Source organism: Pseudomonadota bacterium (genome assembly GCA_016719885.1).
Taxonomy (GTDB): domain Bacteria; phylum Pseudomonadota; class Gammaproteobacteria.
In genome coordinates this window covers 115,343-227,146 of the sequence record JADJYF010000008.1, presented here as the reverse complement: position 1 = coordinate 227,146, position 111,804 = coordinate 115,343, and the positions used below count along the sequence as shown (strand labels likewise).

Sequence of the window (111,804 nt, the reverse complement as noted above, 5' to 3'; positions counted from 1 at the left end):
GGCCGATGGTCACGCACAGCTCGACCAATTCATCCTTGCCGAAGCGCGCCGCCAGTTGCGCGTACAGCGCGTCATCGCAGCGGTTGTCACGCGTCAGCACCTCGGCGTAGCGCAGCACCAGCTTGTCGGTGTCATCGAAGCTCGCGCAGGTGTCAGGCGCGTCCATCGAGGCCATTTCCTCACTCGTCAACCCGACACTCAGACCGAGCATCACGTGGGTGGGGATTCAGTAATGGCAGGCGTTGAGCTGCGAGGCGCGCAAGTAGGCGAGCTCGCGGTAGCGCGGTGCGATATGCGGGTTCACGTACAGGGTTTTGACGAACTGCAAGAAGGCTTCGAGGATGCCGGGACTGGTGCCGAAGACCTTGAACACGTTGAAGGTCGGGAAGCCGACGTCCTGCATCTGCTGGTACAGGCCGCGGACTTCGGGGCTGGCGTCCGCCATGTCGACGAGCGGTATACGGGCCATGCTGTGTACTCCGGGAGTGGGGAGGCGCATGAGCGTAACCAGCACGCGCCATCGCCACAAGCGCCGCGCGTGGCCGGCCGAAGGCGTATCGCCTCGGCGCGGAATCGGTACACTGTCAGTATTGACAGCCACCAAGCCACGACCATGAAAAATCCCTTTGATACCGATGAACGCCGTGCCTTTCGCGACACCGTGGCGCGTTTCGTGAAGAATGAAATCGAACCGAATGCCGATGCCTGGGACGAAGCCGGCACCTTTCCCTGGGAAGTGCATGAAAAGGCCTGCGCGCTCGGCCTGTTCGGCTTCGGCATCGATGAACAATACGGTGGCCTCGGTTTCGAGGATGCCTTCATGCGCGCCGCCTCGGCCGAGGAACTGGGGCGCGGTGGCATCGGCGGCGTGATCGCCGCCATCGGCTCGCGCGGCATCATGGTCGGTCTCGTGCATGGCCTCGCCAATGAAGCCATCAAGCGCCGCGCGCTGCCCGAGATCCTGTCGGGCGTGAAGGGCGGTGCGCTCGGCATCACCGAACCCGGCGGCGGTTCGGACGTCGCCAGCATGCAGACCCGCGCGCGCCGCGAGGGCGACGAGTATGTCTTGAACGGCTCCAAGACTTTCATCACCGGCGGCATGAACGCCAGCTACTTCGCCATCGCCGCGCGCACCGGCGACGAAGGCGGCGCCGGCATCTCGCTGTTCTTCGTCGAGGCCGGCATGCCCGGTTTCTCGCGCACCGCCATCGAGCGCAAGATGGGCTGGTGGGCGTCGGACACCGCCACTCTCTATTTCGACGAATGCCGCGTGCCGGCCGCCAATCTCATGGGCGAGGAGAATCGCGGCTTTCTTTCGGTGTTGAACAATTTCAATTTCGAGCGCCTGTTCATGTGCGCGCAGATGCTCGGCATGGCGCGACGCTGCCTGGATGAAAGCATCGCCTATGGCCAGCAGCGCAAGACCTTCGGCAAGCCGCTCATCAAGCACCAGGTCATTCGCCACAAGCTCGCCGAGATGAGTTCGCGCATCGACGCCATGGACGCCTTGATCAACCAGATCTGCTGGAACATCAACGAGGGCGAGGCGCCGGTGGCCGAGATCAGCAAGGCCAAGTTCTTCTGCTCGACGGCGCTGGAATTCTGCGCCAACGAAGCGATGCAGATCTTCGGCGGCGCCGGCTACCTGCGCGGCAACCCGGTGGAGCGCATCTACCGCGAGACCAAGGTCATGACCATCGGCGGCGGCTCGGCCGAGATCATGCGCGACCTGGCCGTCAGGCAGATGGGCTTGTAGGCTGCTTCAACCGAGGAAGTCGCGCAGCACGGCGTTGAACTTCGCCGGGTTCTCCCAGAACATGAAGTGACTGCCGCCTTCCTCGCGGCCGAAGATCGACAGGCGCGCGCCCGGGATGCGTGAGGCTATCCACGCCGCCGACTGCGGCGGAAAGATGGTGGCGAGCTCGCCGCCGAATACCAGGGTCGGCAAGCCCAGGCCCGGGATGACCTCCGTGATCACGTCGCGCCAGTCCTGCGAGGCGTGATCGATCAGCAGGCGTGCCGCACAGGCCGCCGGTACTTTCAGGCTCTCGCTCACCGCCATACTGAAATCGTCGTCGCCGACCGCGCTGCTGAAGAACGCGCTGCGCAGGCCGGCCAGGCTCGCTTCCCTGTTGGTCGCGATGCCGTGGGCAATCTCGTACAGCGAGGTCGGTGTGAAGGCGCAGCCCGCCGCCGCCAGCGCCTCGCCAGTGAGTCCCATGCCGTTGGTCACCAGCGGCGCCTGGTCGATGAAGATGAGCTTGGCCAGGCGCTCGGCGCCGAACTGTTCGACATAGCTCCAGATGATCGAGGCGCCCATGGAATGGCCGGCCAGCGCCACCTCGCGCAGATCGTGCTGGAGCAGGAACTCGTGCAGGTCCTGGGCGAGGCGCGCCACGCGGTAGCCATGGCTGGGCTTGGGCGATTCACCGTGGCCGCGCATGTCGACCGCCATCACGCGATAGCGATCGCTGAGATCCGCCAACTGCTTTTCGAAGCAGCGCGTGCTTTGCGACCAACCGTGCACGAACAGCAGCACCGGGCCCTGTCCGCGTTCGACATAGTGCAGATTGATCATGCCGGCCTCGCGTGTTCGATGGAGGCCGACAGTGTAGCGAGCATTGCCCTATCGGTGAGTGGTGGCGGCGCGCGGGCTGTCGGTACACTGTCGCGAGTCGAGGGGAGGAAGCAGCATGGGTGCAACTCGCAGCCTGTTCCTGGGCGGCACCGCGTTCATCGGCCGCCAGCTGGTCCAGCATCTGCTCGCGGCCGGCCATGACGTGACTGTGCTGAACCGCGGCGCCAACGCCGCGCCGGCCGGCGTCGAGCAGCTCATCGCCGATCGCAAGGACCGTGATGCCATGGCGCGCGCGCTGCGCGCCCGCCAATGGGACGCGGTCTACGATGTCAGCGCCTCGGCGCAGGTCGCGCCGCTCGAGGACATCGCGGCGCTCATCGATATGCTCGACGGCCAGTGCGGCGTCTACCTGTTCGTCAGTTCCATCGCCGCCTACCGCATGGGCCATGGCTCCTTGCCGTGGACCGAAAGTCTGCCCACCACGCGCTCACGCCCGAGCAAGTATGGCGGCCACAAGGCGGCGGTCGAAGCGCTGCTGGCCGAGCGTCGCGCACGCAGCGGCTTCGCCTATACCGTGGTGCGCCCGGCGGCGGTCTACGGTCCGCACAACAATATTCCCGACGGCGAGATGGCGATGTTCCAACGCCTCGGCCGGGGTCTGCCGGTGCTGCTGCCGCACGATGGCTTGGTGTGCTTTCCCTATGGGCACGTCGAGGACCTCGCGCGCGCCCTGCACCTCGCCGCGAGCACGCCGGCGGCGCACGGCGAAGTGTTCAACATCTGCGCCGACTCGGTGACCTCGCGCTATTTCGTCGAGACCATCGCCGGCATCATGGGCGTCGAAGCCGACATCGTGATGCTGCCGGACGCCATCACCGCCGCGCTCGAAGCGCCGCTGCCCTTCAATCATCGCTTCCAGAAGTCGCTGCACGCGGTGGTGAGCGCGGACAAGGCGCGTCGCCTGCTGGGCTTCGAGTCGCGCTTCGATTTCGCCGCGGGCCATGCCCAGACCTACGAATGGTTCATGGCCCAGGGCCTGGATCGCGTGGCGACGCCCATGAACGATCCGACCTGGAATGTCTCGTGGGATTTCGCTCGCGAAGCGGAGGTTGTAGCCCGGCTGCGCGCTTGACCTGGGTGTGCGAATTCATTCGCACATTCGAGGGGCTATCGGGCACACGGGCTGTGAAAGCATGTCAGGCTGAAGCCTGACCCACAATGAAATGCCCTGCCTCCCGACCTTTCTGTGGGTCATGCTGAAGCCTGACCCACAATGAAATAGCCCTGCCTCCCGACCTTTCTGTGGGTCATGCTGAAGCCTGGTCCACAAGAATGCCCGGCCGCCTGAGTTCCCTGTGGGTCAGGCTTCAGCCTGACATCGCCGCGTTCATTGCCGGCATCGCGACAGGAATCTACACGCCTCCCACCACCACGTAAGCGCCCGCCGCGCCGCCGTGGTGGTCTTCCGCGAGCGCCGTGATGACCGATCCATAGGGGCCGCGCCAGCGGCTGTGCAGGGCGTAATGGGTGTCGAAGGGCAGCCGTACTTCGGCGCGAAACCCAGCGCCCTCCTGGCGCAGCAGCTGCGGCGTGCCATTGACCCACAGCGCCAGCTTTGCGAGCGGCGCGCTGCTGCTCACTTTGCCGGATATCGTCAGGGTCACCATGCCGTCGCCATCGACATCCGGAGATCCCGGCGCCCAGCTCGAGCGCAGGCAAGGCCTGCATGCCTGGCACGCGCGCGGCCGGCAAGGCGCCGTCATCGGCGAGCGGCGGCGTGCGTGGTGCGGCGCGACGTTGTCGCGTGCACTGTTCGAAGGCAAACGCGGCGGCGAGCAGCCGTGCATCGTCGTAGGCGCGTCCGGCGAAGGTCAGACCGATGGGCATGTGGATGTCGGCGAGCATGCCCATCGGCACGGTCACGGTCGGCACGCCGAAATGGCGGATGGCCTGGTTGCCGTTGGCCACCCAGGTGCCGTTGCGCCACGCGATGTCGGCCGCGCGCCGGTTGTAGTCGGCATCGGCCGGCGCGATGTCGGCCACCGCCGGAAACACCAGCATGTCCAGACCCTCGGCATCGAGCCACGCTTCCAAATCCTGCTTGCGCGTTTGTTCGAGGCCGCGCAGTCCCGCGGCAAGATGCGGGATGTCGTTGTGCGGCGTGACGCCGGCCTTGGCGGCGTTGGCGTAGTCGCCGAAATTGGGAATGCCCTCGTAGCGATCGCGCTCGGCGCCTGGCAGGCGCGGAATGATGAGATCCGGCGCCACGTCGGCAAGGTTCGCGAGATGCGGGTCGGCATTGGCGGCCAGGAAATCGTCCCACGCAAACACGATCGCGTCGAAGCCCTCGGCATGCGCGAACTCGGCGGGCGCCAGTCCACGCTCGACCATGGTCATGGCGCCGGGCCGGTCTTTTTCGTAGTTCGAAACCAAGGGGAAGTCGACTTCCAAGACTTCCGCGCCGGCCGCCGTCAGGGCGCGTGCCGCCGCCTGCCAGCAGGCTATGACCGAGGCGCGCGTGGCGATGGGGCGCGTGCTCGCGGCGTCGCGGTTGATGTACATGCGCGGCACGCCGATCCGTTTGCCACGCAGGGCCCCGGCATCGCCGAGTGCGCTGTAGTCGGCGGGGCGCAACGCCGACGCGGCGGGCAGCTGCACGGCGGTTTGCGCACGCCAGAAATCACCGCGTGCGACAGGGTCGTCCTTCACCACCACGTTCAACACGTCGAGCAGGCAGGCCACGCTGCGCGCGTAGGGCACCACCACGTCCATGGTCGGAATCAAGGGCCAATTGCCGCGCATGGAGATCATGCCGCGCGACGGCGTGTAGGCGACCAGGCCGTTGTTGGTGGCGGGCGCGCGACCCGACGACCAGGTCTCTTCGGCGAGCGCGAAGGCGGCGAAGCCCGCCGCGAGGCCGCTGCCCGAGCCGTTGGAGGAACCGGAGGCGAAGGCGGCGGTGAGGAAGGCTGCGTTATACGGACTTTCCGCGCGCCCGAACAAGCCGCGTTGCATGCCTCCCGCCGCCATCGGCGGCATGGTGGTCAGACCCATGAGTATGGCGCCGGCCGCGCGCAGCTCGGCGATGACAAAGGCATCTTCGCGCGCGATGAGATGTTCGAAGGCCGGCGAACCGCTGGTGAGCGGCAGCCCCTTGACTGCGTAGCTGGCCTTGGCGAGATAGGGAATGCCGTCCAGCGGCCCGCGCGTTTCGCCCTTGCGGCGTCGTTCGTCGGCGGCGCGCGCCTCGGCAAACAGTTGCGGGTTCAGAATCGGCACGGCGTTCAAGCGAATGCCGTGATGATCGTAATGCGCGATGCGGTTGAGGTAACGACACACCAGCGCCGTTGCGCTCAAGCGGCCGGCGGCGAGCGCCGCACGCAGCTCGGCGATGCTCGCTTCGCGAATGCCGTGTTCGAAATCTTCGCTCATGGGCGTGTCCTGTCGTATTCGGGATCGAGTGCGGTCGGCAATGCATGGGCGAGCAGCCACGCGCGCGCATCTTCGGCATCTTCGACCAGCCAACGCGCGGCGCTGCCGAGCCGGAATGAATAACCCCAGGCGTCCATGTCGGTCAGCATGCGTGACTGGCCGAATCCCGGCAGCTCCGCCGCCAGCACGATGGACAGGTAACACACCGCGCATTCCTCGGTGTCGCTGCCGCCGGCATCGGTGTGCAGGTTGGCGCGGCGTTCGTCGTCGGCGCAGACGTAATGGCAACCTTCGTGCAGGGCCGAATGCACCGGTGTGTCGGCGCGCACGTAGAGCGTCGATTTCACCAAGCCCGCTTCGCATTCGCCCCAGTAGCTGCCGGGGATCTCGCCGCCGTCGGCCAGCCATTCAACAGCCAGGCCATGGAGCGCAAACACCGCGCGCAGCGCCAGGCCCAGCGCGCTGTCGGCGGCGCCGACGCGCATCACATCGGGCGCGTTCATGGGCAGCGCGCTAAGCCTTGCGCGGCGTGAGCTTGTGCGCGGCCAGCGGCAGCGAACGCACGCGCGGTCCGCCCGCTGCGTACACCGCGTCGACCAGCGCCGCCACCGCCACCGGCACCGCTTCCTCGCCGATGCCACTGGGCCGGCCGCTGGACGGCTGGATGTGCACCTCGACGCGCGGCATGGCCATCATCTTCATGACCGGGTAGTCGTTGAAGTTGCCTTGTTCGACGCGACCGTCACGCAGGGTGATCTGGCCATACATCGCATTCGACAGGCCGAAGGCGATGCCGCCCTGCACCTGTGCCTCGACGTTGCGCGGATTGATGGCGAGCCCGACATCGACCACCGCGATCACGCGCTCGACGCGCAGCCGGCCTTCAGCATCGAGGGCGACGTCCATGGCCATGGCCACGCACGAGGAGTGATAGCCGGGCACGTAGCTCATGTCCGTGACCGCGATGCCACGCCCCTTGCCCGGCGCATCGAGGCGCGCGCCGCCGGCGAGCTTCACCACCGTTTCGAGCAGCGACTTCTGGCGCCTGATGCGCGCCAGCGCGTCGTCGTAATCGCTGCGTTGGCGCGACAGGCGTGACTCGTCGAGCAGCGCGAACTGCATCTCGATGCTGCTCTTGCCGGCCGCTTCCGCCAGTTCGCCGAGGAAGCCGAGGTTCATCCACAGGCCCTGGGTATGGGCCACGCCGCGCATCCAGCCGAACGGTGGCGGCGTGTCGATGCTCGAGTATTCGCAGCGCACATGGTCGATGGCGAACGGGATGCGCGACATGCCGTAGGGCTGCAGCGGCGCGCGACCGAAAGCGACATGGCTGTGCCACGCGACGACGCGCCCCTCTGCATCGAGTCCGCCGCGCATGCGCGCCGCCGCCACCGGTGCGTAGTAACCGCGCCGCGTGGTTTCCTCGCGCGAGGCGATGAGCTTGACCGGTACGTTCGGCAATTGCGCCGCGACCTGTACCGCCTGGCTCACGTAGTCGTTGGACAGGCGCCGGCCAAAACCGCCGCCGCTCAAGGTCAAATGCAGCTTGACGTCCTTCAAGGGGCGCTGCGCGGCGTAGGCGGCGATGCGCAGCGCCTCGTCGGCATATTGGCTGGGCGCCCATGCTTCCACGCCTTGCGCGGTGACCAGCGCCGTCGCGTTCATGGGCTCGAGCGGCGCATGTTCCATGTAGGGATAGCGATACTCGGCCGCGATGGTCCTGGCGGCCGTGGCGAGTGCCGCGTCGACATCGCCTTCGCCGCGCATCACCGTGCCCGGCTGCTTCAAGGCCGCGTCCAGCGCGGTGGCGATGGCGGCGCTGTCGACCTTGGCGTTGGCGCCCTCGTCCCAGCTGATGGGCAAGGCGCGCAAGGCTTGCTCGGCCAGCCACCAGCTGTCGGCGATCACCGCCACTGCGTCGTCCATCTGCCAGTCGATGATGTCCCACAGCGTATCGGGCACGGTGTAGCCCGACGGTCCGGCCTTGATTGCGACCACCTTGATGACGCCCGGCATGGCCATCACCTTGCTCGCATCGAAGCCGCGCAGACGGCCGCCGAACACCGGCGACTGGCGCACGGCGGCGTATTTCATGCCCGGCAAGCTGACATCGATGCCGAATTGAGCCGCGCCGGTGGCCTTGGCCTCGGCATCGAGGCGCGGCAGCGACTGGCCGATGAGTTTCCATTGCCCGCGGTCTTTGAGCTCGAGGCTGGCCGCCGGCGGCACCGGCAAGGCGGCCGCCGCCTTCGCCACTTCGGCAAAGCCGAGGCTGCGGCCGCTCGCGCCGTGCCGGATGCGCGCGCCTTCGATGACTAGCGCCTCGACCTCAACCTTCAACTTCGCGGCCGCCGCCGTCAGCAGCATGCGTTTCACCTGCGCGCCGGCAAGACGCATAGGTTCGAACAGCAGGTCCGACGACCAGCTGTTCAAGGTCGCGGTGTGCACGTAGACATTGTGCCGCTCGCGGTTGATCTGCGCGTCGAAATACTCGGTATCGAATTCGCCCCAGGCGAGGTCCATTTCCTCGGCGATGAGCTGCGCGAGGCTGGTGGTGACGCCCTGGCCGAGCTCCGATTGCGGAATGCGGATCACCACGCGGCCGTCGGCGCGAATGACTATCCACGACGTGACTTCCGCCTCGCCACCGGCCGCGACGGCGCCGAGCCCGCTCACACCGAAGCCCACCGCGCCCGCGCCGAGCAGGCTTGCCTTCAACAGCGCGCGGCGCGTCAACATGGGCGCGGCGCTCATGCGCTCTGACCGTTGCGCATCTGGCTGGCGGCGTCGAGGATCGCGGCGATGATGCGCTCGTAGGTGCCGCAACGGCACAGGTTGGTGATGGCCTGGCGGATGTCGGCGTCGCTCGGCGCGGGATTGCGTTTCAACAGGTCCGCCGCCGCCATGATCATGCCCGACTGGCAGTAGCCGCATTGCGGCACCTGGTGGGTTATCCAGGCTTTCTGCAGCAGGTGCAGGCCGTCGGCGCCGTAGCCTTCGATGGTCAGCACCTCCTTGCCGGCGGTCATTTCCAACGGCACCTGGCAGGCGCGCATGGCGGTGCCGTCGAGATGCACGGTGCAGGCGCCGCAGGCGCCGATGCCGCAGCCGTACTTGGTGCCGGTCAGGCCGAGCTGTTCGCGCAGCACCCACAAGAGTGGCATCTCGCCTACCGCGTCGATGCTGACCGCTTTGCCGTTGACCTTGAGTGATGTCGTCATGATCAGGATCTCATTCCACCAGTGCACCGGCCCGCACCACCACCCGCTCATCGAGTTTGACGGTGCAGCCGCGCAGCGGGATGTCGATATGGCAGGCGGTATTGCGCGTGCCGCCCACCTCGGTATTGGGGCCGAGCGAGAACAGGAAATTGCCGGCGAAGGCGCGCGCGTCCATGGCGATGGTCTGTTCACGATCGTAGAGGCTCAGGGTCGACCACTTGGCGCGATGCTGCAGACCCCAGCCGACATGGGACAGCGCATAGCCTTCCGGGTCGTTGAAACTCTGCATGTACTCGTTGAAGAGGTCAGCCTCGAGGCCGCCGGCGATGTCGGTCACGTAGCCGTGCTTGACGGTGAGCGTGACGGGCGCCGACAGGTAGCGTTTCTGCGGCAGCAGGATGTCGCCCTGGTCGAGCACGATGGTGCCGTCGGACGCGCCTTCGTTGGGCCAGGTGAACAGGAAGCCGCTCGGCCAGTGATCCCAGCGCCCCGGCTCGTCGACGAAACCGTATTCCTTGATGACCGGGTATTGCCCGAGGCGGAACATGACATCGGTGCCGGCCGCGGACGTCACGTGCATGGTGCGCGCGCTGGCGAGATGCACGGCCGCGGCGTTGACCCGCGCGCGGTCTTCGAGCGTCGGCAACAGGCGCAGCAACACTTCCGGCGGTTCGACCGCCAGCAGGATGCGCGTGCCCGATTCCAGGATCTGCTGCTGCTCCGGCGAGAACAGCAAGAGCATGAGATCGATCACGAGGCTGCTGGCAAGGCAGGCGGCCATGGCGGCGCGATTGCCGGTCAGGGGCGTGGTGCCGAGGTAGGCGAGCGGATCGCGGCTCAGGGACTTGTCCGCGTTCAAAGGTTCGAGAGCGATGCAGGTCGGTATCGCGCCGAGCGCGCGCACCGCGGCGATGGCGGTGCGCAGGGTCTGGGCATGGGTGTGGCTGCCGGTGAGCAGCGTGATGTTGTCGCCGGCCCTTACCTCGCACAGCGTGAGTACCGATTTCCAGGCTTCGACTAGCGCGTGATCGCTGACTGGCATGAACTCACCTCGTGCGATGGGGGGCGGCGCCGCGGCGCGCCGCGCTAGCCGCAGAATAGCGCATCGAAACCGCGCACCGCATCACGCCTCCGGCCGTGCTCAGCGCGTGTCGGCGGCGCTGTCGTCGACCGCCACCAGCAGCGTGCCCTGGTTGGTGCCGCTGAACAGCGTGGCGAAGGCTCGGGGCAGCTTGTCGAAGCCCTGGTAGAGATCTTCGCGATAGACTATGCGGCCGGCCGCCGACCAGGCCTTCAGATCCGTCACCGCCTCGCCGAAGCGCGCCACGTAGTTGCCGCACAGGAAGCCCTGCATGCGTATGCTGCCGTAGATGAGGCGCATCATGTTGCGTGGGCCCTCGGCCTGGGCATTGCTGTCGTAGCTCGAGATCTGGCCGCACAGCACGATGCGTCCCAACGGCGCCATGTTGTTGACGGCCGCCTGCAGGATGTCGCCGCCGACGTTGTCGTAGAACACGTCGATGCCTTTCGGGCACAGCGCCGCGAGGCGCGCTTCGACGTTCTCCGACTTGTAGTCGATGACGCCGTCGAGGCCGCAGTCGTTCTTGAGCCACGCGCACTTTTCCGCGCCGCCGGCGATGCCGATCACGGTCATGCCCTTGATCTTGCCGATCTGGGCGGCGGTCGAACCGGTCGAGCCGGCCGCGCCCGACACCACCAGGGTTTCGCCGGCCTTGGCCGCGCCGACATCGAGCAAACCGAAGTAGGCAGTGATGGGATTCAGGCCGTAGCGGCCGATGGCATCGATGAAGCTGATGCCGTCCACCAACTTGCTCGGCGCGCGCACGGTCGAGCCGCCGACCGTGGTGTAGTCCTGCCAGCTCGAAAACGCGAACACGCGATCGCCGGGTTTGAAATCCGGGTTGTTGCTTTCGACCACGCGGCCCACCGCCGGCGCGAATATCGGCTGGCCGAGCGGGATGGACGGGTAGAAGCTGTTGCCGGGCGGGTCCATCCAATTGCGCATGGTCGGCGCGCACAGGAACACCACGTTGCGCACGCGCATTTCCCCCGGCGCGAGCGGCGCGCTGGGCATGGGCACTTCGCGATATTCGAAATCGTCCATGCGCAGATGTCCGCTCGGCCGCGCGCGCAGCAGCCACTGGCGATTCACTTCGGCCATGTTGGTTCTCCTGTATCGAGTGAGGGGCCGCATAGGGTGACGGCAGCGGCCGGCCGGTGGCAAGCCGCTTTGTCGCCGCGCGTGGCGCGGCCCCACCTTCGGGGGTATGCGCCACGGCGACCATCACTTAAGTTGCGAGGCATTGCCTGTCACCGTTGCGAGGCCCCGTATGTCCATCACCGCTTGCCGTCATGTCGACGAAGCACTGGCCCAACTCGACGAGCATGGGCTGGCATTGCTCGCCGACGCCCTGTCCCGCGACGAAGTGCGGGACGTGCGCGCGCGGCTCGAGGCCGCGGCGCTCGCCAGCGAAGAAGACGAGGTGCCGACGCGCGGCTACGCCTTCGACTGCGACGAGCGCAATCGCCGCGTGTTCCAGCTGTTCAATCTCGACCCGCTGTTCATCGACCTCGTGCAGCGTGCGCCGGCGCTGGATTTCGTGCGCCACAGTCTCGGTGATTCCTTTCTCATCTCGAACTTCAGCGCCAATATCACCGCGCCCGGCAGTCAACGCATGCTGCTGCACGCCGACCAGGGTTATGTCGACTCGCCGTGGGCGGGCCCGGCGCTGGCCTGCAACGTCGGCTGGCTGCTCGATGATTTCACCGCCGAGAACGGCGGCACCTGTTACGTGCCGGGCTCCCATCGCATGGGGCGCGGTCCGCGACGTGGCGAAGCGGTGGAAACCGTCGCCATCGAAGCGCCGGCCGGCAGCATGCTGGTGATGGACGGGCGTTTGTGGCACCAGACCGGCGCCAACCATTCCGCCGACAGCCAGCGCGCCGCGCTTTTCGGTTATTACGTGGTGCGCTGGCTGCGTCCGCAGATCAACTGGAACGCCGCGCTGTGGCCGCAAGTGGCGGCCGCCATGACGCCCGAGTTCCTCGACATGCTGGGCTATTACACCGGCAACACCGAGTACCAGATCCCCTGCGGTCGGCGCGCCACCGTGCGCCGACCGGCGGCCTTGCAGGCGATGCAGGACGGCAGCCATGCCCTGCATGGCGGCGGGGTGAAGCGCAGCGCGAGTTGATCCTTGTGCCTTTGGCGCAGGGATTTGTTCGCGACCCAATGTCAGGCTGAAGCCTGACCCACAACAAGAGGCATGTGCCCTGAATGTCAGGCTGAAGCCTGACCCACAACCAAGAGGCATGTGCCCTGAATGTCAGGCTGAAGCCTGACCCACAACCAAGAGGCATGTGCCCTGAATGTCAGGCTGAAGCCTGACCCACAACCAAGAAGGCACGGGTCCTGTGGGTCAGGCTTCAGCCTGACATTCAAATGCACATACCATTGCCGACAGCAGCCGCGGCATCAGCCACCCAAAGCGTGCGCCCGTCACACAAAGCCGGCAGCAATCGTCAAGCATTGTCGCGGCGCTGAAAACTGCGAACCGCGGTCGACCGCCGTTGCCGACGCCTCACTAAGCTCCACTCCAACAGCGCACAGGCTTTCGTTTGTGACGCAATGTTTCCAAGGAGCACAGCAGTGAATTTCAAAGGCGCAATGTTGGGTGTGATGGGATGGGTGGCGAGCCTGTCGGCGGCGGCCCAGACCATCGACTACGGCAGCTTCGTGCTGGACTTCGACGACTCGACTGTCTTCGGCGCGCCGAGTGTCGACCTGGGCGGCGCGGGCGGCCTGGTGAGCGTGTCGTGGGCGGTGCCGGGCAGCGTGCAGCTGGCGGTGACCGACAGTCTCGACTTCGCCGAGTTCGAGCTGCCGTCATTCACCATCAGCGCTGCCAACGGCGGCCATTTGAGCGGTGCGGTCAACGGCTTTTTCGGCAACCTGGTGTTCAGCGAATTCGGCGAGAGCGCGACGCTCGCGACGCTCGACGGCGTGGTCTCCATCGACGGCTCCGCGCCGCAGGTCATGAGCGGCGAGATGTCGCGCACCGTCACCAGCAACGATCCGGGCGTGTTCAGCGGCGGCTACTACTCGGCGGTCGCCAGCGCGCCGCTCGGCGAGTTCTCGTCGCTGTCGTTCAGCAACGGGCACCTCGCCCTCATCGTATTCGGTACGGGCTCGATCCTGGCCCAGCCGCAGAACGAGATGCGCGTCAGCTTCTTTGCCGCGCCGGCCACGGTGCCGGTGCCGACCGCGCTGTGGCTGTTCGGCTCGGCGCTGGGTGGGCTCGGCCTGCTGCGTCGTCGCTCCGCCTGAGGTTCAGGCGATGCCGCCCGCCTGCGCATCGTCGAGGTGGGCGATGGAGGCGAGTTCGCGCAGGCGCCACGGCGCGCCGCGCTCGACCAGCGTCACCGAGGTGTTGTGCACCACGAGATCCGGCGTCAGTACGCAGTCGCCGAGCGTGAGCTTGCGTTCGATCAACGAGCGCAGCACCAGGCCATGGGTCACCACCGCGAGATCACCTTCGACCTTGGCCGCGTGGTCCTGGATCAGCTGCCAGGCCTGATCGACGCGCGCATGGAACGCCGCCCAGCCTTCGCCATTGGGCGGCACGAAGTCGGGCGCCATGATGTCGACGCCGTGCTCGGCATAGGCCGAGCCGCGAAAATCCCCGAAATTCCGTTCACGCAGGCTGGCATGCTCGAGCATGGGCGCGCCGGTGTGTGCCACCACGCTGGCGGCGGTCATGCGCGCGCGCCGGTAATCACTGGAAAGCACCAGGCCGATGTTGCGCGTGCCGAGATGGCGGCCGAGACGCAGTGCCTGCTCTATGCCGTTGGCGCCGAGCGGCGTGTCGGGAAACTGGACGACGCGTCCAGCGTTGAGTTCGGTTTCACCGTGGCGGATCAGCAGCAGGGTCATGGGTTCACGCGGTGATTTGGATGGGCGCAGTCTAGCTTGAACGACGCCGCGATGGGCGTACGCAAGTCGTCGTTGTCGCGTGCCGGTCTTTATAATCGCCCCACTGATTACCCATCGCCCGCACGGGGAGTGCCGACCATGTCCTACCAAACCCTGGTCTACGGCGTCGAAGACGCGATTGCGACCATCACCTTGAACCGGCCCGACGACCTGAACACCATCGTGCCGCCCATGACCGATGAACTCGAGGCGGCGGTGGCATGCGCGGTGCGCGATGCCAAGGTCAAGGTCATCGTGCTGCGCGGCGCCGGCCGTGCGTTCTGCGCGGGCTTCAATTTCAGCGGCGGCTTCCATCACTGGGACGACACCATCAATACCGGCGGCGCCTGGGACGCCGGCAAGGATTTCATCGCCACCTGTTCACCGGTCACCGGCTGGGTGCCGAAATTCATGAGCCTGTGGCACAGCCCCAAGCCCGTCATCGCCATGGTGCACGGTTGGGCGCTGGGCGGTGGCAGTGAAATGGCTTTGTGCGCGGACATCGTGCTGATGAGCGAGGACGCGCGCATCGGCACGCCGTATTCGCGCATGTGGGGCTGTCATCACGCCGGCATGTGGGTGCACCGCCTGGGCCTCGCCAAGGCCAAGGAACTGGCGCTGACCGGGCGGCCGCTGTCGGGCACCGAGGCGGTGCAATGTGGCTTGGTCAATCGCGCCGTGCCCTTCGAGCAACTGGAAGGCGAGGCCTACAAGCTCGCGCGCGAGCTGACGTCGATACCGCTGTCGCAGCTCGCCGCCATGAAGCTGGTGGTCAACCAGGCCTACGAGAACATGGGCCTGCGCTCGACGCAGCTGTTGGGCTCAGTGCTCGATGGCCTGATGCGCAATACACCCGAGGCGCTGGCGTTCATCGACTACGCGGAGAAGGCCGGCGTGCCGGCGGCGGTCGCCGAGCGCGATCGCCTGTTCGGCGATTACTCGCAGGGCACGGCGGACGACAAGCCCAATCCGCGCAACGCCTATCCCTCGCCGAAATCGGCGTGAGGCATCACGCGCGCGCGTGGCGGTCGAACACCGATGGCAGGAAGGCCTCGGCGCCGCGCGCGAAGCTCTCCATGGTGCCGCCCTGGGGACTGATGATGACGGTATCGACGCCGGCCGCGTAGTCGGCCGCCACCAACGCGCGGCAACGCGCCTCGTTGCCGAAGCTGAAGATGCGCTCGACGATGTCGTCGCTGATGGCGGCGGTGATGCGGCGCCGATCGCGTGTCGCATAGCCGGCGCGCGCTTCCTCGACGGCGTGGCCGTAGCCGAGTTCAATCATGACGTTCTGGTATTGCGCGGCGGACGCGTAGAACGCGAGGTGCTGGCGGAAATATTCCATGCCGCCGGCGGCATCGTCGGTCAGGTACAGCGCGCGACGCTTGATGATCTCGAGATCTTCCACGCGCCGACCGCCACGCTTGGCGCCGACATCGAGACGTTCCAGCGCGTAGGCGAGACGGTCCGGTGGTGTGAAATCGTTGAGCAGCACGCCGTCGGCCACTTCACCGGCGAGTTCCAGCATCTTGCCGCCGATGGCGCCGAGCACGATCGGCACCGGCTGCGTGGGCAGCGATTTCAATTGAAAACCGTGACTGCGCAGCGTTGCGCCATCGAAGGCGGTCTTCTCGCCGTTCAGGATCTGGCGCAGCAGGGCGATGGTCTCACGCACGCGGGTCAGCGGCTTGGCGTAGGGCAGGCCGTACCAGCGTTCAATCATGTTCGGTGTCGAGGCGCCGAGACCCAGCACCAGGCGTCCCGGCGCGCGCGCCTCGGCCGCCACCACCGCGGTCGCGAGCAGGGCCGGCGGGCGGTTGAACACCGGAACGATGCCGGTCGCGAGGCGCACCTTGTCGCAGGTCACGCCCAGGGCCGCCGCCAAGGTCAGCGGATCTTCGAGACCTTCGGCGTCGGCCAGCCACAGGTCGTCGTAGCCGTGGCTCGCGGCCCAGCGGCCGCGTTCGAAGCCGGCGCCGAGACCGGGCGCCGGCCACAGCATGAGGCCCAGGCGACGGGCGCGACCATGATGAGTGTTCATGCCCGGATGATGGCCAAGCGCCGACGCCCTGGCAATGCCACGGAAGGTGAGTGGTAGCATGGCCCGGCATTGCACCATCCAGCCGTCATTCGAGGACCCGCCGTGAGCGCAGACCAACATCGAATCGAGAGCGGCGCGGCCCGGCTGCCGGACGCCGTGCGGCGTGAAATCGCCGCCCATCACGCCCTCTATGCGCGTGACCCGGAGGCGGCCCATCTTTGGGACCCGATTGTCATCGGCGTGCCCGGCGGTCCGGTACGGTGCCTGCTGCTGCACCACCTCGGCCGCAAATCCGGGCGCAAGTTGAATTCCATCCTGCAGTACTACCGGCACGGCGACGAGATAGTGATCGTCGCGTCCAAGGGCGGGCTGCCGCAGCATCCGGTCTGGTATTTGAACCTGCTCGCGGCGCCGGACTGCGAAGTCGAAATCGGTGCGTTCCGCACTCGCGCCGTGGCGCGCCCGTTGGCTGGCGAGGAACGCGCGCGCTGGTGGCGGCGCGTGACGGCCGAGCAAGCGGTGCAAGTCGAGTACCAGGCCCGTACCACGCGCGAGATCCCACTGGTCATGCTCGAACTCGAGACCCGCGCGCCGCTGCGCACCTGATGCATTAAACTCGGCACCGAGCTGCCGCGCCCGCCATGAAATACACCGACCTCGCCCACGATCCGGAAGACACGCAGATCAGCGCCGATGAACGCGGCGCCGCGGCGCTGCGCAGCACCTGGGTCAGCGTGGCGGTCAACGTGGTGCTGGCCACGGTGCAGGTGGTGGTGGGCGTGCTCGCCAAGTCCCAGGGCCTGATTGCCGACGGCATCCATTCGCTGTCGGACCTGGTGGCGGACTTCGTGGTGCTGGTCGCGAGTCATCACAGCCGCAAGGGCGCCGACCTCGATCATCCCTACGGCCACCAGCGTTTCGAGAACGCCGCCTCGCTGGTGCTGGGTGTGCTGCTGCTGGTGGTCGGCATCGGCATGCTGCTGTCAGCGGTGCACAAGCTGCAGGCGCCGGAGTCGGTGCCATCGGTGCACGCCGTCGCGCTGTGGGTGGCGGCGGCCGCGCTGGTGGCCAAGGAAGGCTTGTTCCGCTACATGCTGGCGGTGGCCAAGCGCGTCAAGTCGAGCATGCTGGTGGCCAATGCCTGGCATGCGCGTTCCGATGCGGCCTCGTCGCTGGTGGTCGGCTTCGGCATTGCCGGCAACCTCGCCGGCTACACGATACTCGACCCCATCGCGGCGCTGATCGTCGGCTTCCTGATCGCCAAGATGGGCTGGGGCTTCGGCTGGGACGCGCTGCACGATCTCATGGACCGCGCGGTCGATGAACGAGAAGTCGAGGCCATACGCCAAACCCTGCTCGAAACGCCGGGCGTCAACGGCGTGCACGATCTGCGCACACGCAAGATGGGCGACATGGTAGTGGTCGACGCGCACATCGAAATCGACAGCGGCATCACCGTCGAAGCGGGGCATGACATCGCCGTGGAAGCGCGCGATCGCGTGATGCGTCGTCACCGGGTGTTGAACGTGATGACGCATGTCGATCCGCATGGGCGACCGGATCTGGATCATCCGGGCGCCGCACACTGATCGACATTCGTGCTCGGGCGGTTGGCTGCCGCGACGCTGTTAACAATCGTCACGTCGGCCTGCCACCGCAGCCATCTATTTATAATCGCCTTCACGATCGACGCGCACGCCGCCGTCATCAATCACGCATTCCTGAACCTCGGAGGTTGAAAACGTGTTCCGCCCGGCCGCTTTCCTGCTCGCTGCTGTCATTTCTTTCGCGCACAGCCCATCCAGCCACGCGCTCATCATCGAAGACGAAATGTCGGTCAACATGACGGCGAGTTTCGGCACCACCAATATCTCGCCGTGGACGCGCGTGCGCTTCACCGAGACTTCGTTCGCGGTCAGTGGTGGAGTGCTCAACATGGCAACCTCCCCGTCGCGCGGACTGTGGTTCGGCAACGGCACGGCCATCGGTCACAACCCAGGCTGGGTGTTCGGTTCTTCGTCGGTGGGCACCTACATCGATATCAGCATGAAGCTCGGCGCCAACAGCGAAGACTGGTCGCTGTATGTTCACGATGGCAGCGGCTACGCCGGCTCCCTGACTTTCAATCCCGCCGGTGCCTACAACCTGCCGACCAGCTTTGGCGTTTCCTATCTCCATGCCGAACCCGGTAACGTGGCGGCGAACGGGTTCCTGCCCATGGATCTCAGCGATGGTTTTCATCGCATGGAAGTCCTGCTCAAGAACGGCATGGTCAGCTACGCCATCGATGGGGTGTTGGCCTACAGCGGCCAGGCGTTCCTGAGCGGCACCCAGCAACTGCTGGTGATCGGTGATGGCAGCGGCCCCACCCAGACCGGCGTCGGCAGCATGCAGGTCGACCGCGTGCACATCGATACCGCGCCGCAGATTTCAACCTTGACCAGCGTGCCGGTGCCGGGTGCCTTGCCGCTGCTCGGCAGCGCGCTGGCGGCCGCCGCCTTCATGCGCCGCCGCCGTCGCGACGCTTGCGGGGCGATGACCTAGCCGTCTTTCCCGGTCTTCTTCGCGTTTTGGGCCTCGTGCCGCGCGCGGAACGCGGCAATCGCCTGCAACTGCTCGGCCGCCAGCGGATCGCGCACCGCGCGCAGCGCCGCCTCACTGTCTTGCATGCGGCGATGGGTGCCCTTGAAGTGCGGGATGACGAAATCGCCGAAGATCTCGTAGTGACGTTTCTTGGCGGCGAACGGCGCCCAGTTGTGATCGAACAGGAGATAACAGCCGAAGCCGCCGTTGGACTGCGCCAGCAGGTTCTCGATGTGCGCGATGGCATCCTGCCAGGTGCCGATCACCGTTGAGCCGGTGCCCAGCGCCCACGCTATGTATTCATCGATGGTGCTACCGGTGACCTGCATCTGCGGCGCGGCGGCGGTGTGTTGCAGGTAGTCGCAGAACTCGCGGATGCCGTGCCGCACGTCGGCCAGCGCCTGCTCGCGCGTATCGGCGAGATCAGACCGACCCGCGAGCGGTCGCGGGTCGCCCGCGCGCGGCGGGTGGCGCTTGACGTGGCCCGGTGAGTTCACCGCCCCGCCGCCACTTGGGATGCTGTAGTCGGCTGAGGGCCGATGCTGTCCAACAGCTGCACGATTTCGACATCGCGCTGCAAGGCGTAGGTCGGGTTGTAATGGGTCGGCGGGTGGTGGGGTGGGATGAAGGCACCGAAGCGCATGCGGCTCATGGGTGTTCCCGATCGTAGTCGCTGGGTGCGAATTCATTCGCACATTCGATCGCCAATACCAGCGCCTTGCCGCGCTATTCATTGTGGGTCAGACTGAATTCGCAAACACTACGCCTGACGAATTCCTCAGGCCTAGACCCCCGCCGCCTTCAATGCCGCCCGCGCCGCGCCGTCATGCCCGAGACTTTCCAGCACTTGTTCGGTGTGTTCACCGAGCTTGGCGAATTGGAATTTCAATTGCCCCGGTTCGTGCTTGAACTTCATCGGCAGGCCGACGTGTTCCCAGCCGCGCTCGTCCTCGACGATCATCTGGCGATGGCGGATCTGTACGTCGTCGCAGGCCTCGCGCAGGTTCTTCACGCCGGCAAACGCGGCGTCGACGTTGGCGAATTCCTTTTCCCAGTGCGCCATGGTGTGGCTGCGGAAGGTCTCGCGCAGGAACTCCTTGGCGGGGTTCTGGCCGGGGCCGGGCGGGGTCTTGCAGGCATCGAGCAGATCGGGGCGACCGAGCTTGTTCAGCACCGCCTCGGCGAAATGGTATTCCGAGCCGCCCAGCACCACGTGACGCCCGTCGCTGGTTTCGTAGATGCCGTACATCGCGTAGCCGCCGAGCGCGCGTTCGCTGCCGAGGTCCGGCGGTTGTTTGTTGGCGAAGGTGGTGCCGAAGTTGTTGGCGAGCGCGGCGATGAGACTGTCGGCCATGGCAACGTCGATGTAGTCGCCTTGACCGGTGTCCTTGCGACGCAACAGCGCCATCAGGATCGCCGACAAACTCATCATCGACGACAACATGTCGGCGCCGGCCACGCCCGGAATGGCGGGGCGGCGATCGGGGCCGAGGTTGATGCTGAGCACGCCGGCGATGGCTTCGCAGGTCAAGTCGTGCGCGGGCCGGTGCACGTACGGGCCGTCCTGGCCCCAGGCCGACATCGAGCAATAGACGATGCCGGGATTACGTGCGCGCACCGCCTCGTAGCCGACGCCGAGACGCGCGGCGACGCCGGGCCTGAATGCTTCGATCATGACGTCGCAACGGGCGGCGAGGTCCAGCGCGATGGCGCGCCCTTGCTCGGTCTTGAGATTCAGCTGGATGCTTTTCTTGTTGCGGTGGGTGTTGGCGAAATAGACCGTCATGCCGTCGCGCTTGGGGCCGATCTCGCGGTTCGGTTCGCCGCCGCCGATGGGTTCGAGCTTGATCACTTCCGCGCCGTGGTCGGCCATCATCTGCGTCAGCACCGGGCCGGGCAGGAAGAGCGACAGGTCGAGCACGCGTATACCTTCGAGTTTCATGGTTTGCTCCGCTGGATTCGTGTCACGCCGGGGCCGCGCGGGTCGCGGCGGCGGTGGCGGCATGATAAAGGCTGGGCCCTGTACTCGCGAACTCGTTCGACCCATCAAATGTCAGGCTTCAGCCTGACATTCATGCCGATCACCGCGGCACGGCCTTGGCTTGAATGTGCGAATGAATTCGCACCTACAATCCTTCACCTATCCAGGAGGCCTCCCATGCTCGAACTCAGTACCCTGCGTATCGCCCAGGACCCGCAACAGCCGCGCATCGCGCGCCTGCTCCTGAACCGTCCCGAGCGCTACAACGCCATCAACGACCACACCCCGCGCGAAATTCGCCAGGCGGTCGAATGGGCCAACGGCGTCGAGGCGGTGCACGTGATCGTGGTGGAAGGCGCGGGCAAGGGTTTCTGCGGTGGCTATGACCTCGAACTGTTCGGTGAGAGCGCGGGCGAGCATCCGTGCAAGCAGGAAGCCCATCCCTGGGACCCGATGCAGGACTACGGCTACATGAAGCGCAACACCGACGACTTCATGACGCTGTGGAAGAGTCCCAAGCCGACCATCGCCAAGGTGCATGGCCACGCGGTGGCGGGCGGCAGCGACATCGCCCTGTGCTGCGACCTGTTGGTGATGGCCGAGGACGCGCGCATCGGCTACATGCCGACGCGGGTGTGGGGTTGCCCGACCACCGCCATGTGGGCCTATCGCGTCGGCGCCGCGCGCGCCAAGCAGATGATGTTCACCGGCGACACCATCGACGGACGCCGCGCCGAGGCCTGGGGACTGGCCAATCTCGCGGTGCCGGCCGCCGAGCTCGAAAGCGCCACGCTGCGGCTCGCGATGCGTATCGCGGGCGTGCCGGCCGGCCATCTCGCCATGCACAAGCTGGTGGTCAACCAGATGCTGCTCACCATGGGCCTCGAGCAGAGCCAGAGCCTGGCCACGGTGTTCGACGGTATCACCCGCCACAACCCGGAAGGCCTGTGGTTCCGCCGCTATGCGCAGAGCGAAGGTTTCAAGGCGGCGGTCGAATGGCGCGACTCGGGGCGTCCGATTCCCGAGGGTGACGAAGCGCGCGCGCTGATCCGCGCCATGGAGGCCAAGCGGGAATAAAGGGGGCCGCAATGCAGCACGGAAAAACGCTGGGCGGCGGAGCGCCGGTCGGTTACCTTTGCCCTACACATTTCGCGGTAATCATTTCCTGGGGAGGAAGACATGAAGAGCGCTGATTTCGTCAAGGCCCACGACCGCGTCAAGGACTTCGACTGGCAGGCTTCCTACCAAGCACCGGCATCGCGCTACGACATGCCGTACAAGATTCCTACAAAGACCAGCGATCCTTTCCGACACCTGGTGCGCGATTACTGCTCCATGGAGCGTGACAAGGACGACCGCCAGTACGGCGCCATGAGCGACGTGATGGCGCGCGCCAAGATGCCGGCCAAGGCCTCCGAGCGCTGGACCGAAGTGTTGAAGATTGCCCTGCCGCTGACCTGCTACGCGGAATACGCGGCCATGAAGTGCACCGGCCAATTGGTCGACGCGGTCGACAACGCGGAACTCCGCCAGGGCTATCTCGCGCAGATGATCGACGAAGTGCGGCATGTGAACCAGGAAGCGCACCTGGTGCGCTATCTCGCCAAGCACGCGGTTGACGCCGAAGGCTTCGAGCGCGGTTTCAAGCTGCGCAACACCAATTTCCTGATGCGCGCGAGCCGCGCGGCCTTCGACGGTTTCTTCGCTGGCAACCCGATAGAAGGCGCCCTGAACCTGCAGGTGGTGGCCGAAACCGCCTATACCAATCCCTTGTTCGTGACCCTGACGGAAGTGGCGGCCGCCAACGGCGACCAGGCCACGCCCACCACCTTCCTGTCGGTGCAGTCGGACGAGGCGCGGCACATGGCCAATGGCTATTCGACACTGGCGGCGATTGCCTCGGTGCCGGACAACCTGCCGCGGCTGCAGCGTGATTTCGACGCGGCGTTCTGGCGGCAACATACCTTCCTCGACACCTTCGTGTCGGCGGTCTACGACTACTTCCAGGAAAACCGCGGCGGCTCCTACCTCGAAGCCTGGACCGAGTGGGTGGGCAACGACTGGGGCGGCGGTTATATCGAGCGCCTGGAACCTTTCGGCGTTGCGCTGCCGCGCGGCTGGGCGGAAGCCAAGGAGCGCGTGAAGTGGGTGGGCCACACCGCCATGATGATGCTGGCCGCCACCTGGCCGATGCAGTTCATCCGCATCGATCCCCTGAACGCGCGCGACTTCGACTGGTTCGAATTGAAGTATCCCGGCTGGTACGACCGCTACGGCAAGTTCTGGGAGGCCTATGCCGAGATGAGCGATCCGGCCAACGGCCAGATCCCCTTGTCGCTGTTCGCGAGCATGCCGCCGCTGTGCCGCGTGTGTCACATGCCGTGCGTGTTTCCGCGCCCCGACATCAGCACCGCGCGCATCAAGGATTTCGGCGGACGCAAGCACGCGTTCTGCTCCGACGGCTGTGAGCGCACGTTCGCTTTCGAGCCCCATCGCTATGCGCAAAGCCGTACCTGGGACGAACATTTCGATGGCTATTCGCTGGCCGAATTCATCGAGAAATGCGGTCTCGTCCGCAACGACGGCAAGACCCTGCTGGCGCAGCCCCATCTGCATGCCGACAGGCGCTGGACGCTGGACGACATCCGCCGCCAGCAGTTCTGCATCAGCGATCCGGTGAAGGACATGCCCTCGCAAGGGCCGGTGGTGGTGCTGCAATGAGCACGAGCAACGCCAACACCACCGCCAGCGCCGCCGGCAAGCTGGCGCGCGAATTCACCTTCATCAAGCCCGCCGCGCGGCGCTTGACCGAGTACGAAGCGCTGACGGTGCATCAGCAGCCCGACGCGTGGGGCTTCGACAAGGTCGGCGCCAATCTCGACGACACCGAGTGGTACGTGCTGCGGCCCGACGGCCGCACCCTGTGGGACCAGGCATCGACGCAGCTCCGGCACGACAACTGGTACGCGTTCCGCGATCCGGCCCAGCAATGGCAGCGCACCTATGTGCGTCACCAGGAACAGCAGGAAACCTCCATCGCGCGCATGACCGAGGACGCGGCGCTGGACGGCACGCTCGCGATGCTGTCGGCCGGCTGGGTGAAGAACATGCTGTGCGGTCATTACCGCGCGTGGTCGTTCTTCGAATACGCCATTTTCCGTTCGCTGGCGCCGGCGCAGCGCGAGGCCTTGTCCGACACGCTCGGCAATTTGTTGTGCTTCCAGAGTTTCGATCACCTGCGCCACGCGCAGGACGTGGTCGTGTACCTGGTCGAGCTCGAGAACGTCAACGCGGCGGTCGATGACGCGCTCGGTAAACAGCAGTGGATGAACGCGCCGGCCTACCAGCCGGCGCGCAAGCTGGCCGAGGAGATCATGGCCACCACTGACTGGGCGGAGCTGCTGGTGGGTTTGAACCTGGTGGTCGGCCCGCTGCTGCAACAGGTGGCGGTCAGCGATCTCGTCCGCCGTGGCGCCATGCACAACGACGACGCCGTCGCCCCGCATATCGTCATGACGGCCGAGCGCGATCGACGCCGCAACCTGGCGGCGAGCCAGGCCTTCGTGCGCATGATCACGGCCGAGGGCAGCGCCCATGCCGCGCATAATCGCGGCGTGGTGCAGGGCTGGCTCGACGACTGGAGCGCGCGCGCCGACGCCGCGGTCGTGGCGTTGGCGCCGGTGTTCGAGGCCGCGCCGCAGCCCGCGCTGAGTTTCGCCGCCTCCCGCGACGCGGCGCGTGCCGCCTGCGCCGCCATCATCCGTGAACTCGGCTTCGCGAGCCGACTGGACGGCCAGGCATGAACGCGGTCAGCGGTCGCATCGATGTGTCGCTGGTGCTCATGCAGGGCTCGCCCGAGGCGCAGGCCACGCTCGACGTACTGGAGCGCGACGATCCTTCCCTCCAGGTGGCCGATCACGGCACGTTCTGGAAGATCACCTCGCCGACCGGCCGCATCGAGGTCGATTTGAAGGCCGTCGCCGAGGAGCTCGGCACCGAGCTCAGCATGTCGCAGTGGCTGGTCATCATGTCCACCTATGTCGGACGCGTGATGACCGAGCCGGACCGCTTCATCCTGACCAGCGACGTCACGCAGATCCATCGCGAGCCCTGAACGCCCGCCCCAGTCGGTTGCAACTTTCATGAGTGATGTGGAATACGTCGTCGAGCTCGCGCCCGGCGGCCAGACCTTCAACTGCGGCGAGCACGAGACGATTTTGGATGGCGCGCTGCGCCACGGTATCGAGCTTTCCTATGGCTGCCGCCACGGCCGCTGTTCGACCTGCAAATACCTGGTGGAGGACGGCGAGGTCGATCTCGGCGAGGTGACCGCCTACGCCCTGCCGGAGAACGAACAGGACGCCGGTTGGGCGCTGTTGTGCCGGGCGCGTCCCTTGAGCGACGTCTTGATCCGCGATCATCGTCTGCCCGATGCGCGGGCCTTACCGTTGTTGACGCCCGGCCGTTTCGACGCCGAAGTGGCGGCGGTCACGCAGCTCACACCCGAACTGTGGCAGCTCGACGTCGCCTTGCCGGCGCCGCTCGAATTCTACGCCGGGCAATTCGTCGAACTCGGTCTCGACGGCGCCGACGGCACCGTGTGGCGCAGCTACTCGATGGCCTCACCGCCGTCGTCGGCGCGACGCCTGAGTTTCGTCATGAAGCGCATCGAGGGCGGCGCGTTCTCCGGCGGTCTCGAGCGCATGCAGGCCGGCCAGGCCATCGCGGTGCGCGGTCCGTTCGGCGCGAGCTATCTGCGCGCCGGCACGCGCCCGGTGTTGCTGTGCGCGATAGGCTCCGGTATCGCGCCGATCATGGCCATGCTGCGCGACGCCGCCGAGCGCCAGGATCCGCGCAGTTTTTCGCTTTTCTATGGTGCGCGGCGTCCACAGGACCTGCCCTACCTCGACGAACTGCGCGCAGGGATGGGGGTGAAACTCGATTTCGTGCCGACCCTCGATGGTCTCGAGGACGGCGATGCATGGAGCGGCGCGAGCGGCACCGTCACGCGCGCCGTGCAGCACGCGGTCGACAACGCGCGCGACCTCGACGCCTACCTGTGTGGCGCGCCGCCGATGTGCGAAACGGTCAGCCGCCTGCTGAGCGCCAAGGGCTTGCCGTCCGAACAGCTGTACTTCGATCGCTTCTTCGCGGCTTCCGGTTGACGGTCTGGAGGCGGGTCGCCGCCTTTCGAGGCTGGCGGGAGGCCATCAAACCGGTCGCCATGATGCCCCTGGTCTGTAAAGAAACTCAGAAAACCCACACCATCGGGGTGGTGTAATTGTCTTGAGAAATTTACACGGCGGCGAGCACGGTGACGGCTGGTACGTCCCGACGCTCGGTAAGCGCCTGAATTCGCGTGGCAGATTTTTTCGGGCATGTTCCTTGCTCGGTCGTTGCATCGCTCGCAGAGCATCCTGCTGCGAGACATGCAACCATCCAACCTGAGTGCAAGGAGCCCAGCAGATGAAAAGTCGATTCTTGAGCGCGTTGTTCGCGGTAGCTTTTTCCGGCGTCGCCAGCGCTGGCGTGATCCTGAGCCCCACTGCCATCGTCAACAATTCCTTCGGTGCGGATCCCTTCGGCGGGTTCCCGCAGGACAACATGATGAACCAGTCGAACGTGACACCGTTTGTATCCGGGGTCACCGACTTCTCCGCCTATGTCGCGGGCAACCCGAGCGCGGGCTGCAATAACTGCGGTGGGCAGTACTTCGGTTTAAGCGCACCCGGCGACATCGATTTCGATCTCGGTGGCTCCTACCTGGTCAATGCCATCGGCCTGTTCAATGGCAGCTACCGTGGTATCACTTCGATGGACGTCTTTACGTCCATGGTCGCGGATTTCAGCGTCGATACGCTGGTAGGTTCCTTCGCCATGGCGACTATCGATGACCCCAATGCGGACGTTCCCGTCTCCGTATTGGATCTGAACGATACGAACGCGCGTTATGTCCGCTTCCATATCAATTCGTTCTCCAACCTCGACTCATGCAATTGCCTGGGCATTTCCGAAGTGACGTTCGAAGTCAATGGTACGGCGGTTCCCGAACCGACCAGCCTGGGGTTGACGGGCGCAGCCCTGCTGGGTCTGGTGTACGCGCGCAGGCGGCGCACCGAGGGCTAACACCTGCCGCAGGCCCGACCTTGCCGTGCGGGCCTGCGCCAAGTTCAGCGTCGCGCCGGAAAACCGGCGCTGGCGCGGGCGCGAAATCCCTCGCCATCGCGCAGCAGGAACAGCACTTCGAGCTTGTGCCGGGCGGCGACGGCGAGCGCGCGCTCGGCGCCCAGCACCATGAAAGCCGTCGCATAGGCATCGGCCAGCATGCACGAGGCGTGCAGCACGCTCACCGAGGCCACGTCGTTGCTGACCGGCTGGCCGCTCGCGGGGTCGATTTCGTGGGAGTAGCGACGGCCCTGGTATTCGAAAAAGTTGCGGTAATCGCCCGAGGTGGCGAGCGCGGTATCGGTAAGGGGCAGCACTCGCTCGATACGGTCGACATCGGCGCGCGGTAGCGCCACGCCCACCTGCCACGGCCGGCCCTCGGCGTTATGACCGCGGGCGCGCACCTCACCACCGATGTCGACCAGGTAGTCCGTGATGCCGGCGCGCTCGAGCAGTTCAGCGACCTGGTCGACCGCGTAACCCTTGGCGATGGCCGACAGGTCGAGATAGACGTCGCCGCGCGCCTTGCGTAGCCGCGGCGGCGCGTCCGCCAGTTCAAGCTGCCGGTAGCCGACGCGGGCTTGGGTGTCGCGCAAGGCGCCCGTTGAGGGCGGCGCATCAACGCGAGCCTGCGCACCGAAACCCCACAGGTTCACCAACGGCCCGACCGTGATGTCGAAGGCGCCATCGGTGGCGATGCTGACCTGTCGCGCCGCCTGCAACACGGTAAAGAGCTCGCCCGACACCGGCAGCCAGTCGCGACTCGGGTTGGCATTCAAAAGCGACAGCTCGGACTGCGGCCGGTAGGTCGACATCTGCCCGTTGATGCGTTCGAGCAGTGCGTCGATACGCCGCCTGAGATCGCTCGCCGCCGGCGTCGCCGTGACCACGCTCACCTGCCAGGTGGTGCCCATGGTCTCGCCGCGCAGACGCAGCGCATCGGCCGTCGCCGCCTGGGCCATCGCAAGCGCCAGCCACGCCAGCGACACCAGTCTCACCAACATCGCTCTCGACATCTTCAATCTCGTTACAGGCCCCTGCCGGCCGCGCCATTGTCCCGCGCGGTCCACGCCATGCCCACGCCCGCGCCGATTCGCTACCCAGCCCATGAGATTTTCGTGGTTTGAATTTCGAGGAACTGGAATTAATCCTCAAAATTTTTGTGGATAGGGCTTTGATATCGATCAATGCGATTTCAGGTCTCGCGGCCGACATTACTGCTGCGACAAAATGTCGCAGTGACGAGCCGCGGGGAGCGACAGACACCCCGGCATGCATCGTCCCAATTCTGTGCGACGCCGTCTCGGACCGCGGCGCACTCCGCGACGCAAGAGGAGTAAAAAAGATGAAGAACAAGGGGCATGAACCGGGCGACCAATTGGACGTCAATCGTCGTCGCTTCCTGAATACCGCCGCCGCCGCCGGTGTGGCCGGCACCGGTATGGCCTTGGGCATGGCCGCCTGTTCCAAGCAGGAGGCCGCCGCCCCCGCCGCGGCGCCCGCCGCCAGCGCAGCCGCACCGGCACCCGCCGCGGCGGCCGCGCCGACCGCTGACCCGGCCGCCGCCACCCATCTCAAGCCCGGCGAACTCGACACCTATTACGGCCTGTGGAGCGGTGGCCACACCGGCGACCTGCGCGTGCTGGGGCTGCCGTCCGGCCGCGAGATCCTGCGCGTGCCGTGCTTCACGCCCGACGCTCTCATCGGCTGGGGCATCACCAACGAGTCGAAGAAGATCATGGGCACCAAGCCCGATGGTCACCTGCGTTACACGGTCGGCGACACCCACCACGTGCATGCGTCCTACAAGGACGGCAATTACGACGGCCGCTACGCCTGGATCAACGACAAGATCAACAGCCGTATCGCGCGCATCCGGCTCGACTACTTCATCTGTGACAAGATCACCGAGCTGCCCAATATCCAGGGTTTTCACGGCATCTTTCCCGACAAGCGCGACCCGGTGGACCCGGCCATCAACTACACCACGCGCGTGTTCTGCGGCGCCGAGTTCGCCATTCCCCAGGCCAATGACGGCCAGGACCTCGAGGCCACCGACAAGTACCGTTCGCTGTTCACCTGCGTAGACGCCGAAACCATGGACGTGCGCTGGCAGGTGCTGATCGACGGCAACTGCGATCTCACCGCGAGTTCCTACGACGGCAAGCTGGCCGCCACCAACCAGTACAACACCGAAGGCGGCGCGCACTACGAGGACATGATGTCCGCCGAGCGTGACGGCTGCCTGTTCTTCCATGTCGCGCGCATCGAGCAGGCGGTCAAGGACGGCAAGTTCACCACCATCGGCGACTCCAAGGTACCGGTGGTGGACGGCACGCTGGCAGCCAATGCCGATCCCAAGACCGCGCTGGTCGGCCGCGTGTCGGTGCCGAAGAATCCCCACGGCGTGAATGCCTCGCCGGACGGCAAGTACTTCATCTGCGCCGGCAAGCTCTCGCCCACCGCCACGGTGATCGAACTGGCCAAGGTGCTGGACTGGTTCGACGGCAAGCTCGACAGCCTCGACAAGTCCATCGTCGCCGAAGTGGAACTGGGTCTCGGGCCCTTGCACACCGCTTTCGACGGGCGCGGCAACGCCTATACCACCCTGTTCCTCGACAGCCAGGTGGTGAAATGGAATGTCGATGCGGCGATCAAGTTCCATGGCGGCGACAACAAGTCGCAATACGTGATTGACCGCGTCGACGTGCAGTACCAGCCGGGCCACATCAACGCCTCGCAGTCCGAGACCATGGCCGCCGACGGCAAGTGGCTGGCGGTGGGCTGCAAGTTCTCCAAGGACCGTTACCTGCCGGTCGGCCCCATGCATCCCGAGAACGAGCAGTTGATCGATATCTCCGGCGACAAGATGGTGCTGGTGTCGGATCACCCGGTGCGTCCGGAACCCCATGACTTCATCATCTTCAAGCGCGAGCTGCTGCAGCCCAAGCAGGTCTACAACATCGACGACTTCCCGCTGGCGGTGAAGGACGCGAAGGACACCGGCGTGACGCGCGACGGCAAGAAGGTGACGGTGCGCATTGCCTCCCAGGCGCCGACCTTCACGCCTCGCGAGTTCAAGGTGAAAGTGGGCGACGAGGTGACCGTCATCCTTACCAACCTCGACAAGGTCGAGGATCTGTCCCATGGCTTCGCATTGCCGAAACACAACATCAATTTCGTGGTGAATCCCCAGGAGACCGCGTCGGTCACCTTCACCGTCGAGAAAGCCGGTGTGTACTGGTACTACTGCACGCATTTCTGCCATGCGTTGCACCTGGAAATGCGCGGCCGCATGCTGGTCGAGGCCTGACCAACGCCCTGGCCCCGTCGCTTGGCGACGGGGCCAGGCTGCATGGAGCTGGTCTCACATTGTGAGACCAGCTCTATACTTCACCCAACCCGCACAGGATGACACGGGGATCGCGTGGCGTCGGTGTTCGGGATCGGAATTGACTCACCGCCCGGGCCGCAACACGCCTGCTCCATGAAGATGTCTGGAGGTAAGGCCATGACGCCTTCTTTCACCCTGGTTCGCTGCTGGCTGGCGCTGCTCCTGGTGTGCGCGTCGCCGCTGGCGCTCGCCAACGCCTACGACGCCAAGCTGCCGGAAGAACTGCACAGCTCGCCCAAGCTCTGCGATTACGCGCCCTGCGCCGAGGTATTTCCCGGCGCCATGAGTTTTTCCGAGCGCAAGGGCAACCCGCCCTACGTCGAAGCCTATGGCGAACAGGACGGCAAGCCGGCGCTGCTGGGCTACGTCGTGCTGTCGACCGACGTCACCGATACGCCGGCCTATTCGGGCAAGCCGGTGGTCACTCTGATTGGCCTGGACAAGGGCGGCCGCTTCGTCGGCACCAAGGTCTTGAAGCATTCCGAGCCCATCCTCCTGCTCGGCATTCCGGAGGGTGCGCTCACCAAGTTCCTCGATCAGTATCTCGGCAAGCACGTCGGCGACGACATCCAGGTCGGTGGCGTCAGCGATGACAACGGCCATGTCGGCCTCGACGCGATCTCCGGCGCCACCGTCACCGTCATCGCCGAGAACCAGGTGATGATGGCCTCGGCGCAGGCGGTGGCGCGCCAGGTCGGCATTCTCGCGCCGACCGTGCGCGAGCCGCCGCGGTACATCGACCGCGCGCGCAATCTCGATTGGGCAAGCCTGGTCGCCGAGGGCAGCGTGCGGCAGTTGGTGGTGGCGCCCGAAGCGGTCGGCCTGCCGGCGGGCCCGACGCCCTTCATCGAGTTGTGGTTCGGCTGTCTCAACCAGCCGGACATCGGCCGCGCGGTTCTCGGCGAGGCGGGTTACAAGGCGCTCATGGCGCGGCTCAAGGACGACGAGACCGCGCTGTTCGTGATCCGCACCGCCGGCCAGGAATCGTTCAAGGGTTCGGGCTTCGTGCGTGGCGGCATCTATGATCGCGTGCAGGTGCGCCAGGGCAGCGATGCCTTCACGTTTCGCGATACCGATTATCTCAATCTCTACGGCGTAGCCGCCGCCGGTGCACCGCGCTTCGACGAGTCGGCGGTGTTCATCGTGCGCTCCAAGGCTTTCTCGCCCGCCTATCCCTGGCAGCTGGTGTTTCTCGGCAATCGCGTCGATCGCGAAAGCGGCGCGCGCAGCTTCGCCAATTTCACCGCCGAGTACTGGTTGCCCGCCGCGACCCTGCAAGACGGCCGGCCGCGCATCCTGCTGCCCGATCCGACCTGGCTCAAGATCTGGAAATCGCGCATCGTCGAAATCGTCGCCTTCACGGCGCTGCTGGTGATGGTGGCGGTGGTGTATGCGTTGCGCGACAAGCTCACGCGCCGTTCCACCCACCACAACAAGTGGCCGGTCAACGGCTTCAAGTACGCGGCCTGGCTCATCAGCATAGGCGCGGTCGGCTTCGGCCTGCTCGCGCAGCCGTCCATCACCCAGGTGCTGACCTGGTTTCACTCGCTGCTGTTCAAGTGGACCTGGGAGCTGTTCTTAAGCGACCCGTTCATTTTCATTTTCTGGATCTTCATCATCGTCACGGTGTTCATCTGGGGCCGCGGCTTGTTCTGCGGCTGGCTGTGCCCGTTCGGCTCGATGTCGGAACTCATCTATAAAGTCAGTGGCAAGCTCGGCCTCGGGCGCTGGCAGGGCCATTTGCCGATGCGCTGGCACAATCGTCTGAAATGGGTGAAGTACGGGATATTCTTCGCGCTGCTGACGGTGTCGATGTTCTCCATGTCGCTGGCCGAGACTCTGGCCGAGATCGAGCCGTTCAAGACCACTTTCCTGGTCGGCATGTTCAACCGCAGCTGGCCCTACACCCTGTTCGTGGCGGTGCTGCTCGGCCTGTCGATATTCATCGAGCGGCCGTTCTGCAAATACCTGTGCCCGCTGGGCGCGGCGCTCGCCATGCCGTCGACGTTTCGCTGGTACGGCTTGAAGCGCAAGCAGGAATGCGCGAGCTGCCATGCCTGCGCCAAGGGCTGCGGCTCGCTGGCCATCGACAGCGACGGGCGCATCGATCATCGCGAATGCCTGCATTGCCTGGACTGCATGATTCTCTATACCGACGCGGGCACCTGTCCGCCCTTGGTGCACGAGCGTAAGCGCCGCACCAAGGCCGGCCTGGAACTCACGCCGATAGGCGCCGACGGCTATTACATACCGATCAAGTCCGTACCCTACGAGGCGCCGGTCGCGCGCGGCCACGCGCCGCGCAGCACGGTCGATCCGCGTCTGCCCACCGATCCGGTCACGCCGCCTTACGCGGTGCCGGCGGGTGTGATGCAATGGCTGTGGAATGAACTCATCGATCACCTGTGGCCGTGGAGCCGCACGGGCTTCCAGGCGCAGCGCACGCTGCAGGCAGCCGGCTTCGCGCTGGCGGTGGGCGCGACCCTGGTATGGGTGCTGGCGGCCGCCGGTCGTATCGAGGCGGTGGTGGTGATGGCCTGGTGGTTCACCTGGAGCGTGTTCGAAGTGATGGTGCGTCTCGGTGGCAAGCGTTACGTGAAGGACGGACCGTGGTGGCAGCGCCATTACCGCGTGGCGAGCATCATGGACATGCTGTGCTATGTCGGTTTCAAGAACCTCCTGATCGGCGCCAGCCTGTTCCTGGTGTTGAAGGCGATGGGCATCCTGTCGCTATGAACCACGCGTGCCGGTGATGGTGGTCCGCGGGCGCGGGCGCGCTCTGGCCGCCGGCTGCCTGATGCTGGTGAGCGTTGCCAGCGCGGCGCGCACCTGGCAGGTCGCGCCGGGCAGCGCCATACAAAGCGCCATCGACGCGGCGGCGGCCGGCGACACGCTCGAGATCGCGCGCGGTCACTACCGCGAGAATCTCGAGCTCGGCAAGCCCCTCACGCTGCGCGGCATCGGTCGCCCGGTCATCGACGGTGGTCTCAAGGGCAATACCATCGCCGTGTTCGCCGAGCACGTCACGCTCGAAGGTCTCGACGTGCGCGATTCCGGCGACAGCCTGCGCGAGCAGAACGCCGGCATCTACTTGAAGCCCGGCGCCCATCACGCCACGGTGCGCGACTGCGTGTTGAGCTACAACCTGTTCGGCCTGTGGATAGAAAAGGCCGACCACGCCACCATCGAAAACAACAACATCACCGGCAAGCGCGACTACCGCAGTTCACAACGCGGCAACGGCATCCAGCTCTACAATGCCCAGCATGCGCGCATCATCGGCAATCACATCTCGTTCGTGCGCGACGCCATCTATGTCGATGTGTCGCACGACGCGCTGTTCCAGAACAATCGCCTGCATCACAGCCGCTACGGCACCCACTACATGAATTCCTACCGTAACCTGTGGGAAGGCAACGACAGCTGGATGAACCGCGGCGGGCTGGCCCTGATGGAGGTGCGTGACCAGGTGGTGCGCAACAACCGCGCGTGGGCCAATTCCGACCATGGCATCATGCTGCGCACCATCCAGGACGCGGTGGTGGAGAACAACGTCGTCGCCGGCAACGTGCAAGGCCTGTTCGTCTACGACGCCGAGTACAACACCCTGCGCCACAACCTGGTGGTCGACAACCTGATCGGCGTGCGGCTGTGGGCGGGCTCGAAGAACAACACCGTCGAGGGCAACGACTTCATCGCCAATCGCGACCAGGTGCGTTATGTCGGCGCGCGCGATGAGCCATGGGGCGGCAAACTCGGCAATTTCTGGAGCAATTATCTCGGCTGGGATCGCGATGGCGACGGCCGCGGCGACGTGCCCTACGAGGCCAACGACCTGGTCGATCGTTTGAGCTGGCGCTACCCGACCGTGCAGCTGCTACTGGCGAGTCCCGCCATCCAGACCTTGCGCCTGGTCGGCCGACAGTTTCCGATCCTGCGCGCACCGAGCGTGGTCGACGCCCATCCGCGCATGCAACCGAACCACCGTGACTGGAGAGACTGGCTTGGCAGAACCTACCCCGGCAGCCGCTGACCGCGCCGTGCCGCGCGCGCTGGTCGAGGTGCGCGACGCCAGCAAACATTACGGCGCGGTGCACGCGCTGGACGGCGTCACGCTCGATATCGTGCCCGGCGAAGTGTTCGGCCTCATCGGCCACAACGGCGCCGGCAAGTCGACCCTGTTCAAGATGATGATGGGTTTGATCGCGCCGAGCAGCGGCACGATTCGCATCGACGGCGTGGCGGTGGACGGTGTCGACTTCCGCGAAGTGCGACGTCGCATCGGCTACCTGCCGGAGAACGTGGTGTTCTACGACAACTTGAACGCGCTCGAGACCTTGCACTTCTTTGCCAGGCTTAAGGGCATCGGCCCGTCCGGGCATCGCGCGCTGCTGGAGCGGGTCGGACTCGGCGCCGCCGCCACGCGCCGCATCCGCGAATATTCCAAGGGCATGCGTCAGCGGCTGGGCTTTGCCCAGGCGCTGCTGGGCCAACCGCGTCTGTTGTTCCTCGACGAGCCGACCAATGGTCTCGATCCGGACGGCATACGCGAGTTCTACGCGATCCTCGCCGAACTCCGCGCCGACGGCGTGACCATCGTGCTGACCTCGCACATCCTCGCCGAGATCCAGCAGCGTGTGGACCGCCTCGCGATCATCGCCGCCGGTCGCGTGCGTGCGGTCGGCGCGCTCGGCGAATTGCGCGGCCAGGCGGATTTGCCGCTGTGGTTCGACATCGACTGCGAGGCCGCCGTCGTACCGGCGCTGCGCGCGGCGCTGGCGTCCTTGCCGGCCACGGTGCACGAGGTCGGCGCCGGCTTGCGCATCGCCTGTGCGCGCCAGCACAAGCTCGCCGTGCTGCAAGCCGTAGGCGGCCTGGCCGCGCGTTTGCGCGACTTCCAGGTCAGGGAAGCGTCGCTGGAAGATCTTTTTTTCGGACTGTCGTCATGAGCATTCTGCAATTGCAACGTCGCCAGGTGGCGACCATCGCCGGCAAGGAATTCTGGGATCGCATCCGCAGCCTGTGGGTGCTGGCCATCGCGCTGGTGTTCACGGTGTTTGCGCTGGTCATCGCCTATTTCGGCGGCGCGCAGCAGGGCATGGTCGGCTTTCGATCGATGGAATTCACCATCGCGAGCCTGGTCAGCCTGGTCATCTATCTCATCCCGCTCATCGCGCTGGTGCTGGGTTTCGATGCCATCGTCGGCGAGCGTGAGCGCGGTTCACTCGACCTCTTGCTGTCGATGCCGATCACGCGCTTCGAACTGTTGCTCGGCAAGTATCTCGGCCTCGCCGCCGCGCTGGCGTTTTCGACGGTGGCGGGTTTCGGCCTGGTGGCGGTGGTGTTGGCCAGCCATCTCGATCTCAACGGCCTTGCCCACTTCGGCCTGTTCATGGCGAGCTCGGTGCTGCTGGGACTCGCATTCCTGAGCCTGGCCGTCAGCGTGTCGGTGTTCGCCAGCGATCGCACGCGCGCCTCGGGGCTCGCCATCGCGCTGTGGTTCTTCTTCGTGCTGATGTTCGATTTGATCCTGCTGGGCGTGCTGGTGGTGGGCAGCGGCGGTACGGGCGGCGACTGGTTCGCGTGGCTGTTGCTGCTCAATCCGGCCGACGTGTTCCGCGTGCTGAACATCGCCAGTCTCGATGAAGTCGGCGCGCTGTACGGCCTGGCCACGGTGTTTCCGCGCCAGCTCGCCCATCCTGGCTTGTTGTGCGCGGTGCTGCTGGCGTGGAGCGTGCTGCCCTTGAGTATTGCCGCGTGGAGGTTTCGTCGATGAACAAGTTCGCCCGTCACGGCCTGCTGCTGGCCGCGCTTGCGCTCGGCGCCTGCGGCGAGTCGACGCCGTCGAGCACCCAGGCGGCGGTCGACACCGAGGCCGGCACCAGCTGCGCGCTGGACGGCATGTTGCTCGCCGATTTCCCCGGCCCCAAGGCGCAGATGCAGTACGCCGGCCAGGATGCGCCGGACTTCTTCTGCGACACGGTCGAGATGTTCCACCTGTATCTCAATCCCGAGCAGGTGCGTGCCGTGCGCGCGCTCTACGTGCAGGACATGGGCGCGGCCGACTGGGATGAACCCAAGGGCCACTGGATAGACGCCAAGCAGGCCTTCTACGTGGTGGGCAGCAAGCGCCGCGGTTCCATGGGACCGACCATCGCGTCCTTCGCCCGCCAGGGCGACGCCGAGAAATTCGCCGGCGAATTCGGTGGCAAGGTCTATCCCTTCAGCGGCATCACCGCCGACATGGCGGTGCTGGACGGCGGCGCCCTGCACGATACCCACATGTAATCCGCGCTTGCGCGAATTGGCTTATGCTGGCGCGCAAGCTCAACGAATCGAGGAATCAGGCATGGCTGGCAGATGGATGGGCGTGGCGCTCTTGGTGCTCGGCATGGTGGCGGGCTGCGCGCAGGTGGGCGATGGTCCGCCGCCGGCCAATCTCGCCGCCAATCCCGATCGTTTCTCTTTCAAGATAGAAGTGGCAGGCAGCCTGGCCGGCCAGACGACCGACGAACGGGCGCGCAAGGAGATCGAGTTCTACCGCACCCACCATGGCTACAACTCCTACGAGATCGTGAGCAAGACCCCGCAGGGCACACCGCCGACGCATGTCAACTACGAGGTGCAGTTCGCGAAGTAGGAGCGTTGCATCGATGCGCCGGCCTGTAGGTGCGAATTCATTCGCACATCAGTCGCGGTGTCAGGCTGAAGCCTGACCCACCCCCGGGCGGGGGGGTGACGGCTGTGGTTCGTCTGACATCGTGAAAGAATTCGCAGGCATGCCATCACCAACGCAGCACGCGCGGCCCGATTACCACGCCCAGCACTGTCGGCATGGCGATGCCGAGCGCGTACCACACGGCGATGAAAGGCGGCGCCATCTCCGGGCAGTGCACGCAATAGACCAGCGTCGCCAGCGCGCCGGCCAGTAGACCACTGGCGGCGCCGGCCAGGCGCAGGTTGACCGGCGCGAGCCCCGACACCGCCCACAACGCGCCGGCCAGCAAGGGCAGGGCAAGCATCGCGATGAGCAGCGGACAGACCGTCCAGGTGGCGCCGAACAGCAGCGCCACGCGTTGCTCGGGCGCGGCGACGAGCAGCGTCAACGCGCCCAGCAACCACACCACCAGCAAGGGACTCAGCGTGGCCGTCGGCGCGCGGCCTAAGGGCATGCCCGGCCGCGACAGGCGCGCGACCATCACCAGGCTCGCCAGCGCCAGGCTGGCGGCGAACAGGCATTTGAACCAGAACATCGGCAGGCGCGTGGCTTCGAGCAGGTCGGGCCGCACGCCGAGGGTCGCCACCATCAGCGCCACGCTGGCGGCGCTGCCCAGCCCCAGGCCCAGCACGAAGCGGCGTTCGACCGCGTGGGGCTCGACGCCGACGTTGCCGCTCGCCAGCATGTTCACCAGTTCGTCGGTTTTCACGTTTGCGCTCCGAACAGGGCGGCCAGTGCTTTCAGGCCGCGATGTACGCCGACCTTGACCGCCGATTCCGACATGCCGGTGGCGGCCGCCGCCTCGGCCACCGACAGACCCTTGAGCTTCATGTGGATGATGGGCAGCCGCTGCTGGCGCGGCAGCCGATCGAGATACAAGGCGAGGTCGCGGCGCGCCTCGGCCGCGTCCAGGTCGGCGTTGGCGAAAAGTTCGCCGTGCTCATCCAGCGGCTCGTGCAGTTGTTCGCGATGGGAGCGGCGGCGCAGCATGTCGATGAGCTTGTACTTGGCGATGGCGTGCACCCAGGCGGTCAAGGGCTGCGCGGCATCGTAGGTGTGTCTTTGGTTGTGCAGGGCCAGCAAGGTCTCCTGCAGCAGGTCTTCGACTTCGTCCGGCAGCCCGTTGAGCCGGCGCCGGAAATAGGCGCGCAGGTGCGCGGTCATGTCCTTCAGAAATCCATGGTAGGCGGCGCCATCGCCGGCCAGTCCGGCGAGCAGTTGCGCGCGCAGTCGCTGTTCCTGGGGATGGGCCGATTCATTGTCCATGGTTCGTTCCATGGCAGCCTTTGGTTACAGGCTGGCCGGATGAATCGCGAGCGCCTGGGCTCGCGCCCGAGCCCGTCGCTCCGGCACCAAGCGGACATGCGTGCCGGGCGCGCGTGAATGTCACGCCGCGGCACGCACGCCCGATTGAACTGCGGATTTCGACAGACCTCAAGCAGCCGCGGGCCGCTTTCAGCTCGACTTGCCGACCATGTAATCGACCGCGGCCTTGACCTCGTCGTCGGTCAGCGCGGTGTTGCCGCCACGCGGCGGCATCATGCCGGCCTGCCCGGTGTAGCCTTCCAGCGCGTGCTTGTAGAGGGTGTCCTTGCCCTGCGCGATGCGCGGCGCCCACTGTTCCTTGTTGCCCGGCATGGGCGCGCCCGCCACACCGGCGGCATGGCACAGCGCGCAGGTCTTGTTGTACACGCCCTTGCCCGCTTCGTCGCCGGCCGGCGCCGCGTCGGCGACCGCGCCGGGCGCCGCCGGGGTGGGCGTGCCGGCCACGGGTTCCGCGGCTACCGGCGGGGTGGTGGGCGTGGCCGGTTCGGCCGGTGTGGCGGCCGGTGCCGGCGCGGCGGCATTGGTCTTGGGCGCGCTGTCGCCCTGGCCACAGGCACTGAGCAGGCCGGCGAGGCCGACGACGACGATGATGGAAGCTTTGTTCATGGCGTTTTTTCTCCGGATTGCGATGACAGCGGCGCCCACGGTTGCGCAATCGATGCCGGCGTCGGGCTGCGTAACGCATTGACCCAGCCCGTTCGTGGCGACCACAAGCGCGCGACGCGGTTGTCCGCGCCCGGCCACCATACCGCAGATCGGCGCGTCGTCGCACTTCGCCGCGGCCCGCGCTTCCCACCTTGAAGGTGAGGTGACGTCAAACCCTTCGCAGCGGCCGAGGTCGCTGGCACACTGCCGACTCCTTTTATTTCCGGATGGCCAGCCATGATCGAAAGTCTGCGCGTCACGCTTCGCCGTGTCGTCACCACCGCCGCGCTCCTGAACGCCGCTGTCACGCTGGCCGCCGACCCGCCGCCGGTGACGCAGGCGCGCCTCGCGGCCGGCAATACCAGCGTCGACGCGGGCGCCGACTGGCTGACCTATGGCGGCAGCTATGCCAACTGGCGCTACAGCCCGCTGGCCGACATCAAGCGCGACAACGTCGCGAAGCTGGCGCCGGTGTGGATGTTCCAGACCGGCGTTCAGGGCCAGGTGGCCGGCTCGCCGGTGGTGGCCGACGGCATGCTGTTCTTCACCGCCGCGCACAACAATCTCTACGGGCTCGACGCCGTCAGCGGCGACGTCAAATGGCATTACGAACATCAAATGCCCGGCGACCTGCGCCTGTGCTGCGGACCGGCCAATCGCGGCGTCGCGATCGCCGGCAACAAGATCTTCATGGCCACGCTCGACGCGCACCTCGTGGCGCTCGAGCGCACCACCGGCAAAGTGTTGTGGAACGTCGCGATGGCGGACTACAAGCTCGGCTTCAGCGCCACCAGCGCGCCGCTGGTGGTGAAGGACATGCTGGTCGTCGGCAACGGCGGCGGTGAATTCGCGACGCGCGGTTTCATCGCGGCCTACGATCTCGAGACCGGCAAGGAGCGCTGGCGGCGTTACACCGTGCCGGCGGCGGGCGAGAAGAATGTCGAGAGCTGGGCCGGTGAAAGCTGGAAGGGCGGCGGTGCGCCGGCGTGGATGACCGGCGCCTACGACGGCGCGAGCAATACGCTCTACTGGTCGACCGGCAATCCGGCGCCGCTGTTCAACGGCGATGCGCGCAAGGGTGACAATCTCTACAGCGATTCGGTGCTGGCGCTCGACGCCGACAGCGGCGAGATCCGTTGGCATTTCCAGGCCACGCCCCACGACGTGTGGGACTACGATGCCACCAACGGCGTGATGCTGGTCGACGTCGAACAGGACGGCAAGAAGCTGCGCGCCGTGACCCAGGCCAATCGCAACGGCTACGTGTACCTGCTCGATGCCGCCACCGGCAAGTTCCTGCGCGGCACCCAGTACATCGAAAACCTGAACTGGTCGAAGGGCCTCGATGCCAACGGCCGCCCGACGGTCGATCCGAAATTCGTGCCGACCGTGGATGGTTTGAAAGAAATGGTGTGCCCGGGCCCGATTGGCGGCAACAATGGCTCGACCACCTATGCCTACAGCCCGACCACGAAGCATCTCTACGTGCCGGTCATCGAGAGCTGCATGTCGCTGGCCAAGGAAGAAGCCGGCATGCATCCCGGCGATCCGAATTTCGGCGGCTCGCTCGGCGACTCCTTCGCGACGCTCGGCAAGGCCTACGGCCACCTGACCGCCATCGACCCGGCGAGCGGCAAGATCAAATGGCGTTATCGGGACCAGCACCCGATGATCGGCGGCGCGCTCGCCACCGCCGGCGGCGTGATCTTCACCGGCAACCAGCAGGGCTATGCGCTGGCGCTGGACGAGGACAGCGGCAAGGTGCTGTGGAAGTTCCAGACCGGTTCGGGCATACGCAGTCAGCCCATCACCTACCGCATCGACGGCCGCCAGTACGTTGCCATCGGCAGCGGTACGGGCGGCGTGGCGGCGACCGTGGTCGGAGAGCCCAAACACGTCACCTTCGGCAGCGCGCTGCTCGTGTTTGCCTTGCCGCAGAATGACTGCCAGCCTGGCGCTGGGCGCCTTGTCAGGTGACGACCCACATTCGCACTTGGTGAAGCCTGACCCACAATGGCGCCACTGTCCGGCTGACGTGTGCGAGGAATGAAATCTCACCTGCCGGGCAACGCCATGCGTCCTCATGACACCGTCGGCCAGCGCACCCTGCTGCGCGCCATCGAGAGCAATGCCGCGCTGCGGCCGCACCATCCGTTCGTCGAATACGGTGAGTTGACCATCACCCATGCGGCCTTTGCCGACGCGGTGCGGCGCGTTGCAAACGGCTTGCTGGCACACGGCATCACGCACGGCCAACGGGTGCTGGCGTTCCTGCCCAATTGTCCGGAATACCTGGTCGTGCGCTTTGCCGTGCAGCGCATCGGCGCGGTGTTCGTGACCTGCAGCAGCCTGTATGTCGACGACGAGATCCGCTACCAGCTCGAGGCCAGCGGCGCGGTGCTGGCCATCACCGACCTGGCCTGCGCCGAGCGCCTGCGCGCCATCGCGGCCGGCGTCGCCAGCGTGCGCGAGGTGTTGCTGCTGGAGCCGGGACGCATGGACGCCAGCACCGTGGATGTGAATGGCTGGTTGTCCAACCAGTCCAGTGAACTGTCGCTGCCGTTCCCGTCGGTCGACGACCTGTCGATGCTGATGTACACCTCGGGCACCACGGCCAGGCCCAAGGGCGTGATGTTCACCCACGGCAACGAGATGTTCTCGTCCCTGGGGATAGCCAACGCCTTTGCCTACACGCGTTTCGAGCGGCTGCTGCATTACTTCCCGCTCTATCACATCAATGGCGGCCTGGCCCTGCTCGGGCCGTTGATCCTGCGCGGCGCGACCATGGTCATGGCGCCGAAGTTCTCTGCTTCGACGTTTGCGCAAACCCTGGTCGAAGCCCGCATCACCATGGCGGCGATGAATGCCACGCACGTTAAGATGCTGCTCAACCAGCCGCCGAGTCCTTACGACGCGCGGCACGCGGTGTATCGCGCCCAGTTCGCCTTGCCGCTCGATCTCGAACGACGTAGGTCTGACCGAAGGCATGGGCATTTGCATCGCCTCGCCCATCGACGCGCTGTGGAAGCCGGGCAGCGCCGGCCTGCCGTTTCCCGGCTACCAGCTGCGCCTCGTCGACGATGAGGGCCGCGACGTCGCGTGCGGCGAGCCCGGACAATTGCTGCTGCAATGCCAGTCGCGTCATGGCCTGACGCAAGGCTATTTCGAAGACCCCGAGGCCAGCGCCGAGCTGTTGCGCGACGGTTGGCTGCATACCGGCGATGTCGGTCAACTCGACGAGGATGGTTATTTCTATTTCCTCGAGCGCGAGAAGGACATGATCAAGCGCTCGGGTTTCAATGTCGCGGCGGCGGAAGTCGAACGCGTGCTGCTCGCTCACGCCAGCGTGCGCGAGGCGGCGGTGGTCGGCATTCCTGACGACATGCGCGAAGAGGCGATCGTGGCGTTCGTGGTGGCGGCTCCCGGCGCCGCCACCGACGCCGCGCAGTTGCGCGCGCACTGCGCGACCGCGCTCGCGCCCTACAAGGTGCCGGAACACGTCGTGACGCTGGACGCCATGCCCGAGAATTTTCTTGGCAAGGTCGAAAAGAAGCTGCTGCGCCAAATGGCGCGCGAGCGCTTCGTGTAGGTGCGAATGCATTCGCACATTCATGCCGCCCAGCAGCGCATCGCCCCCTCGGGCAAATGAGTTCGCAGCCGCGTTGATTGGACATCATGCTCGGTCTCTCTGAAGCAAGCGCCGCCGCGCGTCTCGACGCCGAAGGCCCGAACGAACTGCCCGGGCCGCGCGCGCAGGGCGTGTGGGCGCTGCTCGGCGAACTGTTGCGTGAGCCGATGGTGGCGCTGTTGATCGGCTGCGGCGCCATCTACCTGGTGCTCGGCGACGCGCAGGAAGCGCTGATGCTGCTCGGCTTCCTGGCGCTGATCATCGCCATCACCCTGACCCAGGCGCGCAAGACCGAGACCGCCCTCGAGGCGCTGCGTACGCTGTCGAGTCCGCGCGCGCTGGTGTTGCGCGACGGCGCCAAGCGTCGCATCGCCGGCCGCGAGGTGGTGCGCGAAGACCTGCTGCTGGTGGCCGAGGGCGATCGCGTGGCGGCCGATGCGCGGGTGATGGTGGCGCGTCATCTGCTGGTCGACGAATCCTTGCTGACCGGCGAGTCGCAGGCCGTCGCCAAGCAGGTCGGCGACGTGTTGTACGCCGGCACCACCGTGGTTCGCGGTCAAGGCAGCGCCGCAGTGTTCGCCACCGCGCTGGCCACCGAGCTCGGTCGCATCGGCAAGGTGCTGGATACCGCGGTCGATGACAGCACGCGCCTGCAGCGCGAGACGCGGCGGCTGGTCAAGGTGCTCGCCATCGGCGCCGGCGCGCTGTGCGTGCTGGTGACGGTGGTGTTTGGCGTCATGCGTCACGACTGGCTGGGCGGCGTGTTGACCGGCCTGACGCTGGCCATGGCCATCCTGCCCAACGAGCTGCCGGCGGTGCTCATGATCTTCCTCGCGCTCGGTGCGTGGCGCATCTCGCTGCGCCGCGTGTTGACGCGCCGCATGCCGGCGGTCGAGAACCTCGGCGCGGCGACCGTGCTGTGCGTGGACAAGACCGGCACCCTGACCATGAACCAGATGGCGGTGCGGCGTCTCATGACCGCCGATGGCGAGGAGATGGAACTCGGCGGCGCGTCGGTCGAATTGCCCGAAGCGTTTCACGCGCTGCTCGAGTTCGGCATCCTGGCATCGAGCCCGGCGCCCTTCGACCCCATGGAGCGCGCGGTGCATCGCGTGGGCGACGAACTGCTGGCCGCCACCGAGCATCTGCACCCGGCCTGGCAACTGGCCGGCGAACATCCGCTCACGCCGGACATGCTGGCGGTCAGCCAGGCGTGGCGCGACGAAGGCGAGGAGGGCTACGTGATCGGCTCCAAGGGTGCGCCGGAAGCGATCCTCGACCTGTGCCACAGCGATGCCGAGACCTCGGCGCGCGTCGCGCTCGACGTCGAGCGCTTCGCGCGTCATGGGCTGCGCGTGCTGGGCGTGGCGCGCGCCCGCCATGCCGCCCACGTGCTGCCGGGCACCCAGCACGATTACGACTTCGAATTCCTCGGCCTGCTGGGGCTGTCCGATCCTTTGCGACCGCAGGTGCCGGAGGCGGTGCGCGAATGTCGCGCGGCCGGCATCCGCGTGATCATGCTGACCGGCGATCACGTCGAGACCGCGCGCAGCATCGCGCGCGAAGCCGGCATCGCCCGTGCGGAAGACGTGGTCAGCGGCGCCGAGCTCGAAAGCTGGGACGAGGCCACGCTGGCGGCGCGCCTCGACGAGGTCAACTGCTACGCGCGCATGAAGCCCGAGCTCAAGCTGCGCCTGGTCCAGGCCTTGCAGCGTCGCGGTGAAGTGGTGGCCATGACCGGCGACGGCGTCAACGACGCGCCGGCGCTGAAGACCGCCGAGATCGGCATCGCCATGGGCGGACGCGGCACCGACGTGGCGCGCGAAGCCGCTTCGCTGGTGGTGCTGGACGATGATTTTTCATCGATCGTGGCGGCCATCGCCGCCGGCCGCCGGGTGTTCAGCAACCTGCGCGGCGCGATGGCCTACCTGCTGGCCGTGCACGTGCCCATCGCCGGCATCTCGGTGCTGCCGGTGCTGATGAACCTGCCGCTGGTGCTGTTGCCGGTGCACGTGGCGTTGCTGCACCTGGTCATCGAGCCGGCCTGCTCGGTGGTGTTCGAGGCCGAACCGGCGGCCGACGACCTCATGCGTCGTCCGCCGCGCGGCGTCGACGCGCCGCTGTTTTCCCGCGAGCTGATCGTGGCAAGCCTGGTGCAAGGCTTGCTGGTGCTGGTCATGCTGCTGGCGCTGTATCTCGTCACGCTGGCGCGCGAGCTCGGCGATAACGAGGCGCGCGCCATGACCTTCACCGCGCTCATGCTGGCCAATCTCGGCATGATCGCGCACGCACCTTGGCGCAGGCGCTCGCTGCGCGAAGCCTTTTCGGCGACCAACGCGGCGCGCTGGTGGGTGGTGGCGGCTGGGCTGGCACTGACCTTGGCGGCGCTGGGTGTGCCGCTGGTGCGCGAGCTGTTCCGCTTCGCGCCCCTCAATGCCGTCGACCTGGCTCTGTGCGCCGGCGCGGCGGCCGTGACGATAGCCGGCCAGGCGCTGCTCGCGCGCGCCGCGTCAGGCGCTGCGGGCGGCGCGCCAGCGTGATTCGTAATAGGCCGCCAGCGCTTCGATTTCCGCCTTGCAGTCGCCATTGAAGCAGGCGCCATGCATGACCGCCAGCGTGGCGGGGTTGAGATCTTGCAGCGCGCGTATGGTCGACGCGGTGGTGGGCGTGATGGCGGTGGCCTGGAAGCCTTCCTCGGCGGCGATGGCGGCGGCGGCGATGCTGTCGGCGCCGACCGCCGGACCGTCGCCGAGCTGCGTGAACAGGTCGCCGGTGAACAGCGTGCCGGTCGTTTCCTCGAACATCAGGCCGGACTCCCAGGCGTGGGGCACATGTGGCGTGTCGATGTAGCGCACGCGTTTGCCACCAAGGTCCAGCACTTCGCCGTTGGCCAGCGCGCGCGGCGGGCGGTCGGCGAGATCGTTCAGCGACACCATGCAGGCAATCGCGCCATGCACGACCTCGGCCCGCGGCGCGGCCGCCAGCCATTGGTTCATGGAGCCGCATTCATCGGATTCGACGTGACCGAATGAGATCCAGCGCAGCCGATCGAGCGGCACCACGCGCGCGGCCGCGGCCGACACCAGCGGGAACAGTTGACGCCCACCGCAGTGGAACAGCAGCGGCTGCTCGGCGGCGACGAGGTATTGATTGAAGGTGAAGCCGGCCGGCGGCACGTCGGCGATGAAGGTGGACAGGCGGTAGATGCCGTTGGCGATTTCGTCGACGCGCGTGTGCATGGTGATTCCCCTGGCGTTGTGGTGTGGGTTACCCGACAAAAGTAGCGATCGCGCGCGCGCCGCGCCAGCGGCGCGCAGCTTCGAGGCGCGCGGCTCGCCAACGGCGCGTGCTTGCGTTACGGTGCCAGCCGATTTCGCATCACCTCATCAAGCCCAGGGAGATTTTCCATGCCCATCGCCGTCCTCGATCGCACCGTCAACGCTCCGCACGCCTATGTCTGGGACTGGCTGGCGGATTTCGGAGCGCTCGACAAATTGCATCCGCCCGGCAATCTCACCGAGTTCCGTTGCGAGGGCAACAGCATCGGCTCGCGCCGTTTCGCGGTGTTCAAGCCCGAGATGCAGATCGAAGGACAGATCATTGAGCGCCTCGACGTGGCCTGCGCGCCGCATGTCATCGTCTACTCCATCGTCGAGAACTACCCCCTGCCGATGCGCGATTACGTGGCGGTGGTCAATCTCTCGACCATCGACGCCGGCCACACCCGGGTGCGTTGGGAAGGGCATTACACCGAACATGGCCTGCCCCAGGAGCAGATGGATGCCGCGCTGCGCGATTTCTACGAATTGTTCCTGGGCAATATCGAGAAGGCCCATGCGCTCGGCCGCAAGGTCGGCGAAACGCCGTATTGAGGTGGAAAGTCAGACTGAAGTCTGACCCACAAATTTCGAAGCATCCGAATTGTGGGTCGGACTTCAGTCCGACATTCGCGGCGCGCCCCGACGGGTGCGCCGAACTCGTTTGCGGTTACAACGCCGACGCCTTCACCAGCGCCGGCCGTGCGGCCAGGCGTTTGCTGTAGGCGTCGAGCTTGGCGAAGCGTTCGTCGATGATGCCGAAGGCGCGTGCGGCATTGAGCGTGAAGCCCATCATGATGTCGGCGGCCGAGAAGCCGCTGGGCAACAGGAATTCCGAGTCGCCCATGTGCTTTTCCAGGAATTCGAAGGCGACCGCGGCGCGCGTTTGGGCGTCGGCGATGAGCGCCGCATTTTGTTCGGCATCCTGGCGGTAGAGCTTCATCCACACCACCACCGACACCGGTGCGAAGGCGGTGCTCTCGGCGAAATGCAGCCACTGCAGGTAGGCCGGTCGCTCGGCATGGCCGACCGGCGGCGCGAGGCGTCCGTTGCCGTAACGTTCGAGGATGTATTCGACCATCGCGCCGGATTCGAACATGGTCATGTCGCCGTCGGTCAGCGCCGGCACCTTGCCGAAGGGCGCGCTCTGGCCGAAGGGCATGGGCTTGGGCGTGAACGTCACCGTTTCGATCTCATAGGGCAGAGCGAGCTCTTCCAGCAGCCACAGGATGCGAATCGAACGGGTGCGCGGTGCGTGATAAACCTTCAGCATGATGACTCCCCTTGCATGGTGTAGCGCACTACGGCGCCTGTAACTGGCTGGCGATGGCGCTGGCCAATTGCGCGACCGCCGCGTTGGCGGCGCTGAGCAGCGCATCGTAATCGTCGTCCTTGCCGTTGACCGGCACCTCGATGTCACTGTGTCGCGTCGGCGTGGCCTGGTCGCTGCCGGGTGTGCTCACGCTCCAGTGCGCGCCAAGGTGGAAGCTGCCGCCGGCATCGCGATCGAAGCGCGTGATGTCGACCCGCACCTGGCGCGTGATGGCCAGCGACGCGCGCCACGGATGCAGCGCGATGTTGTGACCGGGCGCGGCGTGTTCCAGCTCCGCGAGCAGGGCGCGTCCCAGCGACGCCGCCAGCGGTTCGGCCCAGCGGTGTTCGTTGGAGAGCACCAGGCGTGAGTCGTTGGCGCGCGTGACGATTTGCGGGCGGTCGAGATAGTCGGGCAAGGCGATGGGACCGAGACCGACGGCCGGGCCGTCACTCACGGTTTCCGTGTCCGTGGGGTTGGCGCCGGCGAGCACGTAGTAGTGGGGCGTCGGCGTGTGGGCGCAGCCGACCAGCGCCAGCATTGAAGCCAGCAGCGCCAAGCCGGCGTATCGCGACAGGGTGGCTGCAATCATTGCGCTGATCCTTCTCTGCGCCGTCCGCTCAACAAGGATTCCGGCTGGGTTTCGATGGCTTCGGCCAGCACGCGCAGGGCGCGCGCGGCGGCGCTGGTTTCCTTCAGCACCGCGTTGAGGCGCGTGGTGGTCAGCGAATCCTCGCCCGACATGGCGCGCAGGCTGCGCGCGGTGGCGGCCAGCTCCTCGCTGGCGCGGGTAAGGGCCAGCACCGGGCCGGCATCGGCGCGCGTCAGGGCGGCGATGTTGGCGGCGCCGGCATCGATATTGGCGAGGGTCTGGCGTCCGGCCTTGAGCGTCGCGGCGCTTTCTTCCAGCGCCACGCGCGTGCTGCGCAGGGTATCGGCCGCTTCGTTCATGACCGTGCGCACGTCTTCCGCCACGGTATTGGTGCGCTTGTCGAGCTGCGCGGTCAGGGACGCGAGGTGATCGAGCGTGGTGTCGAGGTTTTCCAGTGCATGGCCGGCAGCCGGCGAGGACACCAGCTTGCGCACCGATGCCGAGATGGTCGAGATGTCGTCCACCAGCTTCTCGACGTTGAGCTTGTCGAGCTTGTTGGTGAGTTCCTCGACCTCGGTCGGCAAGGTCGGGATCTCGCGCGAGCCATTGTCCTTGCCGTGATAGGTGGCGAGCTTGTCGGGATAGAAATCGAGATCGATATAGAGCTGGCCGGTCAGGAAACTCCAGGTTTTGAGACGCGCGCGCAGGCCGCGCTTGATCAGATCGTTGTTCTCCGTCAGATCGGTCAAGGCCACGTTGTCGCCTTCCAGGTTCTTCAGCGCGTATTCGTCGGTGCGGATCACGACCGGCACCAGGAAATTGAGGTTCTGCTCGTCGACCGACAGGCCGATGCTTTGCACGGTACCTATTTTCACGCCGCGGAACACCACCAGCGAGCCGACCTGCAGGCCGGTGGTCGAGCCTTCGAAATACATGATGTAGGTCGGGCGATCGCGCCAGAAGCCGCCGTCGGCGAGTAACACCACGGCCATCACCAAAAGGCTCACCGCGCCCAGCACGAAGGCGCCCACCAGCTTGGGATTGGCCTGTTTGCTCATGTCTCGCCCCGCTTGAGAAAGCTGCGTACCTTGTCGACGCCGTGTTCGGCCAGCTCGCGCGGGTCGCCATAGGCAATCATGGTGCGCGTGTCGGCATCGAGGAACACCGAGTTGTTGGCAATCGCGAATATGCTCGGCAGTTCATGGGTGACCAGCACCACCGTCGCGCCCAGGCTGTCGCGCAATTCGAGGATCAGATCGTCCAGACGCCGTGAACTCAAGGGATCGAGTCCGGCCGAGGGCTCGTCGAAGAACAGGATCTCGGGATCGAGCGCCATGGCGCGTGCCAGGCCCGCGCGCTTCTTCATGCCGCCCGAGATCTCGGAAGGATAGAACTGCTCGAAACCCCCAAGCCCCACCAGCGACAACTTCAATGACACGATTTCATTTATCAGGTCCGGCGCCAGCGTGGTGAATTCCTGCAGCGGCAGCGCGACATTCTCGGCCAGGGTCAGTGAACTCCACAACGCGCCAGCCTGGAACAGGATGCCGAAGCCGCGTTGACGCCGCACCTGTTGCTGCGGACTCGCGGCCCAATAGTCCTCGCCATCGTACAGCACCGTGCCCTTGGCGGGACGCACCAAGCCTATCATCTGGCGCAGCAGCGTGCTCTTGCCGCAACCGCTGCCGCCCATGATCACAAAGATGTCGCCACGATTGATGGTGAAATTGAGATCGTGCTGGATGACGTAATCGCCATAGGCCATGGTCAGGTCGCGGATCTCGATGTGCGGCGTGGCGGCGCTCATGTCAGATGCCGAGCTTCTGGAACACGATGGTCAGCACCGAGGCCGAGATGGTGATGAGCAGGATGCCGAGCACCACCGCCGAGGTGGTCGATTCACCGACCGCCTGCGCGCTGCGTCCGCACTGCATGCCACGCAGGCAGCCGGCGAAGGCGACCAGCGCGCCGTACACCGTGCCCTTCACCAGGCCGACGGCGAAATGCTTGAGCTCCAAGGCCGACAGCGTTTCGTTGTAGTACTCGTAGATGCCGACATCGAACACCAGCACCGCGATGGTCATGCCGGCCAGGATGCCGACGATGCCGGCATAGAGCGTCAACAGCGGCACCATGCAGATCAGCGCCAGCATGCGCGGCAGCACCAGGTAATCGATGGGCGATACGCCGAGCGTGCGCAAGGCGTCGATCTCTTCGTTGACCTGCATGGTGCCGATCTGGGCGGCATAGGCGGCGCCGGTGCGACCGGCGAGGATGATGCCGGTCATGAGCGCCGCCACTTCGCGCACCACGCCGATGCCGACCAGGTCGGCGATGTAGATGCTGGCGCCGAACAGCGCCAACTGCACCGCGCCCATGTAGGCGAGGATGGTGCCGACCAGGAAACTGATCAGCGACACGATGGGCAGCGCGCGCGGCCCGACTTCTTCGATGAGATAGGCAAAATCGCCGCGCCGGTAGCGTGCCCGGCCGGTGACGAAGCGGCCCAGCGACAGGATGATCTCGCCGCCGAACTCGATCATCGCCGGCCAGTCGCGCCAGGCGCGTATCACGCCCAGCCCGACGCCGGCGAGCATGCCCGGCGCCGGCGGCGTGGCGCGCGGCGGCGGCGGCGCCACCGCGAAGGCCAGCGCCAGCATGCGGCGTAAGCCGTCGGGCAGCGCGCTTTGATCGACCTCGACATTGCGCGCGCGCGCATCGCGGATCACGGCGGCGAGGAAATTCACCGCGCTCGAATCCCAACGCTCGAGCTCGCGCGCGCCGAGATGGATGCGGCGCGCCTGCGCCATCTGCGGCGCGATGCTCGCGTAGCGCGGCACGCCGTCACGCAACTCCCAGGCGCCGCGCAGCCACAGGCCGGGCTCGGCGGCGCTGCCGTCGATCGCGAGTCGGTCGCGCCAGTCCGGGGGGAGATCGTCGAAATTCATGGACAAAATGTTCGTGTCGCGCCCAGGGCGGGTGGCGCGATTATAGAGCGCCACCTGGGTAAACATCGTGTGCGGCGTTGTGGGTCAGACTTCAGTCTGACAACCAAAGCGCTGCCACGCTCGTGTCACCTGTCTGAACGTCAGACTGAAGTCTGACCCACAAGGGACCCTGTCGAGCCTCCGAGGCGCCCTAGAACAACGGGTTCAGCGGCGCCTGCCCCAGCATCACGCGGCCGATGTCCTCCATGACATGGGCCTGCAGCTGCAGGTGATGGCGGGCGACCTGGAGGTCGCGTACCGCGCGGTCGAAGCGTGGCGTGAACACGCCGGCGGTGCCGACGAGTTCCTGCAGGGTATTGACCGCCGTCAGCGCCGCGCGCGCGGCATGGACGATGGCAAGACGCGTGCGGGCGACGTCGTCCAGTGTCAGCGCGTGGCCGGCGCGGACCGCGTGCCAGCAACGCGCCACTTCCTGTCGCAGGTAGGCGCGCGCCGCTTCGATGGCGCCCTCGGCCTCGGCAAGTCCGGCTTGCACGCGCGGCTCTTCGCGGGCCGGCCGCGCGCCGGCGAACGGCGTGCGATCGAGCAGCGGCAGCGCCGCGTCCATGGCGCCACGCGCCATGCCGCACACCGCGGCCGCCTTGCTCATGGCCAGGCGCAGGCCGAGCGGAATGCGCCACGCCGGCTGGCCGTCGCGCGGCGCATCGCGCAGGGCAAAGCCATGCGCGGCGGGCACCGGCACGTCGTGCAATTCGAAATCATCGCTGGCGGTGCCCTTGAGACCGCTGGTATGCCAGGTGTCCAGCAGCGTGGCGGCGCTGCTCGGCACGAACACCAGGCGCGCGTCCGGTGCGCCGTTGGCCAGCTGGCGTGGCGTGTCGCCGTCATGCACCATGCACAGCGCGCCCAGCCACTCGGCGTGTCGACAGCCGCTGGTGAAACGCCAGCGACCGCTGACGCGGAGGCCGTCGCCATCGATCACCGCGCGGCCCTTGCCGACCGCTGTCAACGAGACCGCCGCCAAGGGCGCCGTGCCGAGCATGGCACGGATCACTTCCGGCGCCAGCCACGCGTTCATGCACGCGCTCGATTCGGAGGCGACCATCGCGCACCAGCCGCTCGAGGCATCGCCGCGCGACAGTTCTTCAATGACATCGAGGTAGGTTTGCGGATCGGCGCCCGCGCCGCCGTATTCCTGTGCGAGCTGCAGATGGAAGGCGCCCATGGCGGACAGCGCCGCGCGCACCTCGGCGCTGAGACGGCGTTCCTGCTCGATGCTCGCGCCGGCCTCGATCAGCAAGTGGCGCAGGTCTTGGGCCTGCGCAAGCAAGGGGGAGGGCGCGTTCATGCAGGCAGTCCATTGGCGATAGGCGAAGCCCGAGTATACGGGAATGGCGCGCGCGAACCCGACGGCCGCGACGCGCGTTATCATGCCGGCTCGTCAAGCCAGGGGAACGTCATGACTGAAGGTATCGACGCGGTGAACGTCACCGCGTGGCTGGCCGCGCATGTGCCGGCGCTCACGCCGCCGGTGGAGTACGTGTTGATTGCCGGCGGTCATTCCAATCTCACCTACAGTGCGCGCGACGCCGCCGGGCGCTGCTACGTGCTGCGCCGCCCGCCGCTCGGTCATGTGCTCGAAAGCGCGCACGACATGGGGCGTGAATATCGCGTGGTGCATGCCCTCGCCGGCAGTGGTGTACCGGTGGCGAGGACCCATGGCCTGTGTCAGGACAGCGCGGTCAACGGTGCGCCGTTCTTCATCATGGACTTCGTCGAAGGCATGGTGCCGCATGACGACGAAGCGGCGGCGCATATCCCGGCCGCCGAGCGCATCGCACTCAGCACCGACGTCGCCGAAGTGCTGGCGCGCTTGCACAAGCTCGACCCGGACGCGGTGGGCCTGGGCGATCTCGGCCGCAAGGAAAACTACATCGCGCGGCAGCTCAAGCGCTGGACCCAGCAGTGGCAGGCGACCCGCACCGAGCCGGTGCCGGCCATGGAAGACGCGCTGCGCCTGCTCGGCGAGCGCATGCCCATCCAGGTCGGCGCCAGCATCGTGCATGGCGATTATCGCCTCGGCAATTTCATCGTCGCCGGCGGCCGCATCCAGGCGGTGCTGGATTGGGAGCTGTGCACGTTGGGCGATCCGCTGGCCGATCTCGGCTACCTGCTCAACACCTGGATGGCGCCCGAGGAGCGTCGCGGCGACGCCGAGGACAGCATGCCCACCACCGCCGGCGGCTTCAGCCCGCGCGAGGTGCTGGTGGCGCGCTATGCCGAGCTGACGGGTTTCGATCTCGAGCACATCGACTACTACCGCGCGTTTCAACAATGGCGGCTCGCGGCGATTCGACAGGGCGTGTACAAGCGCTACCTGGTGGGGGCCATGGGTAGCGCGCGGGATTTCGACCTGGCCGGCTACAAGCAAATCATCGAACGCAAGGCCGAGATCGCGGTGGCCTTGCTCGGCGGCTGACGCCTGGCGCCACGCGCAGCCGCGGTCTAATCGCGCGTCACGCCGACCAATTCGTTGAGCATGTCGAGCAGGCTCTGACCGGCGGCTTCGATTTCCCGCACGAACTCGCGGTGTTCGCCTTCGAGACCGTCGTCCAGCGCCAGGATCTGCGCGAAGCCGAGGATGGCGGTCATGGGCGTGCGCAGCTTGTGACTCAGGCGCGACAGGAACATGCGCCGTTCGCGCGCCTGCTGTTCACCGAGTTCATCGAGGCGCGCCTCGAGATGACGGCTCAGCAACAGGTGCGTCATGAGCATCGCCACGGCGCTGGCCGCCTGCGTATCGCCAGTCGAAAAGGCCTGCGCCGCGGCGTCCCGTTCAAAAGCCAGTACGCCGAAGGCGACGTCGCGATGGCGCAGTTGCACCACGCACGCGAGTGGTCCGGTATCGCACACCCACACTGGCTGCTCGGCGAGTGCATCGCGCCACCAGGCGGGCGCGGCGGCCTGCGGCGACGGCGGCCAATCCAGGGTTTGTGCCACGAGCGGCGCGTCGACGCGCAGCCACACGCGGCTTGCGCCGAGCAAGGCCGCGCCTTGCGCCAGCACCGCGTCGAGATCGTTGGCCAGCATCGCCTCGAGCAGGGCGGTGGCGCTCGCGCAGCCGGGGCTGGCTGCGTGCGCCGCGACGGCGCGCGACTGCCGGTGTGCCAGCCACGCCAGCCACGCCACGCCGCCGCCCGCCGCCAACAAGGTCGGCAGCGCCAGCGCGGTGCCGTGTGCGGCGATGGCCACGCCGGTCCACAGCACGGCCAGCGCCATGCCGACCAGGCGTGGGCCCCGGCTCGTGTCAGGCGCGGCCCGGGCTGGTAGTGAGGGAGATGTCATGGGCGACTGGCAACGGCCTCGAGGTCGTGGGCAATGGAGTCGAGCGGGCAATCTGACGATTGTACACTTGCCGTTGCCCGCTCTACGCCCGACACTTGCCGCGCGCCGCCCATGGGAGGGCGCGCGACCGGCCCACATTCACGCGCTGCGCGCGCCAGGACAGCACGACGACATGACAGAGGATTCCACCGCGTCCGCGGATGCCTTGGCGCATCCACGCACGCTGGGCTGGGTCGGCACCACGGCGCTGGCCATGGGCGGCAGCAATCAAAGCCTGTTCCTGATCACGGCACTGTTCATCGGTCAGGGCGCCATCGCCGGACAAGGCAGCGCCGCCGTGCCCTTGCTGGTGCTGGGCTTGGTGCTCGGCTACATGGCCATGCCCGGCTGGCTCGAACTGGTGCTCATGTGGCCGAACCGTGTCGGTGGCATCGCCGCGACCTGCGGCGAAGCGTTTCAACCCTATGCGCCGGTGCTCGGCAACCTGGCCGGCACCTGCTACTGGTGGGGCTGGATCCCGACCTGTGGCCTGACCGCCATTCTGTCGGCGTCGGCCATCCACGCCTGGTATCTGCCGCAGGTGCCCATCCACCTCATGGCGGCCGGACTGGTGCTGTTCTATGCCGGCATCAACATTTGCGGCGTGAAGTGGGTGGCGCGGCTCATCACGCCCATCGCCTTTTGTTCGGCGCTGCTGGCCTTCCTGTCGGGCCTGCTGCCGATCTATGCCGGCACCATGAACTGGCAGCAAGCCTTCGATTTCCACCTCACCACGCCGTTCGACGGCATGTTCGGCGCGCTCACGAGCTGTATGGCCGGCCTGTATCTCATCGGCTTCGCGGCGCCGGCCTTCGAGGCCTTCGCCTGCCACGTCGGTGAAACCATCGACCCCAACCGCAACGTGCCGCGCGCGATGTGGGCCTCGGCGGGCATGGCGGCGGTGTATTTCGTATTGCTGCCGGTGGTGTGGCTGGGCACGCTCGGCGCCGAGCCGCTGGGGCACGACCTGGCGCTGGTGCTGGGGCCGACGTTCGCGCCGCTGTTCGGCGCGGGCGCCAAGGCCGCCGCCATCTGGTTCATGATGTTGAACATGTTCCATGGCACGGTGCAGCCCTTGGCGGGCGCCTCGCGCACGCTGGCGCAACTTGCGGAAGACGGTCTGTTGCCGCTGATCTTCGCGCGTCGCGCGCGCTCCGATGCGCCGTGGGTGGCGACCCTGTTCACGGCCGGCATGGCCATCTTCTTCCTGCTGCTGGGCGACCCGATCTGGCTCATCGCCGCCGCCAACTTCACCTACCTGATCGGCATCTGCCTGCCGAGCGTGGCGGTGTGGTTGCTGCGCCGTGATGCGCCGGAAATGACGCGTCCTTATCGCGCGCCGCGCGGCACCATCGGTTTGGGGCTGGTGGCCGCCGTGATCTGGGCCTTGTCGGCGCTGCTGGGCTTTCAGCAGTTCGGCTTGCCGACGGTGCTGTTCGGCCTGGTGTTCGCGTTCTCCGGCACCGCGCTGTACGCAGTGCGCCTGTACACCGACCGTCGCCGCAGCGGCCTGCCCGGCATCAAGCGCTCGCTGCACATCAAGCTGACCGGCGCGATGCTGGCGGTGCTGGTGCTGGACGGCGCCGGTTACCTGCTGGCGGTGTCGCAATTGCCGTCGCACGTCAACCCGGCGTTGATCACCATCCTCGAAGATATCTTCGTCGCCGTTGCGATGCTGACCATCACCGTCGGCCTGGTGCTGCCGGGCATGATCGCGCACTCGGCGGTGGCGGTATCGAAGGCTGCCAAGGACCTCAGCCAGGGTACCGCCGCCGACTTCACGCGCGCCATGCTGGCGCTGGGACGCGGCGACCTGGACGCCGCCTACGCGCGTGTCGACGTGGTGCCGGTCAAGGTCCATTCCCAGGACGAACTGGCGGAGATGGCGGCCAACTTCAATTCACTGCAACGCGAGATCACCGAGGCGGCCCATGGGCTGGCCAGCGCGCGCGAAGGCCTGCGCGACGCGCGTCGCGATCTCACCACCAGCAACGCGGTGCTGGAACAGCGGGTGCGCGAACTCGACGAGGCCATCGCCAAGCAGCGCGACACCGAGGACGAATTGCGCGCCGCCAAGTTCGCCGCCGAGGAGGCCAACCTGTCGAAGTCGCAATTCCTCGCCAACATGAGCCACGAGATCCGCACTCCCATCAACGGCGTGCTGGGCATGACCGACCTGTTGCTCGATTCCAAGCTCGACGACGCGCAGCGCCACTATGCCGAGACCGTGCGCCAGTCGGGCCAGGTGCTGCTCGGTCTCATCAACGACATTCTCGATTTCTCCAAGATCGAAGCGGGCAAGCTCGACCTCGAATCCATCGCCGCGCGGCCGGCGGACATCGTGCGCGAAGTGGTGGACATGCTCGACCCGCGCGCGCGCGCCAAGGGACTCGAGCTGTCGTGCAGCGTCGAACAATCGGTGCCGGAATGGGTGGAGCTCGATCCGCTGCGCCTGCGCCAGGTGTTGTTGAACCTGGTCAGCAATGCCATCAAGTTCACCAACCGCGGTCACGTCTCGGTGGCGCTGCGGGTGGCCACCGCGCAGCCGCTGCGTGTGCGCTTCGAGATTGCCGACAGCGGCATCGGCATCGAGTCCGAGACCGCCGAGCGCCTGTTCCTGCCCTTCACCCAGGCCGACGGTTCGACCACGCGCACGTTCGGCGGCACCGGGCTCGGTCTCGCCATCACGCGCCAGCTGGTGGAACTCATGCACGGCGAGATCGGCGTGCACAGCGTGCCGCGTCTCGGTTCGATGTTCTGGTTCGAACTGCCGGTCAAGCTGGCCGTCGCGGCGCCGCCCAGCGGTGACGCGCGCAGCGAACCGCGCGCCGCGGTGGCCGACGCCAAAGGCAGCGTGCTGCTGGTCGAGGACAACGCGGTCAATCGCGAAGTGGCGCTGATCAACCTGCGTGCGCTTGGCGTGGAGACCGAGGCGGTGGACAACGGTCGCGCCGCGTTGGCGGCGGTGCGGCGCAAGCACTACGCGATGATCCTGATGGACTGCCAGATGCCGGAGATGGATGGCTTCGAGGCCACCGCGCGCATCCGCGCCTTCGAAGCGTCGCCGGAAGGCGGCGGCGGCGCGCGCCGTGTGCCGATCGTGGCTCTGACCGCCAATGCCATGGTCGGCGATCGCGAGCGCTGCATCGCGGCCGGCATGGACGACTACGTGCGCAAGCCGTTCTCGCGTACCGATCTCGAGGTGGTGCTCGGCCGTTGGCTGGTGGCGAGCGGCACCGGCGTGGCGCGCGCCGTGCCCGCCGAGCCGCCGCCGGTGGTGAGCGTTGCGCCCAGCGAATTGCCCGCGCTCGATCGCGACGCGTTGGAGAGTCTCAAGGTGCTGGAGGGGCAGGGCGACGGCGCCGCCGTGCAACGCGTGGTGAGCCTGTTCTGCGAGGATGCGCCGCGCCTGCTGGCGGTACTGCGCAGCGCCGACTTCACCGACCGCCAACGCGCCACCCACGCGCTCAAGGCCAGCGCCGCCCAGATCGGCGCACTGCGCCTGGCCAACCTGTGCGCCGCCACTGACACCTTGTTGCGCCAGGGCGATTACGAGCGCGCGTTGGAGCGGCTGCCCTTGATCGAAAGCGAGTTCGAGACCGTGTGCGCGGCGCTGGCGGCGGCCGGTTACGGCGTGGCGGTCGGCGACGAGTCGCGTATTTCGGCCTGAACGCGCGCCCCGCGGGGCGCGTAGAATGGCGCCCCGTATTCTTTGCCTGCCTGAGGAATGAGTCTTCCATGAATCTCGATCGCGTCGACTCCGGGCGCATGCCGCCCGAGGAATTCAACGTCATCATCGAAATCCCGATGAATGCCGACCCGGTCAAGTACGAAGTGGACAAGGCCACCGGCGCCCTGTTCGTCGACCGCTTCATGCTGACCGCCATGCACTACCCATGCAACTACGGCTACATCCCGCACACCATCGCCGACGACGGCGACCCGGTGGACGTGCTGGTGGTGACACCCTTCGCGGTCACCACCGGCGCCGTGATTCGCTGCCGACCGATAGGTGTGCTGATGATGGACGACGAAGCGGGCGGCGACGCCAAGCTGCTGGCGGTGCCCATCGATCGCATCCTGCCGATCTACAAGCACTGGCAGTGCCCCGAGGATCTGCAGCCCGAGCGGCTGCTGCAGATCCAGCACTTCTTCGAGCACTACAAGGATCTCGAAGTCGGCAAGTGGGTGAAGGTGCGCGGCTGGGAAGGCCCCGACGCGGCCAAGCGCGAAGTGCTGGACGGTCTCGAGCGCTACCGCAGCGCCGACGTCAAACCGCAGTTCTGAGTCGGACGTGCGTCATTGCGCGCCGGCCACGGCCAGCCGGCGCAGCATCGCGCGCTTCTTGTGCTGATGGCTCTGCATGCGACGCAATACGCCATCCAGGAACGTCACCGCCTCGACCATGTAGGGACCCTTGTTCAGCATCACGCACTCGGCGCGCACGCCCATCGCCGCATCGGTGACTTCGGCGCGCGACGGGTAACCGCTCTTGGCCAGCGTCTCCAGCACCTGGGTCGCCCAGATCACCGGCACGTGGGCGGCTTCGCACAGCCACAGGATCTCTTCCTGCACTTCGGCCAGCCGTTCGAAACCGATTTCGGCGGCGAGGTCGCCGCGCGCGATCATGATGCCGACCGGCGGCGAGCGCAGTGACGCGAGCAGGATGTCGGGCAGGGCCTCGAAGCCCTGGCGCGTTTCTATTTTCAACACCACGCCGAGGTGCTGACCATCGCGGCGCGTGAGTTCGTCTTCCAGCAGCAGCACATCCTCCGCGCCGCGCACGAATGACAGCCCGACCATGTCGCAGTGGGCGACGGCGAAATCGAGGTGCTCGAGATCGGCGGGCGACAGGCTGGCAAGGCGCAGGCGACTGTCCGGCAGGTTGATGCCCTTGTCGCTGCGCAGGCGCGCGCCGCCGGGCGGCGTGTGGGTGATGCGCACTTCGAGCTCTTCGCCGCTGTTGGCCAGCACTTCGCCGGCCAGCTTGCCGTCGTCGAACAGGATGCGATGACCGGGCGCAATGTCGTCGAATGCCGCGCCGAGCGTGCTGCCTATGCGCGCCGCGCGCGTGATGGCGCCGTCGGCGGAAAATTCGGCGGCGCGGCCGGCCGTTTCGTCGCGACACACCACCAGCGTGTCGCCGACCTCGAGCCGCAGCGCGCGCTCGGCGGTGACCAGGCCGCGCAACACGCCATGGGCGATGAAGCGCCCGCGACGGCGCAGGCGCACCGCCGCACCGTCTTCGACGTAGATGCGCTTGACGGCCTGCGCCAGCCAACCGCCGGCGTGGGCCGCGACCAGCCGCACCTTGCGATGGCGCCAGCGGCAGTCCTGGATCTCCAGCGCATCGCCGCCGGCGGCGTCGCGCAGCACGTCACCGCTTACCGGCAGCACGCAGTCGACGGCTTGCGGCGGCGGCGCCGGGGCGTCGGCGGCGGTCAGCCACACCATGGCCGGCCGCAGTACCGCGCCGCATTCATCGCGCAGCGGTCCGAAGCGCGCCACGCGCTGCGTACCGTACAGGGCGCCGGTGCGCAGCTTGGGGCCGGCCAGGTCGAGCTGCACCTTGCAGCGTCGGCCGCTGTCCCGCTCGGCCGCGCGCAGGCGCGCGACCATGGCTTGCCACGCCGCCGGCTCATCGTGCGCGGCGTTGATGCGCATGATGTCCATGCCGGCCGCCAGCAGCGCCGGAATGAGTGTTGCGTCGTCGGCCGCCGCGCCCGGCATGGTGACCATGATGCGCACCGCGCGCTCGGCCGGCGCCGCGCCGAGCAGGGCCGCGGTGTGAGTGTCGAGCAGCTGCCGACCGCGCGCATGGTTGAGCGTCGACGGTTCGTCCGGCGCGGCGGCGGCCGGCCATTGGCCGAGACGCTCAAGGGCGCCCAACAGCGCCTCGAGCGCCGCCATGACGTGGGCTTCGCTGCGTCCCAGCGACGACAGGCCGAGATCCACCAGCGCGTCCTGCAACGGTCGCAGGTCATGCTGACGCAGGCTCAGGTAATGCAGCAGGTTGGTGGCACTGTCGCGGTAGTCCGGCCCGGCGGCCGCGATGGCAGCGGAATGCTGGGCGGCGTAGGCGCGCGCCGCCGCGCGCAGGCCGCACAGCTCGGCGTGCAGACGCTCGAACAGCGTGGCGGGGGCCGTGCTTACCATGCGCGTGGCCTGCGTCGGGAGCGTCGCCTGCTCACACCGCCGAGTAGCCGCCGTCGACCGCGACCACCGCGCCGTTCATGAACGAGGCCTCGTCGGAGGCCAGGAACAGCACCAGGTAGATCACTTCCTCGGGACGTCCCAGGCGGCCGGTGAGATGGGCCTGTTCCATGGCTTTCCACACCCCTTCACGGTCGGAAAATTTTTCTACGTACTTGCGCGGCATCGGCGTGTCGATACCGCCCGGCGCCACCGCGTTGACGCGTATGCCCCAGGCGCGCAGATCGTTGGCCATCGAGCGCGCCAACTGCGCGACACCGGCCTTGGAGGCGCCATAGGCCGCCATGTCGGGGAAGCCGACCACGCCGCCGATGGAGGCGTTGTGGATGATGGAACCGCCGCCGCCCTGCGCCACCATCTGGCGCGCGACGCGCTGCGCGAGCAGGAAGGAGGCGCGCACGTTGATCGAAAGCACCTGGTCGAGCTGCGCCTCGGTGGTGTCGAGGAAGGGACTGCCGACCATCACGCCGTGGTTGTTGAACAGCACGTCGATGCGACCGAAGCGCTCGACCGCGCCCGCCACGATGGCGTCGAGGTCGGCGCCGTGCGTGACGTCACCCGCCACGTAGTGCACCCGCCCCGGGTGCTCGGCCGCGACCTTTGCAATGCGCGCGCTGGCCTGCGGCGCGAGATCCGAGGCCAGGATGCGCGCGCCTTCGCGCGCGAACAATTCCACCGCAACCTCGCCCTGGCCGCCGGCGGCGCCGGTGATGATGCAGACCTTGTTGTCCAGGCGCCCCATGAAAACCTCCTCTTCGTTCCTGTACCGAGATGCCCGCGGCGTGGGCGGGCCCGCCGCCATTCTCGCATCGCCGCTGCCCGCGGTCATGGCCTTAAAGTTCAGGCCGGACGCGCCGCAAACATGCTCGGAGTCCATCCTCGACCATGCACGAACTAAGCGTCCTCCAGCACATCACCCTGAGCCTCACCAGTCAGCTCGACAGCCAATCCCTGGCACGGGCGCTGATCGAGGTGCTGGATCAAAGTGGCTGGGCCGCCAAGGCCATGCTGCTGGAATCCTATTACAAGGGTGGTGACGAGGATGGGCCGGTGGTGCGCCTGTTCGATGTGGAACTCGGCATCGCACACCGTTCGGCGCCCGATCTGCGCGGTGTCGAGCAGGCCCTGGCCAGCGATGGGCCGGTGATGTTGCCGGCCAGCGCGGCGGATGCCGCGCGTATCGTGCTGCCGATCCCGGGCCACAGCGCACCGCGGCGGCTGCTGGTGTTGGACTCACCCACGCCCGATCCGCTGTTGCGCATGCAGATCATGCATCTCGCGGATTTGTTCGGTAACCAGCTGCGGCTCATCGAAGCGCGCGAACGCGACCAGCTGACGGGCCTTTTGAATCGCCAGGCTTTCACCCAGACTTTCCTGCAGCTCGCCAGCGGCGCGGCCGAACAGCTCGGCCATGAACTATGGCTGGCGATCCTCGACATCGATCATTTCAAGCGTGTCAACGACAACTACGGTCACCTGTTGGGTGACGAAGTGTTGCTGCGCTTCGCGCGGGTGATGGAGAAATCGTTCCGCTTCAACGATCGCCTGTTCCGCTTCGGCGGCGAGGAGTTCCTGGTCTTGATGCGCACCGACGAAGCGGGCGCGCGTATCGCCCTCGAGCGCTTTCGCGAGGCGGTCGCGGCCTATCAATTTCCGGTGGTGGGCAATATCACGGTCAGCATCGGCTACGCCCGTGCCGGCGCGGGCCAGCTTGCCCCCGACCTGGTGGATATCGCCGACCAGGCGCTCTACCAGGCCAAGCACGAGGGCCGCAATCGCATCCAGGTCGCCAACCAGGCGCCGCTCTGCGAGCAGCGCGAGGTCGGCGGCGTGGAGCTGTTCTGAGCCCGGCCGTCAGCGCGCGGCCTTGGCCGCCGCTTCGCGCGCCGCGCGCACCTTGTCGTTGGTCTGGTTGAACAGCAGCGCGCGCCGCTTCTGCTCCTGCTCTTCGGTGAGCGGACGCTCCGCCCATTCCTTGTAGAGATTGCGGCCCTTCTGTACCGCCGGCCGCGCGCCGACTTCGTCCACCCAGCGTTTCAGATGGGGAAACTTGTCATTGACGCCGGGATCGATCAGGCGCTCCAACAGGCAGGCCCATGGCCAGCTCATGATGTCGGCGATGCTGTATTCATCGCCAGCGAGGTAGCGGTGGGCGCCGAGTTCGGCGTCCATCACGCCGCACAGCCGATCGACTTCACCGCTGAAGCGCTTGATGCCGTATTCGAGCTGGGCCGCGTCGCTGGTGAGATTCTTGGCGTAGTTCTTGAAGTGATTGGCGTTGCCCATCATCGGGCCGAGATTGGCCATCTGCCAGTACACCCATTGCAGCACGCGGTAACGGTCGGCGCTGCCGGGTGCGCCGAGCAGGCGTCCCGCCTTGTCCGCCAGGTATTCGACGATGGCGCCGGACTCGAACAGCGCCAGCGCTTTGCCGCCGCCCGCCGGCGCATGGTCGACGATGGCGGGCATGCGGTTGTTGGGGCAGATGCGCAGGAATTCCGGCTTGAACTGATCACCGCCGCCGATATCGACGGCGATGGTGTTGTACTCGAGCCCGCACTCCTCGAGCATGATGCTGACTTTCCAGCCATTGGGCGTCGGCCAGTAGTAGAGATCGATCATCGGGTTTCTCCGGCAGCCAGGACTGCCGGCATCCTAACATCGAACTCGGGGCGCGAACCCAGCCGCCGGGCGGCTCACACGAAGCCGGCGACGTTCACCATCACCTTGTTCTTGACTATCTTGACCGGCAGCTTGACCAGCGCGCGCTTGGCCTTCTGGTTGGCCAACACCTTGCCGGTCTTGTCGAACTTGGCGCCGTGCTTGGGGCAGCGGAACGCGTAGTTGGTGTGGCCGGGCGCGACATCCACCGTATGCACCTCGTGGGTGCACACCGCGTACAGGGCCCGGAAGCTGGTGGCCGACAGCTTGGTGATGAAGACCGGCGCGCGACCGCTCGCCAACTTGAGCAGCTTGGGCTTGCCGAGCGCAAAGCCGGACGGCGCGCCAGCCGAGGTCCATTGGCCGGTGGCCGCTTCGGCCTCGCTGATGCCGAGCAACTGCGTGACGCTCAAGGCGAGCGCGCATCCCAGCATGGCGCGACGACCGGGACAGGGCAGGGCGGCGGGATCGGCCTCGACCTCGACCGGCGTGGAGTCGGCGTCCGTGTCGAATCGGCTTTCATCATGTGTCATACAAACCTCGTCCTTCGTAATGCAACGACCGTCGGGCATCGCGTGACGCTGCCGCGATGCGGCGCGTGCCCAGGCGTGTCGTTTCGACATGGTAATTCCGCTTGGTTCGTCGCCCGCGGCAAGGACTGGGGGTCGATTCACAGTTTCACGATCCGATGCGCTTCGAGAACCGCCGTGAAAGCGGCGTGCATAATCGCGGGGCGCCGTCGGCGCAGCACCCAGGCAGACACCCAGCAGGAGAATCAGCATGAGCGACAGTCAATTCGAAGCCGGCCTCAAGATGCGCAAGGCGGTATTGGGCGAGGAATACGTGGAGCGCGCCATGGCCGGCCTCGACGATTTCAATCGCGAGTTCCAGGAGAAGGTCGTGACCGACTACACCTGGGGCTTCATCTGGGGTGACGACACCCTGCCGCCCAAGACCCGCAGCATTCTCAATCTCGGCATGCTGGCCGCGCTTGGACGGTCCGAGGAATTCGAACTGCACTTCCGTGGCGCCCTCAACAACGGCCTGTCGCGCGACGAACTGAAGGCGGTGCTGCACCAGGTGGCGATGTACTGCGGGGTGCCGGCTGGCGTCACCTCGTTCCGCATCGCGCGCAAGGTGCTGGCCGAAATCGACGCAAAGTAGGTGTCCGCGACGGCGCGCCGTGGGCGGCCGTCATGGTGCATCGAGACTCAGGCCGCGCGCGGCTCGCTCATGGCGTAGTGCGCGACCAGCGCGGTCAGTTCGCTGGCGGTGCCATCGACCGTTTCCGAGGTCAGGCCCAGGTGCTCGAAAGCGCGGCTGTTGCCGTCGGCCAGGGCATTGATGTGTTCGACCGCGGTGCCGAGTTCCGAGGCGGAACTGGCCTGTTCCTGCATCGCGCGCGCATTGCCTTCCGCCAACTGCAGGATGTCGTGGCTGGCGCGCGTGACCTGCTCGAGGGCCGCGCCCACCACCTGGATGTCGTCGGCATTGCGCGTCACGCCCTCGCGGGTCGAATGCATGGTCGACAGCGCGCGGCGCGTGGCGTCGGTGATGTGTTCGATGATCTCGGTGATCTTGTCGGTGCTGGCGGCGGTGCGGGTGGCAAGCGCGCGCACCTCGTCGGCCACCACCGCGAAGCCGCGACCCTGTTCGCCGGCGCGCGCCGCTTCGATGGCGGCATTCAGGGCCAGCAGGTTGGTCTGCGCCGCGATGTCGCGGATCTCGTTCGAGGCCTGGCCGACCAGGCTGACGGCGCTGTGCAGTTCGTCGATGCGCGCCGAGGACTCGGCCACCGCGCCCATGATGGCATTGCTGGTCGACACTTCGTTGCGCACCGACAGGTTGACCTCGGTGACAATGGCATCGGCGCCGCGTGCGTGGGCCGCGGTGTCGCGAATGCGGGCCGACACCTCCTCGACCGTCGCGCCCATTTCCTCGAGCGCCACGGCGGCTGCGTTCATGCGCCCGTTCTGTTCGCCGAGGCGGGCCTTGAGGCCCTTGATCTCGGTGTCCATCTGCGCGGTCTCGCCCTTCAGGCGCCGCGCCGTCTGCTGGATTTCGAGCACCATGGCAGCGAGGCGCAGGCGCATCGTTTCCGCCGCTTCCAACAGTTCCGGGAATTCCTCGCCGCGTACGATTTCCACGCGACGGCCGAGTCGGCCTTCGGCGAGCGCCAGCAGCGTGGCTTCGACGCGCGCCAGCGGCCGATGCACGCGAGAGATGTTCCACCAGCAGGTCGCACCCGCGATCAGCACGCCGAGTCCACCGCCGAGCAATGCGAGGCGATGATGATCCAGCCACCCGGCAGTGGCGGTGAGGACGAACAGGCTGACCAGCGCGAGGCTGGTGAGATTGGCGCGCGTGTCGAAGGGCAGGCGCTCGACGAGGCTCGGAGCCGCGCTCCGGTATTGCGCGCGTCCCTGGCGCACTTCACGGTAGAACGCCTCGGCGGCGTCCACCTGCGCGCGACTCGGCGCGGTGCGTATCGACTGGTAACCCACCAGGCGGCCGTGCTCGTGATAGGGCGTGACGAAGGCTTCCACCCAGTAATGATCGCCGTTCTTGCAGCGGTTCTTGACCATGCCGCGCCATGGCTTGTTGGCGCCGATGGTGCGCCACAGGTCTTCGAAGGCCGCCGCCGGCATGTCCGGATGGCGCACCACGCTGTGCTTGGCGCCGAGCAGTTCGGTGCGCGAATAGCCGCTCAGATCGATGAAGGCCTGGTTCGCGTAGGTGATGACTCCTTTCAAATCGGTACGCGAGACCAGCGTCGTGCGCGGCGGGAAGGCGCGCTCGACCGTGCTGGTGCTGGAATTTGGGTTCATGGGAAACGGCTGCTCGCTGAATCGCTGATTTCGCGATCCCTTAGCGGCATCGAGCGCGCCGGGCTTGAAACGCGCGGCACGGACGCCCCATGGCGCCCGTGCCGCGCGGTTCAGTGCCCGCTGTTGGTGGGCACGCTGCGCTCGTGCGCCGTGGCGTCCGTGGTGGAGGCGGGCGGCGCCGGGCGCGGGCGTGGTGCGCGGGGTGGCGCCGGTCGCGGCCTTGTGAACCGCGCCGGTGCGTTCATGGGCTCAAAGTGGCCGCACATCAGGCGAGCTCGGCGACCCGGTCAGCGCTGACGAATTCGCGCACCAGGGTGGCGAAGGCATCGGGCTGCTCGAGTTCGGCGAGATGCCCCGCGCCCTTCAGCGTGGTCAGCCGCGCGCCGGCGATGCGCTGTTGCCAGGCCGCGCCATGGGCGGCGGGCACCACCGCGTCGCGGCTCGAGGTCGCCACCAGGGTCGGCGCCTTGATGCGGCACAGACGGCGGCCGACGCCGGTCTCCATGATGGGCCACAGGAACTTGGCGCTGGCGCGCAGCGCCAGTAATTCGTCGACCAGCGCATTCATGGGGTCGCGCCCTTCGAGCAGCAGCTGGCGACGATAGGCCGGATCGGCGAATAGCACTTCCGAGGGCGCGGCCGGACTCTGCGCGAAGGGATCTTCGCCGACCGTGTTCTCCAGCCACATGCCGACCGGATTGACCAGCACCAGCTTGCGTACACGCGCCGGCGCGATGGCCGCCAGTTCCGCCGCCATCCACGCACCGATGCCGACGCCCACCACGTGCACGCTGTCCAATTGCAGGGCATCGAGCACGTCTTGCTGATGCAGGGTGATGTCGAGCGGCCCGACGTTCATGCGCACGAGGTCGTCCTTGGCCGGTCCCCACCCCGGGGCATAGGGCGCGATGACGTCGAAGTGCTCGGCGAGTTTGGCCAGCGCCGGTTCGAAGTCGACCAGGCCGAGGAAATGATGCAGGTACAAAAGCGGCTGGCCCTTGCCCGCGCGGTAGTAGTGGACGGTGAGGTTTTCAGCGCCTACGGCGATGGTTTGCAACTTCATGCCTGAAACCTCCTAGGCTTGCGCCGATGCGTGGCGAGTGGCGGGGGCGACGCTGAAATCGACATCGCGCGGTATGGCGCGGTCGTCGCGCGGCATCGGCTTCGGCGACCAGTGATCCTCGTATTCGCTCCACAGCGGACGGATGCGCGGCATGACCTTGCTGGCGAACAGATCGGTCGAGTACTTGCAAAGATCGGTCGGCATGTCGCCGATGTGCATGAGGCACACGATATGGCCGAGCTTGAGCGTGGTGGCGACCTTCTCCATCTGCTCGCACACCGAATCGGGGCTGCCGGCGACGATGTAGCCCTGGTCGATCATCTCGCGCCACGACAGCGAGGCGGCCTGGTTCAAGGCCGAGCCCTGGCCCGACATCTGCGTGCCGAGGCCGGCGCGCAGGGTTGCCTCGGTGCGGTAGCCGGGTGCGTCGGCAAAGCCGGGATGCACGTGCAGGCAGCGCGAGAAGAAATAGCGCACGTGTTTCTCGTACAGGCGCTGCGCCTCGGCATCGGTGTCGGCCACCACGATCTGCTGGGCGAAAGCCGCCTGGTAGGGATTGAACTCGCGGCCGAGCTCGGCCATGCGCTTCCAGAAGCCTTCCATCAGCTGCGCGCCGCGGATGTAGCCGGTGAAGGACAGGTAGCTGTAGTTGTAATTGTGCTGGGCGCAGAAGTCCCAGGTTTCCAGCGAGCCACCGCCCGGGATCCAGATCGGCGGTGGATCCTGGATCGGGCGCGGCCACAGGTTCACGTAACGCATCTGGTAATGGCGGCCACTCCAGGTGAAGACGTCGGGATCGGACCACGCGCGACGGATGAGGTCATGGGCCTCGTAGTACTTCTCGCGCAGCGTGGCGGGATTGGCGCCGCAGGCGTAGTTGTCGTCCATCGAAGTGCCGACCGGGAAGCCGCAGATCAGGCGTCCGCCGGATATGCAGTCGATCATTGCCATTTCCTCCGCCACGCGGGTCGGCGGGTCGTAGAGGGCGATGGACTGGCCGAGCAGCAGGATGGACGGGTCGCGTGTGCGGCGCGCGAGGGTCGCCGCCATCAGCTGCGGCGACGGCATCAGGCCGTAGGCGTTCTGGTGATGCTCGTTGATGCCGAGGCCGTCGAAGCCGAGGTCGCCGGCGTATTCGAGGAGATCCAGGTAGTCGTTATAGACCCGGTTGGCCTTGCGCGCGTCGAACAGGCGCGAATCGACGTCGACCCACACGCTGCGATGCTTTTCGGCAAAGTCGTCGGGCAGGTAGGGCCAGGGCATGAGATTGAACCAGTGAAACTTCATCGAGTTCTCCTTGATGCGGCAGGGGCGTTGTGGGGCGGGCGCCGGCCAGCGGCGCCTCGCCGAACCATAGGTCCAGGCGGCCGCTGAAACTTGATCTGGATCACGCGCCCGCCGCCGCTGCCGGTCGCCGGGTATTTCAGTGCGGCGCCCCGTCGGCCGCTATATCGGTGCAGCGGATCCAGCATCCCGGCAGGGGCGGGGTGGGGCGTGGCTCCGCGCCTCCGATATTTCGTTTTCAGCTGCGGATTTTCAGGACTCTCTCGACTGCATGGACATCATGATTGAAGTGGACAAGGTCAAGCTTGGCATGTTCGTGGCCAAGCTGGACCGGCCCTGGCTTGGCACGCCTTTTCGTTTCCAGGGTTTTTGGGTCAATGACTTGGAAGCAATCGACAACCTGCGGCGCACGTGCCGCACGGTGTGGGTACGCACCGACAAGCGCGGCCGCCCGACCGACGTCGAGGACAACAACGCGGTCGACTGGAAGGAACGCACCGTCAAGTCGGATCGCGAGACGCAGATCTTCGACTACATGCCGTCACGTCCGGTCAATCACATCGACAGCGTGTCGGTGGAAGCCGAGATGGCAGCCGCGCGCGCCGCGCGCGCCAAGGTCTGCGAAGCGCTGGACGAAGTGGTGGACGACATCCAGCGCGGGCGCAAGATTGCAGTGGTCGGTCTCAAGGATGCCGTCAGTGGCATCACCGAATCGGTGGTGCGCAATCCCGACGCCTGCATGTGGTTGCGACTGGTCAAGGACCGCGACACCTACACCTACTACCACCTGCTCGACACCAGCGCGTTGGCGATCGCCTTCGGCCGCCACCTGGGATTTTCCAAGGTCGAGCTGGCCGACATCGGACTCGGCGCGATGCTCATCGATATCGGCAAGCTCAAGTTGCCGCAGGAACTCATGCGCAAGTCCACGCCGCTCTCCGAGGTCGAACAGCAGGTGGTGAAGAAGCACGTCGATTACAGCGTCGACCTGCTGCACGAAGTGCCGGACATCAGCAAGCGCGTGTTCGAAATCGTGCATGCCCATCACGAGTGCTTCAACGGCAAGGGCTATCCGCGCGCCATCGCCGGTCGCGACATCCCGCCGTTCGCGCGCATGGTGTCGATCACCGACTTCTTCGACGCCGTCACCAGCGACCGTCCCTATGCGTCCGGCATTTCACCGCACGATGCCATGCGCCGCCTGTATGACGAGTGCGGTAAATCGTTTCAGCGCGAGCTGGTCGAGCAGTTCATCCAGTGTCTCGGCATCTATCCGACCGGCACCCTGGTCGAGCTCCATTCCGGCGAAGTGGGTATCGTGGTGGGTCAGAACCGTGTGCGGCGGCTGCTGCCGCGGCTGATGCTGATCCTCGGCGCGGACAAGAAGCCGCTGGCCCAATTCGTGGATATCGACCTGGCCAGCCAGGCCACCAAGATGGGCGACGATTACAGCGCCGTCACCATCAAGCGCAGTGTCGAACCGGAAGCCTATGGCATCGATCCGCGACAGTTCTACCTGGCGCAGGGCCGCATGACGCCCGAGCTGCTCGAGAACATCACCCGGCTGCTGTGAACGCCGCCGCGAAAGAGATCTCCAGCCGCCGCCGCTTTCTCGGCATGCTGGCCGATGCCCTGGCCGGCAACCAGGCGGGCGAGCTGGTGGCGGTGCTGGTACTGCGCGTGCCGCACATGCACGAGATCAACATCAATTACGGCTACGACGTCTCCGAGCAGGTGGTGGGCGAGGTGCAGATGCGCATGGCCACCGCGCTGCGCGAGTGCGACTCCGTCGTGCATCTCGAAGAGGGGCGTTTCGCGCTGATCCTGCCGCGCCTGCACGGCGGCGCCCAGGCGGAACTGGCGGCGTCCAAGATCATTCACGCCTGCCGGCCGCGGTTCGTGTGCGGCGAGCATGAACTGTCGGCGCAGGTGGCGATCGGCGTTGCCCTGTATCCCGGCGACGCGCCCGACGCCGCCGCGCTGCTGCGCTGCGCGGAACTGGCGGCGGCGCAGGCCGACGACAATCCCACCGACTACGGCGTCTACACGCCGGCGCTGGAGAAACGCGCGCGCAGCATCCACAGCTACGTGCTGGAACGCGCACTGCGCGAAGCCATCGCCGGCGATGAGATCTACCTGTGCCTGCAGCCCAAGATCGACCTCAAGAGCGGCGCCCTGGTGGGGGCAGAGGCCTTGGCGCGCTGGACGCGCCATAACGGCGAGGTGGTGTCGCCGGACATTTTCATTCCGCTCGCCGAGCGTTCCAGCCTCATCGTCGAGATCACGCTGTGGACCTTGAACGCCGCGCTGCGCTCCTGCGGCGATTACTTCGATCGCTTTCCCGGCTTCTCGGTGGCGGTGAACCTGTCACCGATAGCGCTGGGCGACCCGGACATCTTCGATTTCGTCAGCCAGGCCGCCAGCATCTGGTGCACCGACAAATGCCAGCTCACGCTCGAGATCACCGAAGGCGCGCTGATTGAAGATCCCGAGGCGGCGATAGCCATCCTCGACCGCTTCCACGGCGAGAGCATCCGCCTGTCCATCGATGATTTCGGTACCGGCTATTCGTCGCTCTCGCAGCTCGGACGGCTGTCGGTGGGCGAGCTCAAGATCGACAAGTCCTTCGTGATGGGCGTCATCCACAGCGAGCGCAACGCCAAGATCGTGCGCTCCGTAATCGATCTCGCGCACAACTTCGGCATGACCGTGGTGGCGGAAGGCATCGAGGACATCGAGACCCTGAACTTCCTCGCCGAACTCGGCTGTGATTACGGCCAGGGGTTCTTCATCGGCCGGCCCATGACGCTGGACGCGTTCGAGGCCTGGGCGGCGCAGCGCGCCGACGCGCCGCGCTGAAGGCGCGCCGACACGCCTGCAAGCCACGGCGCGCCGCGCGTGCCGCTCAGGGAAAGACGATGCTCAGGCCTTCGGCGACCAGCGCCGGCTGGTCCTTGCCCTCGATGTCGATGGTGTTCTCGAAGGTCAGGCGGATGCCGTTGTCCTTGACGTCATCGGCGGCCAGCAGCTTCTGACGCAGGCGCACGCGCGAATCGACCGGCACCGGCGCGGTGAAGCGCAGCTTGTTCAAACCGTAATTCAGGCCGCGGCTGCGGTGCGTGATCGACCAGATGGTGGCGCCGAGACGCGGCACCAGCGACAAGGTCAGAAAGCCATGGGCGATGGTCTTGCCGCCCGGCATCTCTTTCCTGGCGCGTTCGACGTCCACGTGTATCCACTGATGATCGCCCGTCGCCTCGGCGAACTTGTCGATCATGCCTTGATCGACCAGCACCCAATCGGACGCGCCGATCTCCTGGCCCACCAGGTCTTTCATGTCTTTCGGATATTCAATTACGCGCATGACACACAGCCTCTTGTCGGTTTTTGAACTTGAATGCTTGCGCCTGGCTCAGGAGCCGATGGTGGCGCCACCGTCGATGACGAAATTCTGGCCGGTGGTGAAGGCGCCGGCGCGCGAGGCGAGGTAGACCGCGATGCCGGCCACCTCCTCGGGTTCGCCGATGCGCCGCAGCGGATCGAACTGCACGCGACGCGCGAGCGTGTCCGGGTTCTCCCACAGCGCGCGCGCGAAGTCGGTCTTGATGAGGCCGGGCGAAATGGCATTGACGCGGATATTGTGCGGGCCGTTCTCGACCGCGAGGTTGCGCACCAGCTGCAGATCGGCGGCCTTGGAAATGCAGTAGGCGCCCAGCACCGGCGAGCCCTTGAGGCCACCGATGGACGACACGATGATGATCGAGCCGTCGCGCCGCGCGATCATTTCCGGCAGCACCAGCTGTGCCAGCCAGTGATTGGACAGGATGTTGACGCCGAGGATCTTCTCGAACGCCGAATCCGGCAGGCCGCTCATCGGACCGTAATGCGGATTGACGGCGGCATTGCACACCAGCACGTCGATGGCGCCGAGCTGGGCGCGGGTCTCGCCGACCAGCCGTTCGAGCTCGGCCTTGTGACTGATATTGGCGGCAATCGCCACGGCACTTCCCGCCTGGCCCGCGGTCTCGGTGTTGATGGCGTCCGCGACCTCCTGGCAGGCGTCGGCCTTGCGGCTCGAGATCACCACCCGCGCGCCATGGCGTGCGAGCTCGGTGGCGATGGCGCGGCCGATGCCCTTGGTCGAACCGGTCACCAGCGCCACCTTGCCGGTCAAATCGAATAGCGTGCTGGCCATGGATGTCGAAGCTCCTGTGGGTGTTGAGACGGTCCGCGCCTCGGGCGACGGGCGAGGGCGGCAAGATAAAGGAAAAGGCGGCGCGCAAAAACGCCCCGTTCGTGTAGCCGCGAGACGGGCCGCGTCCGTGCGATGATTAACCTATAAGCAACGTCCATGAACAACGTCGAGGGGAAAACCATGAGAGTGTCATTGAAAGGATTTGCGCGACTCGCCCTGTGCTGTGGCCTGCTGGCCACCAGCTTGAGCGCCGCGGCCGACGCCGCGCTCGACGCGGCGCTGGCGGGACCGCAGCGCAGCGATGCCAACCGCGCGCGCGATGCCTATCGCCATCCCGCCCAGACCCTGGCATTTTTCGGCATCAAGCCGGACATGACGGTGGTGGAACTGAGCCCCGGCGGTGGTTGGTACACCGAGATCCTGGCTCCTTACCTGCGCGACAAGGGCCGACTCTACGCCGCGCATTTCCCGCTCGACACCAGCAGCGAGTACGGCAAGAAATCCGTCGGTGCCTTCACCCAGAAGCTGGCCGCCGAGCCGGCCGTCTACGACCGCGTGTCCCTGACCCCTTTCCAACCGCCATCCCAGGTCGCCATCGCGCCGCCCGCCAGCGCCGATGCCGTGCTGACCTTCCGCAATGTGCACAACTGGCTGAAGGACGAAGGTGAAGTGGCGGTGTTCAAGGCCGCGTTCGCGGCGCTCAAGCCCGGCGGCGTGTTCGGCGTGGTCGAGCATCGCGCCAAGCCCGGCACCCCACGCGAGCAGTCACTCGATTCCGGCTACACGGATGAGCAGCTGGTGATCGATAGCGCCACCAAGGCCGGCTTCGTGCTGGAAGAAAAGAGCGACATCAACGCCAATCCCAAGGACACCAAGGATCACGCCAAGGGAGTGTGGGCGCTGCCGCCGAGCTACGCCGACGGCGACAAGGACAAGGCGAAATACCAGGCCATCGGCGAAAGCGATCGCATGACGCTACGCTTTCGCAAACCGGCCAAGTAAGCCGCTGGCAGCGGTTCAGGCCGGGACTCAGCACGATGACGGCTGGCTCCCGGCGCCACGCGCACACAGGAGGCGAGCATGCGCCTGGGAGACGAGGACGAAAGCAGCAATGTCGAAGACCGGCGCGGCCGCGGCGGTCGTCGCGTGGGCGGTGTCGGCCTGGGTACCATCGCCATCGCGCTGGTGGTGAGTTATTTCACCGGTATCGATCCGCGCACCTTGCTCGGCGTGGCGGAGAACTTCCAGAACAATCCCGGCGTCGAGCAGTCACGACCCATCGATCCCGGCAACGATGCCGAAGCGGCCATGAAGTCGGAAGTGGCGCGCGTGCTGCACAAGACCGAGACCAGCTGGAACGAGATGTTCGGCGCCATGGGCGGCAGCTACGTCGAACCGCGGCTGGTGCTGTTCCGCGGTCAGACATCCACCGCCTGCGGCACCGGGCAGGCGGCGATGGGGCCGTTTTACTGCCCGGGAGACAGCAAGGTCTATCTCGACATGGGCTTCTTCGACGAGATGGCCGGGCGCTTTCGCGCCGGCGGTGATTTCGCGCGCGCCTATGTCATCGCCCACGAGATCGGACATCACGTGCAGAACCTGCTCGGCGTCAGCGACCAGGTGCAGGGCCTGCGGCAGCGCCTCAGCCGCGAGGAATACAACCAGGTGTCGGTGCGCGTCGAACTGCAGGCCGACTGCTTCGCCGGCCTGTGGGCTCAGCACGCCAACCGCGTCAAACCGTTTCTCGATCCGGACGACATCGACGAAGCGCTGCGCGCCGCCAATGCCATCGGCGACGACATGCTGCAGAAGCAGGCGCGCGGCGTGGTGATCCCCGATTCCTTCACCCACGGCACCTCGGCGCAGCGCGTGCGCTGGTTCAAGACCGGTTACGCGGGCGACAGCATCAAGGCCTGCGATACCTTCAAGGCGCGCGACCTGTAGGTGCGAATTTATTCGCAGTCATTCAGGATGCGGCGTGCCGCCGCCGGACCATGTGCGAATAAATTCGCACCTACGGGAGGGGATTACACCTTGCGGCTCGCCGCCATCGGCATGTGCGCCAGGCGCTGCATCTCCGCGCTCTGCATCATCGACGGATCGGCCAGGTAGTCGAGCAGCATGTCGGTGGTATCGAAACCCCAGAACAACTGGTCGTCGACGGCGAAGGTCGGCACGCCGTACACGCCGCGCGCGATGGCCGCTTCGGTGTTGCTGCGCAGGCTGTGCTTGACCTTGTCATCGGCCAGTGTCGCCGCCAGGTCGTTCACTCCGAAACGCGCCGCCAGCCTGGCGAGCGCCGCGTCATCGTTCACGTCACCGCCCGTGCCCCATACGAAATTGAACAAGGCCTCGACCACGGCGTGATCGCCGTCCAGCGCGCAGGCCAGGCGCAGCACGCGCAGCGGATTGAAAGGATGCGCCGGCGGCGCCTTGAACGGCACGCCGAGCTTCTTCGCCAGCCAATGACTGTAGCGATAGGTCTGCACGCGCTTGGCCGGGATCTCGGCCGGCCCCTTGTGTTCCCAATGGCCGAGCAGGCCGGCGAACAGCACCGGTTTCAGCGTCACTTCGACATCGGCCGGCAGCCTGTAGAAATGTTTGAACTGCAGGTAAGCGTAGGGCGAGATGAAATCGAAATACCAATCGGCGTGACGGGCCATGGGCGTGGCGCTCCAGCGTGGGAAAGCGCGTCATTGTGCCGAGCCGTGCGCGTCGACGAAAGAGTGGTGGACTAGCCCGGCTTGCCTCGAGCGCACAACCGGGCCGGTGCGGGTCTGTGAAGCATTTCCTCTTTTTCATGCCGCGTACGACTCGCCAATTGTGGCCGATTGTTACTTTCGGTTTTCGATCAACAAACCGCTGCTTCGCGCATTGCCGCGTCACCGGTAGCCATGTTAATTAGCGGTGAGATGTAGGAATTCGCTGAAAGCGAAGCGGCGACATGAACGGCGTCAATGCGTAGGCCGTGTCTGTCGTCGAACACAAGAATCAACAGGACCTGGGACGCTTCGTCATGACCCAATTACCACCCAAATTCCGTCTGCGCCCGCTGTCGGCGGCCGTCATGCTGGCCGCCTTGTCAGCCAACGCCGCCGCGGTGCCCGTCAACTGGGCGCCCAATGCGGATGGCTTCTGGGACGTGACGACCAATTGGAGTTCCAACCCGGCCCTGCCGGGCGCGGCCGACGATGTGACCATCGATGTCGGCGGCGCCACCGTGCGCACCATTACTTTCCGCAGCGGCGCGGTGACCATCAACAGTCTCGTGAGCCAGGAGAACCTGGCGCTGACCGGTGGCACCCTGACGCTCAACAATGCCTCGACCATCAGCGCCGGCTTCACGCAGAACGGTGGCATCCTCGCAGGCAGCGGCAATCTCACCGTCGGCGGCGCTTCGGAGTGGGGCACGTCGGGCTTCAGTTCGTCCACCATGAGCGGTACGGGCATCACGCAATTCGACGCTTCGCTCGCCATCACCGGGGCTGGCACGCACGATTTATCGGCTGGTCGCAATTTGCGTGACCACCGGCACCACTACCTGGACCAACAGCTGCAGGCAATGGCGGACAGATCCGCATGGGCGCCAACGCGCGCATCGAGAACCGCGGTCTGTGGTTCGATAACACTTCGGTGTCGACCTCCATCAATTCCAGTCTCGGCGGCGGCACGTTCGTCAATACCGCCAGCGGCGCGTACCAGAAGACGACGGCCACCACCACCAATATCAGCGCTGTGATCACCAATGATGGCAGCGTCGATGTCGGCAACGGCACTCTGCAATTGACTGGCGGCGGCACGCTGAACGGCAGTTATTCCATCGCCGCGGGGTCGACCCTGGAACTCGGCGGCGGTACGTTCGCGCTGAACAGCACCTCGGTGGCGTTGAATGGTCGCCTGCTGGTCAGCAATGGCGCGGTCAACCAGTCGGGCGCGCTGACGCCGAGCGGCACCGGCGCATTGGAACTGAGCGGCGGCACCCTGAACGTGGGTGGATCCGTCGGCGTGGTGTCTTTCAACCACAGCGGCGGCACGTTGGGCGGCACCGGCACCCTGACGGTGACGGGCGCTTCGAGCTTGAGCACGCCGGGCTTCAGCTCGGCGACGATGACGGGCACGGGTACGACGCGTTTCGATGGCGCGCTGTCGGTCACGGGCGCGGGATTGCACGACTTCACCGCGGGTCGCCGCCTGCTGACGACAGGCACGACGACGTGGACGAACAGCTCGGGCAATAGCGGTCAGTTCCGGCTCGGCGGCAATGCGGTCATCGAGAACCGCGGTCTGTGGCTGGACAATACCTCGGTGTCGACCTCCATCAATGGGGGGCTTGGCGGTGGCACTTCGTCAACACTGCGAGCGCCACCTATCGCAAGACCGGCGCGACGACCACCAGCATCAGATCAGTGATGAACAATGACGGCCTGGTGGAGATCCAGAACGGCACCTTGGAACTCGGTGGCGGCGGCACGCACAACGGTGACTTCGTGATGAGCGGGCCGGGTGTGCTGTCGGTGACGGGCGGCACGCATAACTTCCTCGCGAGTTCGAGCATCACCGGCAGCAATTTCACCTTTGGCGGCGGCTCGTTGAACATGGGCGGCAGCTACGACATCTCGGGCACCACCGCGGTGACGGGTGGCACGCACAGCTTGGCCGCGGCCACCGTGGCCAATCTGGGCCCCACCTTGAATATTTCGGGTGGCTCGCTGGATCTCGGCGCGCTGTCGCCGACGGTGACGAGTTTCAACCAGAGCGGCGGCACGCTGAGCGGCACGGGCACGCTGACGGTGTCGGGCGCCTCGACCTTGAGCACGCCGGGCTTCAGCCAGGCGACGATGACGGGCACGGGCACCACGCGTTTCGATGGCGCGCTGTCGGTCACGGGCGCGGGATTGCACGACTTCACCGCGGGTCGCCGCCTGCTGACGACGGGCACGACGACGTGGACGAACAGCTCGGGCAATGGCGGGCAGTTCCGGCTTGGCGGCAACGCGGTGATCGAGAACCGCGGGCTGTGGCTGGACAATACCTCGGTGTCGACCTCCATCAATGGGGGGCTTGGCGGTGGCACTTTCGTCAACACCGCGAGCGGTACCTATCGCAAGACCGGTGGCACCACGACCACCATCAGCACGGTGATGAACAACGACGGTCTGGTGGAGATCCAGAACGGTGTCTTGGAACTCGGTGGCGGCGGTACGCACACCGGTGATTTCGTCATGAGCGGGCCGGGTGTGCTGTCGGTGACGGCCGGCGTGCACAATTTCCTCGCCAGTTCGAGCATCACCGGCGCCAACTTCACGTTCAGCGGTGCCACCATGAACATGGGCGGCACGTATGACATTTCCGGCACCACCACGGTGTCCGGTGGCACCAACAGCCTGGCCTCGGCCAACGTGGTCAATCTGGGCCCCACCTTGAATATTTCGGGTGGCTCGCTGGATCTCGGCGCGCTGTCGCCGACGGTGACCAGTTTCAACCAGAGCGGCGGCACGCTGGGCGGCACCGGCACGGTGACGGTGTCGGGTGCCTCGACCTTGGGCACGCCGGGTTTCGGCCCGGCAACGATGTCGGGCACGGGTACCACGCGCTTCGATGGCGCGCTGTCGGTCACGGGAGCGGGACTGCACGATCTGACGGGGGGGCGCCGCCTGCTGACGACGGCCACGACGACGTGGACGAACAGCTCGGGCAATAGCGGTCAGTTCCGGCTTGGCGGCAACGCGGTGATCGAGAACCGCGCGCTGTGGCTGGACAATACCTCGGTGTCGACCTCCATCAATGGGGGGCTTGGCGGTGGCACTTACGTCAATACCGCGAACGGCACCTATCGCAAGACCGGCGCGACCACCACCACCATCAGCACGGTGATGAACAACGACGGTCTGGTGGAGATCCAGAACGGTGTTTTGGAACTCGGTGGCGGCGGTACGCACACCGGTGATTTCGTGATGAGCGGGCCGGGTGTGCTGTCGGTGACGGCCGGCGTGCATAATTTCCTCGCCAGTTCGAGCATCACCGGCGCGAATTTCACGTTTGGTGGCGGCACGTTGAACATGGGCGGCAGCTACGACATCTCGGGCACCACCGCGGTGACCAATGGCACGCACAGCCTGGCCACGGCCAACGTGGTCAATCTGGGCCCCACCTTGACCGTGTCCGGTGGCTCACTGGATCTGGGCGCGCTGTCGCCGACGGTGACGACGTTCAACCACAGCGGCGGCACGCTGGGCGGCGCGGGTACCGTGACGGTGACGGGTCCATCGACCTTGAGCACGCCGGGGTTCAGTTCCGCCACCATGAGCGGCACCGGCACCACGCGCTTCGATGGCGCGCTGTCGATCACGGGCGCGGGCCTGCACGATCTGACAGGGGGCGCCACCTGCTGACGACGGGCACGACGACGTGGACCAACAGCTCGGGCAATAGCGGTCAGTTCCGGCTTGGCGGCGGCGCGGTGATCGAGAACCGCGCGCTGTGGCTGGACGACACCTCGGTGTCGACGTCGATCAACAGCACGTTTGGCGGCAGCAACAGTTTCCTCAACACCGCGACCGGCACCTATCGCAAGACCAGCGCGACGACACCACCATCAGCACGGCGATGAACAATGACGGCCTGGTGGAGATCCAGAACGGTGTTTTGGAACTCGGTGGCGGCGGTACGCACACCGGTGATTTCGTGATGAGCGGGCCGGGTGTGCTGTCGGTGACGGCCGGCACGCATAACTTCCTGGCGGACTCGAGCATCACCGGCAACAACATGACGTTTGCCGGGGGCGCCGCGAGCATGGGCGGCAGCTACGACATTTCGGGCACCACCGCGGTGACGAATGGCACGCACAGCCTGGCGGCGGCCAACCTCGTCAACCTGGGCGACATTTTGGATATCTCGGGTGGCTCGCTGGATCTCGGCGCGCTGTCGCCGACGGTGACGAGTTTCAACCAGAGCGGCGGCTCGTTCGGCGGCACGGGCACGCTGACGGTGACGGGTGCGTCGACCTTGAGCACGCCGGGTTTCGGCACGGCGACGATGACGGGCACGGGTACGACGCGCTTCGATGGCGCGCTGGCGGTCACGGGTGCGGGTCTGCACGATCTCACAGGTGGTCGCCGCTTGCTGACCACCGGCACGACGACGTGGACGAACAGCTCGGGCAATGCCGGGCAGTTCCGGCTTGGCGGCGGCGCGGTGATCGAGAACCGCGGGTTGTGGCTGGACGACACCACGGTGTCGACGTCGATCAACAATACGTTTGGCGGGAGCAACAGTTTCCTCAACACCGCGACCGGCATCTATCGCAAGACCACGGGCACCGTTACCACGATCTCAACGACGTTTGATAACCAGGGCACGCTCAACGTGCAGAATGGCACGTTCACCGCCAGGCAGTGTCGTGCAACAGAACGGCAACACCCTGAGTGGCGGCACTTGGCGGGTCAGTGGCAACGGCGTCTTGAATCTCGACGAAGCCGGTGCGGTCAACTTCACCACCAACCAGGGCGACGTGACGCTGGACGGCGCGCTCGCGAGTTTCGCGCGCATCAATACCCTGACCAACAACCAGGGCGCATTCCGTCTGCTCGGCGCGCGCAATTTCTCCGCCGTCGGCGCCTTCTCCAACAGCGGGATCCTGCAATTGGGCGGCGGCACCTTCGACGCGCCCAGCCTCGCCAACGCCGCGAGTGGCGAGATTTTCGGTTTCGGCACGGTGACGCCACGGGTAGTCAACTCCGGCATGGTACGCGCCAGCGGTGGCACGCTGACTGCGAGCAACGGCATCGATGGCCAGAGCGGCACGCTGCAGTCCGATGCCGGCGCGACGCTCGCGCTCGGCGCCGACAGCGATGGTGACTTCCTCGTCAACAACGGCAGCTTGTCGCTCGGTACGTCCAACGTGACCGTCGCCGAGGACTATACCAACGCCAACTTCGGCGAGGGCAATGCGTTCGACGCGCGCGCCAATGTCAGCGGCAGTGGCCAGATCCTGGCGAGCGGCGACGTCGCCCAAGCCTTGAGCGGCCAGCTCGTCGACGGCGGCACCGCCAATCCCGGAATGAACTTCGGCAACATCCACGTCGGCGACAGCGTCACGCGCCAGTATTCGATTGCCAACACCGGCGCGAGCGGTCCGGCCTTGCGCGGCGCCATCCAGACCAGCGTCAATGGCGGCAATCTCGATGACGCGCGCCTGTCGGGCAGCGGCGTGACGGCGTCCAATTTCGGGCCGGTGGCGGCCGGCGCCAGCAGCGCCGCGCTGGACGTGACCCTGACCGGCAGCAGTGCCGGTGCGTTGAGCGGGCAGTCGGTGGCGGTCGTCAACAATTTCGACAACGTCGCCGAGCAGGTGCTTTCGATCAGCGGTGCGGTATTCCGCTACGCGAATCCGACCGCGCATACGCCGGAGCCGATCAACTTCGGCAACCGTCGTGTCGGTGACGTGACGAACCAGGCGCTCACCATCAGCAACGACGTTGCCAACGATGGCTTTTCGGAACGCCTGGATGCCAGCATCGGCGGCGTGACCGGCCAAGCCACCAGCAACGACGGCAGCTTCGCGCTGCTCGCCGCGGGCGCGAGCGACAACGCGAGCCTCGCGGTCGGCATCGATACCGCGACGGCCGGTCACAAGGCCGGCACGGCGACGATTACGCTGACCTCCAATGGCGCCGGCACCAGCGGCCTTGGCACGACGGCGCTCGGCACCCAGACCGTCAACGTGAGTGGTGACGTGTTCCGCCTCGCCAGCGCCAGCGCGCATACGCCTGAACCCGTGGTGTTTGCCAATCGGCACGTGGGCGATGGCGCCAGCCAGGCGCTGAGCCTCACCAACACCGCCGCCAACGACGGCTTCTCCGAGCGCTTGAACGCGAGCATCGGCGGTGCGACCGGCAACGCGACCAGCAATAACGGCAGCTTCGCGCTGTTGAGCGCCGGCGCCACCGACAGCAGTGCGCTGACGGTCGGCATCGACACTTCGAGCGCCGGTCACAAGAGCGGCACGGCGACCATCAGCCTCGCTTCCGACGGCGCCGGCACCAGTGGCTTCGCGGCACTCGCGCTTGGCACGCAGACCGTCAACGTCAGCGGCGATGTCTATCGCCTGGCCAGCGCCAGCGCGCATACACCGGAGCCGATCAACTTCGGCAACCGTCGTGTCGGTGACGTGACGAACCAGGCGCTCACGATAAGCAACGACGTCGCCAACGACGGCTTTTCGGAACGCCTGGATGCCAGCATCGGCGGCGTGACCGGCCAAGCCACCAGCAACGACGGCAGCTTCACGCTGCTCGCCGCGGGCGCGAGCGACAACGCGAGCCTCGCGGTCGGTATCGATACCGCGACGGCCGGTCACAAGGCCGGCACGGCGACCATCACGCTGACCTCCAACGGCGCCGGTACCAGCGATCTCGGCACGACGGCGCTCGGCACCCAGACGGTCAACGTCAGTGGTGACGTGTTCCGCCTCGCCAGCGCCAGCGCGCATACGCCAGAGCCGGTGGTATTCGCGAACCGTCATGTCGGCGATGACGCCAGCCAGGCGCTGAGCCTCACCAACACCGCCGCCAACGACGGCTTCTCCGAACGCTTGAACGCGAGCATCGGCGGTGCGACCGGCAATGCGACCAGCAACAATGGCAGCTTCGCGCTGTTGAGCGCCGGCGCCACCGACAGCAGTGCGCTGACGGTCGGCATCGACACCTCGAGCGCCGGTCACAAGAGCGGCACGGCGACCATCAGCCTCGCTTCCGACGGCGCCGGCACCAGTGGCTTCGCGGCACTCGCGCTTGGCACGCAGACCGTCAACGTCAGCGGCGATGTCTATCGCCTGGCGAGCGCCAGCGCGCATACACCGGAGCCGATCAACTTCGGCAACCGTCGTGTCGGTGACGTGACGAACCAGGCGCTCACCCTTAGCAACGATGTCGCCAACGACGGTTTCTCGGAACGCCTGGATGCCAGCATTGGTGGCGTGACCGGCCAAGCCACCAGCAACGATGGCAGCTTCGCGCTGCTCGCCGCGGGCGCGAGCGACAACGCGAGCCTCGCGGTCGGTATCGATACCGCGACAGCCGGTCACAAGGCCGGCACGGCGACCATCACGCTGACCTCCAACGGCGCCGGTACCAGTGATCTCGGCACGACGGCGCTCGGCACCCAGACGGTCAACGTCAGTGGTGACGTGTTCCGCCTCGCCAGCGCCAGCGCGCACCGCCAGAGCCGGTGGTATTCGCGAACCGTCATGTCGGCGATGACGCCAGCCAGGCGCCGAGCCTCACCAACACCGCCGCCAACGACGGCTTCTCCGAACGCTTGAACGCGAGCATTGGCGGTGTGACCGGCAACGCGACCAGCAACAATGGCAGCTTCGCGCTGTTGAACGCCGGCGCCACCGACAGCAGTGCGCTGACGGTCGGCATCGACACCTCGAGCGCCGGTCACAAGAGCGGCACGGCGACCATCAGCCTCGCTTCCGACGGCGCCGGCACCAGTGGCTTCGCGGCACTCGCGCTTGGCACGCAGACCGTCAACGTCAGCGGCGATGTCTATCGCCTGGCGAGCGCCGGCACCGTCGCCGCGGTGCAGTTCGGCAACGTGCACGTCGGCGATGTCGCCACGCGCACGCTCAGCCTCACCAATACCGCGCTGGCCGACGGTTTCTCGGAAGGCCTGGATGCGGTCTTCGGCGGTGTGTCCGATACGCGTATCCAGACCAGTGGCAGCGTCAGCGGTCTCGCCGCCGGCGCGACCGACGCGGGCTCGCTGGTGGTCAGCCTCGATACCGCCACGGCGGGCAACCTGACGGGCTTCGCGACCTTGCAGTTCACCTCCAACGGCGCCGGCACCAGCGGCCTCGGGCTCACCGCCATCGGCTCGCAGAACGTCGGTGTCTCCACCAACGTAGCGGTGTGGCGCCTGGCCGAAGGCTCCCTCGACAACGGCCAGCCCGTGGACTTCGGCGCGCATCGCGTCGGTGACTCGCCCGCCACGGTCGGCGTGGTGGTGCGCAATGGCGCCGCCAACGACGGTTTCTCGGAAGCCTTGAATGCCAGTGTCGGCAGCGTCGATGCCGGCTTCAGCGCCACCGGCAGCGCCAACCTCATCGCGGCCGGCGCCAGCGATGGCAGCGCCATCCAGGTCGGCCTCGATACTTCGACGGCCGGCGTGAAGAGCGGCAACGCGCGTATCGACTACGTGTCGGACGGTGCGGGCACCAGTGGTCTCGGCCAGAGCGCGGCCGGCAGCCAGGATCTCGCCATGAGCGGCCGCGTCTACGGCCAGGCGGTGGCGGCGCTCGACACCACCAGCGTCGATTTCGGCATCGTGCACGTCGGCGACCTGGTCGGCGAGCAGGCCGTGACCGTGCGCAACCTCGCGCTGGGCTCCTTGACCGACAACCTGCTCGGCAGCATCAGCGTCGTGCCGGCGGGCTTCAGCGGCAACGGCTCGCTGGGCGCCGCCGGCCTTGCGCAGAATGCGGTCAGCAGCGCACTCAGTATCGGCCTCGACACCGGCGCCGCCGGCGTGTTCAACGGCAATGCGACGCTGGTATTCGCGAGTCACAACGACGAACTGGCGGATCTTGCGCTCGACGATCAGAGCGTCGCCGTGCATGCCGTGGTCAACAACTTCGCCAACCCGACGCTCACCGAAACCAGCGGCGCGGGTGCACTGGCGAGCGCATCGGCCGGCCACTTCGTCTACGACTTCGGCCGGCTCACGAGTGGCGCCGGCAGCGTCAACGGGCTGTTGGCCTTGACCAACTTCATCACCGGTCCGGCCGATACCTTGGGTGCGGATTTCGATATCGACGGCGGCGCATTCTCGCTCGGCGGTTTCGACAGCTTCGCCGCGCTCGGCACCGGCGATGCGCACGATCTCTCGGTGTCGTTCAATCCGCTGGTGGTGGGCCTGTTCGAGCAGGTGGTGCGCATCAACCTGTTCGGCGAAAACGCGAGCGGATTCCATGGCAGCCTCGGCACTTTCGAGCTGACGCTGCGCGCCGACGTGCAGGCGGTGCCGGTGCCGGGCGCGGTTTGGCTGTTCGGCTCGGCGCTGGCGGGTATCGCGGGCTGGTCACGGCGGCGTAAAGCGAGCGCGTAATCGCGCCGCCACCGCGGGTGCGAATGAATTCGCTCCCGCGGGTATACTCGGCGCTCCATGCAGCATGCGTCGCCCATCGCGCCGGCCGTCACGCACTGGCGCGGTGTCATCATGGCGCTCGCGGTCGGCGTGTCCTTCGCCAGCAATACCAGTCTCGCGGCACTCGCCTATCGCGGCGGCGCGACGCCCCTGGCGGTGCTGCTGGCGCGCTCCATCACCGCCTTCGTGCTGCTCTACGCCCTGCTTGCGATGCGCGGTATCCCGCGCCGCCTGCCGCCAGCGCGACGCCGCGGCGCCGTGCTCATCGGTTGTGTGTTCGCGAGCTATTCGTTCGGCGTGCTGCAGGCCATTCAATGGCTGCCGGTGGGCCTGGTGGTGGCGACCTTCTACAGCTTTCCGATCCTGGTCGGCCTGATCGAATGGTGGAGCGGACGCCAAGCCTTCAGCGCGCGCACCGCCACCGCGCTGGTGATTGCGTTCTGCGGCATCCTGCTTGCGCTGGACGTGTTCGGCGCCAGGCTCCATCGCCTCGGCATTGCCCTGGTGCTGGCCGGCGCGGTGGGCGTCACCGTCGTCATGACCATGAGCGCGCGCGTGCGTGGCGGCGGCGATTCGCGACCCGTGACGCTGCACATGCTTGCCACCGCGATCACCATCTTCGCGCTCATCGCCATCGTGCATGGCGGTGTGCAACTGCCGCACACGCCCTTGGCCTGGGCCGCATTCATCGGCGCGCCGCTGTTCTATTCGTTCGGCATCATCACGCTGTTCGTGGTGGTGGCGGAGCTCGGGCCGGTCAAGACCTCGCTCATCATGAACATCGAACCGGTCACCAGCGTGGTGCTCGGTTACCTGCTGCTCGATCAGCGCCTGGGGCACAGCCAGCTGCTGGGCATAGGCCTGGTGGTTGCGGCGGTGTTGTTGATTGAAAGCGCCAAGCTCAAGGGCGCGATGGCTCGGCGCTGAACGGCTTGGCAGCCGCGTGCGCCGCGCCCCACAATAGCTCCATCCAGTTTCAGCGCGAGGCCCGCCATGTCGACAGTCGAAGTCCTGATCCCGGTCGCCGCCACGCGCGTCGAGACACGGCCGCTGGCGCCACGCCTCGAGTCGCTGAACGGCAAACGCATCGGCTGGCTGGACAACATGAAGGCCAACGCCGGCGCGCTGCTGCGCGAAGTGGCCGCGGCGCTGCGCGCGCGTGGCCATCAATTCGAAGCGGTGAGCGCGGCCAAGAACGCCACGGCGGCGGCGCCCTACAGCGTGATGGCCCATCTCAAGACCTGCGACGCGGTGGTGCTGGCAATCTCCGACTGAGGCTCCTGTACGTCGTGGAGTGTCCATGACTCGATCGTGCTCGAAACCGCCGGCATTCCGACCGCGGTGATCTGCAGTGACGAATTCGGCCCGCTGGGGCGCGCCGAAGCCGAGGTGCTCGGCTTGGGCGCCTTGCCCTTGCTGCCGATCCCGCACCCGCTGGCGGGCAATGACAGCGCGCTGGTGCGGGCCAAGGCCGAGGCCATCGCCGATGAAGTGCTGAGCGCCTTGACCGACAGCGCGGCGGCGCTTGCCGCGCGCCACGGCGCACGTTTCCTCACCTTGACCGACAAGCGCATGGCAGGCGGCGCGGTGTGCACAGACGAAGCCTGCGTCTACGACCCCGGCCTCAGCGACGCCGTGCGACCATGAGCAACACCATCGAACTCGATGTCGACGCGCTCGATGACGAATTCGAAGCGCGCGGCTGGAGCGACGGCCTGCCGGTGGTGGCGCCGACCCGTGCACGGGTCGACGCCATGCTGCGCTATTGCGATCGCGCGCCGGGTCTCGAACTCGGCACCATGCCGCCAAGGCACGGCATCGTCACGCCCGAGATCCTCGCCATCAACGCGGTGATGGCGGGTTGCCGGCCGGAATATTTTCCGGTGGTGCTGGCGGCTGTCGAAGCGATGCTGACGCCGGCCTTCAACCTGTTCGCGGTGCAGGCCACCACCCATCCCTGTGCGCCGTGCGTGATCGTCAACGGCCCGTTGGCGCGCGAGCTTGGCATCAATGCGCGCTATGGCGCGTTCGGCCCCGGCGCGCGCGCCAATGCCACCATCGGTCGCGCGGTCAGGCTCATTCTCTTGAACGTAGGCGGCGCGGCCGCCGGCGTGCTCGATCGCTCGACCCAGGGTCAACCCGCCAAGTACGCCTACTGCATCGCCGAGAACGAAGCGGAGAGTCCGTGGCCGCCGCTGCACGTGGAGCGCGGATTCGACGCCGAAGATTCGACTGTCACCGTGACCGGTGCCGAGGGCCCGCACAATCTCAACGATCACGTCAGCGACAAGGCCGACGGCATACTCGCCACCCTGCAGGGCGCGATGAGCGACATGGGCAGCAACAACGCCTATCTCTACGGTCAGCCGACCATCGCCTTCGGGCCCGAGCATGCCGCCATCCTCGCGGCCGACGGCTGGAGCAAGGATGCCATCCGCCAATTCGTGTTCGACGAGGTGCGGCTGCCGCGCTCGTTGTGGCAGCGCGGCGGCATGGCCGGCATGTTTCCCGACCTGTTTCCCGACCAGGACATGAAGCCTGTCATCAAGTGCCCCGAGGATCTCCTGATCGTGGTGGTGGGCGGCTTCGGCCGTCATTCCTGCTGGCTGCCGACCTTCGGCGACACCACGCGCGCCGTCACGCGCCTGGTGGCGCGCGCCGATGGCAGCCCTTTGCGCTCGATACGCGATTCAGGCTGACACGCAAATCTTCAGGAAGCTCTGATCAAGCGTAGCGAGCATGCTCGCGCGCTAGGAGCCGCGCAGCGAGTGACGAGACATATCAGATAGATAGGCGAGGAGCGAGCGAGCACGCGACACCGCGCCCGAGCAGCTTTGTTGCTTAATCAGAGCTTCCTTCAGTGTTCCCAGATCACGTGCTCGTGTTCTTTGTACGCGGTCTTCAACATGGCCAGCAGGGGACCGGCGCGGTGCGCGGCGCTGACCGCTCGGTCGCGCTTGTCCTCGTCATCGTCCGCGCGGCGCGTATCGGCGTCGAGGGCGCGACCCGCGCCGTCGTCGAGGGCGCTTTCCAGCCTCGCCAGCGCGGCGGGAATGTCCTCTGCCGCGAGCGAGCCGGGTACCGTGCCGCTGTGACCCATGAGATGGATGAGTTCGCGCGCGACCGCTTCGAGCATCAGCACGTCAGGCGAATACTTGCTCTTGAAGGTGATGGGCATGGCAGGTGTCCGCTTGCTTGAGAGCGTCAGCCTACGCCAGGTTCAAGGCAGAATCGCGTAGGCCCGCGCCGGGAATCCGAAACCGCGTTTGACCTTGGGCCAGCTCACGGCGATCAAGGCGCCCGTGGCCGGCACCTGGTCGAGGTTCGCCATCGCTTCGATCTGCCAACGACCGTGCTTCAACAGCCATGCCTCGGCGGCGAAGTCGTCGCTGGCATCGGTATCGAGTGACTCGTGGCCGATGGCGACGACGCCGCGTTGCTCGACGAGGAACTGCACCGCCGCTCGTGACCAGCCGGGAAAGGGCGCACGTTTGAATCGTTCCGGCGCGCTGTCGAAGTCGCGGCTCATGTCGGTGCGCAGCGCCGCGAAGGTGCCCCTGGGCACCGTGCCATGGACTTTTTCCCAGGCCTCGATGTCGGCCACGCCGAGGGCGTGATTGGGATCCTTGGCCAGCAGCGGCGTGATGTCGAACACCACCAGCGGCAACAACATCTCCTCGAGCGGAATGTCGTCCATGGTCTGGCCCTTCTCATCGAAGTGCGCCGGCGGATCGATGTGCGTGCCGTACTGGCCGACCATCGCGTAGAAAGTGGTGCGAAAGCCGTGTTCGGCGATGGTGTAGGGCCGATGGGTGTCGGGATCGGCCGCCGCGCCCATCGCGGCCTGGCCGAAACCACGCCACACCGGCGTATCGGGGCCGAAGGCATGGGTGAGTTCGACGCGTTTCTTGCCGGCGATGATCGCGTAGGCATCGGCCAGGCTGCCGTCGGCGCGGGCCGGGGCGAGCGGCATCACGAGCGCAAGCGTGAACGCGGTGAGTAGCGGCAACAGCGAACGCATGACGGGTCTCCAGGGTTGCATCGAGGCTGAGGTCGGCGAATTTCCGCCGCAGTGTAACGCCTTGGCGCCATGCGCGGGCGGGGCGCGCCGGCGCGCGAAAATGCCATAATCGCGGCGCGCCATCGAGCGCAAGACTGACTCGAGACCAGGAGGAAAGCATGAGCAAACGTGAGGTCCTGTCGCCTCTTCCGGGCACTTTCTATCGACGGCCCGCGCCGGATGCGCCGCCGTTCAAGGAAGACGGGGCGGAGGTCGCGGTCGGGGACGTGCTGGGCCTGGTCGAGGTCATGAAGAATTTCCAGGAAGTGACCGCCGAGCATGCCGGCGGCGCCATCACCTTCCTGGTCGAAGACGGCGAAGCTATCGACGCCGAGCAAGTGCTGGCCGAGATCAGCGAGTGAACATTCGTCGTGTACTGATCGCCAACCGCGGCGAGATAGCCGTGCGCATCAATCGCGCCTGCCGCGCGCTGGGTGTGGAAACCGTGCAGGTGCACAGCGTCGCCGACAAGGACTCGCTGGCGGTGCGCCTGGCCGACCAGGCCATCGAGATCGGGCCGGCGCCGGCCGCCAAATCCTACCTGCGTATCGACGCCATCATCGACGCGGCGCGCGCCAGCGGCGCCGATGCGGTGCACCCCGGCTACGGATTCCTGGCCGAAAACGCCGACTTCGCCGATGCCGTGGCCGCCGCCGGGCTGGCCTTCATCGGCCCCGATGGCGACGCCATTCGCTTGCTGGGCGACAAGGTCGCGGCGCGCCAGTTAGCGGCCGAAGCCGGTGTGCCGACCGTGCCCGGCAGCACCGCGCGCCTCGCCGACGTCGAGGCCGGGTTGGCGCTTGCGCATCGCATCGGCTATCCGGTGATGATCAAGGCGGCGGCCGGCGGCGGCGGTCGCGGTATACGCGTGGTGCATGGCGCGGAGGAATTCGCGCGGCAGTTTCCCCAGGCGGCCGCCGAGGCTACCGCCGCTTTCGGTGACGGTGGCCTGTACGTCGAGAAGATGATCGAAAGCGCGCGCCATGTCGAAGTGCAGATCCTCGGCGACGGTCAGCGCTTCGTGCATTGTTTCGAGCGCGAGTGTTCGCTGCAGCGTCGCCGTCAGAAAGTGTGGGAAGAAGCGCCGGCTTTCGATCTGCCGAGCGAAGTGCGCGCGCGCATGTGCACGGCGGCGGTCAAGCTCGCCGCGCGCGTCGCTTACAAGGGCGCGGGCACGGTCGAGTTCCTCTATGACCGCGCCTCCACCGAGTTCTATTTCATCGAGGTCAACACCCGCATCCAGGTCGAACACCCGGTGACGGAAATGATCACCGGCCTCGATCTCGTCGCCGAAATGATCCGCATCGCCGGCGGCGAGCGCCTATCCATCGAGCAGGACGACGTGGTGATTGAAGGCCACGCCATCGAATGCCGCATCAATGCCGAGGATCCGGCGCGCAACTTCATGCCCGGACCGGGCACCATCAAGAGCCTCGTCGTACCGCGGGCGCCGCACGTGCGCTTTGATTCGATGCTGTTCGAAGGCTACACCGTGCCGCCTTTCTACGATTCCCTGCTGGGCAAGCTCATCGTGCACGGCGCCGATCGCGAGGCCTGTCTCGCGCGTCTGCGCGAAGTGCTGACGACGCTCGCGATCGAAGGCGTGCCGACCACCATCGCGCTGCATGCGGCGCTGGCCGCGGATGCCGAAGTCGCGGCCGGCAACATCGATACACGCTTCCTCGAAGGCTGGCTAGGCACCGCCTTCCCTCCGCCGACAAAGACGCAGTAGCGGCGAATTCATTCGCTCACTCAGGCCTGGGAACGTGTCGCAGGCGGGTGCGCCACTGCGCGCGCCAGCGCGCACCAAGCTTCCACCACAGGCGGCTCACGCGGTCTTCGAATTGCGGTAATGGTCGTGCTTCGTATATCGGAAGCGGACCTGCATCACGCATTTTCCGGTGCGCCTCGATTGACCCGCGCGCCGCTTCTGGCGCTTCATGTAGGCGCATATCGTTAAGCACGCCAGGACCGCGTGTCGCTGGCGACATCTCGACACCAGAGAAAAAGGAAGGGCTCCGTCGTGAACTATATTCGTCTCATCGTCTGTTCAGGCCTGGCGGCCATCGCGCTTTCGTTGCAAGCGCAGGCGGCGCCAGCGATCATCGTCAATGGCAGCGCCAGCAAGGAGATCGCGCCGCCGTCAGGCTCCTTGGAGTCCGACGCGGAGTCGGGCGCGCCGCTCGCCCGCACCTCGGTGTCGGTAGCCGACGAACTGCCGGGCGTATGGTCGTATTCCGCGCTTGCCGATATCGGTGTGCCGAAGCTCGCCATTTTCGGCGCCATCACCAATACCAGCGGTGATACCTTGCGCGGGCCCTTCGGCGGCGAGGTGCCCTTGATGCGCGTCAACGCGACCTTGCGCGACACCATCAACATCGTGGCGCCATCTCCCGATCCCTACATCGTCACGGCCGAGATGGATATCGACGGTCTGTTGGAAGTGAGCGGCACCGACGGCGTGGTCAACGCGCAGTTTTCCATCACTCCGCTGAATAAACTCAGCGCCAACAAGTTCGCGACCTTCAATACCGATCAGACGGTGGTCGATTTCAAGCTGCCGATCTCGTTCCAGTTCACGGGCGACGCGCAGTTCGACCTGAGTTCGTCGTTGTTCTTCTTCGTCTCGCGCGTCGATGCGGGCGCCCATGTGCTGGCCGATTTCAGTCACACGGCGATCATCAACATCATCGTCACCACGCTGGCCGGCGACGTGATCCCCGATGTCGTGATCGAGAGCACGTCCGGCAATTTCGGCACCACCCCGGTGCCCGTACCGCCGTCCCTGGCGATGCTGGGATCGGCGCTCGCCCTGCTGGCCAGGCTGCGTCGCCGTCGCTAGACGCGCTCCAGCACCACCACCGGGATTTCACGCCCGGTCTTGGCCTGGTAATCGGCGAAGGGTGGATACACCGTCACCATGTGTTGCCACAGGCGCGCGCGTTCGGCGCCCTCGGCGGTGCGCGCCATGGCGGCGAAGATCTCGGTGGCCTACCTGCAGTTCGACGCGCGGCTCGGCGCACAGGTTGTGATACCAGGCGGGTTGCGTCGGCGCGCCGCCCTTGGAGCCGATGATCACGTAAGCCCGGTCGACCGCGTCGTAAATCAGCGGCATGGTGTGTAGCTCGCCGCTGCGTCGACCGCGGGTGGTGAGCAGCAGGGTCGGCACCGCCGCGCCGCCGCCGGCGAAGCGCGCGTCGAACATATGCCCTTCGCGCCCGCCGCTCTCGCGGTAGACCTTCAAATGCTCGCTGATCCAATCCGGCAGGCGACCGCTCTCGAGGTCGCGCAAAGTCTCGTTGATGTCCAACTCGCTCATGACGTGCTCCGATGGTGTGAGGCGGCGTGCCTGGCCTGGGTGCGACCCAGCATGCCCCAGCATGAGTGGCCGTGAAAGTCGCGTCGGACAGATCGAGCACGAATCGTGGGCAAAAAAATAGGTGCGGCGTGAGAATCACGGGCCGCACCTTGAATGCGAGGGTTACGGGGTTCCAGGACTCGAAGGCCCGTCGTAGTCGCAGGGGGTGCAACCACGCCGTGAAATAACGCCTTCGTCGCCCTACATCGTGTACCTCGGTGGAGAACGGTATGAGCCGCCGGGGCAGGCGGGCTCGGGCTGTTCGAAATCGGTTCGCTGGACTGTCTTCTGTCTCCGTTACGACGAGGGCGGGGCGCCTGTGGCCACTCGCCGCCCATCCATTCTGCTCCAGGGCCTGGCCGTGTCGGCTCGCCGCCGCCCTGAGCGGGTCAGTTCTTAGATTGAATGTTCGTTCTAGAATGTTCGTTCAATCTATCCTCGCGTTGACAGCCCGTCAAGGTTGGAATGACTATTCCGAAAAAATAACTAACTAAAGGGGAAGCCCGAATGGAGTATTTCGGACTAGCCCCATCGCTTCAGGGGAGTTGAGATGTTTATGACCGACGAAAAGTTCACCGGGGGAGAGTCGGGACGCTCGCAACGTGCCAAGGGCAGACGCGAACAGATCCTCGACGCCGCATCGCAATGCTTCGCCCGGGAAGGTTTTCATGGCGCCAGCATATCGCGCATTTCCAAGCTGTCCGGCATGAGCCCCAGACACATATACCACTTCTTCGACAACAAGGAGGCCATCGTCAGGGGTATCGTCGAGCGCATGGTGGTGCGGTGGCTCGAATTGCTACAACCCTATCCGACCAACCTCGACGTCGTGCCGCTCATCGCCGAGCGAGCTCGCATCGCCGCACGCGAACGCACGCGTGTCGACTTCGTCGAACTGTGGCTGGAGGTGTTGGCCGAAACCGCGCGCAACACCGCGGTGGCGGCGGCGGTATACGAAGCCGACGAAACCATACGGGTCGCAGTCACCGAGCAGGTGCGCTACATCCGCGCGGCGCGCGGCGTACGCAACGACACCTCCATCGAAGCAATCGTCGACGTGGTGCTGGCGATCTTCGAAGGTCTGACCAATCGCTCCATCGTCAATCGCAAATTCGATTGCGAAGCGGTGGACAAGGTCATGATGACGACGCTGCGCGCGGCGCTGGAAGCCTGAAGCCGGCTCCCGCCGCCGCGCTTCAATCGTCGGCCGGTGGCAGCCAGCTCGCCGGGTCGACCTGGTAATAGGCGCGCAGGGTTTCGTAGAGGCGCGGATGCGCGGCTGACATCGCCGCGCCCCGTTCAAAGAACGCTTCGGTCGCGACGGCAAAGAATTCCGCCGCGGACGTCGCGCCGTAATCATCGAGCACGCCATCGGTGACATTGCGCGCGCGCAGGCGCAACAGGTCGAATTCGCGTCCCAGCACGTCGATCCAGGCGCGCTGGGTGTCGGCATCCGGCAGCGCCGGCACGCCATCCATCTCGCCATTCTCTTCATCGAGTTTGTGCGCGAACTCATGCAGCACGACATTGTGGCCGTCGCCCGCCAGGGTCGTGCCATGCACGACGTCGGTCCACGACAGGACCACCGGTCCGCGCTGCCAGGATTCGCCGCTGCGCAATTGTTCTTCGTGGGTTTCCAGCGCGCCGTCGCGATGAACCACGGGCACGAAGAACGATTCCGGATACACGAGGATGCTGCTGAAGCCGCCAAAGTAATCGGTCTCGCGATTCAACAGCAGCAGGCAGGCCTGGGCGGCGATGGTGACGCGCATGGCGTCGCTGATCGCGAGTCCATTGCAACCGATGAACTGTTTCTCGCGCAGCAGAACCTGCATGTGGCCGTGCAATTGTGCACGCAAACCCGGCGGTAGTTGACGGTACAGCGGCACGTTCGAGTCGAGCAGGCGCGTCCACTCGGCCGGCAGCTTCACGTCGAAATGGCGAGCACGACGCCGCCGACGCAAGGCGGCGGGCACGAACAACGCGGCAATCAGGGCCACGACAATCATGGCGAGCACGATGGCAGGCATGATGCGAGTGTAACCAATCGACACGCATCGCCGATGATCGGCCTGACAGTGACCGGCCGGTACTGGCGGTCGGGTCGTGACTCGGAGTAGGGTACCGCCCCAGCCCTCAGTGGCGACCGATAACAGCATTCTGCATTTCACGAGAGGATTTAGAACCATGCGCGAACTGACACTGGCCGAACTCGACGTATTGCTCAAGGAAGGCATTGCCTACGCCCAATCGAAAGGACGCCCGTCGTCGATCGGCGTGGTGGACATGGGCGGCAACCTGCGCGGCGCGCTGCGCCCGGAGAAGGGCCGCATCGCCAACATCGAGATCGCGGTCAAGAAGGCCTGGACGGCAGTTGCCTTCCAGCGTCCGACCGACATGGTGCGCGATGTCATGCTGCCGGGCGCATTCGGCTACGGTCTGCAGCACACCGATGAACGCATCTGCATGGTCGGTGGCGGCTACCCGATTTTCGACGAGGCGGGCGACGTGATCGGCGGCATCGGCGCCAGCGGCGGCACCATCGAGGAAGACTGCGAAACCTGCCTGGCCGGCATGCGCAAACTCGGCTTCCAGACCGAGTTCGTCAATCCGCTCGCCGCCAAGAAGTAAAGCGCAGCCCCTCGGCCGTCGGCGCGATTGCATTCGCGCACGGCGCGTGGTCCATGGCCTGCGATTGAATTCGCAGCCAGTGATCGTCAAGCCGAGGTCCGCGGCGCCGCTATATCCCCGACAGTGAATCAATCCATTGGAGGGGATATGGCATCCGTGCATGGTGAACTTTCCGTCAATGAGCGCCGCCTCGCGGCGCGCCGCGCCGTCAACGTCGGCACCGCCTGGAGCGATGGCCGTCGCGCCCGCCACGGTGAAGTGCTCGATACCTCGAGCCATGGCGTGTTCCTGAAGCCCGGCTGGGCGCCCTCCGAGTCCTTCATGCGCGGCGATGCCATCGAACTGCGCTGCCGCGTCGATGATCTCGACATCGATCTGCACGGTGAAGTGTGCTGGGTCGGCCACAGCGCCGATCATGACGTCGACGGCATTGGCCTGCGCATCTACAACACCGACGCGCTCTCGCGCCTGGTGGACGGCCTGCACCCGCACTGATTGCCCGGCGCTCGCCGCCATGGCTTGAGCGCCATGCCGCGACTGGTTAGATTGCCGCACTGACCACAAGGAGCGGCGCCATGGGCATGCTGCGTGCGGACATCGAAGCGCTGGAGCAGAACGGCATCACCGGCGTCGCCCTGAAGCGGCTCGGCGATCCGGACGTCATCGCCTTGTGGTTCGGCGAGGGCGACCTGGTCACGCCCGACTTCATTCGCGACGCCGCCAAGCAGGCGCTGGACGAAGGCTACACGTTCTATTCCAACCCGCGCGGTCGTCCCGAGCTGCGCGAGGCGATCGCTGCTTATCTTGGCCGCCTCTACCACCTCGAGGTCGACGTCGAGCGCATCACCGTGCCCGGCTCGTCGATGCTGGCCATCACCATGGCGGCCCAGATGACGCTCAACAAGGGCGAGCACGGCCTCATCGTCACCCCGCATTGGCCGAACATCGATCGTGCCTACCAGGTCACCGGCGCGAGCTTCAGCACCGTGCGTCAGCGCTGGAGCGAGCGTGGCTGGAGCCTGGCGCTGGACGATCTGCGCGCCGCCGTGCGCGCCAACACCCGCGCGCTGTTTATCAACAGCCCGTGCAATCCCACCGGCTGGGTGATGTCACGCGACGCGCAGCGCGAACTCTTGGATTTCTGCCGCGAGCGCGGCATCGTCATCATCGCTGACGAGGTCTATCACCGCACCGTGTACGACGCCGAAGCGGCGCCCTCGTTTCTCGAGGTGGCGAGCGACGACGATCCGCTGATCGTGGTCAATGGCTTCTCCAAGGCCTTCACCATGACCGGCTGGCGCCTGGGCTGGATGGTGACGCCGCGCCGCTACGCGACGCAGATGGCGGTGCTGTCGGAATGCTTCAACACCGGCGCGCCGTCCTTCGTGCAGCGCGCGGGTGTGGCGGCGCTGGAACACGGCGATGCACTGGTGGCAAGCCTGCGCGCCCAGTACCGCGCCGGCCGCGACGCGGTGATGGAGATCCTGGGCGCCCATCCGCGCGTCGAACTGGCGACGCCGGAAGGTGCGTTCTATGCCTTCCCGCGCATTGCGGGCCTGCGCTCCTCGCTGGCCTTCGTCGAGGGCGTGCTGGCCGAGGAGAACGTCGGCCTGGCGCCGGGTTACACCTTCGGCCCCGGCAGCGACGAGCATTTTCGCCTGTGTTTCGCGCAGTCGCCCGAACGCCTGCGCATCGCGCTCGAACGCATCGTGCGCTACATCGACCGTCACGCCCTGTAGGCGCGAATTCATTCGCGCCTACAGGGCGATGAGACCTGGGTGACGTAGCCGTCAGTGCGTGAAAGTGGAGCTCACGCCAGGCCGCCCCTTCAGCCACGCCTGCTGCAGGCGCGCGAGCGACAACAAGCCGAGGTACTCGCCGCCTACCCGCGCCGCTTCGGCGCCGGCCAGCGGCTGTTGCGGTTCACCCAGGTGTTCCAGCACCAGTTGCGCGTTACGCAGGCTGTGGCCGGCGCTCCAGGCATTGGGCAGGCCGACCGTGAAGAGACCCGCCGCGGCGGCGGCCGCCACGCCGGCCGCGGTGTCTTCGAAGGCCACGCAATTGACCGCCGGCTGATCGAGTTGCGCGAGCGCCAGCTTGAAGATATCCGGCGCCGGCTTGCGCTGCGCGACATGCTCGCCATTGGCCAGCACACGGAACCAGCCGCGTGCCGCGTCACCGAGGTTGGCGCTCAACAAGGCATCGATATTGGCCGGCGTGGTCGACGACACCAGCGCCAGTTGCAGGCCGGCGGCGCGCGCCTCGCTGATCAGGCGCGCGATGCCGGGCCGCAGGTGCACGCGGCCGGCGGCGACGAATTCGCTGTAGAGACGGGTCTTGGTCGCATGCAGGGCCGGCACCAGGCGCAGCAGCCGCGTACGCTCGGCGTTGCCCATGGCCTGGCTGCGGATGGCATGGCGCAGCCGCGCCTGGCCGCCGCTCACCGCCAACAGGCTGGCATAGCGCTGATGCGTCCAGTACCAGCCGAGGCCATGTTCGACAAAGGCCGCGTTGTAGGCGGCGCGATGGGTTTGTTCGGTATCGGCGAGCGTGCCGTCGACATCGAAAACCAGGGCTTTGAGCATGGACGTCCTCCGCGCGTGGTGACGGTCGCGAACCGCGCAACCCCCAATCTACACCACGGGCCGCTGCCCGCAACGGCGCCTGGGTGGATAGATAGCCGAGCGCCGGCCGCCCTGCAAGCGGCGCGCACGCGGCCCAATCAGTCCAGGACATCACAGTTCGGCGGTGCCGACGCGTCGGGCCGTGGCCACACTCGGCGTGCGCGCCTACCATGGCCCCATGCCTGGTTTGAAACTTCTTCGACCGTCAGGCGCCGCGCTGTGTGTGGCGCTGCTGGTGATGGCCTTGGCGGGCGTTGCTGGCCAGGTCGATGCCGCCACCGCGCCCATCAAGCTGGTGGCCGAAGTCGGGCCGGGCTTCACCATCACGCTCAAGAAGGCCGGCAAGCGCGTCGTCACCCTCAAGCGCGGCAGCTACGCCGTCACGGTCAGGGATCGCGCCTCGGATCACAACTTCCGCCTGGTCGGGCCCGGCGTCAATCGCGCCACCCAGGTCGCGCGCGTCGAAACGCGTAGCTGGGCCGTGACCCTCAAGCCCGGCACCTACACCTACCTCTGCGACCCGCACGCCAATCGCATGAAAGCTTCGTTCCAGGTCACGCGTTGACGAGGACCGACAGCACCGCGGTCCAGGCTGCCGCCAGGTTGGCCGGCGCATAACCACCGCCACCGAAGGCCATCAGGCGCCCATCGGCGTGGCGCGCCGCCAGAGCGCACAGGCGCGTTGCGACATGACGGTGCACCGTCGGTGTGTACTCGAGCTGCGCGAGCGGGTCACCCGCCAGGCTGTCGGCGCCGGCTTGCAGGATGAAGAACTGCGGCGCATGCGCGTCGAGATGCGCCTCGATACGCGGCCACACGGCCATCAATTCGCGATCGCCCGCGCGCGGCGGCAGTTCGATATTGAGCTTGCTGCCGAGCGCGCCGTCGCGACCACGCTCATCGGCGTGACCGCTGCCGGGAAACAGCGTGCGGCCGTCCTGGTGGACATCGGCGATGATCACGCCGGCATCCGTTTCGAAGCCGTAGTAAACGCCGTCACCGTGATGAGCATCGATGTCGATATAGGCGACGCGCTCGATGCCATGCACTTTGCGCAGGGTTTCGATGACCACCGCGACGTCGTTGTACACGCAGAAGCCGGCGGCGTGATCGCGCGCCGCGTGGTGCAGACCACCGATGGGCTGCAGGCTGCGTTTGAACTCGCCGGTCACCACCCGTCGCATGCCATCGAGGGCGGCGCCGACCACGCTCGCGGCGATCGCATGCATGCGGGGGAAGACCGGCGTATCGCCTTCATCCAGCGCGGCCAGTCCGTTTTGCTCGGCGTGCATGACGCGCTCGACATGGGCCGGGGTATGGAAGCGCGTCAGCTCGTCGCGATCGGCGCCGCGCCCCGACAAGGGCTGGCAGTGCGCGAGCAGGCCTTGCTCGAGGCTTGCGGCGAGGAAGCTCGCCTGGCGCGTGGTCGAAAAGGGATGGGGCGGCGCAAAGCCGTAGCTCGCCAGCGTGTCGCTGACGAACAGCGCCACGCGCGCCGCATCCGCCGACGCCAGACGTGGCGTCATGCCCAAGGCCAGGCCCGCCGCGGCCATGGCCCGCAGGCAGCGGCGGCGTGAGCCGTCATGGTCGGCGCCCGCGGCGCCGGTGGCCACACTGCCGCGCTTGCTCATGGAGATCTCCGGGACTTGGCGGTCACCTTACGCGTGGTCGGCGGCGCCGGGCAATGACAAGAAACGGGACGGCGCGCGGCGCGCGACCTGTCATGCTTGCGCGTGGTTTTCGAGCGTGGACACTCGCCTATGCCCCCCCCGTTCCGCCGGGCGTGCTCGCCCCTCCTTGCAACGCTTACGCTGCTCATCGGCATCGGCGCCGCGTCGCCGGCCCGATGCGCTTCTGAGGCGCGCAGCTACCGCATCGCCGCGACCATGGTCATGCCGCACCTCGACGAAATGCGGCGGCAGGTCACCAACCACACACGCTGCGTGAAAGACGAGGCGCCCGATGGCCTGTTCCCGGTGCTCGATCAGCACGCGCTGCGCGGCTGTCGTCTCGATTATCCGAAACTGACCGCGAACGGCGACGGCGAGCGTCGTGAGTACGTGCTGGTGTGTGCCAGTGCGCGGGTCGCCAGCGGTACCGCCAGCATCGACGACAGCGGCGCTGCGCTGGTGGGCGTGCTGACGGTCAAGATGGGCGGCAAGAACATGACGTTCAGCCAGCGCGTGGAAGCGCGACGCGGCGCGCCATGCACGCCGCCCTAGTGAGGTCACTCAGAATGGAATGTCGTCGTCGAACACCGGCTCGTGGGTCGGCACCGGCGGCTCGTCATCGCGCGCGCGTCCACGGCCGCCGCCCGCGCCTTCGGCCTCGACCGACCACACGTCGAGACTGTTGAAGTATTTCACTTCGCCCTGGCGACTGGTCCATTCACGGCCGCGCAGGCTGAAGTCGACGCGCACCTGGTCGCCGGGCTTGAAGGCATCGATCGCCGTGACGCGATCGCCGGTCAACTGGAACAGCACGTATTGCGAATATTGCGACTTGTCGCTGAGCTCGAGCACGAACTCGCGCTTGGAGAATCGCTCGGTGACCTGCTTGGTCTCGAAGATGGCGTGCAGACGCCCACTGACTTGTATACCCATGGCCGGCAGCATAGCGGCAAGCGCCGCGACCGCACAATCTTCGCTCGTGAATTAGTTTTGCGAGCCTCGTAGGTGCGAATTCATTCGCACACTCGGCTTCGATACGAAGACGAATGTGCGATTGAAATCGCACCTACAGCAGATCAGCGCGCCGCGCAGATCAGCGCTTTCACTTCGGCCAGCGCCTGGTCCGCCAGCGCGCGCATCTCATCGTCGCTCCTGTCCTGGATGGGATGGGCGACGAACAGGCTGTCGGCATGGAAGCCCCACGCCGTGCCCTGCGCCTGGGCGGCGCCGCGAAACGCTTCCGAGGCGATGAAGCCGCCGGCCACGCCACGACTGTCGAGTTCGCGTATGTCCTGCAAACTGCACGACGTACACGAGCCTCAGTCGGCCAGGCCTTCGACCACCACATCGCAGTTCGATGCGATGTCCTGCAGCAGTTCGAGCGGCGCCGGGCGCGTGAAGGTCGGCTTCTTGTAGCGCTTGACGGTGAGGCCCTCGGCGCCGAGCAGACGATCGAGATGATCGAGGAACACGTCGCCGCGCGATTTTGAAATATCGAGCAGGCCAATGGTGAGACCGGCGAGGCTCGCCGGCTTGGCGAGCGGCGCGCGCGCGAGCGGCGCGAATTCGCCGGTCGGGTCGTAGAGGATGTCTGTCATGCACGGATCTCCCGGGTCACAGGGTCGGTACCGAGCTCGCCTTTCACCAGCCAGCCCGGAATGATGGCGGAAAACATGCCGGCCTGACCGCCGGCGCGCACCAGGGTCAGGCCACCGGCGCGGAATTTCGCGGCGAGGCCGTCGCCTGCCTGGCCGGCGGCGCCCGGCGCGGTGCCCATGCCGAGATCGACGCCCTTGATGCGCGTCGCTTCATGCAGGGCGGCGGTGGCGTCGGCCTTGCTCCAGCCGGCCTGGTCGAACACGCGGCCGTGTTCGGGACCTATCACCACCACCGCGTCGGCGCCATTGATCATGTCGACGTGGTTCAAGCCACGCAGACTGCCGGCCAGCGAATAGACCAGCGCTTCGGGCGTGCGCGATTTCTGATCGGCGCAGCCCAGCGGGCCATCGGCGCTGAACAGCGTAACCGACGACTGCGCGCGCGACAGGCCGCGGTCCTCGGCGAGCGTGGTCCACGGCGTGTCTTCGTCTTCGGCGAAGCAGAAACCGAATTTGCCCGGATGGCCGAAGGTCGACATGTCGGTCTCCTGCGGTTTGCCGCCGCCGATGTTGCGCACCGCGAGCTGCAGCGCGCGGCCGATGGTGGCATTGGCGCGATTGCCCTGGCCGAGCACGTTGCCGGCCCAGTTCATGCCGAGCGCTTTGCGCAGCGGGCCGTTGACGATGATCATCGGGCCGGAGAACCAGGTGGTGGCCAGCAGCCCGTGCAGGCAGAAGGCCGGATCCAGCGCTGCCTCCACCGCCGCCAGCACGGTCGGCAGGTATTCGGGTTTGCAGCCCGCCAGCACCGCGTTGATGGCGACCTTCTCGACCGTGCATTCGGTCAACAGCGGCGGCATGCGGCCCAGCACTTCGTCGGGCGCACGGCGCGTGGCCTGCAACATGCGGTAGATGCGTTCGGCGCTAGGCGGCACCACCGGCAGGCCGTCACTCCAGCCGCGTTCGTAGCAGTATTCGATGCTGTCGGTGAGGGCCGGTACTTCCACCTCGCGTGAGCGTACGGCGAAGTCGCCGTACTTGAGGGCCAGGCGTTCGGCGATGCCGGGCTGCACGGCCAGCGAACCACAGCCGGGGCGATACCCCGGCAGGGATTCGCCCAGCGACGGCAGGCCGGTCAGCGCCCGCCACTCGTCGCGCTCCCAGCCCACCACCCGCGCCGCTTCACGGCCGCCCTCGACCTTGATGAGGGTCGGCACGGTTTCAATGCGCAGGCGATAGGAGGCTTCGAGATCCCGGTCGTCGACCACCCGGCGGGTCGAGGGGAAGTCCGGTTCATCCTGCACGTAGACCGTCAAGGCCGCGCCGCTGGCCTCGATTGCTTTCAGCACCGGGTCGACCAGCACGCAGGTCGGGCAATCCTGTTTGACGACGGCAATCAGGCCTTCGGGAAGCTGCATGGGGCTCCCTCTGCTCGCGAACTGGGCGGACGCTGAGCATAGTGCAAATGATTGCGTCATCGAAGCGGCCAAGGTTTCGCGCCGCGCGACAATGCGCTAGCGTGCCGCCATGGCGCATTCACTCAGGACAGGGGCGACGATGCGATGGCTGGCGCTGTGGCCGTTGCTCGGCGCATTGGGCTCGGCCGAGGCCGCCGCCATCAACGTGCTGTGGTACACCTACGCCGATCCGCTGTCGGAATATCGCGGCGCCGACAGCGGCATTCAAAGCATCGCCAACCTGGCGCCCGGCTACCCGCAGGGCAGTGGCCTGGCCTGGAATCTCACCTTCTTCGACAACCACAGCCCGACGCCCGATTTCAGCGCCTACGACGTGCTGGTGACCGAGAGCGGCGAGGCCTTTCGCACCAATGCGCCGGGCGGCGCGCTGGCGACGCCCAACTACGACGCCATACTCGACAATCGCGCAGCCATCAGCGCGGCGCGCGGCGATCGCACCTTCATTTCCGGCACCGACGCCGATTTCCATGCCATCCGCGGTGACTCCGGCAACTGCGCGGCGTTTTCCGGCTGTGGCCTGTGGGACGGCGCGCGCGGCTACCTGGTCAACATGGTGAATTGGGCGGCGAGCGGCAACGGGCTCGGCATCGTCGCCTTGCTCGACGGCGAATTCCCGGCCGTGGCCGATCGCTGGTGGGCGCAACCGAACTCGTTCCTGCACGACGAACTGGCCGGCCATGTGCAGTACTTTCGCGACAACGCGCCCGTCCTGTCGAGCGCCGCCGAGGGTTATCCGCTCAACGCCGGCCTGACTGCCACCGGCCTCGGCGACTGGCGCAATTCCTTCCACGCCGGCTTCGTCGACGTCGTGGGTTATACCGGCACGGTGTTCTCGAGCGCGCGGCCCGGCGTGGCGATGAGTATCGCCACCACCGCCTTCGTCGGTGCGGCCTTGACGCCGACACCGCCACCCACCGGCGTGGTGGTGGATGAGCCGCTCGACGGCGGCACGCTCGGGCCCATCACGCGGCCGGGTATCAACGGTCCGCCCATCAGCCTCGACCTGTCCGGCACACCCGTGCCGGGTTCGGCGCCGAGCGCGGTACCCCTGCCGGCGGCCGTGCTCGAACTGGGCGCCGCGCTGTGGGTGCTAGTGCGGCGCCGACGGGTGCATAATCGCAGCGCCTGACGACAACGCCACAGCCGGTGCCCATGGCCGCACACTCCGACAACCCGTCCGCCACGCCGCCCGCGCGTAGCCGCCTTGCGATCCGCGCGCTGGTCGCGGGGCTCGGCCCGCAGGTGATGCCGATGCTCATTCGCGACATCGCGCGCGACGGCATGACGCTCGAATTCGAAGATCACGCAAGCGCCGTCGATGAACGCTGGGCGACGCCCGGCGCCGGCGTGCTGGTGTTCTTCGTGTCGGTCATCAAGGGCCAGCGCCAGCGCAGCTCGGTGTTCGGCCGCATACGTCAGCGCGAAGCCCACGGCCTGGTGGTGAGACTGCTGGGCCTCGAGGAAGACACCGTAGAAGCGCTGAACTACCTCTTGTCACTGTCCGGCGCGCGGCGCGCCAAGGCCGGCCCGCCACTGGCGCCGGCGATCTCGAACGATACGCTGTTGGCCGAATGCGGCGCGGTGCTGCGCAAGCATGCGCCGCTGCTCGCCGCCCACTATCTCGATGGCGTGGTGATCACGCTGCAAGACATGAAAGCGCAGACGGCGGTCGCCAACGAACACAAGCGCTACAGTTCCATGCTGATGGAACTCAACGCGGCGCGCGCGCGGCTCGACGCCACCATGCAGACCCGCACCGCGCTCGCCATCGACAACCTGTTCCGACACGAGCACGGCGCGCTCGACAATGCCGAGGGCAGCCTGTCGCTGGTCGAGTCCATCGACCTGCGTTCTTCGCTGGCGGTGATGGAGGCCATCCACGAGATTTCCACGCGTCTGCGCAGCGCGTGGCTGGCCTGCGAGCGCGCCCTGCAGTACGTCGTGCCGCCACGCACCGATCTCACGGCGGTCGCACCCGGCACGCTGTGTCATCAGATCCGCGACACGATTTATTTCGACGAACAACTGACGCGTCTGCGCCAGGTGGATTTGACCAAGGGTTTCAGCGAGCCCTTCATCGCGGCGCTCGAGGCGCTGTATGCCGACATGGCCGCGGTGTTCGCGCGCCACAACGTGGGCCCGGGCGGTGACGGCTCGGCGTGGAATTCGCGTGACTGAATATGTTCCTGCGCCGGTCCTTCAGGGGCGAAATCATGAACGCCCGGGAGTGTCAGACTGAAGTCTGACCCACAGGGGCCAAGGCATTTGGAGTGTCAGAGTGAAGTACGACCCACAGGGGCCAAGGCATTTGGAGTGTCAGAGTGAAGTACGAGCCACAGGGGCCAAGGCATTTGGAGTGTCAGGCTGAAGTCTGACCCACAGGGGCCAAGGCATTTGGAGTGTCAGACTGAAGTACGACCCACAGAGGCCAAGGCATTTGGAGTGTCAGGCTGAAGTCTGACCCACAGGGGCCAAGGCATTTGGAGTGTCAGACTGAAGTCTGACCCACAGGGGCCAAGGCATTTGGAGTGTCAGACTGAAGTCTGACCCACAGGGCCGAGGGCACTTATTGTGGGTCAGACTTCAGTCTGACAGCCGCGCCTGCGAACCACGCGGTCGTCGAAACACCCGTCAGCGTCCGAGCAACTCGCGCAGTGCCGCCTCCAGCGTGCGCTCGGCATCCGCCACCCCAGATAGGCTCCGCCACGCGACGTGATTGTCCGGCCGCGCCAAGATTGCGCCCTGGTCCGAGATCTCGCGTAACGCCGCCCAGCGGCCATCGACATCGTCGTAGGCCTGGCCCGCGCCGATGGTGGCCTGCACCAGTTTGACATCGAGGCGCGCGCACACCGTGGTGGCGGCGTCCCGCCAGGCGGCGCCGTCGCTGCCGGTGATGAGCACGAAGGCGCCGTCGCGACCGGCGAGATCGTGGCTCGACAGGCGTTCGCCGGCATGCCGCAGCCAGGCATGGGGCAGGCGATGACCGGGATGGGTCGTGGCGTGGTATTCACCACCCATGGGATCGGGCAGCGGCGGCGGCGTGCCGTCATCGAGCAGCGCGCCTTGCGTGTAGCAGAAGCCCAGCTCGAGATCGTGCGCCTGGAATTCCGTGCGCTGCGTTTCGAACACCTCGGCGGCGCGCGCGCGACGCGTGGCGCCCATCGGCGTGTCGGAGAAGAACAGTTCGAAGTTGGCGGCGCGCAAGGCATCGCTGTGCAGCGGCGAGAAACCCATGCCGGCGTCGAGCACCGCGTGGTTCAGCGCCGTGAACATCGCCCAGTCGACGTTGCGCCGGCCGATCGGTTGGCGCTCGCTCGCATAGCTGTCCAGCAGGCTCGCCGACGCGCGACCCTGCACCACCGCCGCCAGCTTCCACGCCAGGTTGTGCGCATCCTGCACCGCGGTGTTGAGGCCGAGGCCGGTGGTCGGTGGATGACGGTGGGCGGCGTCGCCGGCCAGGAACACGCGGCCGACCTGGTAGCGATCGGCGAGCACGCCCTCCAGCGTCCAGTGGCTGACCTTGTGCACCGTCATCGGCGTGTCCGGCAGTTTCAGCAGCGCGCGCAGGCGCGGCAGCACGCTCACCTCGTCGATCTGCTCGGGGTCGTCCGGATTGAAATTGAAGTGGATGGTCCATTCTTCCGAGTGCCTGCCCCAGGTCGGGCCCATCGGCACCATCGCGCCGCTGCCGAAGGTGCCGCCGTGATCGGGATTGATGAACCAGGTGATGAGGCAGGCATCGTCCCACCACGGCGACAGGTCGGCGCTGACGTGTGAGCTGACGATGCGCGCGATGTTCTTGAGGCCCGACATTTCCACGCCCAGCGCCGGTCCGACGGTCTTGCCGCCATCGGCGCCCACCATGTACTGCGCGCGCACGCTGTAAGTACAGTCGCCCGCCACGTCCCTGACCAGCGCCGTGACGCCGTCGCCGTCCTGCGTGAAAGACAGCAGTTCATGGCCGAAGCGCAGCTTGCCCGGCGCGCGACTTTCGGCGTGTCGGCGCAACAGCGGCTCGAGGCGGATCTGCGGGTAGTTGCAGGACGGGCAGGGGCTGTCGCGTGCATACAGCGGTGCGACCTTGCCGCCGCCGAAAGCGTCGATCTCGTAAAACGTCTTGCCGTCCAGCGGACCATCGCCGCCGAGCGAGGTGCGCCAGCGCACCTTGCTCATCTGCGCCATGGGCGTACCGACCGCGTAGATGCTGTCCGCCACGCCGTGCTGGCGAAACACTTCCATGGTGCGCTGGTTGAGGTAATGGGCCTTGGGCAGGATCGAGGTGCCGGCGTGGCGTTCGATGAGCAGGTGCTCGACGCCGAGGTCGGAAAGAATCAGCGAAGTGGTCAGGCCGCAACCGCCGCCGCCGACGATCAATACCGGGATATCGAAATCAAAAGTACTCGAAGCGACGGACACGCGCGGTCTCCCTGTTCGATTGGAATGGGCGCGCCGTGCGGCGCGCGCGGTCGCTCAGTCGGCGCTGGCGAACAAGGCCAGCGCATGGGGCATGGGCGCGCCGGCCAGCGCCCAGGCGCGGGTCTGCAGTTCGCGCGCCGGCACGCCGTTCTTGAAATCATCGAGCATGCGCTGCGGGTCGTAGACCGGCCCGACCGGGTCGGCGGCGAATTCCGGGCCACGCATGTAGGCGGTGGCGCTCGCCGCGTCGGCAAAATTGTCGACCTGCATTTCCACGAACTGGCCGTCGGGGTCGCGGTAGTAGAGCGAGGTGGTGACGCCATGCTGGATCGGCACCTTCGGTTCGATGCCGCGCGCTTTCAGCGACTCGAAGCGCGCGAGCAAGGCGCCGAGATCGGCAAACGTGTAAGCGGTGTGCATGAGACCGACGCTATGCGGCGCGCGCTCGGCGAACGGCGCGTCGGGCGGCGGGTTCAACAAGGCCAGGCGATGATGTTCCTCGTCGTAGGTGATGAAACAGATCATCGGGTCTTCGTAGACGACGTGCGCGTCGAGCACCGCGCAATACCAGTCGCGCATCGCATCGCGACGGTTGGTCATGAGAACGGCATGAGCGAATTTCGGCGTGTTGGCCATGGACTTTCCCCGCGGTGATGATGCCCGGCCGCATCGTCACCGTGAGGCGACGCTCCCGCGGCGGGGTGCCCGGCGAGCATATAGGCGGCCCGCGCGACAGGCAACGCGCCGCTGTCGCGCCCTAGGCGAGCGCCACGATCGCCTTGCGCGTCGCCACCAGGCGGTCTTCGTTGACCGGGCTGACGGCGATTACCGGCAGATCGGCGCCGGCGGCGCGGAACGCGTCGAGCTGCGCGCGGCATTGTGCGGCGCTGCCGAACACGCACACCTCGCGCACCAGTTCATCGGGAATGTGCTTGACCGCCGCGGCGCGGCTCGCGTCGCGGCCGAGCGCGCGTATGGCGTCCATGGCGGCGCCGAAGCCCGCGCGCCGCCATTGCCGGCGGTAATTGGGCAGCAGCGCGAAGAACGCGAGGTTGTAGCGCGCCGCGGACAGCGCGGCGTCGGCGTCATCGCTGATGAAAGTCGGAATGCTGAGCACGCAGGTGCATTCATCGAGCGCGCGCGCGTGGCGCGCGGCGCTGTCACGCGCGGCCGCGACCAGGCGCGGCAGGTAGCTCATGGGCGACAGGAACGGCATCAGGCCGTCGCCGACTTCGCCCGCCACCGCCGCGCTCTCGACGGTATTGGCGGCCACGTACACGCGCACCGGTGCGCTGGAGGCCGGCTGTTGCAGAAAGCCCGAGCCGGCGCGGCCGGCGAGCCCGTCCTGCACATAGGCCACGTAGTCGCGCAGATGGCTGCGCGCGTCGCCCATGTCGATGCCTAGCGAACCGAGCAGGCCGCGGTGACTCATGCCGAAACCGACGCGCAGGCGCCCGCCGTGCAGTTCGGCGATGGTGCGACAGGTGGACGCGGCCAGGAACGGATGGCGGAAATAGATGTTGGCGATATTGGTGCCGACCGTCAGCTCGCGGGTGGCGCTGGCAATCGCCTGCGCGCAGGCCAGTGCATCGCCGCGCCCTTCGTTGACGAACACCGAGTCGAAACCGTGCTGCTCGGCGAGGCGCCCGATGTCGACGAATTCCTGCGGCGGACCGGCGGTGACGGTGGAGAGCACGACGCCGAGGCGAGCGCGGCGGGCAGGGACGGACATGGCTGGTTATCCTCGGCGTTTCGTGGAGGGACGGGCGGGCGCGTCAGGCGATGTCGAGCGTCGTCACCCGGCGCAGCTCGCGTCGGTGTTTCTGATCCTCGAACGGTCGGGCGCGGTGCATGGTCGTGCGGTTGTCCCAGATCACGAGGTCGTGCGGCTGCCAGCGATGACGGTAGACGAACTGCGTCTGGGTGGCATGTTCCATCAATTCGCGCAGCATGAGTTTGCCTTCCGGCAGCGACCACTCGACGATGCGCGAGGCATGGGACGCCAGGTACAGCGCACGACGGCCGGTGACCGCACTGTGGCGTATCAGGGGATGGACGGCGCCCTTGAGCTTTTCGAGTTCGCCGGGCGAGAAATCGAAGCCCAGGGTCTGGCGCGAATAGGCGATGGAGTGGTGCACGGTGAGGCCTTCGAGCTCGGCCTTGAGTGCCGGCGACAAGGCGTCGTAGGCGGCGCGCATGTCGGCGAACTCGGTGTCGGCGCCGGCCGGCGGCAGCACGCGCGTCGACAGCAGCGAATAGCGCCCCGGCGGATTCTCGAACGAGGCGTCGGTATGCCACAGGCGATTGGCCAGACCGTAATGGCGGCGACGATCGTCGGCCGCCAGCACCGCGCCGTGCTCGTCGACGTTGGAGATGTCGGTCAGGGCCTCGTTGCCGAAGCGGTTGGCGCCCAGCGCCGCCGAGCCGGTCTTGGCATGCAGCGCGCCGTCGAAGCGCTGCGCGAAGTCCAGCTGTTCACTGTCGGTGAAGGGCTGTTCGCGAAACACCAGCACGCCGTAGCGGTCCATGCCGGCGCGGATCGCATCGAGCGTGGCGCGGTCCTCGACGCGGCGCAGGTCCACACCGCGCACTTCGCCGACGAACAAGGGATGCAAAGGCGTGAATTCGAGTGCCATGGACTAGACCTGTCATCACCAGTGAGCGCCCAAGCATAGGGCAGCGGCGCGGCGCGCGCACCTGACCGTAAGGTGAGGTTGGCGGGGCTCGGAATTCAAGCGCGCAGCGCGCGCGCTCAACTCTCGCGATAGAACATCAACACCAGTCCCAGGCACACGAAACACAGCGGCCAGCTCCAGGCCGCGACCCGCGCCAGCGTGCCCTGCGCGCGGATCTCCAGCCAGCGCGCGCAGCCGGCCGCGATCGCGAACAGGCCGATGCCGAGGTGGCTCAATTCCATCAGCAACGCCTCCTGCTGGTTGTTGAGATCGTGGCTGTGGGACAGCAGCAGGATGCCGCCGACGATATTGCTCAAGGGAAACACGTACTGGTAACGCGTATCGGGCAGCGTGCCGCGCCGTACGCGCCATTCGAAATACGCGAACACGAACACCACCAGCACGGCGAGGCGATGCTGCAGCACTTCCGGTGCGCGCATGGCGGCGAAGAAGTTGATGTCGCCTATCGGCCACGACTCGGGATCGGATCGGAGCAGCACGAACACGCCGAGCGCCGCGAACAGCAGCGGCCAGTGGCGCGCCGGCCGCCAGCCGGCCTGGGCCAGCAGCGCGATGAGGCCGATGGCGGTGACGAACACGCCGGACCAGTTGTGATTGTATTCGGACCACAGCACGTCGGCGGCATCCACCGGCGGTGACAGGCCGGCGCCCGGCACGTACACCGGCAGGGCGCGCTGGTTGGCGCTGGCGGCGAGGGCATCGAGCCGCGCCTGCGCCTGGGGAATGGCGAGCTCGCTGGCGTCGGGACTCTCGAGACGCGGTGCGCGCAGCGTGAACACACGCTCCTTGACCGTCGACCATGGCGCGAGGTCGCGTCCGAGGTCGACGGCCGGCGGCAGCGATGTGAGCGCGCCGGCCACGAACATCACCGACACCGCGATCATCATCTCCACTTCGACGAAGCGCCGTACGCGTTCGACCAGCGCCGCGTCGCCGGCGAGCTTGCGCACGGCAAGGAAATTGCCGGCGCCGAAGCCGAGCAACACCAGCAGCATGAAGGCCTTGGTGGCGCTCATCGCGCCGTACTGGCTGCCATAGACCGCCGCCACGCTGCCGATGTAGATCCAGGCTTTGCAGGCGGCCGAAATCGCCAGCAGCACGACGCTCATCACGCACACATGGGAATAACGCAACGCGAGGCGCGCACGTTCCTGCGCCGTGGCGCGGTTCAGCACCACCAGGAAATAGGGCAGTCCGCCCAGCCACGCGTAGGCGCCGACCTGGTGCAGGGTCGAGGCTGCCACCATCAGCGTGGCGTGATCGAGGCGACTGACCGCGTGGGTGGTCGACACCATGCCGACCAGCACCGCGAGCGCCGCCAGCGGCGCGCGCCACCGCGCGTCGATGTCGCCCAGGGCAATCGTCAGCGCGCCCGCGACGATGGCCAGCGCGGCGATGTTCGAGGGCGCGCTCAGGGCCACGCCGGCGCTCATGCCGACCGAGCCCATCATCACCATGCTGTCGATGCCGGCGGTGGTGGCCGCGGTCAGCGCCAGCAGCCACGCGCTGCCGCGCAGGACCTTCGTCAGTCGTGCCAGCACATCGCGCGCCGGCCCGGTGGCGCGGTCGATGACCGGCAGCACCACGCCATGGCGAAACAGCACGCCGCCCACCACCAGCGCCGCGCCGGTCAGCGCGAGACAGCGCAGCAGCACGCTCAGGAACGAGAAGACATCCAGCAGCAAGGACACGTCTTTACCCTAGGGCTGCGCCTTCACCGAGAACGGCACATTGCCGCGCGTGACATGGCCATCGGGGCTCAGCACGTACCACTCGATGCGGTACTCGCCGCCCGTCAGCGCGCCGGCGGCGGCGCGCAGGTGTTCGGCGCCACCATCGTCCAGCACCACGAGATCGCGGGCCGTACCGGCGGCATCGATCAGGCGCAGGCGCGCGCGCTTGCGATCGAGACGGCTGTTGAATTTCAGATCGACGGCGACCTCGCCGGCCGCCACCTGGCCATGGGCGGGCGGCTGACTGTCTACCACCAGGGCGTGTGCGGCTGCCGGTTGCCAGGGGGCGAACAGCACCAGCACCCCGAGCAGCAGCCACAAAGCCAAACCGTCGGCGCGGCGCTCGCCGCCACCGAGGACACATCGCTTCATGCTGAATTCCCCACTGCGCGAGGCGTGCACTCCGCGATCATTCGCAGCCAGGCGCCACCTCGCAGCTCGGTAATTTACCAGTTCGCCTGGCGCTTGCCCCAGTCTGGATCAAATGTCGGCACGATGCGCACATGGAGTGTGTGGAAATGACGACCGACTTCGGCACAGCAGAGGGGGCGCCGGAGCGGATGGGGATTATCCGCTCCGGCGCCAGAGTCGCGCACCGTTACAGGGAGGGGCGGCACACGACAGGGGCCACAAGAAACATCTGGCTTCACGTGGGACGAGTGTGGGCGAGCCCAGGCAATTATTGAAATGGATTTAAAGAACAACCAACATTCACTTCATGAATCTACGCCGTCTCGATCTCAACCTGCTGGTGATCTTCGATGCGCTGATGGCGGAGCGCAACGTGACGCGCGCCGCGCAGCGCATCGCGCTGTCGCAACCGGCGTTCAGCAACGCGTTGTCGCGCCTGCGCCATCACCTCAAGGATGAGTTGTTCATTCGCGCGCCCGA

Annotated in this window: 109 protein-coding genes and 1 pseudogene (2 of these 110 only partly in view); 56 read left to right on the top strand and 54 right to left on the bottom strand. The window is 66.6% G+C overall.

What is annotated here, in order from left to right; translation table 11 throughout:
* Both IPM80_10265 and IPM80_10260 read right to left on the bottom strand, forming a co-directional pair.
* Positions 1–166 carry the 5' portion of a hypothetical protein gene (locus IPM80_10265; protein MBK8958803.1) on the bottom strand. Its footprint begins 110 nt before the window's first position, so the window shows 166 of its 276 coding nt (coding positions 1–166); its start codon is at positions 164–166; the stop codon falls past the left edge of the window.
* A 60-nt stretch (positions 167–226) separates the two neighbouring features.
* Positions 227–469, bottom strand: a complete 243-nt coding sequence (locus IPM80_10260; GenBank protein ID MBK8958802.1) for a carboxymuconolactone decarboxylase family protein — start codon at positions 467–469, stop codon at positions 227–229.
* Positions 470–613: 144 nt separating this feature from the next.
* On the opposite strand from IPM80_10260, the gene IPM80_10255 reads away from it, so the two are divergent.
* Positions 614–1,756, top strand: a complete 1,143-nt coding sequence (locus IPM80_10255) for an acyl-CoA dehydrogenase family protein (GenBank protein ID MBK8958801.1) — start codon at positions 614–616, stop codon at positions 1,754–1,756.
* 6 nt (positions 1,757–1,762) lie between these two features.
* On the opposite strand, the gene IPM80_10250 is transcribed toward IPM80_10255, so the two are convergent.
* A complete protein-coding gene (locus tag IPM80_10250) occupies positions 1,763–2,578 on the bottom strand; it encodes an alpha/beta hydrolase (GenBank protein ID MBK8958800.1) in 816 nt (271 codons plus the stop codon).
* Positions 2,579–2,693: 115 nt separating this feature from the next.
* Between IPM80_10250 and IPM80_10245 the strand changes: the two genes are divergently transcribed.
* On the top strand, positions 2,694–3,710 hold the full coding sequence (locus IPM80_10245) for an NAD-dependent epimerase/dehydratase family protein (protein ID MBK8958799.1): 1,017 nt from the start codon (positions 2,694–2,696) through the stop codon (positions 3,708–3,710).
* Positions 3,711–3,829: 119 nt separating this feature from the next.
* On the opposite strand, the gene IPM80_10240 is transcribed toward IPM80_10245, so the two are convergent.
* The 6 genes from IPM80_10240 to IPM80_10215 form a co-directional block, all read right to left on the bottom strand.
* Complete coding sequence (locus IPM80_10240; GenBank protein MBK8958798.1) at positions 3,830–6,010, bottom strand: amidase; 2,181 nt, start codon at positions 6,008–6,010, stop codon at positions 3,830–3,832.
* Complete coding sequence (locus IPM80_10235; GenBank protein ID MBK8958797.1) at positions 6,007–6,495, bottom strand: hypothetical protein; 489 nt, start codon at positions 6,493–6,495, stop codon at positions 6,007–6,009. Before IPM80_10235 ends, IPM80_10240 begins: the two co-directional genes overlap by 4 nt.
* A gap of 28 nt (positions 6,496–6,523) precedes the next feature.
* On the bottom strand, positions 6,524–8,764 hold the full coding sequence (locus IPM80_10230) for a xanthine dehydrogenase family protein molybdopterin-binding subunit (protein MBK8958796.1): 2,241 nt from the start codon (positions 8,762–8,764) through the stop codon (positions 6,524–6,526).
* Complete coding sequence (locus tag IPM80_10225) at positions 8,761–9,231, bottom strand: (2Fe-2S)-binding protein (GenBank protein MBK8958795.1); 471 nt, start codon at positions 9,229–9,231, stop codon at positions 8,761–8,763. The genes IPM80_10230 and IPM80_10225 overlap by 4 nt, the downstream gene beginning before the upstream one ends.
* A gap of 10 nt (positions 9,232–9,241) precedes the next feature.
* Positions 9,242–10,273 (bottom strand): 2,5-dihydroxypyridine 5,6-dioxygenase, encoded by a 1,032-nt coding sequence (locus IPM80_10220; GenBank protein ID MBK8958794.1) that lies wholly within the window; start codon positions 10,271–10,273, stop codon positions 9,242–9,244.
* A 99-nt stretch (positions 10,274–10,372) separates the two neighbouring features.
* Positions 10,373–11,413, bottom strand: coding sequence for an NADP-dependent oxidoreductase (locus tag IPM80_10215; protein MBK8958793.1), 1,041 nt, complete (start codon positions 11,411–11,413; stop codon positions 10,373–10,375).
* Between the two features lie 169 nt (positions 11,414–11,582).
* Here IPM80_10215 and IPM80_10210 point away from each other — a divergent pair, with 169 nt between their 5' ends.
* Together IPM80_10210 and IPM80_10205 are read left to right on the top strand one after the other, a co-directional pair.
* Positions 11,583–12,446, top strand: coding sequence for a phytanoyl-CoA dioxygenase family protein (locus IPM80_10210; protein MBK8958792.1), 864 nt, complete (start codon positions 11,583–11,585; stop codon positions 12,444–12,446).
* A gap of 455 nt (positions 12,447–12,901) precedes the next feature.
* Positions 12,902–13,579 carry a PEP-CTERM sorting domain-containing protein gene (locus tag IPM80_10205; GenBank protein ID MBK8958791.1) on the top strand — a complete coding sequence of 226 codons (678 nt, stop codon included), beginning with the start codon at positions 12,902–12,904 and terminating at the stop codon, positions 13,577–13,579.
* A gap of 3 nt (positions 13,580–13,582) precedes the next feature.
* Here IPM80_10205 and IPM80_10200 read toward each other — a convergent pair whose 3' ends face one another.
* A complete protein-coding gene (locus tag IPM80_10200; GenBank protein ID MBK8958790.1) occupies positions 13,583–14,185 on the bottom strand; it encodes a histidine phosphatase family protein in 603 nt (200 codons plus the stop codon).
* A 129-nt stretch (positions 14,186–14,314) separates the two neighbouring features.
* Here IPM80_10200 and IPM80_10195 point away from each other — a divergent pair, with 129 nt between their 5' ends.
* A complete protein-coding gene (locus tag IPM80_10195; GenBank protein ID MBK8958789.1) occupies positions 14,315–15,229 on the top strand; it encodes a crotonase/enoyl-CoA hydratase family protein in 915 nt (304 codons plus the stop codon).
* A gap of 4 nt (positions 15,230–15,233) precedes the next feature.
* Here IPM80_10195 and IPM80_10190 read toward each other — a convergent pair whose 3' ends face one another.
* Positions 15,234–16,265: an LLM class flavin-dependent oxidoreductase gene (locus IPM80_10190; GenBank protein MBK8958788.1), complete on the bottom strand. Its 1,032-nt coding sequence runs from the start codon at positions 16,263–16,265 to the stop codon at positions 15,234–15,236.
* Positions 16,266–16,367: 102 nt separating this feature from the next.
* Here IPM80_10190 and IPM80_10185 point away from each other — a divergent pair, with 102 nt between their 5' ends.
* Together IPM80_10185 and IPM80_10180 are read left to right on the top strand one after the other, a co-directional pair.
* Positions 16,368–16,871, top strand: a complete 504-nt coding sequence (locus IPM80_10185; GenBank protein ID MBK8958787.1) for a nitroreductase family deazaflavin-dependent oxidoreductase — start codon at positions 16,368–16,370, stop codon at positions 16,869–16,871.
* Between the two features lie 35 nt (positions 16,872–16,906).
* Positions 16,907–17,854 (top strand): cation transporter, encoded by a 948-nt coding sequence (locus IPM80_10180; GenBank protein MBK8958786.1) that lies wholly within the window; start codon positions 16,907–16,909, stop codon positions 17,852–17,854.
* A gap of 75 nt (positions 17,855–17,929) precedes the next feature.
* On the opposite strand, the gene IPM80_10175 is transcribed toward IPM80_10180, so the two are convergent.
* Positions 17,930–18,202 (bottom strand): hypothetical protein, encoded by a 273-nt coding sequence (locus IPM80_10175; GenBank protein ID MBK8958785.1) that lies wholly within the window; start codon positions 18,200–18,202, stop codon positions 17,930–17,932.
* On the opposite strand from IPM80_10175, the gene IPM80_10170 reads away from it, so the two are divergent.
* A complete protein-coding gene (locus tag IPM80_10170) occupies positions 18,201–18,809 on the top strand; it encodes a PEP-CTERM sorting domain-containing protein (protein ID MBK8958784.1) in 609 nt (202 codons plus the stop codon). The two genes, IPM80_10175 and IPM80_10170, sit on opposite strands and share 2 nt — an antisense overlap.
* Here IPM80_10170 and IPM80_10165 read toward each other — a convergent pair.
* The 3 genes from IPM80_10165 to IPM80_10155 all read right to left on the bottom strand — a co-directional run bounded on the left by IPM80_10165 (position 18,806) and on the right by IPM80_10155 (position 20,790).
* A complete protein-coding gene (locus IPM80_10165; GenBank protein MBK8958783.1) occupies positions 18,806–19,345 on the bottom strand; it encodes a hypothetical protein in 540 nt (179 codons plus the stop codon). The two genes, IPM80_10170 and IPM80_10165, sit on opposite strands and share 4 nt — an antisense overlap.
* Positions 19,342–19,500 carry a hypothetical protein gene (locus IPM80_10160; GenBank protein ID MBK8958782.1) on the bottom strand — a complete coding sequence of 53 codons (159 nt, stop codon included), beginning with the start codon at positions 19,498–19,500 and terminating at the stop codon, positions 19,342–19,344. Before IPM80_10160 ends, IPM80_10165 begins: the two co-directional genes overlap by 4 nt.
* A gap of 132 nt (positions 19,501–19,632) precedes the next feature.
* On the bottom strand, positions 19,633–20,790 hold the full coding sequence (locus IPM80_10155; GenBank protein ID MBK8958781.1) for a CoA transferase: 1,158 nt from the start codon (positions 20,788–20,790) through the stop codon (positions 19,633–19,635).
* A 216-nt stretch (positions 20,791–21,006) separates the two neighbouring features.
* Here IPM80_10155 and IPM80_10150 point away from each other — a divergent pair, with 216 nt between their 5' ends.
* The 6 genes from IPM80_10150 to IPM80_10125 all read left to right on the top strand — a co-directional run bounded on the left by IPM80_10150 (position 21,007) and on the right by IPM80_10125 (position 26,955).
* The gene (locus IPM80_10150) at positions 21,007–21,906 is read left to right on the top strand and encodes a crotonase/enoyl-CoA hydratase family protein (GenBank protein ID MBK8958780.1); all 900 of its coding nucleotides are present in this window, start codon (positions 21,007–21,009) and stop codon (positions 21,904–21,906) included.
* A 102-nt stretch (positions 21,907–22,008) separates the two neighbouring features.
* Positions 22,009–23,550: a monooxygenase gene (locus tag IPM80_10145; protein MBK8958779.1), complete on the top strand. Its 1,542-nt coding sequence runs from the start codon at positions 22,009–22,011 to the stop codon at positions 23,548–23,550.
* Positions 23,547–24,632 carry a monooxygenase gene (locus tag IPM80_10140; GenBank protein ID MBK8958778.1) on the top strand — a complete coding sequence of 362 codons (1,086 nt, stop codon included), beginning with the start codon at positions 23,547–23,549 and terminating at the stop codon, positions 24,630–24,632. The genes IPM80_10145 and IPM80_10140 overlap by 4 nt, the downstream gene beginning before the upstream one ends.
* Positions 24,629–24,943: an MmoB/DmpM family protein gene (locus tag IPM80_10135; GenBank protein MBK8958777.1), complete on the top strand. Its 315-nt coding sequence runs from the start codon at positions 24,629–24,631 to the stop codon at positions 24,941–24,943. Before IPM80_10140 ends, IPM80_10135 begins: the two co-directional genes overlap by 4 nt.
* Positions 24,944–24,971: 28 nt before the next feature.
* Complete coding sequence (locus tag IPM80_10130) at positions 24,972–25,994, top strand: 2Fe-2S iron-sulfur cluster binding domain-containing protein (GenBank protein ID MBK8958776.1); 1,023 nt, start codon at positions 24,972–24,974, stop codon at positions 25,992–25,994.
* 649 nt (positions 25,995–26,643) lie between these two features.
* The gene (locus tag IPM80_10125) at positions 26,644–26,955 is read left to right on the top strand and encodes a PEP-CTERM sorting domain-containing protein (GenBank protein MBK8958775.1); all 312 of its coding nucleotides are present in this window, start codon (positions 26,644–26,646) and stop codon (positions 26,953–26,955) included.
* Positions 26,956–26,999: 44 nt separating this feature from the next.
* Here IPM80_10125 and IPM80_10120 read toward each other — a convergent pair whose 3' ends face one another.
* Complete coding sequence (locus tag IPM80_10120; GenBank protein ID MBK8958774.1) at positions 27,000–27,956, bottom strand: FAD:protein FMN transferase; 957 nt, start codon at positions 27,954–27,956, stop codon at positions 27,000–27,002.
* Positions 27,957–28,339: 383 nt separating this feature from the next.
* Between IPM80_10120 and IPM80_10115 the strand changes: the two genes are divergently transcribed.
* The 7 genes from IPM80_10115 to IPM80_10085 all read left to right on the top strand — a co-directional run bounded on the left by IPM80_10115 (position 28,340) and on the right by IPM80_10085 (position 37,028).
* Entirely contained in the window at positions 28,340–30,307 is a 1,968-nt protein-coding gene (locus IPM80_10115; protein ID MBK8958773.1) for a nitrous-oxide reductase, read from the top strand.
* 198 nt (positions 30,308–30,505) lie between these two features.
* Positions 30,506–33,124 carry a regulatory protein NosR gene (locus IPM80_10110; protein MBK8958772.1) on the top strand — a complete coding sequence of 873 codons (2,619 nt, stop codon included), beginning with the start codon at positions 30,506–30,508 and terminating at the stop codon, positions 33,122–33,124.
* A 16-nt stretch (positions 33,125–33,140) separates the two neighbouring features.
* Positions 33,141–34,421 carry a nitrous oxide reductase family maturation protein NosD gene (locus IPM80_10105; protein ID MBK8958771.1) on the top strand — a complete coding sequence of 427 codons (1,281 nt, stop codon included), beginning with the start codon at positions 33,141–33,143 and terminating at the stop codon, positions 34,419–34,421.
* Positions 34,393–35,337, top strand: coding sequence for an ABC transporter ATP-binding protein (locus IPM80_10100; GenBank protein MBK8958770.1), 945 nt, complete (start codon positions 34,393–34,395; stop codon positions 35,335–35,337). Before IPM80_10105 ends, IPM80_10100 begins: the two co-directional genes overlap by 29 nt.
* 11 nt (positions 35,338–35,348) lie before the next feature.
* Positions 35,349–36,164, top strand: a complete 816-nt coding sequence (locus IPM80_10095) for an ABC transporter permease (protein MBK8958769.1) — start codon at positions 35,349–35,351, stop codon at positions 36,162–36,164.
* Positions 36,161–36,676 (top strand): nitrous oxide reductase accessory protein NosL, encoded by a 516-nt coding sequence (locus IPM80_10090; protein MBK8958768.1) that lies wholly within the window; start codon positions 36,161–36,163, stop codon positions 36,674–36,676. The genes IPM80_10095 and IPM80_10090 overlap by 4 nt, the downstream gene beginning before the upstream one ends.
* A gap of 61 nt (positions 36,677–36,737) precedes the next feature.
* Entirely contained in the window at positions 36,738–37,028 is a 291-nt protein-coding gene (locus tag IPM80_10085) for a hypothetical protein (GenBank protein ID MBK8958767.1), read from the top strand.
* A gap of 145 nt (positions 37,029–37,173) precedes the next feature.
* Here IPM80_10085 and IPM80_10080 read toward each other — a convergent pair whose 3' ends face one another.
* From IPM80_10080 to IPM80_10070, 3 genes are all read right to left on the bottom strand, one after another.
* Positions 37,174–37,815, bottom strand: a complete 642-nt coding sequence (locus IPM80_10080) for a DUF1109 domain-containing protein (protein ID MBK8958766.1) — start codon at positions 37,813–37,815, stop codon at positions 37,174–37,176.
* On the bottom strand, positions 37,812–38,384 hold the full coding sequence (locus IPM80_10075; protein MBK8958765.1) for a sigma-70 family RNA polymerase sigma factor: 573 nt from the start codon (positions 38,382–38,384) through the stop codon (positions 37,812–37,814). The genes IPM80_10080 and IPM80_10075 overlap by 4 nt, the downstream gene beginning before the upstream one ends.
* A gap of 177 nt (positions 38,385–38,561) precedes the next feature.
* Positions 38,562–39,038, bottom strand: a complete 477-nt coding sequence (locus IPM80_10070) for a cytochrome c5 family protein (GenBank protein MBK8958764.1) — start codon at positions 39,036–39,038, stop codon at positions 38,562–38,564.
* A 276-nt stretch (positions 39,039–39,314) separates the two neighbouring features.
* On the opposite strand from IPM80_10070, the gene IPM80_10065 reads away from it, so the two are divergent.
* From IPM80_10065 to IPM80_10050, 4 genes are all read left to right on the top strand, one after another.
* Entirely contained in the window at positions 39,315–41,054 is a 1,740-nt protein-coding gene (locus IPM80_10065) for a PQQ-dependent dehydrogenase, methanol/ethanol family (GenBank protein MBK8958763.1), read from the top strand.
* Positions 41,055–41,123: 69 nt separating this feature from the next.
* Positions 41,124–42,161 (top strand): acyl--CoA ligase, encoded by a 1,038-nt coding sequence (locus tag IPM80_10060; protein ID MBK8958762.1) that lies wholly within the window; start codon positions 41,124–41,126, stop codon positions 42,159–42,161.
* Positions 42,064–42,666: an AMP-binding protein gene (locus tag IPM80_10055; protein MBK8958761.1), complete on the top strand. Its 603-nt coding sequence runs from the start codon at positions 42,064–42,066 to the stop codon at positions 42,664–42,666. Before IPM80_10060 ends, IPM80_10055 begins: the two co-directional genes overlap by 98 nt.
* A gap of 86 nt (positions 42,667–42,752) precedes the next feature.
* A complete protein-coding gene (locus IPM80_10050) occupies positions 42,753–45,245 on the top strand; it encodes a cation-translocating P-type ATPase (GenBank protein ID MBK8958760.1) in 2,493 nt (830 codons plus the stop codon).
* Here the strand turns inward: IPM80_10050 and IPM80_10045 are convergent.
* The gene (locus tag IPM80_10045) at positions 45,216–45,944 is read right to left on the bottom strand and encodes an MBL fold metallo-hydrolase (GenBank protein ID MBK8958759.1); all 729 of its coding nucleotides are present in this window, start codon (positions 45,942–45,944) and stop codon (positions 45,216–45,218) included. The genes IPM80_10050 and IPM80_10045 overlap by 30 nt on opposite strands.
* A gap of 168 nt (positions 45,945–46,112) precedes the next feature.
* On the opposite strand from IPM80_10045, the gene IPM80_10040 reads away from it, so the two are divergent.
* A complete protein-coding gene (locus tag IPM80_10040; protein ID MBK8958758.1) occupies positions 46,113–46,577 on the top strand; it encodes an SRPBCC family protein in 465 nt (154 codons plus the stop codon).
* 115 nt (positions 46,578–46,692) lie between these two features.
* Here the strand turns inward: IPM80_10040 and IPM80_10035 are convergent, their stop codons facing one another.
* The 6 genes from IPM80_10035 to IPM80_10010 form a co-directional block, all read right to left on the bottom strand.
* Positions 46,693–47,295 (bottom strand): glutathione S-transferase family protein, encoded by a 603-nt coding sequence (locus tag IPM80_10035; GenBank protein MBK8958757.1) that lies wholly within the window; start codon positions 47,293–47,295, stop codon positions 46,693–46,695.
* Between the two features lie 28 nt (positions 47,296–47,323).
* Positions 47,324–47,926: a membrane integrity-associated transporter subunit PqiC gene (locus tag IPM80_10030; GenBank protein ID MBK8958756.1), complete on the bottom strand. Its 603-nt coding sequence runs from the start codon at positions 47,924–47,926 to the stop codon at positions 47,324–47,326.
* Positions 47,923–48,984 carry an MCE family protein gene (locus tag IPM80_10025; GenBank protein ID MBK8958755.1) on the bottom strand — a complete coding sequence of 354 codons (1,062 nt, stop codon included), beginning with the start codon at positions 48,982–48,984 and terminating at the stop codon, positions 47,923–47,925. The genes IPM80_10030 and IPM80_10025 overlap by 4 nt, the downstream gene beginning before the upstream one ends.
* Positions 48,981–49,733 (bottom strand): ATP-binding cassette domain-containing protein, encoded by a 753-nt coding sequence (locus IPM80_10020; GenBank protein ID MBK8958754.1) that lies wholly within the window; start codon positions 49,731–49,733, stop codon positions 48,981–48,983. The genes IPM80_10025 and IPM80_10020 overlap by 4 nt, the downstream gene beginning before the upstream one ends.
* Position 49,734: 1 nt before the next feature.
* Positions 49,735–50,874, bottom strand: coding sequence for an ABC transporter permease (locus IPM80_10015; protein ID MBK8958753.1), 1,140 nt, complete (start codon positions 50,872–50,874; stop codon positions 49,735–49,737).
* 190 nt (positions 50,875–51,064) lie between these two features.
* Positions 51,065–52,222 carry an acyl-CoA dehydrogenase family protein gene (locus tag IPM80_10010; protein ID MBK8958752.1) on the bottom strand — a complete coding sequence of 386 codons (1,158 nt, stop codon included), beginning with the start codon at positions 52,220–52,222 and terminating at the stop codon, positions 51,065–51,067.
* Between the two features lie 111 nt (positions 52,223–52,333).
* Here IPM80_10010 and IPM80_10005 point away from each other — a divergent pair, with 111 nt between their 5' ends.
* The gene (locus IPM80_10005) at positions 52,334–53,353 is read left to right on the top strand and encodes a phosphotransferase family protein (GenBank protein MBK8958751.1); all 1,020 of its coding nucleotides are present in this window, start codon (positions 52,334–52,336) and stop codon (positions 53,351–53,353) included.
* Between the two features lie 26 nt (positions 53,354–53,379).
* Here IPM80_10005 and IPM80_10000 read toward each other — a convergent pair whose 3' ends face one another.
* Positions 53,380–54,357 (bottom strand): hypothetical protein, encoded by a 978-nt coding sequence (locus IPM80_10000; protein ID MBK8958750.1) that lies wholly within the window; start codon positions 54,355–54,357, stop codon positions 53,380–53,382.
* Positions 54,358–54,391: 34 nt separating this feature from the next.
* Here IPM80_10000 and IPM80_09995 point away from each other — a divergent pair, with 34 nt between their 5' ends.
* Together IPM80_09995 and ppa are read left to right on the top strand one after the other, a co-directional pair.
* Positions 54,392–57,928 (top strand): amino acid permease, encoded by a 3,537-nt coding sequence (locus IPM80_09995; GenBank protein ID MBK8958749.1) that lies wholly within the window; start codon positions 54,392–54,394, stop codon positions 57,926–57,928.
* Between the two features lie 68 nt (positions 57,929–57,996).
* On the top strand, positions 57,997–58,545 hold the full coding sequence (gene ppa, locus IPM80_09990; protein MBK8958748.1) for an inorganic diphosphatase: 549 nt from the start codon (positions 57,997–57,999) through the stop codon (positions 58,543–58,545).
* Between the two features lie 12 nt (positions 58,546–58,557).
* Here ppa and IPM80_09985 read toward each other — a convergent pair whose 3' ends face one another.
* Positions 58,558–60,414, bottom strand: coding sequence for a pyruvate kinase (locus tag IPM80_09985; protein MBK8958747.1), 1,857 nt, complete (start codon positions 60,412–60,414; stop codon positions 58,558–58,560).
* 31 nt (positions 60,415–60,445) lie between these two features.
* Positions 60,446–61,213, bottom strand: coding sequence for an SDR family oxidoreductase (locus tag IPM80_09980; GenBank protein MBK8958746.1), 768 nt, complete (start codon positions 61,211–61,213; stop codon positions 60,446–60,448).
* Positions 61,214–61,356: 143 nt separating this feature from the next.
* Here IPM80_09980 and IPM80_09975 point away from each other — a divergent pair, with 143 nt between their 5' ends.
* Complete coding sequence (locus IPM80_09975) at positions 61,357–62,316, top strand: diguanylate cyclase (GenBank protein MBK8958745.1); 960 nt, start codon at positions 61,357–61,359, stop codon at positions 62,314–62,316.
* A 9-nt stretch (positions 62,317–62,325) separates the two neighbouring features.
* Here IPM80_09975 and IPM80_09970 read toward each other — a convergent pair whose 3' ends face one another.
* On the bottom strand, positions 62,326–63,093 hold the full coding sequence (locus IPM80_09970) for a glutathione S-transferase N-terminal domain-containing protein (protein ID MBK8958744.1): 768 nt from the start codon (positions 63,091–63,093) through the stop codon (positions 62,326–62,328).
* A gap of 74 nt (positions 63,094–63,167) precedes the next feature.
* On the bottom strand, positions 63,168–63,665 hold the full coding sequence (locus IPM80_09965; GenBank protein MBK8958743.1) for a Rieske (2Fe-2S) protein: 498 nt from the start codon (positions 63,663–63,665) through the stop codon (positions 63,168–63,170).
* Positions 63,666–63,912: 247 nt separating this feature from the next.
* Between IPM80_09965 and IPM80_09960 the strand changes: the two genes are divergently transcribed.
* On the top strand, positions 63,913–64,296 hold the full coding sequence (locus IPM80_09960) for a carboxymuconolactone decarboxylase family protein (protein MBK8958742.1): 384 nt from the start codon (positions 63,913–63,915) through the stop codon (positions 64,294–64,296).
* Positions 64,297–64,343: 47 nt separating this feature from the next.
* Here IPM80_09960 and IPM80_09955 read toward each other — a convergent pair whose 3' ends face one another.
* The 3 genes from IPM80_09955 to IPM80_09945 form a co-directional block, all read right to left on the bottom strand.
* Positions 64,344–65,960 carry a methyl-accepting chemotaxis protein gene (locus tag IPM80_09955; GenBank protein ID MBK8958741.1) on the bottom strand — a complete coding sequence of 539 codons (1,617 nt, stop codon included), beginning with the start codon at positions 65,958–65,960 and terminating at the stop codon, positions 64,344–64,346.
* A gap of 265 nt (positions 65,961–66,225) precedes the next feature.
* A complete protein-coding gene (locus IPM80_09950) occupies positions 66,226–67,023 on the bottom strand; it encodes an alpha/beta hydrolase (protein ID MBK8958740.1) in 798 nt (265 codons plus the stop codon).
* A 12-nt stretch (positions 67,024–67,035) separates the two neighbouring features.
* Positions 67,036–68,310: an LLM class flavin-dependent oxidoreductase gene (locus IPM80_09945; protein MBK8958739.1), complete on the bottom strand. Its 1,275-nt coding sequence runs from the start codon at positions 68,308–68,310 to the stop codon at positions 67,036–67,038.
* Between the two features lie 268 nt (positions 68,311–68,578).
* On the opposite strand from IPM80_09945, the gene IPM80_09940 reads away from it, so the two are divergent.
* Positions 68,579–69,880: an HD-GYP domain-containing protein gene (locus tag IPM80_09940; GenBank protein MBK8958738.1), complete on the top strand. Its 1,302-nt coding sequence runs from the start codon at positions 68,579–68,581 to the stop codon at positions 69,878–69,880.
* Positions 69,877–71,166 (top strand): GGDEF domain-containing protein, encoded by a 1,290-nt coding sequence (locus IPM80_09935; protein ID MBK8958737.1) that lies wholly within the window; start codon positions 69,877–69,879, stop codon positions 71,164–71,166. Before IPM80_09940 ends, IPM80_09935 begins: the two co-directional genes overlap by 4 nt.
* A 46-nt stretch (positions 71,167–71,212) precedes the next feature.
* Here IPM80_09935 and IPM80_09930 read toward each other — a convergent pair whose 3' ends face one another.
* Together IPM80_09930 and IPM80_09925 are read right to left on the bottom strand one after the other, a co-directional pair.
* Positions 71,213–71,671 carry a MaoC family dehydratase gene (locus IPM80_09930; GenBank protein ID MBK8958736.1) on the bottom strand — a complete coding sequence of 153 codons (459 nt, stop codon included), beginning with the start codon at positions 71,669–71,671 and terminating at the stop codon, positions 71,213–71,215.
* Between the two features lie 48 nt (positions 71,672–71,719).
* On the bottom strand, positions 71,720–72,502 hold the full coding sequence (locus IPM80_09925) for an SDR family oxidoreductase (protein ID MBK8958735.1): 783 nt from the start codon (positions 72,500–72,502) through the stop codon (positions 71,720–71,722).
* Between the two features lie 180 nt (positions 72,503–72,682).
* Between IPM80_09925 and IPM80_09920 the strand changes: the two genes are divergently transcribed.
* The gene (locus tag IPM80_09920; GenBank protein MBK8958734.1) at positions 72,683–73,504 is read left to right on the top strand and encodes a class I SAM-dependent methyltransferase; all 822 of its coding nucleotides are present in this window, start codon (positions 72,683–72,685) and stop codon (positions 73,502–73,504) included.
* Between the two features lie 78 nt (positions 73,505–73,582).
* A complete protein-coding gene (locus IPM80_09915) occupies positions 73,583–74,446 on the top strand; it encodes a neutral zinc metallopeptidase (protein ID MBK8958733.1) in 864 nt (287 codons plus the stop codon).
* Positions 74,447–74,529: 83 nt separating this feature from the next.
* Here the strand turns inward: IPM80_09915 and IPM80_09910 are convergent, their stop codons facing one another.
* Positions 74,530–75,165, bottom strand: coding sequence for a 2-hydroxychromene-2-carboxylate isomerase (locus IPM80_09910; GenBank protein ID MBK8958732.1), 636 nt, complete (start codon positions 75,163–75,165; stop codon positions 74,530–74,532).
* 916 nt (positions 75,166–76,081) lie between these two features.
* Between IPM80_09910 and IPM80_09905 the strand changes: the two genes are divergently transcribed.
* The 3 genes from IPM80_09905 to IPM80_09895 all read left to right on the top strand — a co-directional run bounded on the left by IPM80_09905 (position 76,082) and on the right by IPM80_09895 (position 79,112).
* Positions 76,082–76,912 carry a hypothetical protein gene (locus IPM80_09905; protein ID MBK8958731.1) on the top strand — a complete coding sequence of 277 codons (831 nt, stop codon included), beginning with the start codon at positions 76,082–76,084 and terminating at the stop codon, positions 76,910–76,912.
* On the top strand, positions 76,912–78,894 hold the full coding sequence (locus IPM80_09900; GenBank protein MBK8958730.1) for a hypothetical protein: 1,983 nt from the start codon (positions 76,912–76,914) through the stop codon (positions 78,892–78,894). The genes IPM80_09905 and IPM80_09900 overlap by 1 nt, the downstream gene beginning before the upstream one ends.
* A gap of 68 nt (positions 78,895–78,962) precedes the next feature.
* The gene (locus tag IPM80_09895) at positions 78,963–79,112 is read left to right on the top strand and encodes a hypothetical protein (GenBank protein MBK8958729.1); all 150 of its coding nucleotides are present in this window, start codon (positions 78,963–78,965) and stop codon (positions 79,110–79,112) included.
* A 193-nt stretch (positions 79,113–79,305) separates the two neighbouring features.
* On the opposite strand, the gene IPM80_09890 is transcribed toward IPM80_09895, so the two are convergent.
* Complete coding sequence (locus IPM80_09890) at positions 79,306–79,800, bottom strand: hypothetical protein (protein ID MBK8958728.1); 495 nt, start codon at positions 79,798–79,800, stop codon at positions 79,306–79,308.
* Between the two features lie 101 nt (positions 79,801–79,901).
* Here IPM80_09890 and IPM80_09885 point away from each other — a divergent pair, with 101 nt between their 5' ends.
* From IPM80_09885 to IPM80_09860, 6 genes are all read left to right on the top strand, one after another.
* Complete coding sequence (locus IPM80_09885) at positions 79,902–82,823, top strand: choice-of-anchor D domain-containing protein (protein MBK8958727.1); 2,922 nt, start codon at positions 79,902–79,904, stop codon at positions 82,821–82,823.
* Positions 82,730–84,610: a choice-of-anchor D domain-containing protein gene (locus IPM80_09880; protein ID MBK8958726.1), complete on the top strand. Its 1,881-nt coding sequence runs from the start codon at positions 82,730–82,732 to the stop codon at positions 84,608–84,610. Before IPM80_09885 ends, IPM80_09880 begins: the two co-directional genes overlap by 94 nt.
* 57 nt (positions 84,611–84,667) lie before the next feature.
* On the top strand, positions 84,668–85,576 hold the full coding sequence (locus IPM80_09875) for a DMT family transporter (GenBank protein ID MBK8958725.1): 909 nt from the start codon (positions 84,668–84,670) through the stop codon (positions 85,574–85,576).
* A gap of 66 nt (positions 85,577–85,642) precedes the next feature.
* Complete coding sequence (locus IPM80_09870) at positions 85,643–85,924, top strand: hypothetical protein (GenBank protein ID MBK8958724.1); 282 nt, start codon at positions 85,643–85,645, stop codon at positions 85,922–85,924.
* Positions 85,925–85,960: 36 nt separating this feature from the next.
* A complete protein-coding gene (locus IPM80_09865) occupies positions 85,961–86,296 on the top strand; it encodes a hypothetical protein (protein MBK8958723.1) in 336 nt (111 codons plus the stop codon).
* On the top strand, positions 86,293–87,348 hold the full coding sequence (locus IPM80_09860; protein MBK8958722.1) for a hypothetical protein: 1,056 nt from the start codon (positions 86,293–86,295) through the stop codon (positions 87,346–87,348). Before IPM80_09865 ends, IPM80_09860 begins: the two co-directional genes overlap by 4 nt.
* Before the next feature lie 158 nt (positions 87,349–87,506).
* Here the strand turns inward: IPM80_09860 and IPM80_09855 are convergent, their stop codons facing one another.
* Both IPM80_09855 and IPM80_09850 read right to left on the bottom strand, forming a co-directional pair.
* Positions 87,507–87,827 (bottom strand): DUF1840 domain-containing protein, encoded by a 321-nt coding sequence (locus tag IPM80_09855; protein ID MBK8958721.1) that lies wholly within the window; start codon positions 87,825–87,827, stop codon positions 87,507–87,509.
* Positions 87,828–87,869: 42 nt separating this feature from the next.
* Positions 87,870–88,670, bottom strand: a complete 801-nt coding sequence (locus IPM80_09850) for a cyclase family protein (GenBank protein ID MBK8958720.1) — start codon at positions 88,668–88,670, stop codon at positions 87,870–87,872.
* A gap of 158 nt (positions 88,671–88,828) precedes the next feature.
* Here IPM80_09850 and IPM80_09845 point away from each other — a divergent pair, with 158 nt between their 5' ends.
* The 3 genes from IPM80_09845 to IPM80_09835 all read left to right on the top strand — a co-directional run bounded on the left by IPM80_09845 (position 88,829) and on the right by IPM80_09835 (position 91,551).
* A complete protein-coding gene (locus IPM80_09845; GenBank protein ID MBK8958719.1) occupies positions 88,829–89,071 on the top strand; it encodes a biotin carboxyl carrier domain-containing protein in 243 nt (80 codons plus the stop codon).
* Positions 89,068–90,441, top strand: a complete 1,374-nt coding sequence (locus tag IPM80_09840; GenBank protein ID MBK8958718.1) for an acetyl-CoA carboxylase biotin carboxylase subunit — start codon at positions 89,068–89,070, stop codon at positions 90,439–90,441. The genes IPM80_09845 and IPM80_09840 overlap by 4 nt, the downstream gene beginning before the upstream one ends.
* 291 nt (positions 90,442–90,732) lie before the next feature.
* On the top strand, positions 90,733–91,551 hold the full coding sequence (locus IPM80_09835; protein ID MBK8958717.1) for a hypothetical protein: 819 nt from the start codon (positions 90,733–90,735) through the stop codon (positions 91,549–91,551).
* Here IPM80_09835 and IPM80_09830 read toward each other — a convergent pair.
* Positions 91,548–92,028 (bottom strand): annotated as a pseudogene (locus IPM80_09830) (nitroreductase family deazaflavin-dependent oxidoreductase). The gene IPM80_09835 and the pseudogene IPM80_09830 sit on opposite strands and share 4 nt — an antisense overlap.
* A 595-nt stretch (positions 92,029–92,623) precedes the next feature.
* Between IPM80_09830 and IPM80_09825 the strand changes: the two are divergent.
* Positions 92,624–93,241, top strand: a complete 618-nt coding sequence (locus IPM80_09825) for a TetR/AcrR family transcriptional regulator (GenBank protein MBK8958716.1) — start codon at positions 92,624–92,626, stop codon at positions 93,239–93,241.
* A gap of 22 nt (positions 93,242–93,263) precedes the next feature.
* On the opposite strand, the gene IPM80_09820 is transcribed toward IPM80_09825, so the two are convergent.
* Positions 93,264–94,097: a zinc-dependent peptidase gene (locus IPM80_09820; protein ID MBK8958715.1), complete on the bottom strand. Its 834-nt coding sequence runs from the start codon at positions 94,095–94,097 to the stop codon at positions 93,264–93,266.
* A gap of 157 nt (positions 94,098–94,254) precedes the next feature.
* Here IPM80_09820 and IPM80_09815 point away from each other — a divergent pair, with 157 nt between their 5' ends.
* The 3 genes from IPM80_09815 (at position 94,255) to IPM80_09805 (ending at position 96,437) form a co-directional block, all read left to right on the top strand.
* Positions 94,255–94,698 (top strand): heme-binding protein, encoded by a 444-nt coding sequence (locus IPM80_09815; protein ID MBK8958714.1) that lies wholly within the window; start codon positions 94,255–94,257, stop codon positions 94,696–94,698.
* 147 nt (positions 94,699–94,845) lie between these two features.
* Positions 94,846–95,193 (top strand): PilZ domain-containing protein, encoded by a 348-nt coding sequence (locus tag IPM80_09810; protein ID MBK8958713.1) that lies wholly within the window; start codon positions 94,846–94,848, stop codon positions 95,191–95,193.
* An 80-nt stretch (positions 95,194–95,273) separates the two neighbouring features.
* Positions 95,274–96,437, top strand: a complete 1,164-nt coding sequence (locus tag IPM80_09805; GenBank protein ID MBK8958712.1) for a pyridoxal phosphate-dependent aminotransferase — start codon at positions 95,274–95,276, stop codon at positions 96,435–96,437.
* 51 nt (positions 96,438–96,488) lie between these two features.
* Here IPM80_09805 and IPM80_09800 read toward each other — a convergent pair whose 3' ends face one another.
* On the bottom strand, positions 96,489–97,283 hold the full coding sequence (locus tag IPM80_09800; GenBank protein MBK8958711.1) for an HAD-IA family hydrolase: 795 nt from the start codon (positions 97,281–97,283) through the stop codon (positions 96,489–96,491).
* Between the two features lie 181 nt (positions 97,284–97,464).
* Between IPM80_09800 and IPM80_09795 the strand changes: the two genes are divergently transcribed.
* Positions 97,465–97,887 carry a hypothetical protein gene (locus IPM80_09795; protein MBK8958710.1) on the top strand — a complete coding sequence of 141 codons (423 nt, stop codon included), beginning with the start codon at positions 97,465–97,467 and terminating at the stop codon, positions 97,885–97,887.
* On the opposite strand, the gene IPM80_09790 is transcribed toward IPM80_09795, so the two are convergent.
* Positions 97,877–98,953, bottom strand: a complete 1,077-nt coding sequence (locus IPM80_09790; protein ID MBK8958709.1) for an acetoin utilization protein AcuC — start codon at positions 98,951–98,953, stop codon at positions 97,877–97,879. The two genes, IPM80_09795 and IPM80_09790, sit on opposite strands and share 11 nt — an antisense overlap.
* 255 nt (positions 98,954–99,208) lie before the next feature.
* Here IPM80_09790 and IPM80_09785 point away from each other — a divergent pair, with 255 nt between their 5' ends.
* The gene (locus tag IPM80_09785; GenBank protein MBK8958708.1) at positions 99,209–99,544 is read left to right on the top strand and encodes a hypothetical protein; all 336 of its coding nucleotides are present in this window, start codon (positions 99,209–99,211) and stop codon (positions 99,542–99,544) included.
* 9 nt (positions 99,545–99,553) lie between these two features.
* On the opposite strand, the gene IPM80_09780 is transcribed toward IPM80_09785, so the two are convergent.
* From IPM80_09780 to IPM80_09765, 4 genes are all read right to left on the bottom strand, one after another.
* On the bottom strand, positions 99,554–99,925 hold the full coding sequence (locus IPM80_09780) for a DUF3127 domain-containing protein (protein ID MBK8958707.1): 372 nt from the start codon (positions 99,923–99,925) through the stop codon (positions 99,554–99,556).
* A 143-nt stretch (positions 99,926–100,068) separates the two neighbouring features.
* Positions 100,069–100,290, bottom strand: coding sequence for a hypothetical protein (locus IPM80_09775; protein ID MBK8958706.1), 222 nt, complete (start codon positions 100,288–100,290; stop codon positions 100,069–100,071).
* Positions 100,291–100,311: 21 nt separating this feature from the next.
* A complete protein-coding gene (locus IPM80_09770; protein ID MBK8958705.1) occupies positions 100,312–100,590 on the bottom strand; it encodes a hypothetical protein in 279 nt (92 codons plus the stop codon).
* A complete protein-coding gene (locus IPM80_09765) occupies positions 100,587–102,008 on the bottom strand; it encodes a thioredoxin family protein (protein ID MBK8958704.1) in 1,422 nt (473 codons plus the stop codon). Before IPM80_09765 ends, IPM80_09770 begins: the two co-directional genes overlap by 4 nt.
* A gap of 139 nt (positions 102,009–102,147) precedes the next feature.
* On the opposite strand from IPM80_09765, the gene IPM80_09760 reads away from it, so the two are divergent.
* Positions 102,148–103,197: a PEP-CTERM sorting domain-containing protein gene (locus tag IPM80_09760; protein ID MBK8958703.1), complete on the top strand. Its 1,050-nt coding sequence runs from the start codon at positions 102,148–102,150 to the stop codon at positions 103,195–103,197.
* A gap of 23 nt (positions 103,198–103,220) precedes the next feature.
* Positions 103,221–104,246: a DUF1631 family protein gene (locus IPM80_09755; protein ID MBK8958702.1), complete on the top strand. Its 1,026-nt coding sequence runs from the start codon at positions 103,221–103,223 to the stop codon at positions 104,244–104,246.
* A 453-nt stretch (positions 104,247–104,699) separates the two neighbouring features.
* On the opposite strand, the gene IPM80_09750 is transcribed toward IPM80_09755, so the two are convergent.
* From IPM80_09750 to IPM80_09725, 6 genes are all read right to left on the bottom strand, one after another.
* Positions 104,700–106,451 (bottom strand): FAD-dependent monooxygenase, encoded by a 1,752-nt coding sequence (locus IPM80_09750; GenBank protein ID MBK8958701.1) that lies wholly within the window; start codon positions 106,449–106,451, stop codon positions 104,700–104,702.
* An 87-nt stretch (positions 106,452–106,538) separates the two neighbouring features.
* Positions 106,539–107,120 carry a VOC family protein gene (locus IPM80_09745; protein MBK8958700.1) on the bottom strand — a complete coding sequence of 194 codons (582 nt, stop codon included), beginning with the start codon at positions 107,118–107,120 and terminating at the stop codon, positions 106,539–106,541.
* A 121-nt stretch (positions 107,121–107,241) separates the two neighbouring features.
* Positions 107,242–108,216, bottom strand: coding sequence for an LLM class flavin-dependent oxidoreductase (locus IPM80_09740; GenBank protein MBK8958699.1), 975 nt, complete (start codon positions 108,214–108,216; stop codon positions 107,242–107,244).
* A 43-nt stretch (positions 108,217–108,259) separates the two neighbouring features.
* Positions 108,260–109,120 (bottom strand): TauD/TfdA family dioxygenase, encoded by an 861-nt coding sequence (locus tag IPM80_09735; GenBank protein MBK8958698.1) that lies wholly within the window; start codon positions 109,118–109,120, stop codon positions 108,260–108,262.
* 116 nt (positions 109,121–109,236) lie between these two features.
* On the bottom strand, positions 109,237–110,871 hold the full coding sequence (locus IPM80_09730) for a CopD family protein (GenBank protein MBK8958697.1): 1,635 nt from the start codon (positions 110,869–110,871) through the stop codon (positions 109,237–109,239).
* A gap of 9 nt (positions 110,872–110,880) precedes the next feature.
* Positions 110,881–111,285, bottom strand: a complete 405-nt coding sequence (locus tag IPM80_09725; protein ID MBK8958696.1) for a copper resistance protein CopC — start codon at positions 111,283–111,285, stop codon at positions 110,881–110,883.
* 346 nt (positions 111,286–111,631) lie between these two features.
* On the opposite strand from IPM80_09725, the gene IPM80_09720 reads away from it, so the two are divergent.
* Positions 111,632–111,804, top strand: the 5' end (the start) of a protein-coding gene (locus IPM80_09720) for a LysR family transcriptional regulator (GenBank protein ID MBK8958695.1). It continues 745 nt past the right edge of the window; the window shows 173 of its 918 coding nt (coding positions 1–173); its start codon is at positions 111,632–111,634; its stop codon lies off the right edge, out of view.

What these genes read in the sequence shown, in the direction of transcription:
- IPM80_10260 (MBK8958802.1), bottom strand. Translation starts at nt 469, where the DNA reads ATGGCCCGTATACCGCTCGTCGACATGGCGGACGCCAGCCCCGAAGTC.
- IPM80_10255 (MBK8958801.1), top strand. Translation starts at nt 614, where the DNA reads ATGAAAAATCCCTTTGATACCGATGAACGCCGTGCCTTTCGCGACACC.
- IPM80_10250 (MBK8958800.1), bottom strand. Translation starts at nt 2,578, where the DNA reads ATGATCAATCTGCACTATGTCGAACGCGGACAGGGCCCGGTGCTGCTG.
- IPM80_10245 (MBK8958799.1), top strand. Translation starts at nt 2,694, where the DNA reads ATGGGTGCAACTCGCAGCCTGTTCCTGGGCGGCACCGCGTTCATCGGC.
- IPM80_10240 (MBK8958798.1), bottom strand. Translation starts at nt 6,010, where the DNA reads ATGAGCGAAGATTTCGAACACGGCATTCGCGAAGCGAGCATCGCCGAG.
- IPM80_10235 (MBK8958797.1), bottom strand. Translation starts at nt 6,495, where the DNA reads ATGCGCGTCGGCGCCGCCGACAGCGCGCTGGGCCTGGCGCTGCGCGCG.
- IPM80_10230 (MBK8958796.1), bottom strand. Translation starts at nt 8,764, where the DNA reads ATGAGCGCCGCGCCCATGTTGACGCGCCGCGCGCTGTTGAAGGCAAGC.
- IPM80_10225 (MBK8958795.1), bottom strand. Translation starts at nt 9,231, where the DNA reads ATGACGACATCACTCAAGGTCAACGGCAAAGCGGTCAGCATCGACGCG.
- IPM80_10220 (MBK8958794.1), bottom strand. Translation starts at nt 10,273, where the DNA reads ATGCCAGTCAGCGATCACGCGCTAGTCGAAGCCTGGAAATCGGTACTC.
- IPM80_10215 (MBK8958793.1), bottom strand. Translation starts at nt 11,413, where the DNA reads ATGGCCGAAGTGAATCGCCAGTGGCTGCTGCGCGCGCGGCCGAGCGGA.
- IPM80_10210 (MBK8958792.1), top strand. Translation starts at nt 11,583, where the DNA reads ATGTCCATCACCGCTTGCCGTCATGTCGACGAAGCACTGGCCCAACTC.
- IPM80_10200 (MBK8958790.1), bottom strand. Translation starts at nt 14,185, where the DNA reads ATGACCCTGCTGCTGATCCGCCACGGTGAAACCGAACTCAACGCTGGA.
- IPM80_10190 (MBK8958788.1), bottom strand. Translation starts at nt 16,265, where the DNA reads ATGAACACTCATCATGGTCGCGCCCGTCGCCTGGGCCTCATGCTGTGG.
- IPM80_10180 (MBK8958786.1), top strand. Translation starts at nt 16,907, where the DNA reads ATGAAATACACCGACCTCGCCCACGATCCGGAAGACACGCAGATCAGC.
- IPM80_10170 (MBK8958784.1), top strand. Translation starts at nt 18,201, where the DNA reads ATGGCAACCTCCCCGTCGCGCGGACTGTGGTTCGGCAACGGCACGGCC.
- IPM80_10175 (MBK8958785.1), bottom strand. Translation starts at nt 18,202, where the DNA reads ATGTTGAGCACTCCACCACTGACCGCGAACGAAGTCTCGGTGAAGCGC.
- IPM80_10160 (MBK8958782.1), bottom strand. Translation starts at nt 19,500, where the DNA reads ATGAGCCGCATGCGCTTCGGTGCCTTCATCCCACCCCACCACCCGCCG.
- IPM80_10155 (MBK8958781.1), bottom strand. Translation starts at nt 20,790, where the DNA reads ATGAAACTCGAAGGTATACGCGTGCTCGACCTGTCGCTCTTCCTGCCC.
- IPM80_10150 (MBK8958780.1), top strand. Translation starts at nt 21,007, where the DNA reads ATGCTCGAACTCAGTACCCTGCGTATCGCCCAGGACCCGCAACAGCCG.
- IPM80_10145 (MBK8958779.1), top strand. Translation starts at nt 22,009, where the DNA reads ATGAAGAGCGCTGATTTCGTCAAGGCCCACGACCGCGTCAAGGACTTC.
- IPM80_10140 (MBK8958778.1), top strand. Translation starts at nt 23,547, where the DNA reads ATGAGCACGAGCAACGCCAACACCACCGCCAGCGCCGCCGGCAAGCTG.
- IPM80_10135 (MBK8958777.1), top strand. Translation starts at nt 24,629, where the DNA reads ATGAACGCGGTCAGCGGTCGCATCGATGTGTCGCTGGTGCTCATGCAG.
- IPM80_10130 (MBK8958776.1), top strand. Translation starts at nt 24,972, where the DNA reads ATGAGTGATGTGGAATACGTCGTCGAGCTCGCGCCCGGCGGCCAGACC.
- IPM80_10125 (MBK8958775.1), top strand. Translation starts at nt 26,644, where the DNA reads ATGGACGTCTTTACGTCCATGGTCGCGGATTTCAGCGTCGATACGCTG.
- IPM80_10120 (MBK8958774.1), bottom strand. Translation starts at nt 27,956, where the DNA reads ATGGCCCAGGCGGCGACGGCCGATGCGCTGCGTCTGCGCGGCGAGACC.
- IPM80_10115 (MBK8958773.1), top strand. Translation starts at nt 28,340, where the DNA reads ATGAAGAACAAGGGGCATGAACCGGGCGACCAATTGGACGTCAATCGT.
- IPM80_10110 (MBK8958772.1), top strand. Translation starts at nt 30,506, where the DNA reads ATGACGCCTTCTTTCACCCTGGTTCGCTGCTGGCTGGCGCTGCTCCTG.
- IPM80_10105 (MBK8958771.1), top strand. Translation starts at nt 33,141, where the DNA reads ATGGTGGTCCGCGGGCGCGGGCGCGCTCTGGCCGCCGGCTGCCTGATG.
- IPM80_10090 (MBK8958768.1), top strand. Translation starts at nt 36,161, where the DNA reads ATGAACAAGTTCGCCCGTCACGGCCTGCTGCTGGCCGCGCTTGCGCTC.
- IPM80_10085 (MBK8958767.1), top strand. Translation starts at nt 36,738, where the DNA reads ATGGCTGGCAGATGGATGGGCGTGGCGCTCTTGGTGCTCGGCATGGTG.
- IPM80_10075 (MBK8958765.1), bottom strand. Translation starts at nt 38,384, where the DNA reads ATGGAACGAACCATGGACAATGAATCGGCCCATCCCCAGGAACAGCGA.
- IPM80_10070 (MBK8958764.1), bottom strand. Translation starts at nt 39,038, where the DNA reads ATGAACAAAGCTTCCATCATCGTCGTCGTCGGCCTCGCCGGCCTGCTC.
- IPM80_10065 (MBK8958763.1), top strand. Translation starts at nt 39,315, where the DNA reads ATGATCGAAAGTCTGCGCGTCACGCTTCGCCGTGTCGTCACCACCGCC.
- IPM80_10060 (MBK8958762.1), top strand. Translation starts at nt 41,124, where the DNA reads ATGAAATCTCACCTGCCGGGCAACGCCATGCGTCCTCATGACACCGTC.
- IPM80_10055 (MBK8958761.1), top strand. Translation starts at nt 42,064, where the DNA reads ATGGGCATTTGCATCGCCTCGCCCATCGACGCGCTGTGGAAGCCGGGC.
- IPM80_10050 (MBK8958760.1), top strand. Translation starts at nt 42,753, where the DNA reads ATGCTCGGTCTCTCTGAAGCAAGCGCCGCCGCGCGTCTCGACGCCGAA.
- IPM80_10045 (MBK8958759.1), bottom strand. Translation starts at nt 45,944, where the DNA reads ATGCACACGCGCGTCGACGAAATCGCCAACGGCATCTACCGCCTGTCC.
- IPM80_10040 (MBK8958758.1), top strand. Translation starts at nt 46,113, where the DNA reads ATGCCCATCGCCGTCCTCGATCGCACCGTCAACGCTCCGCACGCCTAT.
- IPM80_10035 (MBK8958757.1), bottom strand. Translation starts at nt 47,295, where the DNA reads ATGCTGAAGGTTTATCACGCACCGCGCACCCGTTCGATTCGCATCCTG.
- IPM80_10030 (MBK8958756.1), bottom strand. Translation starts at nt 47,926, where the DNA reads ATGATTGCAGCCACCCTGTCGCGATACGCCGGCTTGGCGCTGCTGGCT.
- IPM80_10025 (MBK8958755.1), bottom strand. Translation starts at nt 48,984, where the DNA reads ATGAGCAAACAGGCCAATCCCAAGCTGGTGGGCGCCTTCGTGCTGGGC.
- IPM80_10020 (MBK8958754.1), bottom strand. Translation starts at nt 49,733, where the DNA reads ATGAGCGCCGCCACGCCGCACATCGAGATCCGCGACCTGACCATGGCC.
- IPM80_10015 (MBK8958753.1), bottom strand. Translation starts at nt 50,874, where the DNA reads ATGAATTTCGACGATCTCCCCCCGGACTGGCGCGACCGACTCGCGATC.
- IPM80_10010 (MBK8958752.1), bottom strand. Translation starts at nt 52,222, where the DNA reads ATGAACGCGCCCTCCCCCTTGCTTGCGCAGGCCCAAGACCTGCGCCAC.
- IPM80_10005 (MBK8958751.1), top strand. Translation starts at nt 52,334, where the DNA reads ATGACTGAAGGTATCGACGCGGTGAACGTCACCGCGTGGCTGGCCGCG.
- IPM80_10000 (MBK8958750.1), bottom strand. Translation starts at nt 54,357, where the DNA reads ATGTGGGCCGGTCGCGCGCCCTCCCATGGGCGGCGCGCGGCAAGTGTC.
- IPM80_09995 (MBK8958749.1), top strand. Translation starts at nt 54,392, where the DNA reads ATGACAGAGGATTCCACCGCGTCCGCGGATGCCTTGGCGCATCCACGC.
- ppa (MBK8958748.1), top strand. Translation starts at nt 57,997, where the DNA reads ATGAATCTCGATCGCGTCGACTCCGGGCGCATGCCGCCCGAGGAATTC.
- IPM80_09985 (MBK8958747.1), bottom strand. Translation starts at nt 60,414, where the DNA reads ATGGTAAGCACGGCCCCCGCCACGCTGTTCGAGCGTCTGCACGCCGAG.
- IPM80_09980 (MBK8958746.1), bottom strand. Translation starts at nt 61,213, where the DNA reads ATGGGGCGCCTGGACAACAAGGTCTGCATCATCACCGGCGCCGCCGGC.
- IPM80_09975 (MBK8958745.1), top strand. Translation starts at nt 61,357, where the DNA reads ATGCACGAACTAAGCGTCCTCCAGCACATCACCCTGAGCCTCACCAGT.
- IPM80_09970 (MBK8958744.1), bottom strand. Translation starts at nt 63,093, where the DNA reads ATGATCGATCTCTACTACTGGCCGACGCCCAATGGCTGGAAAGTCAGC.
- IPM80_09965 (MBK8958743.1), bottom strand. Translation starts at nt 63,665, where the DNA reads ATGACACATGATGAAAGCCGATTCGACACGGACGCCGACTCCACGCCG.
- IPM80_09960 (MBK8958742.1), top strand. Translation starts at nt 63,913, where the DNA reads ATGAGCGACAGTCAATTCGAAGCCGGCCTCAAGATGCGCAAGGCGGTA.
- IPM80_09955 (MBK8958741.1), bottom strand. Translation starts at nt 65,960, where the DNA reads ATGAACCCAAATTCCAGCACCAGCACGGTCGAGCGCGCCTTCCCGCCG.
- IPM80_09950 (MBK8958740.1), bottom strand. Translation starts at nt 67,023, where the DNA reads ATGAAGTTGCAAACCATCGCCGTAGGCGCTGAAAACCTCACCGTCCAC.
- IPM80_09945 (MBK8958739.1), bottom strand. Translation starts at nt 68,310, where the DNA reads ATGAAGTTTCACTGGTTCAATCTCATGCCCTGGCCCTACCTGCCCGAC.
- IPM80_09940 (MBK8958738.1), top strand. Translation starts at nt 68,579, where the DNA reads ATGGACATCATGATTGAAGTGGACAAGGTCAAGCTTGGCATGTTCGTG.
- IPM80_09930 (MBK8958736.1), bottom strand. Translation starts at nt 71,671, where the DNA reads ATGCGCGTAATTGAATATCCGAAAGACATGAAAGACCTGGTGGGCCAG.
- IPM80_09925 (MBK8958735.1), bottom strand. Translation starts at nt 72,502, where the DNA reads ATGGCCAGCACGCTATTCGATTTGACCGGCAAGGTGGCGCTGGTGACC.
- IPM80_09920 (MBK8958734.1), top strand. Translation starts at nt 72,683, where the DNA reads ATGAGAGTGTCATTGAAAGGATTTGCGCGACTCGCCCTGTGCTGTGGC.
- IPM80_09915 (MBK8958733.1), top strand. Translation starts at nt 73,583, where the DNA reads ATGCGCCTGGGAGACGAGGACGAAAGCAGCAATGTCGAAGACCGGCGC.
- IPM80_09910 (MBK8958732.1), bottom strand. Translation starts at nt 75,165, where the DNA reads ATGGCCCGTCACGCCGATTGGTATTTCGATTTCATCTCGCCCTACGCT.
- IPM80_09905 (MBK8958731.1), top strand. Translation starts at nt 76,082, where the DNA reads ATGGGCGCCAACGCGCGCATCGAGAACCGCGGTCTGTGGTTCGATAAC.
- IPM80_09900 (MBK8958730.1), top strand. Translation starts at nt 76,912, where the DNA reads ATGAACAATGACGGCCTGGTGGAGATCCAGAACGGCACCTTGGAACTC.
- IPM80_09890 (MBK8958728.1), bottom strand. Translation starts at nt 79,800, where the DNA reads ATGCCGGTCGCGGTGTTGAGGAAACTGTTGCTCCCGCCAAACGTATTG.
- IPM80_09875 (MBK8958725.1), top strand. Translation starts at nt 84,668, where the DNA reads ATGCAGCATGCGTCGCCCATCGCGCCGGCCGTCACGCACTGGCGCGGT.
- IPM80_09870 (MBK8958724.1), top strand. Translation starts at nt 85,643, where the DNA reads ATGTCGACAGTCGAAGTCCTGATCCCGGTCGCCGCCACGCGCGTCGAG.
- IPM80_09860 (MBK8958722.1), top strand. Translation starts at nt 86,293, where the DNA reads ATGAGCAACACCATCGAACTCGATGTCGACGCGCTCGATGACGAATTC.
- IPM80_09855 (MBK8958721.1), bottom strand. Translation starts at nt 87,827, where the DNA reads ATGCCCATCACCTTCAAGAGCAAGTATTCGCCTGACGTGCTGATGCTC.
- IPM80_09850 (MBK8958720.1), bottom strand. Translation starts at nt 88,670, where the DNA reads ATGCGTTCGCTGTTGCCGCTACTCACCGCGTTCACGCTTGCGCTCGTG.
- IPM80_09845 (MBK8958719.1), top strand. Translation starts at nt 88,829, where the DNA reads ATGAGCAAACGTGAGGTCCTGTCGCCTCTTCCGGGCACTTTCTATCGA.
- IPM80_09825 (MBK8958716.1), top strand. Translation starts at nt 92,624, where the DNA reads ATGACCGACGAAAAGTTCACCGGGGGAGAGTCGGGACGCTCGCAACGT.
- IPM80_09820 (MBK8958715.1), bottom strand. Translation starts at nt 94,097, where the DNA reads ATGCCTGCCATCGTGCTCGCCATGATTGTCGTGGCCCTGATTGCCGCG.
- IPM80_09815 (MBK8958714.1), top strand. Translation starts at nt 94,255, where the DNA reads ATGCGCGAACTGACACTGGCCGAACTCGACGTATTGCTCAAGGAAGGC.
- IPM80_09810 (MBK8958713.1), top strand. Translation starts at nt 94,846, where the DNA reads ATGGCATCCGTGCATGGTGAACTTTCCGTCAATGAGCGCCGCCTCGCG.
- IPM80_09805 (MBK8958712.1), top strand. Translation starts at nt 95,274, where the DNA reads ATGGGCATGCTGCGTGCGGACATCGAAGCGCTGGAGCAGAACGGCATC.
- IPM80_09800 (MBK8958711.1), bottom strand. Translation starts at nt 97,283, where the DNA reads ATGCTCAAAGCCCTGGTTTTCGATGTCGACGGCACGCTCGCCGATACC.
- IPM80_09790 (MBK8958709.1), bottom strand. Translation starts at nt 98,953, where the DNA reads ATGAGCAAGCGCGGCAGTGTGGCCACCGGCGCCGCGGGCGCCGACCAT.
- IPM80_09785 (MBK8958708.1), top strand. Translation starts at nt 99,209, where the DNA reads ATGGTCATGCCGCACCTCGACGAAATGCGGCGGCAGGTCACCAACCAC.
- IPM80_09780 (MBK8958707.1), bottom strand. Translation starts at nt 99,925, where the DNA reads ATGGGTATACAAGTCAGTGGGCGTCTGCACGCCATCTTCGAGACCAAG.
- IPM80_09770 (MBK8958705.1), bottom strand. Translation starts at nt 100,590, where the DNA reads ATGACAGACATCCTCTACGACCCGACCGGCGAATTCGCGCCGCTCGCG.
- IPM80_09765 (MBK8958704.1), bottom strand. Translation starts at nt 102,008, where the DNA reads ATGCAGCTTCCCGAAGGCCTGATTGCCGTCGTCAAACAGGATTGCCCG.
- IPM80_09760 (MBK8958703.1), top strand. Translation starts at nt 102,148, where the DNA reads ATGCGATGGCTGGCGCTGTGGCCGTTGCTCGGCGCATTGGGCTCGGCC.
- IPM80_09755 (MBK8958702.1), top strand. Translation starts at nt 103,221, where the DNA reads ATGGCCGCACACTCCGACAACCCGTCCGCCACGCCGCCCGCGCGTAGC.
- IPM80_09745 (MBK8958700.1), bottom strand. Translation starts at nt 107,120, where the DNA reads ATGGCCAACACGCCGAAATTCGCTCATGCCGTTCTCATGACCAACCGT.
- IPM80_09740 (MBK8958699.1), bottom strand. Translation starts at nt 108,216, where the DNA reads ATGTCCGTCCCTGCCCGCCGCGCTCGCCTCGGCGTCGTGCTCTCCACC.
- IPM80_09735 (MBK8958698.1), bottom strand. Translation starts at nt 109,120, where the DNA reads ATGGCACTCGAATTCACGCCTTTGCATCCCTTGTTCGTCGGCGAAGTG.
- IPM80_09725 (MBK8958696.1), bottom strand. Translation starts at nt 111,285, where the DNA reads ATGAAGCGATGTGTCCTCGGTGGCGGCGAGCGCCGCGCCGACGGTTTG.